Origin of the sequence: Microbacterium sp. UBA7513, assembly GCF_002478345.1 — a bacterium.
Lineage (GTDB): Bacteria > Actinomycetota > Actinomycetes > Actinomycetales > Microbacteriaceae > Microbacterium.
This window is the reverse complement of the sequence record NZ_DLNJ01000022.1, coordinates 1-100,387: the sequence shown is the minus strand read 5'-3', so window position 1 is coordinate 100,387 and position 100,387 is coordinate 1. Positions and strand designations below refer to the sequence as shown.

The following is a 100,387-nucleotide window of genomic DNA, read 5'->3' as shown; positions in this document are numbered from 1 at the left end:
TTCAGGTCGTGCGGACGGGTTCGGGTCGTGCGGGTGTGCGACAGAAAGGACGGAGACCGGGGTCAGGCGTCAGGGGTCTCGCCGGGAGGAGTCAGCGGGATACGGACGGTGAAGGTCGTGTCGCCGGGTTCGCTGTCGACCGAGATGCGGCCGTGGTGGCCCTCCACGATGGCCTTGACGATCGCGAGACCGAGCCCGGTCCCTCCAGTCTGCCGGGCGCGGGAGCTGTCCCCGCGGGCGAAACGGGCGAAGAGCTCGTCGCGGAGGGCGGGATCGATCCCCGGGCCGTCGTCGTGCACGCGGAGCACGGCCTCGTCGCCCTCCCGGGCCACGCTCAGCGTCACCGTGGTCCCCGCGGGGGTGTGGGTCCTGGCATTGGCCAGCAGGTTCGCGACGACCTGATGCAGCCGCCCGGCATCCCCGACGACGGTGACCGGCTCATCCGGCACCTCGATGTTCCAGTGGTGATCGGCCGCGGTCGGCCGCGCATCCGAAAGGCCTTCGAGGGCGAGCTGGGTGAGGTCGACCGTGCCGTACACGAGCTCGCGGCCCTCGTCGAGGCGGGCGAGGAGCAGGAGGTCCTCCACGAGCCGCGTCATGCGCAGCGACTGCGCCTGGATGCGCTCCAAGGAGGAGGTCGTGCCCTCGATGACCGCGTCTTCCTTCGTCGCCTCCGGTGCCTGACGCAGCGCCCGCAGCGAGAGCTCCGAGTACCCGCGGATCGAGGCCAGGGGCGTACGCAGCTCATGGCTCGCGTCGGCGACGAACCGGCGCATCTGCTCCTCGTTCTTCTGCCGCGCCGACAGGGACGTGTCCACGTGGTCGAGGAGCTTGTTGAGCGCGGCACCGACGAGCCCGGTCTCCGTCCGCGGATCGGCCTCGCTCGCCGGCACGCGCTCGGTGATGCTGACCTCGCCGCGGTCGAGCTGCTGATTGGCCACCCTCGTCGCGGTCGCCGCGACCGCCCGCAGCGGCCGCAGCCCGACCCGGATCGTGACCGCCGTGGTGAGGGCGAGGAGGATCAGGCCGCCCACCGTCGCGAGCAGGATCACGGTGAGGAGCTGCGTGAGCTGATGCTGGATCTCGTCGCGGGGGAGTCCCGTGACGACGACGACGCCGTTGCTCGCGGTGGTCGCGACGACCCGATACGAGCCGAGGTCGTCGAACGAGACCGTGGCAGGGGTGCCGAGCGCGACCGTGCCGTACAACCTCTGCAACTGCTCGGGGGTGAGCGACTGCGGAGTGCTGTTCAACGCCCCACGGCTCTCCTGGAACGTGACGCCGCTCGGTCCGGCCACGGGGCTCCCGAGCGAGAGCAGCAGCCCGGGGACGCGGGTGTTGAGGAGGGGGAGGATGTTGTCGACGGTCGCCTCAGAGGGCGCGACCCGCTCCACGATCCCGTCCCGGATCGTCGCTGCGTAGCTCTTCACCTTGTTGTCGAGCTGGTCCTCCAGCGTGCTGCCGAGGGTGGCGCTGGTGATGACGGCGACGATGACGAGGATCAGCGACACGAACCCGATCACCGCGGTCATCAGCCGCGTCTGCAGGCTCATGGGCCGTCGCGTCACCGTCGCTCCGCTCACTGCGGGGCCTTGATCATGTAGCCGACGCCGCGCACGGTGTGCAGGAGGGGCGTGCGCCCGGCGTCGATCTTCTTCCGGAGGTAGGAGATGTAGAGCTCCACGACCGACGACTTGCCGCCGAAGTCGTAGCTCCAGACGCGGTCCAGGATCTGCGCCTTGGACAGCACCCGGCGCTCGTTGCGCATGAGGTAGCGCAGCAACTCGAACTCGGTCGCGGTCAGCTCGATCTCCACGCCGTCCCGGACGACCTCGTGGCTGTCCTCGTTGAGCGTGAGATCGGCGACCCGGAGGATCGACTGCCCGTCGTCGGCGCTGGCGTGTCCGGTGCGCCGGATGATCGCGCGGAGCCGGGCGATCACCTCCTCCAGGCTGAAGGGCTTGGTCACGTAGTCGTCGCCCCCGGCGGTGAGCCCGGCGACGCGGTCGCCCACGGCATCCTTCGCCGTGAGGAAGAGGACGGGGACGAGATTGCCCGCTTCGCGGAGGCGCTTGAGCACGGCCATCCCGTCGAGGTCGGGCATCATGATGTCGAGCACGAGGGCGTCCGGCTCGAACTCCTTCGCGACCTGGATCGCCTCGAGGCCGGAGGACGCGGTGCGCACCTCCCACCCCTCCATGCGCAGGGCCATGGCGAGCAGATCGGTGAGCATCTGCTCGTCGTCCACGGCGAGGATGCGCAGAGGGGAGCCGTCGGGGCGGCGCAGTTCGGGCAGGTCGCTGGTCATGCCTCTATTCTGCGGAACTTCCTATGTGATTTCTATGGAGCGGGCTATGGGTTCTCTGGGAGATGGGGTGCAAGATGTCCGACCCCGGGTCTACCGTGTGCTCATGATCGACCACGTCGAATCCGCACAGCCCACCGTCCACCGTCCCTCCACCGTCTCCGAGGTCGCCGCGCTCGTCCGCGCCGCCGCGCAGGAGGCTGTCCCCCTGACCGTTGTCTCCGGCGGCCACGGTCCCTGGTCCCACGCCCCCGCTCCCGGTCTGCGCCTCGAACTCGGGGAGCTCTCCTCGATCGAGGTCGACGGCACGGCCGTGCGCATCGGCGGCGGTGCCGTCTGGGGCGATGTCGCGACAGCCCTCGCCGGCCACGGCCTCGCGCTGAGCTCCGGCGACACGGCCAGCGTCGGCGTCGGCGGTCTCACTCTGGGCGGCGGCGTCGGCTGGATGGTGCGCGCCTGGGGCCTCGCCGTCGATCAACTCGTCGGCGCCCAGGTCGTCACCGCGAGCGGAGACGTGGTGGAGGTGTCGGCCACGCAGCATCCCGACCTGTTCTGGGCGCTGCGCGGCGGTGGTGGCAACTTCGGCGTCGTCACCCGTTTCGACTTCGAGGCGCATCGCCTGCCGGGGATCGCACTGGCCGAGTCCGTCGTCGACGGCGACGCGACGGCCGTGCTCCGGGCCGCGCGCGAACTCCTCCGCGATGCCCCGCGCGAGCTGACCGTCACGTACATGGACGTGCCGCCCATGGACCCGAGCGCTCCGGCCGGTGCCCGGCTGACCGCCGTGTGGGCCGGGTCCGACCCGGAGGCGCTGCGTGTGGAGCTTGCGCCGATCACCGCGCTCGACGGTGTCACGACGGAGATCACCGAGCCCGCCTACCGGGACATCCTGATGGAGATGCCGCAGCCCGAGGGCGGCGAGGCTCCTGCTCCTCCCGGGTTCCTCGGCGGGAACGGTCTCGTCGCCGACCTCGATGATGAGACGATCGATCGGCTGGTGGCCTATCGGCGGGAGTTCCCCGCCTCGGTCGTCTTCCTCCGGTCCCTCGGCGGGGCGTTCGGCGACGTTCCGCAGGAGGAGACGGCCTTCCCGGCGCGCAGCGCTACCTGGTTCGTCATGGCCGGTGCCTTCGACGTCCCCGGACTACTCGACGAGCAGGGGCGTGAGAAGGCCGCTGCGGACGCGGAGCGGATCGTCGGGGGCCGCCTCGCCGAGTACAGCAACTTCGTCGACCGCGAGCGACCGGACGCGGTGTCCGGGATGTACGACGGCGACGGCTACGCGCGTCTGCGGGCGGTGAAGGCGCAGTGGGACCCGCAGAACGTGTTCCGCCGCAACCACAACATCCTCGCCTGACGCACGAAGGGCCGGGCACCCTGCGGTGCCCGGCCCTCGTAGACCCGAGGTCAGTGCGTGTCTTCGGCTTCGATCTCGGAGCGGTCGCCCGACCACAGCGTGTGGAAGGTGCCCTCCTTGTCGATGCGCTTGTAGGTGTGCGCACCGAAGAAGTCCCGCTGGCCCTGCACGAGAGCGGCCGGGAGGCGGTCGGCGCGGATGCCGTCGTAGTACGACAGCGACGACGAGAACGCCGGGGCCGGGATGCCGGACTGCGCCGCCGTGACCACCACGCGACGCCACGCCGCCTGGCCGCGGGTCAGCGCCTCGGCGAAGTACGGAGCCGTCATCAGCACGGGCAGGTCGGGCGTCTCGGCATAGGCGTCTGCGATCCGGTTCAGGAACTGCGCACGGATGATGCAGCCGCCGCGCCAGATCTTGGAGATCGCACCGAGATCGATGTTCCAGCCGTACTCGGCGGCACCGGCGCGGATCTCGTCGAAGCCCTGAGAGTAGGCGACGATCTTGGAGGCGTAGAGCGCGAGGCGGACGTCCTCGACGAAGGCGTCGACCTCGTCGGCCGGGACCGTGAACTCCTCGTCCGGGCCAGGAAGCGTGGCGGCGACCGCGCGCTGCTCGGGGTGCGAGGAGAGGGAGCGGGCGAACGTCGCCTCGGCGATCCCCGATACCGGCACGCCGAGCGAGAGCGCGGTCTGCACGGTCCAGGCACCGGTGCCCTTCGCGCCGGCCTGGTCCAGGATGACGTCGACGAGCGGCTTGCCGGTGGACGCGTCGACCTGCCGCAGCACCTCGGCGGTGATCTCGATGAGGTACGACTCCAGCTCGCCCCGGTTCCACTCGGCGAAGATCTCGGCGATCTCCGCGGGCGTCTTGCCGGTGCCGCGCCGGATGAGGTCGTACGCCTCGGCGATGAGCTGCATGTCGGCGTACTCGATGCCGTTGTGCACCATCTTGACGAAGTGGCCGGCACCGTCGTGGCCGACGTGCGTCACGCAGGGCTCGCCCTCGGCGATCGCGGCGATGGACTTCAGGATGGGTCCGAGCGTGATCCAGGACTCGTCCGAGCCGCCCGGCATGATCGAGGGGCCGGTGAGGGCGCCCTCCTCGCCGCCGGAGATGCCGGCGCCGACGAAGTTGATCCCGGTCTCGCGGACGGCCTTCTCACGGCGGATAGTGTCCGGGAAGTAGGCGTTGCCGCCGTCGACGATGATGTCGCCCGGCTCGAAGACCTCGACGAGGGAGTCGATCACGGCGTCGGTCGGGGCTCCGGCCTTGACCATGATGATCGCGGTACGCGGCTTCTGCAGCGAGTCGGCGAACTCCTGGTAGGTCTTCGCCGGGAGGAAGCCCGCCTCGGGATGCTCGTCGAGGAGGGTCTGCGTCTTCTCGTAGCTGCGGTTGAAGATCGCCACGGTGTTGCCCTCGCGGCTCGCGAGGTTGCGGGCGAGGTTCGACCCCATGACGGCGAGTCCGACGACTCCGATGTTCGCTGATGCTTCGGGCACGGAAGGCTCCTCGATCGTGAAGAAGGGTTGTCTTCAGCGTATCGCTGTGCGGTGGATCGAGGCGCACCCGTGACGCAGGGCCGTCATCGTCCGCGGTGCCCGACAGTCGCGAGCCCGCGGGCCTCTACGCTGAAGGGAGCACAGGAGCTGGAGGGAGTCGGTCGTGACGGAGTCCGAGAAGAAGGTCCGCGCCGTCGTCGCGGTGCCGTTGGCGGAGGAGCTGTGCCGGCTCATCGAGGAGCTCGAGCCGCGGCTCGAGGTCATCCACGACGCAGCCCTGGTGCCTCCCATGCGCGGCCCGGCCGACTGGTCGGGCGATCCTGACTTCGCGCGCACGCCGGAGCAGCAGCGGGCGTTCGACGACCTCGTCGACTCGGCCGACGTCCTCTTCGGCATTCCCGACGTCGACCCCGCCGCGCTGGCGCGGACGGTGTCCGCGAATCCGCGGCTGCGGTGGGTCATGACCACGGCGGCCGGCGGTGGCAGCACCGTGAAGGCGGCGGGGCTCGACCGGGCCGATCTCGACCGCATCGTCTTCACCACCAGTGCCGGCGTCCACGGCGGCACCCTCGCCGAGTTCGCCCTCTTCGCTGTACTCGCCGGAGCGAAGGACCTTCCGCGCCTGCGGACGGACCAGGATCGGCGCGTCTGGCCCGATCGCTGGGAGATGCGCCAGCTCGACGAGATGACCGTGCTGGTCGTCGGACTCGGCGGCATCGGCGCGGAGTGCGCCCGCCGGTTCCACGCCCTCGGCACCCGGGTGTGGGGAACCAGCCGCTCCGGCCGCCCGGTCGAGGGCGTCGATCGCCTCATCGCGCTGGACGAACTCGTGGACGCGGTGGGGGAGGTCGACGCGATCGTCGTCACGCTGCCCGGCACGGAGCAGACCAGGCACCTCATCGGCGAGGAGGTCCTGCGGGCGGTGAAGCCCGGGGTCATCCTCACCAACGTCGGGCGCGGCAGCGTGGTCGACGAGACGGCGTTGCTCTCCGCGCTCGACGACGGCCGCGTCGGCTTCGCCGGTCTGGATGTGTTCGAGCAGGAGCCGCTGCCCGCCGAGTCCACGCTGTGGGCGCATCCCCGCGTCCTCGTCAGCCCGCACACCGCGGCGCTCAGCTCGAAGGAGGAGGAGCGCATCGCGCGGCGATTCGCCGAGAACGCCACCCGGCTGCTCGACGGACGCGAGTTGCGTGCCGTGGTCGACACGGTCGAGTTCTACTGAGGATCGACGGCAGGACGGCATGAGCGTGCGCATCGTCGTGATGGGGCCGAGCGGCTCCGGGAAGTCGACGGTGGGGGCCGCGCTGGCCGAGGACCTCGGGGCCCGTTTCGTGGATGGGGACGACCTGCATCCGCTGACCAACGTCGAGAAGATGGCGGCGGGCATCGCCCTCGACGACGACGACCGGATGCCGTGGCTGCGGGTGGTCGGACGGACCCTCGCCGCCGAGACGCACATCGTCGTCGCGTGCTCCGCGCTGCGGCGGCGCTACCGGGATGCCATCAGGGCGGAAGCGCCGGAGGCCGTCTTCGTCGAGCTCGGCGTGGCGCGGGAGACGCTCGCACGACGGCTCGGCGATCGGCCCGATCACTTCATGCCGGCCTCGCTGCTCGATTCCCAGCTCGAGGCGTGGGAGCCCCTGACGGGCGACGAGTCCGGGGTCCGGGTCGATGCCGCGCTCCCGCTGGCGCAGGAAGTGACGGCGATCCGGAAGGCGCTCACCGCGGTGACGGGAACGCCGGGGGAGCCTCAGTCCTTGCGGTAGCCCGAGCGGCCGAGGGAGAACAGGGCGGCCCCGGTGGCGACGGCGGCGCACAGCGACATGGCGCCGATCACCCAGAGGAGGACGTGAGAGAGGAACGCGGCGTCGAGCATGGGGGTACTCCGAATTTCTGCAGAGGGGACCGGTGTCCTCAGCCTATCGGGTCATCCGGTACCATGGAGTCGTACCTCGGCGAGGGACGCTTCTGCGCGTGCGCGAACGTCCGTGATCGACGCGGCGAAGCAAGCCCGGTGGCTTTCCTCACGCGTCCGCGTTCGAGTCCACAATTACAAGACCACCGCGCGGCGCCTTCGCTGCGTGCCCCGAAGGAGAACCTCATGTCTGAAGACACCACGGTCCACGCCGAGCTGCGCAGCAGCTTCGGCAAGGGCTTCGCCCGTCGTCTGCGCGCCGCCGGCAAGATCCCCGCGGTCATCTACGGCCACGGCACCGAGCCCGTGCACGTCGCGCTGCCGGGTCACCAGGTCTCCCTGATCATCCGTCGCGCCAACGCGCTGCTCGACCTCGACATCGAGGGCACCTCGCAGCTCGCGCTCGTCAAGGACGTGCAGAAGGACCCGGTGCACCAGATCATCGAGCACATCGACCTCCTGGTCGTGAAGAAGGGCGAGAAGGTCGCCATCGACGTCCCCGTCGTCGTGACCGGCGAGCCGGCTCCCGGCACCATCGTCAACCTCGACGCCACGACCATCCAGGTCGAGGCCGAGGCCACGCACATCCCCGAGAACATCGAGGTCTCGGTCGACGGTCTCGAGGAGGGCGCGCACATCACCGCCGCCGACGTCACCCTCCCGAAGGGCTCGACGCTCCTCACCGACGCCGAGGTCCTCGTGGTCGCCATCTCCGTCCCGGCCGCTCCGGTCGAGGACGAGGAGTCCGAGGGCGAGTCCGCCGAGGGTGCCGCCGAGGCGTCCGAGGAGGCCGCCGCGGAGTGATCTCCGCCTGCTTCATCACGGAGGGGACGCGATCGGATCGCGTCCCCTCCGTCGTATCCTGACCGGGGTGACGGCTCCGGCGAGAGAGGACGAGGAATGGCAGCGACCTGGCTTGTGGTCGGTCTCGGCAACCCCGGGCCCCGCTATGAGGCGACCCGCCACAACATCGGCCAGATGGTCGTCGACGAGCTCGCGGCTCGGCGCGGCGAGAGCTTCCGGGAGCACAAGGGCGGCGCGCGTGTCGTGGAGACCTGGCTCCGCCCCGGCGCCGACAAGCTCGTGCTCGCGAAGCCGAACACGTTCATGAACGTCTCGGGCACGCCCGTCGCGGCGCTCGCCCGGTTCTACTCCGTCCCCCTCGATCACGTCGTCGTCGTGCACGACGAGCTGGACATCCCGTTCGACACGGTCAAGCTCAAGACCGGGGGAGGCCACGGCGGCCACAATGGCGTCCGCGACATCGCACGAGCGCTCACGAGCCCGGACTTCCCCCGGGTGCGCGTCGGCATCGGTCGCCCGGTGGGGCGTCAGGACCCCGCCGACTGGGTGCTCTCCCCGTTCGGCAAGGACGAGCGCGCCAACTTGCCGCTGCTCGTGGGGGACGCGGCGGATGCGGTCGAGCTCCTCGTCGACGAAGGGCTGCTCGCCGCGCAGCAGAAGCACCACGCCCCTCGCTGAGGTTCCGGCGCGCGCCGCGCGTCAGGTCGTGAAGGCGGCGTACCCCGTCGCGCCGCCGACGGCGAAAGCGGTGAAGACGGCGACGAAGAAGATGATCGCGCCGAGGACGGCGACGATGAGCGCGGCGATGCCCGCTCCGCGCCCCTGCTTCCTGCGGATCGCGATGATCCCCAGCACGATCGCGGCGATGCCGAGCACCGTCCCGGCCCAGAAGGACAGCTCCGTCCACAGCACCTGATCACGCGCGGGGGACAGGAACCCGAGATCTCCCGTGGAGCCGCTGATGCCCTGCGGGATGCGGCGGCCCACCTCGAACGCGCTGACGCCGCCGATGATCGGCATGACCACGGCCGCGAGGATCGAGAGGCCCAGAGCCAGCAGGCCGAGGAACCCTGAGGGCTTCGGCGCGGCATCCGGTGCGGTGTAGGAGCCGGACGGTGTCGCGTAGCCGCCCACAGGCACCTGATACGCCCCGGGCGGCGCGGCAGGGGGTGCCGGCTGACCGTACCCGCCGGCGGGTTGGTACGGTGCCGGAGCGGCCGGCGGCGCCGACGGATACGCGGGCGGCGGGATCGCGCCGGGCGCCGGCTCCTGCGGGACCGAGGTCGCCGGAGGCAGGGGCGGCACGGTGCCGGGCGGAGGGGGCAGCTGCGGATCGGTCACGATGTCATCCTAGAGTCGGCCGCGGCTCACACTCGGCGCAGCAGTCCGACGCGGTCGTACACGTCGGACAGCGTGCGATCGGCCACGGCGTCGGCGCGGGCGGCGTTCTCGGCGAGGATCCGGTCCAGCTCTGCCGGGTCGTCGAGGAGCTCGAGGGCGCGGCTGCGCACCGGAGCGAACTCCTCGACGACGACCTCGCCGAGGCCCTTCTTGAAGTCGCCGTAGCCGCGGCCCGCGTACTCGTCCTCGATCGCGGGGATCTGACGTCCGGTCAGCGCGGCGTAGATGGTCAGGAGGTTCGAGACGCCCGGCTTGGCCTCGCGATCGAACCGTACGGTGCCCTCGTTGTCGGTCACCGCGCGCATGATCTTCTTCGCCGACTTCGCCGGGTCGTCGAGCATCCACAGCACGCCGGCGTCGCTCTCGGCCGACTTCGACATCTTGGCCGTCGGGTTCTGCAGGTCGTAGATGCGCGCCGTCTCCTTCTGGATGACCGGGACGGGCACCGTGAAGGTCTCGCCGAACCGCGAGTTGAAGCGCTCTGCGAGGTCGCGGGTGAGCTCGACGTGCTGCTTCTGGTCGTCGCCGACCGGCACGACATCGGTCTGGTACAGCAGGATGTCGGCCGCCATGAGCACCGGGTAGGTGAAGAGGCCGACGCTGGTCGCGTCGGCGCCGTAGCGGGCCGACTTGTCCTTGAACTGGGTCATCCGTCCGGCCTCGCCGAAGCCGGTGATCGTGCTGAGGATCCAGGCGAGTTCGGCGTGCGCACGGACGTGCGACTGCACGTACAGCGTCGACTGCGACGGCTCGATGCCCGCGGCGATGTACTGCGCAGCGGTGCGACGGGTCTTCTCGCGCAGTTCGTCCGGGTTCTGGGCGACCGTGAGGGCGTGCAGGTCGACGACGGAGAAGAACGCGTCGTACGAGGTCTGGAGCTCCCGCCACTGCAGGAGCGCGCCGATGTAGTTGCCGATCTGGAGGGAGTCGGCGGAGGGCTGCATTCCGGAGTAGAGGCGAGGCTTGTTCACCCGTCAATCCTATGCGCCCGCGCCGCGGTGCCCGGCGCCGTCGCATCCCCTACGCTGACGTCATGACGGACGGCATGCCCCTGAGACGCGGACAGGTGTTCCTCGACGCGCTCGGCGCGGAGGCGGAGCGTCTCCATCCGGAGATCCTCGCGCAGTACCGTGCTCCCGTCTCGACGGGGCATGCGGAGGGGGTGTTCGCGGTCGCGGGGAGCCGGTTCGGCCACTGGGCGGCCCTCGCGCGTCCGATCGTGGGACCGGGCCTGCTGGTGCCGACATCAGGGCGGGACGTGCCGTTCGTGCTGCGCACGACGACCGGGCGCGCGGCGACGGGCCGCGCGACGCTGGACTCCACGCGCGAGTTCCTCTTCCCCGGGCGGACCGCACGGATCGTGGACCGGCTGACGGTGAGCGTGCGGCCGGGGCTGGTGCGGAATCTCCTCGGCGCCCGCGGCCGCGTGGAGCTCATCGAGGAGTGCAGTGTGACGGCGGAGGGCTTCCTGCGGATGCGCACCGTCCGGGTCGCCCTGCGGCTGTTCGGGCGGCGGTTCGCTCTGCCGAGACCGCTCGGCGTGTGCGTGGACCTCGTCGACGGCTGGGACGCCGAGCACCGCCGGCGCACGATCGACATGCGCGCCGTGAACCCGGTGCTCGGCACCGTGCTGGAGTACCGCGGATGGTACCGGGAGTCGCCGCCGTCGCCCTCCGAGCGGCCGGAACCGGGTCAGTAGGTGTAGTCGACGACGACCGGAGCGTGGTCGCTCCATCGCTGGTCGTACGCGGCCGCACGGGCCACGTGATACGCCTGGACGCGTTCGGCGAGAGCGGGCGTGGCCAGGTGGTAATCGATGCGCCAGCCCGAGTCGTTGTCGAAGGCCTTCCCCCGCATGGACCACCAGGTGTAGGGCCCGTCCACCTCGCCGTGGAAACGGCGGCCGACGTCGACCCAGCCCAGTCCCGTGCCGACTGAGCCGTCGACGCCGGTGACCGACGTCCCCGCCTCACCGAGGAAGCGATCGAAGTAGGCGCGCTCGCGCGGCAGGAAGCCGGCCTTGGTGCGGTTGCCGCGCCAGTTCTTGATGTCGAGCTCGCGGTGCCCCACGTTGAGGTCGCCGGTGACGAGGGCGAGGGCGCCGTCGGTGTTCAGGCTCGCCAGTCGAGCCTCGAATGCGTCGAGGAACTTCCACTTCTCGTCCTGCTTCGGGGTGTCGGCCTCGCCGGAGTGCACGTAGGCGCTGACGACGGTGAGCGGGCGGTCGCCGATCAGGAAGTCTGCCTCGATCCAGCGGCCCTTGGAGTCGAAGTCCTCCGGGCCGAAGTCCGCCCGGGAGGCGAGCGCGGGGAGGCGGCTGGCGATCGCGACGCCCGCGCGCCCCTTGGCCGTGGCCTCGTCGTGAACGAAGGTCCAGCCGGGGAGGGCAGCCTCGATGTGCTCGTCCTGCCCGCGCACCTCCTGGAGGGTGAGGATGTCGATGTCCGCGGCGTCCAGCCACGTGCTCATCCCGTTGCGGGCGGCCGCCCGGATCCCGTTGACGTTGACCGAGGCGATACGCAGGTGAGGCATTCCTCCAGCCTAACGAGCACCGCCGACATCGCGGTTCTGACGGCGGTCGAGCTCGGAGAGCAGGCGCTGCGCGAGAGGGGAGGTCGGCGGTGCGGGCGGGGGAGCGGAGGCCTCCAACCGTGCGACCTCGTCCTCCGCCACGCGGACGGCGTGCCCGGCGGCCCAGCTCCGGTACCACGGGGCCTCGTCGCGCGCGGCCCGGGCGTCGCGCAGTCGGATCCGTGCGGCGGAGAGCAGCGTGGCGTGCTCCGCCACCCGCCGCTCGGCCTCCGTCGGCAGCAGGAGCGGGAGGTCGCGGTCCTGGGCGGCGACGGCGATCCATGAGGCGGCGACGAGCATGACCACCCCGTTCACCCGGAACCACAGCAGCAGTCCGACGAAGATCGCGAAGGTCGCCAGCAGCGGGTTCGACGGCGTGTAGCTCAGCAGGAACCCGACCCCGAACTGCAGCACCGTCATGGCCGCGCCGCCGAGGAGGGCGCCGGGCCAGATGGTGCCCCAGTGCAGCGAGGTGCCGGTGAGGAAGCGCACCATCGCCGCCAGCGCTCCCGTCAGCAGGACGAACGACACCAGGACGGTGCCGATCCGGATGCTGATGTTGAGGCCCTCGGAGCCGGCGTCCCAGCCCAGCAGCGACAGCACCCAGCTGAGGACCGCTGCGCTGGCCGAGCTCAGGGCGGAGCCGATGATGAGGGCGACTCCGAAGATGAGAGCGGCGAGCAGGTCGCGCGCCTTGAGGAGGAGGTAGCTGCGCCGGTCGGGTTCGAGGCCGAAGATGTCGCGCACGGCCCGCCGGGAGAAGGTCACCCAGCCGATCGCGGTCCAGATCACCGTGCCGAGGGCGATGAGACCGGTGATGCCGAGGAACCCGCTGGTGTTCGATGCGATCTCCTGCACCTGCGCGGGGGTGAAGACGCCGCCCTCGTCGAGGATGAGATTCGGGATGTAGTTGTTGATGATGCCGATGAGGCCGTTCACGGCCTCCTCGCTCCCGCCGAGCCAGAGGCCGGCGATGGCGAACGCGAGGTAGATTGCGGCGAAGATGGCGAACAGCGCCTGGTAGCTCACCCCGGCGGCGAGCAGGAAGCCGTTGTGCTGCAGGAAGTGCCGCCACACCCGCACCGGGAAGAGGCCGAGGGTGCGCCGGGTCAGCGCGGTCGCGCGCTCGACCGCGGCATCGAGGCGACCGTCGGTCGCCGAACCGGGCTCGGACACGCCCCCACCCTACCCAAGCGCGGGCCCTGCCTTCGCGCGCCCGGCCTGCCTCCGCGAGAACAGGCGCAGATGCGAGAACAGGCGGCCCCGTCCGGGACCGCCTGTTCTCGCGTGAATGCCTGTGTCGGCGCGTCAGGGACGGCCGCGGAGGACCGCCTGCTTCACCTCGGCGATGGCCTTGGTGACCTCGATGCCACGGGGGCAGGCCTCGGAGCAGTTGAAGGTCGTGCGGCAGCGCCAGACGCCCTCCTTGTCGTTGAGGATGTCGAGCCGCACGGCGGCGTTGTCGTCGCGCGAGTCGAAGATGAAGCGGTGCGCGTTGACGATCGCGGCCGGGCCGAAGTACTGACCGTCGGTCCAGAACACGGGGCACGACGAGGTGCACGCGGCGCAGAGGATGCACTTCGTGGTGTCGTCGAAGATCTCGCGGTCGGCGATGGACTGCGTGCGCTCCTTGCCCTTCTCCGGCACGGAGTTCGCGACGAGGAACGGCTGCACCTCGCGGTACGACGCGAAGAACGGCTCCATATCGACGACGAGGTCCTTCTCCAGCGGCAGGCCCTTGATGGCCTCGACGTAGATCGGCTTCGAGATGTCGAGGTCCTTGATCAGCGTCTTGCAGGCCAGCCGGTTGCGGCCGTTGATGCGCATGGCGTCGGAGCCGCAGATGCCGTGCGCGCAGGAGCGACGGAAGGTCAGCGAGCCGTCGACCTCCCACTTGATCTTGTGCAGGGCGTCGAGGACGCGGTCGGTGGAGTAGAGCTCTACGTCGTAGTCGACCCAGTGCGGCTCGGCGTCGAACTCGGGGTCGAACCGGCGGATGTTGAAGGTGACGATGAAGGACTGGATCCCGGTGTCTTCGGTCGTCTCGGCCGGCGCTTCGGCGATGGCGTTCGACATGCTCAGTACTTCCTCTCCATCGGCGGGTAGTTCAACTCGCCCTTGTCGTTCTTGGTGAAGACGACCGGCTTCCAGTCGAGCTTGATGTGGTCGCTCGGGTCGGAGGAGTGCGGGTCGCCCGTGAGGTACGCCATGGTGTGCTTCATGTAGTTCTCGTCGTCACGCTTCGGGAAGTCGTCGCGCATGTGTCCGCCGCGGCTCTCCTCGCGGTTCTGCGCGGCGTAGACGACGACCTCGGCGATGTCGAGCAGGAAGCCCAGTTCGACGGCCTCGAGCAGGTCGGTGTTGAACCGGTGGCCCTTGTCGTCGACGTGCACGTTCTTGTAGCGCTCGCGGAGCTCCGCGATCACACCGAGGACATGCTGCAGAGACTCGTGCGTGCGGAACACCTGCGCGCCCTTGTCCATCTCGTCCTGCAGCGTCTTGCGGAGGACCGCGATCCGCTCGGTGCCCTGGTTGTTGCGCAGGCCCTCGAGCATGTCGGAGACGAAGGCGGCGGGGTTCTCCGGCAGCGGGACGAACTCGGCCGTCTTGACGTACTCGACGGCGTTGCGGCCGCTCCTCTTGCCGAACACGTTGATGTCGAGCAGCGAGTTCGTGCCGAGACGGTTGGCGCCGTGCACCGAGACACAGGCGCACTCGCCGGCGGCGTAGAGGCCCGGGACGACGGTGTCGTTGTCCGCGAGTACCTCGCCGTTGTTGTTCGTGGGGATGCCGCCCATGGCGTAGTGCGCGGTCGGCATCACGGGGACCGGCTCGACGACCGGGTCGACGCCCAGATACGTGCGGGCGAACTCCGTGATGTCGGGGAGCTTGGTCTCCAGCACCTCGGCGCCCAGGTGCGTGCAGTCCAGGAGCACGTAGTCCTTGTGAGGACCGGCGCCGCGGCCCTCCGCGACCTCCTGGACCATGCAGCGCGCGACGATGTCACGAGGCGCCAGGTCCTTGATGGTGGGGGCGTATCGCTCCATGAAGCGCTCACCCGAGGCGTTGCGCAGGATCGCACCCTCACCGCGGGCGCCCTCGGTGAGGAGGATGCCGAGGCCGGCGAGACCGGTCGGGTGGAACTGGAAGAACTCGAGGTCCTCGAGGGGGAGGCCCTTGCGCCACACGATGCCGACGCCGTCGCCCGTGAGGGTGTGCGCGTTGGAGGTGGTCTTGAAGATCTTGCCGAAACCGCCGGTCGCGAAGATCACGGCCTTGGACTGGAAGACGTGCAGCTCGCCCGTGGCGAGGTCGTACGCCACCACGCCGGCGATCTGCGTCGCGCCCGCCGCGTCCTTCACGGTGATGAGGTCGAGCACGTAGAACTCGTTGAAGAAGTTGATGCCGAGCTTGACGCAGTTCTGGAACAGCGTCTGCAGGATCATGTGACCGGTGCGGTCGGCGGCGTAGCAGGCGCGTCGGACCGGGGTCTTGCCGTGCTCGGCCGTGTGCCCGCCGAAGCGACGCTGGTCGATCTTGCCCTCGGGGGTGCGGTTGAAGGGGAGACCCATGTTCTCGAGGTCGATGACCGCGTCGATGGCCTCCTTCGCGAGGATCTCCGCCGCGTCCTGGTCGACGAGGTAGTCGCCGCCCTTCACGGTGTCGAAGGTGTGCCACTCCCAGGAGTCCTCCTCGACGTTCGCGAGGGCCGCCGCCATACCGCCCTGCGCGGCACCGGTGTGCGAGCGCGTCGGGTACAGCTTGGAGATCACGGCCGTCCTCGCGCCGGGGCCGGCCTCGATGGCTGCCCGCATCCCGGCGCCGCCGGCGCCCACGATGACGATGTCGAACTGGTGGTAGTGCACGCCGTCACGGACGACGGAATCCTGCGTCTGGGTAGTCACTTCTCGTTTGCCTCTTCTTCTAGCCCTGCGCCTGGCAGGTCTCCCACAGCGTGCTCGACTCGGTCACACCCAGGCACGGGTCGAACGTGAAGACGACCAGGGTGCCGAGGAGGATGAGCAGGCCCGCGGCCAGGCCGAGGGCCCAGACGAGCGCCTTGCGCGCGGTCGGGTTGGTCACGTAGTCGTTCACGATCGTCCGCATGCCGTTGGCACCGTGGATGAGCGCGAGCCAGAGCATCAGCACGTCCCACCACTGCCAGAACGGCGTGGCGAACTTGCCGGCGATGAAGGCGAAGTCGAGGGCGTGGATGCCTTCGCCGACCATGAGGTTGACGAAGAGGTGGCCGAAGATCAGCACGACGAGCACGACGCCCGAGACGCGCATGAAGACCCAGCCCCACTTCTCGAGGTTGATCCCGCGCTGGCGACGGGCGGGGGCGGCGACGGTCTGGGCGGTCATCAGTGTCCTCCTCCGAAGCCGGCGAACGCGAGCATCAGGTGGCGCGGCACGAAGCCGGCCATGATGATGCCCCACACGAGCAGCACGCCCCAGAAGAGCTGGCGCTGGTACTTGGCGCCCTTCGACCAGAAGTCGACGGCGATGATGCGCAGGCCGTTCATGGCGTGGAACACGATGCCCGCCACGAGCACGACCTCGCCGATCGCCATGACCGGGTTCTTGTATGTGCCGATGACCGCGTCGTACGCCTCCGGCGACACCCTGATCAGCGCCGTGTCGAGCACGTGCACCAACAGGAAGAAGAAGATGGCGACTCCGGTGATGCGGTGAAGCACCCACGACCACATGCCTTCGCGACCCCGGTAGAGGGTGCCGCGGGGGGTCTTGGACGTGGTTTCCGAAATCGACGGTGTCAAGCGAGCGCTTGTGGACACGGTCGTCCTCCCTGGATCGATGTGTTTCGGTCGCGTGCGCTGCTTCGTCCACATCTGGCCTGGAGGAGGGTCAGGCACGCCCGATCGGTGTCCATCCTATTCCCGCGCGGACGCCCCGGGCGACGAAGGCAACCCTAAGCCCGGCGCGTGGTCAGCCGAGCTGCGCGATGCCGTTCCATCCGCTCCCCACCGACCGCGCCGGGAGGAATCCGCCCCGCCCGGTGCCTCCGTACAGCAGGAGCGCGCCCGAGGCGTTCCTGGCGAGGACGTCCTGGGTGCCGTTGCCGTCGAAGTCGCCGGCTCCGGCCAGGGCCGTGAACGATCCCCATCCCTTCCCGATCTGTCGCCCGGCGGCCCAGGTGCCCTTGCCCGTGGTGGCGTAGAGCCAGAGCGTGCCGTCTGCGCGGCGGCCGATGAGGTCGCTGCGGGAGTCGCCGGTGAAGTCGCCGGGGCTGAAGACCGCCGTGAAGTTCTGCCATCCGGAGCCGATGCGCGCGCCGCCGGAGAGCCACCCGCCGCGGCCGTTCCCCCGGTAGAGGAGAAGCTCCCCGGACGGCGTGCGGGCGATCACGTCCGCGAGGCGGTCGCCGTCGAAGTCCATGCCGCCGATGAGCTGGCTGAACCGCGACCACCCGGTACCGATCGCGACCGGAGCGGCGAACCCGCCGCGTCCGTTGCCGGAGAAGAGCGACAGTCGGCCGTCCGCCTCCACGCGGGCGATGTCGGGGATGCGATCCCCCGTGAAGTCGCCGAGGGGGGTGAAGGTGCGATCGCCCCAGGCGGGGAGGACGGTGGTCGCCGTTCCAAATCGTCCGGTCCCGGTGCCGGGATAGAGGCGGAGGTCTCCGGAGGTGGTCCGAGCCAGCACATCGGCCGACCGATCGCCGTTGAGATCGCCGGCACCTCCGGGCAGGGTCTTCACCGGCGAGCCGACGCCGAAGATCTGCACCCAGTAGGTGCGGTAGCAGGAGCCGGTGGCGTAGCCGACTCCCAGTCCGGTGTAGCGGCGGTCGAGGATGTTGGCCTTGTGACCGGGCGACGCCATCCAGCTCGAGACGACCGCGGCGGCGTCCGGCTGTCCGGCCGCGATGTTCTCCCCGCTCGCCGTCCAGCCGAAGGCGGCGACGCGGGCGCTGCGCCAGGCGGAGGAGCTGTGCTCGAAGGTGCACGACGACGCCAGCTGACGCGCCCACTCCGCGGCGGCAGCATCGAGGCCGGGATCGGACACCAGTGCGGGCAGCCCGGCAGCGGTCCGCTGGGCGTTCGTCCGCGCGAACACGTCACCTGCGGGTCCGCCGGCCGCGGAGGCGACGGCGGGAGTGAGGACGAGGACGGCCAGGACGCCGGCGACGACGGCGGCGGCGAGGCGGCGGACGTGGGCGATCGGGGGTCTGCGGGACCGGCTCATGGGTCGACGATAGCGCCGCCGGTACGCTGGCCTGCATGAGCGAGCCGATCGAAGACTTCTACGCGGTCATCCCTGCCGGCGGCATCGGCAGTCGGCTGTGGCCGCTGTCCCGGGCGGACGCCCCGAAGTTCCTGCACGACCTCACCGGGTCCGGCCATTCGCTGCTGCGCGATACGTGGGACCGCCTGGAGCCGCTCGCCGGACCGGACCGGATCGCGGTGGTCACCGGTCGCGCCCACCGTGCGGCTGTGGAGGCGGAGCTGCCCGGTATCGCCGACCTCAACGTCTTCCTGGAGTCGGAGCCCCGCGAATCCGCGGCGGCGATCGGGCTGGCGGCGGCCGTGCTGCACCGGCGCAACCCGGACGTGATCATCGGCTCGTTCAGTGCCGATCACGTCATCCGGGGCACACGGGTCTTCGAGTTCGCCGTCCGCGACGCGGTCGAGGTCGCGAGGGAGGGGTACATCTGCACGATCGGCATCGCGCCCACGGAGCCGGCGGTCGGCTTCGGCTACATCAAGAAGGGTCCGGAGCTGGTCGTGGAGCGCGCCCGTGAGGCGGCCCTCGTCGAGAGCTTCGTGGAGAAGCCGGATCTGGAGACGGCCAGGGCCTACCTCGCCGAGCGCACGTACCTGTGGAACGCGGGCATGTTCATCGCGAAGGCGAGCGTCCTGCTGGACGAGCTCGCCGCCAATGAGCCCGCGCTGCACGCCGGCCTGCTCGAGCTCGCCGAGGCCTGGGACGACCGGGAGCTCCGCGGGCCCGCCGTCGACCGCATCTGGCCGCGGCTGAAGAAGATCGCGATCGACTACGCCGTCGCGGAGCCGGCGGCACGGCGCGGACGCCTCGCGGTCGTCCCCGGGCACTTCGACTGGGACGACGTGGGGGACTTCGCGTCGCTGACGAAGCTCATCACGAACGGCCGCAAGAACGACCTCGCCGTCCTCGGACCCCGCGCCCGGGTGCTCAGCGATGCGGCCAGCGGCATCCTCGTGAGCCAGACCACCCGTGTCATCAGCCTCGTCGGCGTTCAGGACATCGTCGTGGTCGACACCCCCGACGCGCTCCTGGTCACGACGGTCGAGAACGCGCAGCGGGTCAAGGGCGTGGTGGAGTCGCTGAAACTCAACGGACAGGGCGATGTGCTCTGATGAGCACCGCCTCGTGCTCATCGGCAGGGTTGATTTCAGCTTTGTAACCATTGGCCCGGCCGCCCGGGGCCGACGTGCACGAACGTCGAAACACTAGGTAACTTTGATCGATCCGCGATGGCCGCGGGTTCGTTGAGGGAGGCATCCGTGACCATCTCCACCACCAAGAAGCTGCTCGGCGCGACGGTCGCCGCCGGTGTCGTCTTCGCTCTTGCCGGCTGCGGTCAGGCGCCGACCGACGAGTCCGAGGGCGGATCCGCTCCCGTCGACTCCGACTTCAAGCCCTGCCTCATCTCCGACGCGGGCGGCTGGAACGACAAGTCGTTCAACCAGTCGGCCAAGGAGGGCATGGACAGCGCCGCCGACGAGCTCGGCATCAAGCCGCTGGAGTTCGAGTCCGCCAACGACAACGACTACGCGCCGAACCTCGAGACCGCCGTCTCCGAGGGCTGCTCGCTCATCGTCTCGGTCGGCTTCAAGCTGTCCGCCGCCACGGTCGAGTCCGCGCTCGCGAACCCCGAGATCGACTACGCGATCATCGACGACTGGGCCGACAACGACTTCGACGGCACTACCGACGCGCCGAACATCAAGCCCCTCGTCTTCGACACCGCCCAGGCCGCCTACCTCGGCGGCTACGCGGCGGCCGCCTGGTCCGCAGAGGCCGGCGTGAACAAGGTCGGCACCTTCGGCGGCATGCAGATCCCGTCGGTCGCCGTCTTCATGGACGGCTACCAGCTCGGTGTCGAGAAGTACAACGAGGACAAGTCGGCCGACGTCCAGGTCTTCGGTTGGGACGCCGCGACCCAGAAGGGCTCCTTCACGGGCGGCTTCGACGCCAACGACACGGCCAAGCAGACCGCCCAGGGCGTGCTCGACCAGGGTGTCGACGTCATCCTCCCCGTCGGCGGCCCGGTGTACCAGAGCGCCGCGGCGGCGATCAACGACAGCGGCAAGGACACGCTGATGCTCGGTGTCGACAGCGACCTCGCCGTCGCCGACCCCAGCGTCGCCGACATCACGCTCGTCTCGATCATGAAGGCCATCGACGTGGCCGTCCGCGACGCGACGCTCGCGGCCGCCGCCGGCGAGTTCGACCCGGAGCCCTACATCGGCACGCTCGAGAACGAGGGCGTGAAGCTCTCCGGCTTCGGCGACTTCGAGGCGGACCTGCCCGAGGGCCTCATGGACGAGCTGTCCGCCCTGCAGGAGCAGATCATCTCCGGTGACATCACGGTGGAGTCCGAGAACTCTCCCACCCGCTGAGTCGGAGCCGTACCCAGCACGGGGCGAGTGGCGCAGGCTGCCACTCGCCCCGCACTGTGGGCGGCGACGATTCTCCTCGGTGACTCTTCTGGATAAGGTGCAGATATGAAGCTCGAACTTCGCGGCATCACCAAGCGATTCGGCAGCCTCGTGGCGAACGACCACATCGATCTCGTGGTCGAACCCGGTCAGATCCACGCTCTCCTCGGCGAGAACGGCGCAGGCAAGTCGACGCTGATGAACGTGCTCTACGGCCTGTATCAGGCCGACGAGGGCGAGATCCTCCTCGACGACGCCGTGCAGCACTTCCGCGGCCCCGGCGACGCGATGGCCGCCGGCATCGGCATGGTGCACCAGCACTTCATGCTCGTGCCGGTGTTCACGGTGGCCGAGAACGTCATGCTCGGTCACGAGCAGACCAAGGGCTTCGGCACGCTGGACATCGCGAAGGCACGCGAGCACGTGCGCACGGTCGCCGCGCGGTTCGGGTTCGACATCGATCCGGACGCCGTCGTCGGCGACCTGCCGGTGGGCGTGCAGCAGCGCGTCGAGATCATCAAGGCGCTGTCCCGCGACGCCCGGGTCCTCGTCTTCGACGAGCCCACCGCGGTGCTGACGCCGCAGGAGACCGACGAACTCATGGCCATCATGCGGCAGCTCCGGGACGAGGGCACCGCGATCGTCTTCATCACGCACAAGCTGCGCGAGGTGCGCGAGGTCGCCGACCGCATCACGATCGTCCGGCTCGGACGAGTCGTGGGGGAGGCCTCGCCGACCGCCACCAACGCCGAGCTGGCCTCGCTCATGGTCGGCCGCGCGGTCGAGCTGACCGTGCACAAGGAGGCGCCGCGCCTCGGCGAAGGTGGTCTGGAGGTCCGCAACCTCCGGGTGCTCACCTCCACCGGAGCCATCGTCGTCGACGACGTCGACTTCACCGTGCGACCGGGCGAGGTCCTGGCCGTCGCCGGTGTGCAGGGCAACGGCCAGACCGAGCTCGTCGAGGCCATCGTCGGCCTCGCCGCGCGCGTCGAGGGGAACATCATCCTCGACGGCATCGAGCTCGTGGGCAAGAGCGTCCGCGGCATCCTCGACGCGGGTGTCGGGTTCGTGCCGGAGGACCGTACCGAGGACGGCCTCGTCGCCGGATTCTCGGTCGCCGAGAACCTCATCCTCGACCGCTCAGACGATCCCGCCTTCAGCCGGGCCGGGACGCTGCGCCGCGGCGCCCTGGAGGACTTCGCCAAGGAGCGCATCGCGGAGTACGACATCCGCACGCAGGGCCCGTACACCCCCGCGGGCACCCTCTCCGGAGGCAACCAGCAGAAGGTCGTGATCGCGCGCGAGATGAGCCGGGAGCTGCGGCTCTTCGTGGCGGCGCAGCCGACCCGCGGTGTCGACGTGGGCTCGATCGAGTTCATCCACAAGCGCATCATCGAGACGCGCGACGCGGGCGTCCCCGTGATCGTCGTCTCGACCGAGCTCGACGAGGTCGCCGCCCTCGCCGACCGGATCGCGGTCATGTACCGCGGCACCATCGTCGGCATCGTCCCCGGTGACACGCCCCGGGAGACACTCGGACTCATGATGGCCGGAGCGGCCGATGCGGAGGTGACCGCGTGAGCGGCGCGACACCCGGTGCAGGAGACGTCACGAAGGGCCTGCCCCCCGAGCAGCTCCCGCCCAGCACGGGCCTCGCGGACGAGGTGCCCCCGGCCCCGCGCGGGAACGTCGTGCTCAAGGAGATCCTCCGCGGCAGCGCGGTCACGACGATCCTGGCGATCGTCCTCGCGCTCATCGTCGGCGGCATCCTCATCGCCTTCACCAACGAAGACGTGCAGAAGGCCTCCGGCTACTTCTTCGCCAAGCCGAGCGACACGTTCGTCGCGGCCTGGAACGCGGTCTACAACGGCTACGAGGCGCTGTTCCGCGGAGCGATCTTCAACGCCCGTGGCGCAGACTTCGCCGCGCAGATCCGCCCGCTGACGAACACGCTGGGCTTCGCGGCTCCGCTGATCGCCGCCGGCCTGGGCGTCGCCCTCGCCTTCCGCGTCGGCCTGTTCAACATCGGTGCCCGCGGTCAGATGCTCGTCGGCGTCGCGGTCGCGGCCCTGCTGACGTTCAACCTCGACCTGCCGATCTGGTTCCACCTGCCTGTCACCCTGCTGGCCGGTATCGCCGGCGGGGCGCTCTGGGGCGGTATCGCCGGTCTCATCAAGGCACGCACGGGCGCGCACGAGGTGATCCTCACGATCATGCTCAACTACATCGCGTACTACCTGCTGCTGTGGATGATCCGCACGCCCGGGCTCCTGCAGAAGCCGGGGACCAACCAGGCGCTGGGCTCGGCAACGCCGGAGAGCGCGCAGTTCCCGACCCTGCTCGGCCCGCAGTTCCCGCTCCTCGACCTCGGCTTCGTCATCGTGGTCATCGCGACGGTGTTCGTGTGGTGGCTCATCGAGCGCTCCTCGCTGGGCATGCGCATGCGCGCGGTGGGGGAGAACCCGCACGCCGCGCGCGCCGCGGGCATCAGCGTCAAGCGCGTCTACGTCTACGCGATGCTCTTCGCGGGTGCCCTCGCCGGCCTCGCCGGGATGAACCAGCTCCAGGGCGCCGTCACCACCGGGGTCACCGAGACCATCGACGCCGGCATCGGCTTCGACGCCATCACGGTCGCCCTCCTCGGACGCAGCCGCGCGTGGGGGACGTTCGCGGCCGGAATCCTGTTCGGTGCCCTCAAGGCGGGCTCGTTCTCGATGCAGGCGCAGGACATCCCCGTCGACATCGTGCTCGTCGTGCAGTCGCTCGTCGTGCTGTTCATCGCCGCGCCGCCGCTGCTGCGCACGGTGTTCTTCCTCCCCAAGTCCGACGCAGAGAAGGCGGCCAAGGCGAGAGCCAAGGCCGCGAAGAAGGCGGTGACGGCATGATGTCGCTCGTGCAGACCGAAGCCGCCGACGGCACGGTGCAGCTCGCCACCGTCCGGGAGCGCCACCTCAAGGCGCCGATCAGCCTCGCAGTCGTCACCGCGCTGCTGGCAGTGCTCTTCCTCGCCGTGCCGCGCAGCGGTATCAGCACGTTCCGCCTCGGCGACCGCACGTCGGCCTTCGAGCTCCCCGACGTGGAGCTGCCCACCGCGCCGACGTTCTGGGTGGTCTTCGCCGTGCTCGTCGTCCTCACGGTCGGGGCCTTCCTCCGGGCCTGGACGTACCGTGCGCCATCGATCTGGCTCATCGTCGCCTATGGCGTGCTCGCGGTCTTCGCGTTCCTCGTCTGGGCCGCGGCCGGGGGCCTCGTCCCCGTCACGAGTCTCCTGTTCGGCGCCGTGTCGCTCTCGGTGCCGCTGGTGTTCGGCGCGCTCGGCGGTGTCATCGGCGAGCGGGCCGGTGTCGTCAACGTGGCCATCGAGGGGCAGCTGCTCCTCGGCGCGTTCTCGGCGGCGCTGCTGTCCAGCATCACGGGCAACGCCTTCGTGGGCCTCATCGGCGCCATGATCGGTGGCGTGCTCGTCGCGAGCGTGCTGGCGGCGTTCGCGATCAAGTACCTCGTCGAGCAGGTCATCGTCGGTGTCGTGCTCAACGTCCTCGTCACCGGCCTCACCGGATTCCTCTACGGCGCGCTCCTCGCCCCGAACGAGGCCGAGCTGAACACCCCGGTCCGCTTCTCGCGCATCGAGATCCCGGTGCTGAGCGACATCCCGATCATCGGTCCGGTGCTCTTCAACCAGACCTTCATCGTGTACCTCATGTTCATCACCGTGGCCGTCGTCGCGTGGGGCCTGTACCGCACCAAGTGGGGCCTGCGCCTCCGCGCGGTGGGCGAGCACCCGCAGGCGGCCGACACGGTCGGCATTCGGGTCAACCCGACGCGGTTCTGGAACGTGCTGCTGGCGGGCGCGATCGCCGGCATCGGCGGCGCGTACTTCACCCTCGTCTCGGTCCCGCAGTTCGGCAAGGAGATGACGGCCGGACTCGGCTTCATCGCCCTCGCCGCGGTGATCTTCGGACGCTGGGACCCGATCCGCGCGACACTCGCCGCCCTGCTCTTCGGGTTCGCGACGAACCTGCAGAACCTGCTCTCGATCCTGAAGACGCCGATCCCCGGCGAGTTCATGCTCATGCTCCCGTACGTGGTCACGCTGCTCGCGGTCGCCGGGTTCGCCGGACAGATCCGGGGCCCTGCCGCCAGCGGCAAGCCGTACATCAAGTCGTAGAACACGCAGGGAAGAAGGAACCACCACCATGACGGACATCGACTGGGACGAGCTGCGCCAGGTCGCCGCGGAAGCCATGACCAAGGCCTACGCGCCGTACTCGCGCTACCGCGTGGGGGCGGCAGCTCTCGTCAGTGACGGGCGGATCGTCGCCGGTTGCAACGTCGAGAACGCCTCCTACGGCGTCACGCTGTGCGCGGAGTGCGCGCTCGTGGGAGACCTGTTCATGTCCGGCGGCGGGCAGCTCGTCGCCTTCGTGTGCGTGAACAACGACGGCGAGACGATCATGCCCTGCGGCCGGTGCCGGCAGCTGCTGTTCGAGCACGCCGTACCCGGCATGCTGCTGGAGACCGTCTCCGGCATCCGCACGATCGACGAGGTGCTGCCCGACGCGTTCGGGCCGCGCGACCTGGAGGAAGCACGATGACCGTGGAGCCGTTCGACGCGGTCGATGTGATCCGTGCGAAGCGCGACGGGGGCGTCGTCCCCGAGCCGGCGCTGCGCTGGATGGTGGACGCCTACACGCGCGGCTACGTGTCCGACGCGCAGATGGCGTCCTTCGCGATGGCGATCTTCCAGCGCGGCATGGAGCGCGACGAGATCCGCGTGCTCACCGATGCGATGATCGCGTCCGGTGAGCGGATGAGCTTCGCGACCCTCGGCAAGAAGACGGTGGACAAGCACTCCACCGGTGGCGTCGGCGACAAGATCACCCTGCCCCTGGCCCCGCTGGTCGCCTCGTTCGGCGTGGCGGTCCCGCAGCTCAGCGGCCGCGGCCTCGGCCACACCGGGGGCACGCTCGACAAGCTGGAATCGATCCCCGGCTGGCGCGCGGCGCTCAGCAACGAGGAGATGTTCGCGCAGATGCAGGGCGACGTCGGGGCCGTGATCTGCGCCGCGGGCTCCGGTCTCGCTCCCGCCGACAAGAAGCTCTACGCGCTCCGTGACGTGACCGGCACTGTGGAGGCGATCCCGCTGATCGCCTCCAGCATCATGTCGAAGAAGATCGCCGAGGGGACCGACGCCCTCGTCCTGGACGTGAAGTTCGGCTCCGGCGCGTTCATGCAGGACATCGACCGCGCCCGCGAGCTCGCCCGCACGATGGTCGCGCTCGGCACCGACTCCGGCGTCGCCACCACGGCACTTCTGACCGACATGAACGTCCCTCTCGGCCGCGCGATCGGCAACGCGAACGAGGTCCGCGAGTCGGTCGAGATCCTCGCCGGCGGAGGACCCGCCGACGTGCGGGAGCTGACCGTCGCGCTCGCCAGGGAGATGCTCGCCCTGGCCGGCCAGCCCGATGCGGACGTGGAGGCGGCGCTGGACGACGGCCGCGCCATGGACACCTGGAAGGCGATGATCCGCGCCCAGGACGGCGACCCCGATGCGGCCCTCCCGGTCGCGCGGGAGACGCACGTCGTCACAGCTCCTGCGGACGGCATCGTCACCCGGATGGACGCGCTCCCCTTCGGGATCGCCGCCTGGCGTCTCGGCGCGGGCCGTGCGCGGGCCGAGGACCCGGTGATCTTCGAGGCAGGCATCGACCTGCACGCGAAGCCCGGTGACCGGGTGTCCGCCGGGCAGCCGCTGTTCACCCTGTCGGCGGCGGATGAGGCGCGCTTCCCCCGAGCCATCGAGGCCCTCGAAGGGGCCTGGGAGCTCGGCGACGACGCGCCGACGCTGGGGCCGATCGTCCGCGAGCGCATCACGGCGTGAGGCCCGGGCGCTAGCCTGGACGAACACCCCGCGACCGAGAGGATCCCCATGTCGATCGATGCGAGCGGCGACGTCGCCATCCAGGGCGTCTCGCTGCGGAGCCTGCCGAAGGTGTCGCTGCACGACCACCTGGACGGCGCCGTGCGTCCGGCCACGATCATCGAGCTCGCTGACGCGATCGGTCTCGACCTCCCTGCCTCCGACTCGTCGGCGCTCGGCTCCTGGTTCGCGAAGAAGAGCGACTCCGGATCGCTGGTGGAGTACCTGAAGACCTTCGAGCTCACCACCGCCGTCATGCAGACCCGCGAGGGGCTGACCCGTGTCGCGCGCGAGTTCGTCCAGGACCTCGCGGCCGACGGGGTCATCTACGGCGAGGTGCGCTGGGCGCCGGAGCAGCACCAGAGCGGTGGTCTCTCCCTGGAGGACGCCGTCGAAGCCGTCCAGCAGGGGATCGAGGAGGGCGAGGATGCGGCGGACCGCGACGGTCGCAGCATCCGCGTGGGGCAGCTCCTCACTGCCATGCGACACACGGACCGCGCTCGGGAGATCGCCGAGCTCGCAGTGGACTTCCGTGGACGGGGTGCCGTCGGCTTCGACATCGCCGGTCCCGAGGACGGCTTCCCGCCGTCGGACCACCGCGCGGCCTTCGACTACCTCGCCGAGAACTTCTTCCCGGTGACCGTGCACGCGGGGGAGGCCGCGGGTCTCGCGTCGATCCGCTCGGCCCTGCTGGACGGTCGTGCGCTCCGCCTCGGACACGGCGTCCGCATCGCGGAGGACCTCGAGGTCGTCACACAGGAGGGCGACGAGGTGCAGGTGCGCTTCGGCGACCTCGCGCGCTGGGTGCGCGACCGGGAGATCCCGCTGGAGCTCTCCCCGTCGTCGAACCTGCAGACGGGGGCCGTCGCCGCGTGGGGCAAGACGCTCGCCGATCACCCGTTCGACCTGCTCTACCAGCTCGGCTTCGCGGTGACCGTGAACGTGGACAACCGCACCATGAGCGCGACCTCGCTCACGCGCGAGCTGGCCCTGCTCGTGCAGACCTTCGAGTACGACCTCGACGACCTCGAGGCCTTCCAGTTCAACGCCGCCGCCGCGGCCTTCCTCCCCGTCGAGGAGAGGGAGGAGCTCGTGGAGATGATCGCCGAGGGCTTCGACGCCTGACATGCGCTCCGGGGGGAGGCCGTCGCGTTCACGAGCCGGCCTGGTCGGCGCGCTCGTCGCCGTCGTAGTCGTCGGAGGGGGTGTGGCGGCGTTCGCGGGGCTGCATCGCGCGCCGGAGGAGCGGGTCCCGAAGGCCCAGGGCACCGTCACGGGGCCCCCGCTCACGCCGTCGCAGCAGATCCTCGCGGACGCAGACGATCCCCGCGCGTGCGCCGTCACGTTCCGGGGCGAGGGGGCGCCGACGGCGCCGATGCTGCAGTTCCAGGACGAGCCGTACCGGGGGCTGCCCATCCCGCAGCTCGACGGCCGGGTGTTCGCGGGCTGGTACACCAGCGCCGACGCCGCCACCGCCTTCACGGTGGAAGCACGCGTGAACGGCGCGGATCCCGTCGCGTGCGCACAGCAGCAGACGGAGCTCTTCGCGGCCTGGAAGACGCCCGAGGAGAATGCGGCCGACGACGTGCGCGTGCCCATCCTGATGTACCACCAGTTCACGGCCGACCCGGCGGGGGAGAGCGGGTGGCTCCGCGGCAACTACGCGTACATCGGCGACTTCGAGGCGCACATGGCCTACATCGCGAGCACCGGCTTCTATCTGCCGACCTGGGACGAGCTCAGCGCGTTCATCGACGGGCGGCTCTCCCTCCCGGTGCGGAGCGTGATCATCACCGACGACGACGCCGATCAGACGTGGTTCGACCTCGCGGTGCCCGTCGTGGACGCGCACCGGCTCCTCAGCACCTCGTTCATGGTCACGGCCTATCGGCAGGACCCCGCACCGTCGCCGTGGGTCCAGCGACGCTCGCACACCCACGACATGCATCAGGCCGGCGACGACGGCAGGGGACGCATGGTCAACGGGACGCCCGCGCAGATCGCCGCCGATCTCGCCACGTCGGGGGACGTGCTCGGCGTCCGCGAGGTGGTGGCCTACCCGTTCGGCCACTACGACGACACCGCGAAGGAGGGTGTCCGGCAGGCCGGCTACGAACTGGCGCGGACCATCGACCCCGGATACGTGGTGATCGGGACGGACAAGCTCGCCCTCCCCGTCGTGCGCATCGATTACGGGATGGGGTTGGAAGCCCTGGTGTCGCGCATCGGGTGACCACCCGTGGCGCGCGAGGATGAGAGCATGCCCGCTTCCGTCTTCCTCGCCGGTCCCGCCTCCTGGAACCGCATCGTCCTCCTCGACCGGCTCCCCGAGCCCGTGCCGCACATGCAGTTCGCGCAGGCGAGCTGGGAGACGGTCGGCGGCACGAGTGCGGGCAAGGCGCTGAGCCTGACGGCGCTCGGCCGATCCGTCGTGCTGCATGCCGTCGCCGGGGAGGACGAGGACGGGCTCCGGGTGCGTGCGACACTCGAGGCCGCCGGGGTGGTCGCGCAGTGGACGCACGGAACCACGGAACGGCACCTCAACCTGATGACTCCGCAGGGTGACCGGGTGTCGCTGTACCTCTCCACTCCGGGGGAGACGACGGGGATGGAGGACGCCGCGTACGCCACGGCGATGGCCGCCGCCGACGCCGTCGTGCTCGATCTGGCCGCCGAGCCGCGGCGGCTGCTCCCGCTCGCGGCGGCCAGTGGCACGCCGCTCTGGGTCGACGTGCACGACTACGACGGCATCGACGCGTACCACCGGCCGTTCCTGGCGGGGGCCGCGGCCGTCTTCTGCAACGCGGATCGGCTGGCCGACCCGGTGGAGTTCCTGCGCGCCGTCGTCGCGGGGGGAGCGGCGTTCGCCGTGTGCACCCTCGGCGCCGAGGGAGCGGTCGCGGTGGGGGAGGACGGGGCCGAGCTGCGGGTGCCCGCGCTGCCGACCGCCGTCGTCGACACCAACGGCGCGGGCGACGCATTCCTGGCCGGAGTCCTCGACGCGCGGCTGGCAGGAGCGGACCTGGCGTCGGCGCTCTCGGCGGGTGCGCGGTCGGCCGCGGGGGTTCTCCCCACCCGGCACTTGCATCCGCTGCTCGACCCGATCCTCGGGGATCCGCGGGCGGCCTAGGGCGCGACCTGCTCCAGGAAGCCGCCGACGACCTCGGTGACCTCGGCGTGCATCTCCTCGTCGTCGATGGTCGCGGTGCCGTCACCGGACTGGGGCCCGTAGTCACCGAAGGAGGCGTGGGAGGCGCCGTCGATCTCGATGAACTCGGCGTCTGCGGGGAGCTCAGACCGGGCGTCCGCGATCTTCTCCGGCGTGGAGAGGCCGTCCTCACTCCCGGAGACGCTCAGTACAGGAAGGTCGGTGCCTGCGAGGTCGGTCGCGCAGTAGGAGGCGAAGAGGACGAGGGCGTCGGCGTCCGTCGCGAGCTGGCAGGCGCGCACGCCGCCGAGGGAGTGGCCGCCCACGGCCCAGGTGTCCACGTCGGGCGCGGCGCTCGTGAACGAGTCGAGGCCGCGCGGATCGAAGAAGGCGAGGTGGAGCCAGGGCCGGGTGATGACGACCGTGGTGCCCTCCTCCGCGAGCCCCTGGAGGATCGAGGCGTAGGCCCACGGGTCGACCTTCGCTCCCGGGATGAAGACGAGTCCGCGGTCGGAGTCGCCGTCCGCGGGCTCCAGGACGATCCCCTCCTCGGCGTCGGTCACGGTGATCGCAGGATTCTCCCGGACGGCGGCGAGCGGTTCGGGCTCTGCGGCCATGACACCGACCTGGCTCCACACGAGGATTCCGCCGACGGCGAGGAGGAGGACGATCGCCACACTCCACAGGACTCGTCTCAGGACGCGGCGTCGGGGCTTCTGCTGCACAGCAGCTACGCTACTCCCGCCCGGACGCCGCGTCCTCTCAGCCGGCGAGTGCCGCCTGACGGCGCGCCACCGCGTCGCGGACGGCGGAGAAGAGCGGGTGCTCCGGATCGAGTCCCGTGGTGCGGACGGTGAAGCCCGTGGGGTCTTCGGTGCGCAGCAGGGCTTGCAACTCGACCGACTGCTCGTCGGCGGGGTCGTCGAACGCCAGCGCGGCGGCGACGGCTGCCACGAGGGCGTTCGTCGAGAGTCCGTGCTCGGCCGCCATCGCCGCGGGACCGATGAAGCGCTCGTGCCGGGAGATCTTCCGCAGCGGCTGCCGGCCGACGCGCTGCACGGTGTCCACGAGCGCGGGATTGCGGAACCGCTCGAGGATGGTCGCGCGGTACTGCGCCAGCTCCGCGGGGTCGAGACCGTGTTCGACGACCAGCACCGCAGAGGTCTCCTCCAGCGCCGCGGAGACCTGCGCGGCGATCGCCTCGTCCGCGAGGGCGTCCGAGATCCGCTCGATGCCCGCCCGTGCCCCGAAGTACGCGGTGGCGGCATGACCGGTGTTCACCGTGAAGAGCTTGCGCTCGATGTACGGAGCGAGGTCGTCGACGAAATGGGCGCCAGGGATGCGCGGCGGGGTGTCGCCGAACGGCCGGGCCTCGATCGCCCACTCGAAGTACGGCTCCACCGTGACGTCGATGCCGCCGCCCTCCGGCTGCGCGGGCACGATCCGGTCGACGGCGGTGTTCGCGAACACCGCACGCGCGAGGAGGGCGTCGGCGTCCGGCCCCGCCGCGGCGACGATCTCCTGCCGCAGCTGATCGGTGGCGCCGATGGCGTTCTCGCACGCCATCACCTGCAGCGGCGCGGCCTCGGGCGAGCGCAGCGCGAGCCCGGCGACGATCGACGGGGCGACGAACCGCAGCACGGTGGGGCCGACGGCGGTCGTGACGACGTCGGCCGTCGCCACCTCCTCCGCCACCACGGCCGGGTCCGTGCGGCTGTTCACCGCACGGAACCCGGAGACGACGTGGTCGGTCCCTCCGGGGCCGGCTTCGTGCACGGTGTACGAGTCCGCCCGGTCGATCGCCTCCACGAGCGCGTCCGCGACGTCGCTGAACACGACCTCGTAACCGCCCTCGTGCAGGAGCAGGCCGACAAAACCGCGCCCGATGTTGCCCGCCCCGAAGTGGACCGCCTTCATCCCTCGTTCACCTCCGAGAGGAGAGCGAACAGCTCGTCCGGCGTCGCCGCCGCTTCCAGCCGCGCGACGTCGTCCTCTTCCGAGAAGAGGATCGCGATGCGCGACAGGATGTCGAGGTGCTCGTCGCCGACCCCGGCGATGCCGATCACGAATCGCGCCTGCTCGCCGTCCCAGTCGACGCCGCCGTCGTAGCGGACGACGGAGAGGGCCGAGGCGAGGATGGCGTCCTTCGCCTCGTTCGTGCCGTGCGGGATGGCCAGCCCGTTGCCCATGTACGTCGACACGGTCTCCTCGCGCTGGCGCATCGCGTCGACGTACGCCGGGGTCACCGCACCGGCGGCGACGAGGATGTCCGTCGCCTCCTGGAGCGCATCGTCCCGCGACGCGCCTCCCGGGTGGATGCGGACCTGCTCGGCAGTGAGAACGCTCATTCTTCGTCCTTTCGCTGTTCCTTGACCATCTCGACGACCTCGTCGTACTTCGGCGAGTTCATGAAGTTGTCCACCGACACGTGCCGGGAGTCCGGCGACTTCGCCGTGGCCCGGTCGGTGAGCTGCTGCTGCGTGATGACCACGTCGGCGCCGCCGTCGAGGTTGGCGATGGCGGCGTTCGTGACGGTGACGCCCTCGATGCCGGCCTTCTTCAGCTTGTTGCGGAGCACGCTGGCACCCATGGCGGACGAGCCCATGCCGGCGTCGCACGCGAACACGATGGTCTCGATCGGGGCCGCCGCGACCGCGGTGGTGGCGGGAGCCGGCGTGGTCTCCGGAGCCGGCGTCGCGGTCGAGGTGCGCAGGGCGTCCATCGCCGCGGACGACTTGCCCTTGTTCGCCTCGGTCTGCGCGATGGCCGCGCCGAACGCGTCGCCCTCGGCGGCGAGGTCGCGCGTGCGCGAGGCCCGCAGGATGACGCCGGTGATGAGGAACGTCACGGTCGCCGCGATGATGACCGACAGGTAGACGACGAGGAGGTTGGCGACGCCGGGGCCGATGGCCGCGGCGGTCACGGCGATGATGCTGCCCGGGGCCGCCGGGAAGGCGAGTCCCCCGCCGAGGACCATGTTGGTGGTCACACCGGCCGCTCCACCCGCGATGAGCGCGAGGATCGTGGTCGGCTTGCTGAGCGCGTACGGGAAGTAGATCTCGTGGATGCCGCCGAAGAACTGGATGATGGCGGCACCGGGAGCGGAGGCCTTCGCCGCGCCGACCCCGAAGAAGGTGAAGGCGAGCAGCAGACCGAGGCCGGGGCCGGGGTTCGCCTCGATGAGGAAGAGGATCGACTTCCCCGTCTCGGCGGCCTGCTCGATCCCCAGCGGGGTGAACACGCCGTGGTTGATGGCGTTGTTGAGGAACAGCACCTTGGCCGGCTCGACGATGATCGACACGAGCGGCAGCAGGTTGAGCGAGACGAGCCAGTCGACGGCCGCCCCCAGCGCGGCGCTGATGCCGAGCATGACCGGGCCGAAGGCGAAGAACCCGACGATGGCGAGGATCATGCCCAGGATGCCGGCGGAGAAGTTGTTGACGAGCATCTCGAAGCCGGGGCGGATCTTGCCGTCCCACAGCTTGTCGACCTGCTTCATGATCCACGCGGCGATCGGGCCCATGATCATGGCGCCGAGGAACATCGGGATGTTCGTCCCGACGATCACGCCGACGGTCGCGATCGTGGCGACCACGCCACCGCGCTCGCCGTAGACCATGCGTCCGGCCGTGTTCGCGATCAGGAGGGGCAGCAGGTAGGTGACCATCGGGCCGACCAGGCCCACGTAGGCCAGGATGTTGCCGTCCGCGCCCTCGGCGACCGCGGTCATCGCGCCCTGCCAGCCGAGGACGGCGGAGTCGCCGCCGCCGCCGATGATCTCGGCGACGCCGGCCCAGTGCCAGCCGAACGGGCTCTCGGCCCCGAAGAAGCCCTTCGGGATGAAGAGCATCGTGATGAAGCCCCAGGCGATGAAGGCCGCGATGTTCGGCATGATCATGCCGGAGAGGAACGTGCCGAAACGCTGCACGCCCACGCGGAGGCCACCGGGGGCGGTGGCAGCGGGTGACGTCGTCGTCATGATGTGGTCTCTTTCTGATGAGGGGGGAGTGCCGCGGCGAGGGTCGCCGCAGCGGTGCGGGCGGAGGGGGCGTCGTCCGCGCCGAGCGCGGCTTCCGCGAGGCGGAGGGCATCGTCGCGAGTCCGGGCGGCGAGCGCCTGGCGGACGTCCGCGAGGGCCGACGGCGCCATGGAGAGGCTCGTCGCGCCGAGCCCCACGAGGACGACGGCGAGCAGCGGATCGGCCGCGGCCTCGCCGCAGATGCCGACCGGCTTGCCGAGACGGGCGCCGGCCGCGCCGACCTCGCGCACCAGGCGCAGCACTGCGGGGTGCCAGGGGTCCTGGAACGACGCGACGGAGCCGAGCAGCCGGTCCGCGGCCATCGTGTACTGGGTGAGGTCGTTGGTGCCGATGGACGCGAAATCGGCGTGCGCGAGCACCCGATCGGCGAGCAGGGCGCTGGAGGGCACCTCGACCATGACGCCGGCCGTCTTCAGCCCGTACTCGCGGGCGAGGCCGGTGAAGTACACGGTCTCCTCGACGGTGGCCACCATGGGTGCCATGACCCACAGGTCGGCGTCGGTCGCGGCGTCGGCCTCGGCCAGCGCGGTCAGCTGCTCGCGGAGGATGTCCTCGCTCGCGCGGAGTGCCCGCAGGCCGCGCAATCCCAGGGCCGGGTTCTCCTCGTGTGCGTCGTTGAGGAAGGCCAGCGGCTTGTCGGCCCCCGCGTCGAGCATCCGCACGACGACCTTCTTGCCGGGGAAGGCCTCCAGGAGCTCGCGGTAGGCGTCCCGCTGCTGGGCGACCGTCGGCGCCTGCGACGCGGAGAGGAACAGGAACTCCGTCCGGAACAGGCCGACGCCCTCGGCGCCCCGCGCGACCGCGTCGGCGGCATCGGCCGGCTTCCCCAGGTTCGCGAGCAGCGCGACCGATGTGCCGTCGGCGAGCGCGCCGGGTGTGAGCGGGGCGTCGTCGGCGGCGCGGCGGGCGGCGGCGCGCTCGGCGGCGCGGGCGCGCTCGTCATCGGTCGGCTCGCGGGTGATGACACCCGCGGCCGCGTCGACGATCACGGTCTCCCCGGTCGTCAGAGCGTGCCCGTCGCCGACGCCGACCACAGCCACGATGCCCTTCTCCCTGGCGAGGATCGCCGTGTGGGAGGTCGGGCCGCCGTCGGTGGTGACGAGGGCGAGCACCTGGTCGAGGTTCAGCAGCGCGGTGTCGGCGGGCGCGAGGTCGCGCGCCACGAGGACGAACGGGTGCCCAGGGTCGGGCACGCCGGGGGCCTCCACACCGCGCAGTCGGGCGAGCACCCGCTGCGCGATGTCGTCGAGATCGGCGGCACGCTCGCCGAGGTAGCCGCCGACGGCTTCGAGTGTGGCCCGGAAGCCCGCGAAGGCGTCGTGCACAGCCCACTCCGCGGTGGCGCCGGCGTCGATCCTGCTGTCGACCTCGTCCTGCAGGGTGGGGTCCTCGGCGATCATCGCCTGCGCCTCGAGCACCTCCTGCGCCGCACCACCGGCGGCCTCGCCGCGCTGGGTCAGCTCTTGCGCGACGACGGCGACGGCCTCGCGGACCCGCGCACGCTCGGCCTCCGCCCCCGCGGTGCTCGGCGTGTTCTCGGGCGCGGGCAGTGCCTCGGTCATGCGGACGACCGGCCCCTGCGCGACGCCGAGACCGATGCCCACCCCTCGCAGCGCGCTCATCCGGCGGCGTCCTGGTCGTGGTCGGTGGTCAGCAGCTCGGTGAGCGTGTCCAGGACCCCCTCCGCGCCGTCGCCCTCGGCCGTGAGCGTCACGTAGTCGCCGTGCTCGATGGCCAGGGCGATCACCCCGAGGATGCTCGCGGCGTTGACCGGCTTGCCGGAGTCCTTGGCGATCGTGACCGCGAGGCCGGAGTCCTTCGCGGCCTGCGCGAAGATCTTGGCGGGCCGGGCGTGCAGTCCGTGTGAAGAGCCGATGCGGACGGTGCGGGTGGCGGTCATGGTGTTCCTTTCGGGGCCCCGCCGGCGGCGGCGAAGGTCGACTGGGCGAGGAGAAGCGTGCGGCTGCCGTCGCGATCGGCGAACACATCGTCCGGCAGGACCGCGACGGGCGCGCGGGTCAGAACGCGGATGGCGCCGAGGCGCTCGCGGAGGTGCGGGCCCACGAGGACGAGGTCGTGCCCTCCGAGGGAGACGGTGCTCTCGACGCCGGCGTCCGCGTCCCAGTCCAGTCCCGCCGCGGCGGCGGCGGTGCGCAGGCGCTGGGCGACGAACGTGCTCGACGCACCGGCGCCGCAGACCACGAGAATCCTCATCGATGTCACCTTCCTGAGAACAGTCTGGGAAACGCGGGCGCGGCGGCACCAACACGTTCTCTTCCGCCCCTGCGGAACCCTGCTCGCCGCGCCCCTGCCGCCGGAGGCTGTCATCATGGAGAGCAGTCGGACAGTGCCGTCAGCACGGGAACTCGGAGGGATCATGTCGCGCCAGCGTCAGGACCAGCTCCTCGCCGCCCTGCTGCGCGAGGAGGGCTGGGCGACCGCGGGCACGCTGGCCGACCTCCTCGGCGTGACGCCCCGCAGCATCCGTTCCTACGTCGCGGCCCTGAACGCCCGCACGCCCGGTGCCGCGGTCGTCGAGTCCGGCCCGGCGGGCTATCGGGCGGGCCCCGGCGCCCGCGGCGCGCTCCGGGTGCGGCAGGGCGGCGACTCCGCACCGCGGGAACGCCTCCACGCGCTCGTCCGGCTCCTCCTCGACGCGCCGGAGGGCATCGACGTCTTCGACACCGCGGACGCGCTGCACGTGAGCGAGGCGACCCTCGAGGCCGATCTCGTGCGGGTGCGCGGCCTCCTCGACGGCACCGACCTCATGCTGGAGCGGGCGCGCGAACGGGTGCGGCTCCGCGGCGACGAAGCGGCGCAGCGGCGTCTGCTCAGCCGCCTCGCCCATGACGAGATGGACGACGCCTCGTTCCACCCCGAGATCTTCCGGCGGGCCCTCTCCGGGACCGCGGTCGACGCGCGAGCGGTGGGACCCTTCAAGTCCGCCCTGGTGGGAGAACTCGGCGAGCTGGGCTACTACGTCAACGAACTCGCGATCGCCGACGTCCTGCTGCACATCGCGATCGCCGCCGAGCGGGTGGCGGCCGGCCGGGCCCTCGAGGCTCCGCCGTCCGGCGCTCGACCCGAGATCCCGCGGGTCGGTGCCGTCATCGCGCGGCTCGCGGCCGCGCACTTCGACGTGGTGCTCGGGGAGGGGGACAGCGGACACCTGGCCTCCCTCGTCCTGACGCGCATCGTCGCTCCGGGCGGCGAGGCGACACGGGAACTCGCGCGCAGCGGCGTCAGTCCGGACGTGGAGGCGGCGGTCCGCGCGGAGATCGCGCGGGCGGCCGACGACTACCGGGTCGACCTCGTCGACGAGACCTTCGTGCTCCGTCTCGCGCTGCACGTGCAGAACCTCCTGCGCCGTGCCGAGGAGAGCGCGCTCACCCGGAATCCGCTGACCCGCTCGCTGAAGACGACGTACCCGATGATCTTCGAGGTCGCGGTGTCGATCGCAAGCGGCCTGCACGACCGGCTCGGCACGCCCATCCACGACGACGAGATCGCCTACATCGCCATGCACGTCGGGGGGCGGCTGGAGCGGAGTCGCAAAGCGGAGTCCATCCTCACGGCGACCATCGTCTGCCCCGGCTACTACGAACTCCACGAACTCCTGCGGTCGAGCGTGGACCGCTCGCTCGGTTCGGCCATCGAGGTCACCAGCGTCATCACGAACGTCGACCCGGATTGGGCGTCGTTCGACACCGACCTCGTGCTGAGCACGATCGAGCCCGGGGCCTCCGGCGACCGCTTCGTGCGCATCCAGCCGTTCCTCACCGACGCGGACGTCGACCGCATCCAGCAGGCTGCAGGGCGCCTGCGCCGGGGGCGACGGCTCGCCCGGCTCCGGGAGGAGCTCGCGCGCTACTTCCACCCCGACGCCTTCGTGCATCCCCTTCCGGACGAGGGGGAGGAGGCCATCATCCGGCGGCTCGGCGCGCCGCTCGTGCGGGCCGGCCTGATCGGCGACGACTACGTGGAGAACACGATCATCCGGGAGCGCATGTCCTCCACGGCCTTCACCGACGCGCTCGCCGTGCCGCACGCGCTGCAGATGACCGCGGCGCGCACGGCGATCGCGCTCGGCGTGGCCGAGGGGTCGGCGGCCTGGGGCGACGGACGCGTGCAGGTCGTCGCGCTGGCCGCCTTCAGCGAGAGCGACCGCGCCGCCTTCCAGACCGTGTTCGAGCAGCTCGTGGAGGTGTTCAGCGAGCGCGAGAGCGTGCAGCGGATCGTCCGGCGCAGCGCGACCTTCGAGGGCTTCCTCGACGAGCTCGTCGCCGTGATCGACGGCTGAGGCTCAGGCGTCGGGGGCGAGCACGCGGGTGAGCTGGTCGAGGACGCTCTCCGAGGCGGGGCCTGCCGGCGTCTCCAGGGTCACGGCGTCGCCGGGTGCGAGGGCGAGGTCCATCACCGCGAGGACGCTGCGCAGATCCACGGCCGCGCCGTCCGCGGTGCGCAGCGTGACCGGGAGCTCGTGCGCCTGCGCGAGGCGCACGAGCTCCGCGACCGGCCGTGCGTGCACGCCGTTGTGGGCGCTGACGACGACGTGGCGGACGGGCATGGTCAGGAGCGCTCGTCCAGGAGGACCCGGACGCCCGCCTCCAGCTCGGCGACGGCCGCTGCGGCCGCCTCGGCGGAATCCCCCGTGGCGTCGATGTACACCTTGAGCTTCGGCTCCGTGCCGCTCGGCCGGACGATCACCCGGGAGCCGTCCGAGAGCCGGTACCGCAGCACGTCTCCGGAGGGCTGCCCCGGAGCGCTCTGCAGCAGGTCCTCGGCCGACGCGATCGAACGTCCCGCGATCTGCGTGGGCGGAAGCGACCGCAGCGAGAGCATCACCGTGCCGATGAGCGACAGATCCGCCACCCGCACCGACACCTGCGCGCTCGCGAAGTGCCCGTACGCGTCGCCCACCTCGCGGACGAGATCGGCGAGGGTGAGCCCGCGCTCCTGAGCCTCGGCGGCCAGGCCGAGCACGGCGACCGCGGCGGAGATGCCGTCCTTGTCGCGCACGGTCTCGGGGTTGACGAGATAGCCCAGGGCCTCCTCGAAGCCGAAGACGATGCCTGGCGCCCGGGAGATCCACTTGAAGCCGGTGAGCGTCTCATGGAAGTCCAGCCCGTGGTGGGCGGCGATGGCGCCGAGCCCGGGGGAGGAGACGAGCGAGCAGGCGAGCGAGGCGCCGGGAGTGCCCGCCGCCTGCCGCGCGGCACGCGCGCCGAGCAGCAGGCCGACCTCGTTGCCCGTGAGACGGCGCCAGCCGTCCGCGGCGGTCTCGTCCGGGACGGCCACGGCGAGGCGGTCGGCGTCCGGGTCGTTCGCGAGGATGAAGTCCGCCTTCGCCCTCCTGGCGGTGGCGAACGCGAGATCCATGGCCCCCGGCTCCTCGGGGTTCGGGAAGGAGACCGTGCGGAACGTCGCGTCCGGATGCAGCTGCTCGTCGACCACGATCGGCCGCGGGTAGCCGGCGGCATCGACGATGCGGGCGACCGTCTCCCAGCCGACACCGTGCATCGCGGTGTAGACCCAGCGCAGGCGGCGGGCCCCCGCGGGCGCCGGCGCGACCGCGGCGGTGGCGGCGACGTAGGCCTGGACGAGGTCCTCGGCCGCGGTCTCGTAGGCGGTGGACCGCGGCAGGGCCCGGACGTCCCCGCTGTCCGCGATCCGCTGGATGTGGGCGGCGATCTCGGCGTCGGCGGGAGCGACGATCTGCGAGCCGGCATCCGGGCCACCGAGGTACACCTTGTAGCCGTTGTCGTCCGGCGGGTTGTGGCTCGCGGTCACCATCACGCCGGCATCGGCGCCGAGGTGACGCACGGCGAAGGCCAGCACGGGCGTCGGCAGCAGGCGGGGGAGCAGGATCGCGCGCAGGCCGGCCCCGGCGAACAGCTCCGCGGAGTCCTGAGCGAAGACCCGGGAGTTCCGGCGTCCGTCGTAGCCGATCACGACCGTCGGCGTCGCCCCCGCGGCCCGCTCGCGCAGGTACGCCGCGAAGCCCGCGGCGGCCTGGGAGACGAGCACCCGATTCATCCGGTTGCTTCCCGCCCCGAGCGCGCCGCGGAGCCCGGCCGTGCCGAACGCGAGACGACTGCCGAAGCGGTCGTCGAGCTCCGCCGCAGCGGCCTCGTCCCCGGAAGCGGCACGGGTGACGATGCCGGCCAGCTCGTCGCGGGTCTGCGGGTCGGGGTCCTGGCGCAGCCAGGCGCGGGCCTGGGCGAGCCGCTCCTCGCTCACAGGGCCTCGACCACCCGGGCCAGCAGGGCGGAGATCACCGGCTCCGCCTCGCGTCCGGCCTCGATGACCTCGGCATGGCTCAGCGGCGTCTGCTGGATGCCGGCGGCGAGGTTCGTGATGAGCGAGAACCCGAGGATCTCCATGCCGGCCTCGCGCGCGGCGATCGCCTCGAGCGCGGTGGACATGCCGACGATGTGGCCGCCGATGTGCTTCGCCATCTGCACCTCGGCCGGGGTCTCGTAGTGCGGGCCGCGGAACTGCGTATAGATGCCCTCGTCGAGCGTGGGGTCGACCGTCCGGGCGATGTCGCGCAGACGCTTCGCGTACAGGTCGGTGAGGTCGATGAAGGTCGCGCCCTCCAGGGGAGAGTCGGCGGTGAGGTTGATGTGATCGCTGATCAGCACGGGCTGCCCGGGCTTCCACGTCTCGCGGATGCCTCCCGCGCCGTTGGTGAGGACCATGATCTTCGCGCCGGTGGCTGCGGCGGTGCGGACGCTGTGCACGACCCGGCGCACGCCGTGGTTCTCGTAGTAGTGCGTGCGGGCGCCGATGACGAGGACGTTCTTCCCGCCCGGGGTCCGGATGCTGCGCAGGGTGCCGACGTGGCCCTCCAGGGCGGGCTTCGAGAATCCGGTGACCTCGGTCGCGGGGATGGTCGCGACGGTCTCGCCGATGAGGTCGGCCGCCTTGCCCCAGCCGCTGCCGAGCGTGAGGGCGATGTCGTGCTTCTCGACGCCGGTCAGCCGCGCGATGTCGGCGGCGGCTTCGGCTGCGACCTCGAACGGGTTCGCAGTGGGGTCGTCGAGGGGGTTGCTGTGGGTTTCAGGCATGGATCCACTCTAGGAAGTGGCAGGCTCCGGTGCCAGGATTGCGGAAGAATGGAGAGCATGTCTTCCACCACTTTCGAGCGCACTCAGCGCGTCGCCGTCCTCGGCGGCGGACCCGGCGGTTACGAGGCGGCCCTGGCGGCCGCCCAGCTCGGAGCGGAGGTCACCCTCGTCGAGCGCGTCGGTGTCGGCGGTTCGGCCGTGCTCACCGACGTGGTGCCGTCGAAGAGCCTCATCGCGACGGCGGACGCCGCGGTCGCCATCTCCGAGGCCAGCGACCTGGGCGTGAACTTCTACGCCAAGGGCGAGAACGGCAAGCCGCTCAAGCCGGAGATCGCCATCAACCTCGCCGCCGTGAACAAGCGCCTCGTGGCGCTGGCCGGTCAGCAGTCCGAGGACATGCGCACCACCCTCCTCGACGCCGGCGTGCGGATCCTCTCCGGTCACGGCCGGCTGGAGGGTCCGAACGCCATCGTCGTCTCCACGGGCGAGCGGGGCACCGACTTCGACCGCGTCGAGGCCGACACCATCGTCGTCGCGGTCGGCGCCTCGCCGCGCGAGCTCGACTCCGCCAAGCCCGACGGCAAGCGCATCCTCACGTGGACGCAGCTCTACGACATGAAGGCGCTGCCCGAGCACCTCATCGTCGTCGGCTCCGGCGTGACCGGCGCGGAGTTCGCCTCCGCCTACATGAACCTCGGCGCGAAGGTCACGCTCGTCTCCAGCCGGGAGCAGGTTCTCCCCGGCGAGGACCAGGATGCGGCGCGGGTGCTGGAGAAGGTGTTCAAGCGCGGCGGCATGCAGGTGCTGTCCAAGTCGCGGGCCGAGAAGGTCGAGGTCGTCGGTGACGGCGTCACCGTGACCCTGTCGGACGGTCGCACCGTCGAGGGCAGCCACTGCCTCATGGCTGTCGGCTCCATCCCGAACACCGCGGGCATCGGCCTGGAGGAGGCCGGCGTCGAGCTCGACGACTCCGGTCACGTCCGGGTGAACCGCGTCGCGCGCACCTCGGTGCCGAACGTGTACGCGGTCGGGGACTGCACGAACTTCTTCCCGCTGGCCTCGGTGGCCTCGATGCAGGGGCGGACGGCGGTGTTCCACGCGCTGGGGGACATCGTCATCCCGCTCGAGCTCATCAAGATCACCTCCAACATCTTCACGGCGCCGGAGATCGCGACCGTCGGCTACGGCGTCAAGGACGTCGAGGACGGCCTCGCCGACGGCATGGTCTACAAGCTCCCGCTCGCCGCTAACCCGCGCGCGAAGATGATGGGCATCAAGGACGGCTTCGTCAAGCTCATCGCCCGCAAGGGCTCCGGCACGGTGATCGGCGGCGTGATCGTGGCCCCGAAGGCCTCCGAGCTCATCTACCCCATCGCGATCGCGGTCGAGCGTCGCCTCACCGTGGACCAGGTCTCCCGCGTGTTCGCCGCGTACCCCTCGCTGTCGAGCAGCATCACCGACGCGAGCCGCGCGATGCACCTCGTGAACATCTCCTGACCCGAGACCCCCCGCAATCGCCGAGACCCCGGGCTGCAGACATCTGCAGCCCGGGGTCTCGGCGTGAAAGCGGGGTCTCGGGTCAGGAGATCGTGAGGAGCTGGTGACCGGCGGAGACCGTGGTGCCCGCGGCGGCGTCGATGTTGCCCACCACGCCATCCTTGTGCGCCTGCAGCGGCTGCTCCATCTTCATCGCCTCGAGGACGACGACGAGGTCGCCCTTGACGACCTGCTGCCCCTCCTCGACCGCGACCTTGACGACCGTGGCCTGCATCGGCGACTTCACCGCATCACCGGACGCCCCGGCGTTGGCGACCGTGGCATGGCTGCGGCGCGATGGCGGGACGGCGGCCGGGCGGCCGGTGGTGCCGGGGGCGACCGCGACGCGATCGGGCAGGCTGACCTCCAGGCGCTTGCCGCCGACCTCGACGACCACGGTGTGCCGGGCGTTCGCCGGAGCCGGAGCCTCGAGCTCGCCGTCCCACGCGGGGATGTCGTTGTCGAACTCCGTCTCGATCCAGCGCGTGTACACCCCGAACGTCCCGTCCTCGGCCGTGAAGGCGGGATCGCGGACGACCTTGCGGTGGAACGGGATGACGGTGGGCAGACCCGCGACCTCGAACTCGTCCAGAGCCCGACGCGCGCGCTCCAGGGCCTCGGCACGGTCCTTGCCGGTGACGATGATCTTGGCGAGCAGCGAGTCGAACGCGCCGGAGACCGCGTCCCCGGCGGTGACCCCGGAGTCGAGGCGGATGCCGGGGCCGCCGAAGGTCTTGAAGACGTGGATGGGGCCGGGCTGGGGGAGGAACCCGCGACCCGGGTCCTCGCCGTTGATGCGGAACTCGATGGAGTGGCCTTGCGGCTGGGGGTCGTCGTAGTCGATCGTCCCACCGGCGGCGATGCGGAACTGCTCGCGGACGAGGTCGATCCCGGTGACCTCCTCCGACACGGGGTGCTCGACCTGGAGGCGCGTGTTCACCTCGAGGAAGGAGACCGTGCCGTCAGCGCCGATGAGGAACTCGCACGTGCCCGCGCCGACGTAGCCGACCTCCTTGAGGATGGCCTTGGACGCCGAGTAGAGCTTCTCGTTCTGCTCGGGCGTGAGGAACGGGGCCGGCGCCTCCTCGACGAGCTTCTGGTGCCGGCGCTGCAGCGAGCAGTCGCGGGTCGAGATGATGACGACGTTGCCCTCGGCGTCGGCGAGACACTGGGTCTCGACGTGCCGGGGCTTGTCGAGGTACTTCTCCACGAAGCACTCGCCACGACCGAACGCCGCGACGGCCTCACGGGTGGCGGACTCGAACAGCTCCGCGACCTCGTCGAGCTCACGGGCGACCTTGAGGCCGCGTCCGCCGCCGCCGTAGGCCGCCTTGATCGCGATCGGCAGACCATACTCCTGCGCGAAGGCGACGACCTCGTCGGCGCCCGAGACCGGGCCGGGGGTGCCGGGCGCGAGGGGTGCACCGACCTTCTCGGCCACGTGGCGGGCGGTGACCTTGTCGCCGAGCGCCTCGATCGCCTCCGGGGAGGGGCCGATCCAGATCATTCCGGCGTCGATCACCGCGCGCGCGAACTCGGCGTTCTCCGCGAGGAAGCCGTAGCCGGGGTGCACGGCGTCGGCACCGGCGCGGCGGGCGACGGAGAGGATCTTCTCGATCTGGAGGTACGTCTCGGCGCTCGTCGCGCCACCGAGCGCGTACGCCTCGTCGGCCAGGCGCACATGCAGTGCGTCCCTGTCCTGGTCGGCGTAGACGGCGACCGAGGCGATCCCGGAGTCACGAGCGGCACGGACGATGCGGACGGCGATCTCGCCGCGGTTGGCGACGAGCACCTTCGCGATTTCAGGCATGGTTGCCAGCCTAGCGAGTAGCATCCCGATACTTTTGACGACTCTCGACAAGAAAGAGGGAAAAACGTGGAGGGGAGTCTACGACCACAGATCCGTCCACCGGACCCCGAGGTCGGCGGTGAGACGGCGCACGGTGGACAACGACATCCCCACGACGGTGGAGGGATCGCCCTCGACCTTGGTGATGAAGGCGCCGCCGAGGCTGTCCACGGTGAAGGCTCCCGCGACGTGCAGCGGCTCGCCCGACGCCACGTACGCAGCGATCTCCTCCTCGCTGATGTCATCGGCGAACGTCACCGCCGCCTCCGCGACCGCGGTCGCCTCGACGGGCTCGGAACCGGGGGATACGCGGAACACGGAGTGCCCGGAGTGCAGCACCCCCGTGGCGCCGCGCATCTCCTGCCACCGGCGCGTAGCCTCCTCCGGCGTGTAGGGCTTGCCGTACACCCGGTCCCCGAGGGCGAACATCGAGTCCCCTCCGATGACGATGCCGTCGAACGCGCCCTCGGCGGCCAGCCGCTCGGCGACGGCCGCGGACTTCGCACGGGCGAGCAGCAGCACGAGGTCGGCGGGCGCAAGGGGGCCCATGCGCTCCTCTGCGGCGGCGGCCAGGGCGTCCTCGTCCACCTCCGGCGACAGGGTGAGCGGTTCGATGCCGGCCTGACGCAGCAGCATGAGCCGGGCGGGGGAGGTGGAGGCGAGGCAGACGCGCATGGAGACCACCGTATCCTCGAAGGATGACTTCCTCCGCAGCCGACGTGCTCGATCTCGACATCACCGGCATCGCCCACGGAGGCACCTTCGTCGCCCGTCACGAGGGACGCGTGGTCTTCGTCTCGGACGCGGTCCCGGGGGAGCGCGTCCGTGCCCGCCTGCTGGATCCGTCCCCCGCCGCCGGGGAGCCGGACACCCGGAGCTTCTGGCGCGCCGAGACGATCGAGGTCCTCGATGCCTCCCCGCATCGCCGGCCGCACATCTGGCCGGAGGCGGACGTCGCGCACGACCCCGCCCAGCGGCCGGGGGGTGCCGACCTCGGGCACATCGACCTCGACCACCAGCGTGCGCTCAAGCGACAGGTCCTCTCGGAGGCGTTCTACCGCTTCGCCGGTCCCGGCCTCGAAGCCCCGGAGATCGAGGCGGTGGAGTCCGGGGACGGGACGGGGTGGCGCAGCCGGGTGACGCTGCACGTCGACGACGGCGGGCGGATCGGCCCGTTCGCCGCCCGCAGCCACCGGGTCGTTCCGGTCTCGACCTACCCGCTCGCCCGCCCCGCGATCGCCGAGGCCGCCCTGGCCCTGCGGGGCGAGAAGGCCGGACGCATCGAGCTCGTGGAGCCTGCGGACGGCCGCGTGCGCATCATCCGGCACCCCGAGGCCGAGCGCCGGGCTCCCAGGGACCGCCGCCCTCGCCCGAAGCCCGAGGTGGTGCAGGAGCGCGTCGGCGACCGCACGTTCGACGTCGACGCCGGCGGGTTCTGGCAGGTGCATCCGCGTGCCGCCTCCGTCCTCGACGGCGCCGTGTACGGACTGCTGGACGGTCATGTGGAGCCGGACGCGACGCATTACGACCTGTACGGCGGTGTCGGCCTCTTCGCGCGGACTCTCGCCGATCTCGGTGGGACCGACATCGTCACCGTCGAGTCCAGCCGACGCGCGACCGCGCATGCCGCCGCGAACCTCGCGCCGCTCGACGTGACCGCCGTGACCGCACGCGTCGACCGCTTCCTCCAGCAGCCGCGGCGCGGAGGCGCGACGGGGGCGGTCGTGCTCGACCCGCCCCGTTCCGGCGCCGGCCGGGCGGTCGTGGAGGGCGTGCATGCGCTGGCTCCGTCCGCGATCGCCTACGTCGCCTGCGACCCCGTCGCCCTCGCACGTGACCTCGGCACCTTCCGGGGCCTGGGGTGGCGGGTCGACGCGCTCCGCGGGTTCGACCTCTTCCCGCACTCGCATCACTTCGAGGTCGTCGCCCTGCTCACCCGGTGAGCGCATTCCCGGTCCCGCGTCCGCGACTCACTAGGCTGTGGGCATGAGCACCGTCGCCCTCATCGACGACCACGAGTCCGTCCGCCTCGGCCTCGAGGCCGCGTGCGCCAGGGACGGCCAGACCGTCGTGTTCACCGGGAGCACGGTCGGCTCCTACCTCGTATGGCGGTCCTCGACGGGAGCTCCGCCCGCCGACGTGGTCGTGCTCGATCTCACGCTGGGAGACGGGACGACGGTGACGGAGAACGTCGTGTCCCTCGTCGCCGACGGCGCCAGCGTCGTGATCCACAGCGTCGCCGACCGGCCGGCCGCGGTCCGCGAGGCCCTGGCGGCGGGTGCGGCCGGTGTCGTCAGCAAGTCCTCCGCCCTCGACGACGTGCTGGACGCCATCCGCACCGTGGCGCAGGGCGAGGCGCTGAACAACGTCGAATGGGCGAGTGCGGTCGACGGAGACCGCGCGTTCGCCGATGCCCAGCTGTCCACCCGCGAGCGGGAGGTGCTCCGCCTGTATGCGACCGGCCTGCCGCTGAAGGCCGTGGCCGAGCGTCTCGGCGTCGCGTACTCCACCGCGAAGGAGAACATCACCCGGATCCGGGTGAAGTACGTCGAGGTCGGTCGGCCGGCACCCACCAAGGTCGATCTGCTGCGGCGCGCGATGGAGGACGGCATCGTGACGGCCGACGGGGCGCCGAGTGCCCGCTGAGCCGCTGAGCGTCCGCGACGCCTGGAGCAAGATCCCGTCTCCCGGCAGCGCGGAGAACGGCTTCGAGCGGTTCACCGGCAAGCGGATGGAGCGCATCCTCGCGATCGTGGTCGCCCTGGGCTCCGGCGTGCTCGGCGCGCAGGCGCTGATCGCAGCGGTCAACACGCTCTCCCGTCCGGACACCGCGCACATCGTGATGCTCGTGGCGGTCTTCGTGCCGCTCACCGCGATGCTCGTCGCCTGTCTGGTCGGCCGCGGCGTGCGTCTGGCCGCGGGGACGTTCGCGGTCGTGTATGTCTTGGCACTCGCGGCATGGCCTCTGGTCGTCGACCCCGCGGACAAGGTGGCGGGCGATCAGCCGTGGATCTTCTTCCTCGTGAACGTCGGCGTGGTGGCGGCGATGCTCGCCTTCCCCGTGCGGCTGCAGTTCGCGTGGGCCGTCGGAGTGCCGTTCGTCTACGGATACGTGCGTCTGGTGCAGGGGGAGTTCTCCCGGGAGTTCTGGGTGACGACGGCGTTCGACGTCTCCTTCACGCTGATCCTCGGCGTCGTGATCGTCTCGCTCGGCTGGATGTTCCGCTCGGTCGCCGCGGGCGTCGACGAGGCGCGGGGCACGGCCGTGGCCTCGTATGCGACGGCGGCCGCCGCGGCCGCCGCCGAGGAGGAGAGGGTCGCCATGTCGGCCCTCATGCACGACAGCGTCCTGGCAGCCCTCATCGCGGCAGAGCGCGCGGAGGGCGAGCGGGCACGGGAGCTCGCCGTGGCGATGGCCAGGGAAGCCCTCACGCGGCTCGCGAACACCGAGGCGGCGGTCGCGGAAGAGGGCAGCGACGAGCCGGTGGGGGCCGCGCAGATCGTCGTGGAGCTGCGGCGGGCCCTCTCCGAGCTGGGCGCGGACGCCATCGTGGAGGAGCGCGGCGGCAGCGGCCTCATCCCGGGGCGTGCCGCGCGAGCCCTCGTCCTCGCGGCGCGCCAGGCGATCGGGAACGCGGTCGCGCACGCGCATGGTCGCGGACTGCACATCCTCGTCGTCGGTCACGGTGACGAGGGCATCGCCGTGACGATCTCGGACACCGGCGGCGGCTTCAACGTCGACGCCATCGGTCCCGACCGGCTCGGCATCCGCGCCTCGATCCTCGCCCGCATGGCCGGTGTGGCCGGAACCGCGCACATCGCCTCGGACGCGGAAGGCACCGTCGTGACCCTCGGGTGGGAGCGCTCATGAACCGGACCGTGCGCAGCGTCGCGACCTCGCTCGCGGTCGGGTTCGCGCTGTACTTCGTCGCCCGGGGGATCTGGTGGATCGAGCAGCCGACGGCCCCGCTGCTCATGGTCCTGGCCATCGCCGTGTATCTCGTGGTGGTGAACGTCGCGATCCTCGGGAGTCCGGCCACGGTGCGGATGCCGCTGTGGTCGGCGCTCCTCGCCCTCGGAGCGAGCGCGATCATCCCGGTGCTGGTCACCCTCTCGCTGGACCCCGACGATCGAACCGCCCCGTTCGCCACCTGGTACATCGGCGCCCTCGGTCTGCTCGGCATCGTCTGTGTCGTCCGTCGCCGCGCGTGGGCGGGCTGGGCCACGCTGGTCGTGCTCGTGGTCGCCGCATCCCTCGCGCTGGGTCTGGGGGTGGCGCTGAACCTCGGAGTGGTGGGGTCGATCATGTGGGTCGCGGTCGCCCAGCTCCTAGTGATGTTCTGGGACCGCGCCGTGAGCGACACGGAGCGCATGTCGGAGATCCAGCAGGCGGTCTCGGCCTGGCACGCGACCCAGCGGGTGCGCCAGCGCGAGCGTCGCCTCCGCACCCAGTTCGCCCTCGCCGTCGCCGGTCCCGTGCTCAGCCGGGTGGTGGCGTCGCGCGGACAGCTCGACGACGATGAGCGGCTGGAAGCCCGGCTCGCGGAGGGGCGTCTTCGCGACGAGCTGCGTGGTGCGGACCTCCTGAACGACGACGTCCGCAACGCGATCGACGCCGCGCGCCGCCGCGGCGCCTCCGTGACGGTGTTCGACGAGGGCGGTCTCGACGGCGTCGACGAGGGCCGGCGCATGGAGATCCGCGACGAGCTCGCGTCGGTGCTGCGCAGCGCCGGCACGGGGCGCATCATCATCCGCTCCGCACGGGACCCGCTCGTCGCCGTCACCGTCGTCGGTCGCGCGGGCCTGCGGGCATCGGACGACGATTCCGTCGACCTCTGGCACGAGATCGCGAGGGAGCGGCGCGGGACGGCGTCCGACGCGCGGAGCTGAGAGTGGGCGAGGGGCGGCGAATCCGCCTGCCCCTCGCCGTGCGGACAGTTACCCGAAAACCGTCCGCTGGTGGCCGATCAGCGTCTGTCTACCCTGGGACAGAGAGACCAGCCGAACGCGAAGCGTCCCCTTCAGTCTGCGGGGTCGCGCAACGGTTGTCTGTAGGTATTTTGGGGGACAAAATCCGCGATCGGCTCAGCCGGCGAAACGTCCCCAGGGAATGTCGCGGCGTAGGGGCCGACGCAGCGGACGCTGCGTGCGGGTCCATGCCGAGACCCGTGGCTCCTCGACCGTCGCCTCCGCCTGCTCGTTCGCGTAGGCGTCCCCGAGCACGGCGATGAGGGCTGCGAGTTCCTCCTCGGTCGCGGTGCCGCGGGTGACCTCCAGCATCACGGGCGCAGGCATCGCCCCGTCGACGGCGGATTCCTGGCCGCTCACAGCGGGATGTTCCCGTGCTTCTTCGGGGGCAGCTCGGCACGCTTGCCCCGCAGGGCCCGGAGCGCCTTCGCGATCGCCACCCGCGTGTTCGCCGGCTCGATGATCCCGTCGAGCTCGCCGCGCTCGGCCGCGAGGAAGGGCGAGGCCACGTTGTACGTGTACTCGTTCGCGAGGCGGGTGCGGACGGCGGCGACGTCCTCTCCCGCTTCCTCCGCCTTGCGGATCTCCCCGCGGTAGAGGATGTTGACAGCGCCCTGGCCGCCCATCACGGCGATCTCCGCGGTGGGCCAGGCCAGGTTCACGTCGGCACCGAGCTGCTTGGAGCCCATGACGATGTACGCGCCGCCGTAGGCCTTGCGCAGGATCACCGTCACGAGCGGCACGGTGGCCTCGGCGTAGGCGTAGAGGAGCTTGGCTCCGCGCCGGATGACGCCGGTCCATTCCTGGTCGGTGCCGGGCAGGTACCCCGGCACGTCGACGAGGGTCACGATCGGCAGCGAGAACGCGTCGCAGAAGCGCACGAACCGGCTCGCCTTCTCGCCCGCCTCGATGTTGAGCGTGCCCGCCATCTGCGAGGGCTGGTTGGCGATGATGCCGACCGAGCGGCCCTCGATGCGTCCGAAGCCGATGACGATGTTCGGCGCGAACAGCGGCTGGACCTCCAGGAAGTCGCCGTCGTCCACGACGTGCTCGATCACGGTGTGGATGTCGTACGGCTGGTTCGGGGAGTCCGGGATGAGCGTGTTGAGCGTGCGGTCCGCGTCCGTGGTCTCGAACTCGAACGCACTCTCGTAGGACGGCAGTTCCGCCATGTTGTTGTCGGGCAGGAAGCCGAGGAGCGTGCGCGCGTAGTCGATCGCGTCGTCCTCGTCCTCGGCCAGGTAGTGCGCGACGCCAGAGCGCGTGTTGTGGGTGTAGGCGCCGCCGAGCTCCTCCATGCCGACGTCCTCGCCGGTGACGGTCTTGATCACGTCGGGTCCGGTGACGAACATCTGGCTGGTCTTGTCGACCATGATGACGAAGTCGGTGAGGGCGGGGGAGTACACGGCGCCGCCGGCCGCCGGACCCATGATGATCGAGATCTGCGGGATCACGCCGGAGGCTCGGGTGTTCAGGCGGAAGATCTCGCCGTACTTGCCGAGCGCGACGACGCCCTCCTGGATGCGCGCGCCGCCCGAGTCGAGGATGCCGATGCAGGGCATGCCGCCCGCCAGGGCGAACTCCATGATCTTGACGATCTTCTCGCCGGCGACCTCGCCGAGCGATCCGCCGAAGGTGGAGAAGTCCTGCGAGTACACGGCCACGGTGCGGCCGTGGATGGTGCCGACGCCGGTGACGACGGAGTCGCCGTACGGGCGCGAGCGGTCCATGCCGAACGCGGTGGTGCGGTGGCGTACGTACTCGTCGAACTCGACGAAACTGCCGGGATCGACGAGGAGCTCGATGCGCTCGCGGGCGGTCATCTTGCCCTTGGCGTGCTGCTTCTCCTTCGCCTTCGTCTCGGCGTCGACGACGGCCTCGGTGTAGCGAGCGCGCAGATCCGCGATCTTTCCGGCGGTGGTAAAGGGGTCGGGCTTGTCCGTCACGGATTCCACCCTAGCGTCGGGTCCGCGCCGTCCGTTGGATGATCGGCACAACGGGGCGGCGGATCCTTTGGCGAGGTGCGCGCTCCCTCATTCGGTGGTCGTGTCGGAACCGGGTCGCGGTGGCAGCCCGTGATCGCCGTCTCCGGGACCGGCGTCGAGTTCCTCCGTGGGGTGCTCACGTCGGCGACCGGCGATCTCGCCGACCCGGTGCCCGACCCATCCCGCGCCGCGCGCCACGGTGCCCGCGGCTCCTGCGACCGCGTTGCCGGCGTAGCGCGCTCCTCGCAGCATCCGCAGCTCCACCTTCTCGGCGCCGGGGATGGGCTCCAGCTCGGCGGGGGGGGGGAGGGGCGCGGCCCCGAAGGCTCGGTGGGAGGTGGTGAGCACGCGGCGTCCGAGGATGTGGTTGCCCGCCCCGCCGATCGCCGCGCCGATCCCGAAGGGCATCGCCTTGCCGATGAAGGAAGCCCCGCCCTTGGCTGCGAACTGCTTCACGAACATCCCTTTGAGCTGGTCGACGAGCGGCCCCACGGCGGCGCGGGGGAGCGACTTCGTCACCAGCTCGCCCCAGTACGCCGACCGGCTGCTGCCGCGACCGGTGGCCTGCCGGGCGAGCTGTCCGACGAGGTCGACGCCCTCCTTGCCGAGCATGAGGGTCATGACGAGAGCGCGGGCACGGTCGGGGTTGCCCACCGCGATGCCGTGCACCTCGGCGACCGACTGCGCGAAGAGGGCCGTGGATTCCACGAACCCCACGGTCTCGACGCCGGAGAGCGCGAGGGTGATCCCCGTGCCGATACCCGGCACGACGGCGGTCGCCCCCACCGCGGCTCCGCCGGTCGTGACGGCCGCGAGGTAGCGGCGCTCCAGGATCCGGATGATCTCGTCGGGGGTCGCGTGCGGGTGGCGGAGCCGGATGCTGCGGATGTGGGCGAGCACCAGCGGGCGCTGGATCGAGAGCACCCGGTCGAGCCCGCGGACCATCATCGGGTGTTCCTGGGAGCCGACCGGCGGCACACCCTTGTCCCACGGGGCGTCGTCCGGCAGGGAGTGGATCTTGTGCACCTTGGGGGCCATGTGCCGATCCTATGAAGCCCGTCCGCGAAAACACCGAGAGCCCCGGTCCATGGCGGAACGGGGCTCTCGGAGGGGAACGTCACACGAAGAGGTTCGCGCGCTCCAGGTCTTCCGCGAAGTCGACCTCGACCGCGTACAGGTCGGAGACGTCCATCGGCTCGAGCAGCAGGCCGTCCTCGGCGATCGCCAGCTCAAGACCCCGCTCGAAGTAGTCCTGGTCCTCGACCCGCTGCAGCTGGCGCATGAACGCCTTCTTGAAGCCGGAGGAGATGTAGTTGATGCCGACCGCCTCACCGAGGCCGCCCTTGACGGACTTCGACAGCTCCTTGATGAAGCCTTCCGCGGTGACGGTGTACTTCACCTCTTCATCGCTGACCTTGGCGGTGTTGACGGTGACGAACGACTGGTCACGCTCGATGTACGCGGCGGCGCGACCGAGGATCATGGGGTCGAAGACGACGTCGCCGTTCATCCACAGCACGCCGCTCTTGCCGGTGGCGCTCAAGGCGCGCAGCAGGCTCTTCGAGGTGTTGGTCTCGTCGTAGCGGTCGTTGTGGACGTAGTTCACGGAGGGGAAGGCCTCGATGATGGTCTCCGCGCGGTAGCCCACCACCGTGGTGATGCGTGCGTCGGATCCGAAAGCGGCCCGGATGTTGTCGTGCTGCTGGCCCATGATCGTGCGGCCGTCGTTGAGCTCGGTGAGCGGCTTGGGCAGCGCACGGCCGAGGCGGGAGCCCATTCCGGCTGCGAGGATGACGGTCTGAAGAGTCACGAATACTCCTAAGGAAGTTGTGTTCACGGTCGGTTCACCGACCAGACACTTCGTCGTGCCGGGAATCATGCTAGCGATTCCCCCTGAGAAGCCCGGGGCCAGGCGGGCCCCGTTGCCATTTCGTGATCGAGTACACACGCAATGCACAGGGACGACAACCCCCTTGCGAAACGCGCAGAGAAGGGGATCGGATTGCGGATTGTCGCGTGGGGCCTTGGCTCTCAGCCGCCCGTTGATACCGTAGGACGGTGACTTCCTCCCCTGATGACCCCACCCCCCAGGCAGAGGGAGCCGAGACTCCGACCGAGGCCTCCGCGCCCGCTCGGAAACCGGCCACCAAGAGATCTGCCTCGTCCTCCGCCGGCGCGAAGAAGACGACCGGAGTGAAGTCTTCCGCGCCGAAGTCGGCAGCGGCGAAGACCGCTGCCTCGAAGAGCACCGCTGCGAAATCCACCTCAGCGAAGACCGCCGCTACGAAGTCCACGAGCCCGAAGTCCACGGCGGCGAAGGCCGCCGGTACGAAGGTCGCTCCGGCGAAGACGACCGGTGCCAAGGCCGCTCCGGCGAAGTCCACGGCAGCGAAGTCTTCCAGCCCGGCGAAGTCCTCGACGGCGTCGAAGACTCCCGCGGCGAAGACCCCCGCGGTGAAGAAGTCGACCGCCGCGCGGCCCGCACCGACCAAGGCTGCAGCCGAGAAGGCGGCCCCCACGTCTGAGGTCGTGGTCGAGCCGACGCCCGCAGCGAGTGTGGATCCCGCGGCCGCTCGCACGGCGTCCGCCGCCCGGGCGGCCGCGGTGAAGAACACCGCCGCGCGGACCACGAGCCCGAAGCGTCCGTCGGCGACGACCACGAAGCCGAGCACGGCTGCCGCCAAGACGACGGCGGCCAAGGCGGCTGCCGCGAAGACGGCCGCCGCGAAGGCATCCGCGGCCAAGACGACGGCCAAGACCGCCGCCGCCAAGACCGCTGCGGCGAAGGCGGCTGCGGCCAAGGCGGCTGCCGCGAAGGCCGCGGAAGCCGCGGCCGCGGAGGCGAAGGCGGCAGAAGCCGAGGCTGCCGCGGAGGCGCAGCCCGACGAGCCCAGCACGACGCCGGCGCCGACCGTGTCCGCACAGGTCGGTGAATCCGACACCGCGTCTGCCGAGGTGGCGACGTCGGACGACGACACTCCCGAGTCGGCGACGCGCGTCGAGGACCCCACCGCCATCGCGGAGTCCCCCTCGACGGAGTCCACGGTCGAGACATCGGACACCGCACTCCCGGTGACGAAGGAGCCTGCGCTGGAGGACAGCCGTGTCGCGGACGTCGAGGTCGTCGAAGTGGTCGAAGGCGTGACCGCCGAGGAGCCGCCGGCCGAGGTCGTCGGGGCGGAGGCGGCGGAGCCCGCCACCGAAGCCATCCGGATCCGCGGTCTCGTGAAGCAGTTCGGCGAGAACCGCGCGGTCGACGGCATCGATCTCACCGTGCCCGCTGCCTCGTTCTACGGAATCGTCGGCCCCAACGGTGCCGGCAAGACGACGACCCTGTCGATCGTCGCCGGCCTCCTGCGCGCGGACGAGGGCAGTGTCCTCATCTGCGGCATCGACCAGGCGAGCGAGCCGCTGGCGGCGAAGCGCGTGATGGGCGTCCTGCCGGACCGGCTGCGCACGTTCGACCGCCTCACCGGCCGGCAGCTGCTCTACTACTACGGGCTGCTCCGCGGCCTCGCCGCCGACGTGATCGAGAAGCGCACCGGCGACCTCGCCCGGGCCTTCGATCTCGGCGACTCCCTTAACCGGGTGGTGTCCGACTATTCGGCGGGTATGACCAAGAAGATCATGCTCGCGGGCGCGATGATCCATTCGCCGCGCGTCCTGGTGCTCGACGAGCCGTTCGAGTCCGTCGATCCGGTCTCTTCCGCCGTGATCCTCGACATCCTGCGCGCCTACGTCTCGCACGGCGGCACCGTGATCCTGTCGAGCCACGGAATGGACCTCGTCGAGCGCGTGTGCTCCCGGGTGGCCATCATCGTCAACGGCGAGGTGCTCGCCGAGGGCACGATCGACGAGGTGCGCGCGGGGCAGACGCTCGAATCGCGCTTCGTGGAGCTCGCGGGTTCCAGCGGAGAGGTGGAGGGACTCGAGTGGCTGCACACGTTCTCCGACTGAGGTTCGCGCTTCTCCTGGGCGCCCTGCGTGGGGAACACCGGGGGCGCACCCTGCTCTCCTTCGGCGCCGTCATCGCGGTCACGGTGGTCGTCTGCGTGGCGGTGTTCAGCCTCGGCGACGCGCCGGTTCCCGTCTCCCAGGCGGTGACAGTGCTCGGCGGTGCGGCCGTCTTGCTCGGCTTCCTCGTGGGGCCGTTGCTCGTGGGGGCCGTCGACCAGCTCGATCCGCGGCGCTTCGCGGTGTTCGGGGTCGACGAGCGGAAGATGCCCGGAGTCCTCGCGATCGCCTCACTGATCAGCGTGCCCAGCCTTGCGCTCCTCGCGGTCTACGTCAGCGTGACGATCGTCGCCGTCCGCGCCGGTGCGCCGTGGGTGCCGGCCGTCCTCCTGGCGGCGGTCGGGCTGCTGTCGACCATCCTCCTCTCCCGAGTCGGGATGGCGCTCAACGCGCTGCTGCTGCCGGAGCGTCGATCCCGCGAGCTGACCGCGCTGTTCGCCCTCGCCTTGATCGTCATCGCCTTCCCTGTCGCGGTGTTCCTCGGCTCGCTCCGCTGGGACGGCGAGGTGCCGGCATCGTTGGCGACCCTGACCTCGGTGATCGGTTTCACCCCGCTCGCCGCGTCGCCGGCGGCGATGTTCGCCGCGGCCGCCGGTGAGACGGCTGCGGCCTGGGTCAGCGGACTGATCGCCGTGGCCACCCTGGCGTTGCTGTGGCTCGCCTGGACCTGGTTCGTGCGGCGCCTGCTGACGACGACGGAGCGTCCGGTGGCGGCACGCGAGCGCACCGGACTCGGGTGGTTCGCCCTGCTGCCCTCGAACGCCTTCGGCGCCATCGCCGCGCGAAGCCTCGTGTACTGGCTCCGCGACCGTCGGTACATCATGAACATCATCGTGGTGCCCGTGGCGGGCGTGCTGACCGTGTTCCCGCTGATCGTCGCGGGCGTGCCGGTCGAGATCGCCGCGCTCGTCCCCGTGCCCGTCATGGCCCTCTTCTTCGGATGGCTGCCGCACAACGACGTCGCCTACGACTCGACCGCCCTCTGGACGCACGTCGCGAGCGGCGTCCGGGGAGTCCCGGATCGTCTCGGGCGCCTGGTGCCGGTGCTCCTGGTCGCCGTGCCGGTGCTGGCGATCGCCGTGCCGCTCTCGCTCGTGCTGGCCGGCCGCTGGGGTCTTCTCCTCCCGCTCGTCGGCCTCGGTGCGAGCCTGCTCTTCTCTGCTCTCGGCATCTCGAGCGTGGTGTCGGTGGTGGCGCCGTATGCGGTGTCCCGCCCCGGGGACAGCCCGTTCCAGCAGCCGCAGCGACCGACCTCCCGGGGGGTCTACGGCCCGGCGGCGGCATTCCTCGGTGCGATCCTCCTGAGCGTGCCGACCATGTGGCTGTTCGGCGCGAGCATCGTCGCCGATCCCGGTTTCGCGCCTGCGGCGTTCTGGGTCGGCATCGTCACCGGAGCGGTCGCGTTCATCGGCGGAGCCGTGATCGGCGGACGCATCTTCGAGCACAGCGGCGAGCGTCTGATGGAGTTCGTCGAGACGGCGTGAGACCCGCCCCGTCGAGGCTCGGACGCGGCTAGAATCACGGGATGAGTACTCCGCTGGACAGCCCCGATCAGGGCGGCGTGGCAACGCTTGATCGCGAACTGGAAGAGCTCCTCCGCGAGGAGAACATCGAACCGGGCGACCACGAGCGCTTCTCGCACTACGTCAAGAAGGACAAGATCCTCGAGTCGGCGATCACGGGCAAGCCCGTCCGCGCGCTCTGCGGCAAGAAGTGGACGCCCGGTCGTGATCCGGAGAAGTTCCCGATCTGCCCGACGTGCAAGGAGATCTACGAGTCGATGGTCGGCTGACCGCCGACCGCCGTCTGCGCCTCAGTCCGCCTCGACGTAGACCGTCGGGATCGCCGGGTCCGACTTGCTGAGTGCGAGCGCGCGCACCGGCAGCTCTTCGCGCACACGCAGGTGATGCGCACGGGCGGCAGCGGTCCCCGCCGCGCCCTCGTAGGCGGAGTCGATCTCGCCGCCGTCGACGAGGGTGACCTGGAGCGGTCGTCCGTCCGGGTGCTCGGCAGGGGTGTCGAGCGCCTCGAACCCGTCGGAGACGACGACGGTCTCCGCTGCGGCGACGCCATCGTCGACGGTGCGGAAGGCCGCCTTCCGCCCGCCGAACGACGCCTTGTCGGCCGAGGCCTTGGCGACCCCGATCCACGCCCCGTCGGCGTCCTGCCGGGCGACGAGCTTGTAGACCATGCTCGCGGTCGGATACCCGGAGCCGGTGACGACCGAGGTGCCGACGCCGTAGGCGTCCACGGGGGAGGCGGCGAGGGCTGCGATCGCGTACTCGTCCAGGTCGCTGGTCACCGTGATGCGGGTCTCGGTGGCGCCGAGCTCGTCGAGCTGTGCGCGGACCTCCGCGGCGACGATCGGGAGGTCGCCGGAGTCGATGCGGACGCCGCCCAGTCCGGTCCCGGCCACGCGGATCGCGGTCTCGACGCCGGTGCGGATGTCGTAGGTGTCCACGAGGAGCGTGGTGTCCACGCCCATGCTCTCGACCTGCGCCCGGAAGGCGTCCTCCTCGCTGTCGTGCAGCAGCGTCCAGGAGTGGGCGGCAGTGCCCATGGTCGGGATGCCCCAGGCGCGCCCGGCCTCGAGGTTGCTCGTGGCGCCGAAGCCGGCGATGTAGGCCGCCCGTGCCGCAGCGACGGCGGAGCGCTCCGCCGCGCGGCGCGAGCCCATCTCCGCGAGCGGTCGCTCTCCGGCGGCGATGCTCATGCGCGCGGCGGCCGTGGCGACGGCGGAGTCGTGGTTGAGCACGCTCAGTGCCAGGGTCTCCAGGACCACCGCATCCGCGAACGAGCCCTCCACCGTGAGGATGGGCGACCCGGGGAAGTAGAGCTCGCCTTCGCGGTAGCCGCGGATGGTCCCGGTGAAGCGGTAGCGCTCGAGGTAGGCGAGGGTTTCGGCGTCGACGACGCGCTCGTCACGGAGGAAGCGCAGCTCGTCATCCCCGAAGCGGAAGTCGCGCAGCAGGGCGAGCAGCCGTCCGGTGCCGGCCACGACGCCGAAGCGGCGCCCGCCGGAGAGCCGTCGCGAGAAGATTTCGAAGACGCTCGGACGGGAGGCGGTGCCGTCCCGGAGCGAGGCGGCGAGCATCGTGAGCTCGTAACGGTCGGTGAGCAGCGCCGTCGACGTGGTCATGCGCTCAGCTTAGTGAGGCCAGGATGCACGCGGCGCCGCGCACGCGGGTAGGCTGGGGAGTCATGAACGACGCGCCCATCGGGATCTTCGACTCCGGTGTCGGCGGGCTCACGGTGGCCAGGGCCATCCGGGCCCAGCTGCCCCGCGAATCGTTCGTCTACATCGGCGACACCGCCCACTCGCCGTACGGCCCCAAGCCCATCGCCGACGTGCGCCGCTACGCACTCGAAGTCCTGGACACGCTGGTCGACCAGGGGGTGAAGATGCTCGTGATCGCCTGCAACACCGCCTCCGCGGCCATGCTGCGCGATGCGCGCGAGCGCTACGACGTGCCCGTCGTCGAGGTGATCGGTCCGGCCGTGCGACGCGCGGTCTCGACGACGCGGAACGGCCGGGTCGGCGTGATCGGCACCGTCGGCACCATCGGCTCCCGGGCGTACCAGGACATGCTCGAGGTGAACGAGCGCCTGCAGGTGTTCACGGCGGCCTGCCCCCGGTTCGTCGAGTTCGTCGAGGCCGGCGTGACCGGGACCCCCGAGGTGCTGGCCGTGGCCGAGGAGTACCTCGCGCCGCTGCGGGAAGCCGACGTGGACACGCTCGTCCTCGGCTGCACGCACTACCCGTTCCTCCGTGGCGCCATCAGCTACGTCATGGGGGAGGGCGTGACCCTGGTCTCCAGCGACGACGAGACCGCGGGTGACGTGTATCGCCAGCTCGTGCGCGGCGATCTGCTGGCGCCGCCCGACGCCACCGCGACGTACGTCTACGAGGCCACAGGCGATTCCGCCGACGACTTCACGGCGCTCGCGAACCGGCTCATGGGCCGTGAGGTGCGCGACGTGCAGCTCGTCCAGACCGGCGTCATCACGCTTCCCGATTCCGCCCTCGACGCGCGCTGAGCCCGTCGCTCCATCCCCGACCGAGAGAAGCACATGACCGACATCGTCCGCGCCGACGGCCGTTCCACCTCGCAGCTCCGCGAGATCACCATCGAGCGCGGCTGGAGCGCGCAGGCCGAGGGCTCGGCTCTCATCAGCTTCGGCGGGACGAAGGTGCTGTGCACCGCCTCGTTCACGAACGGAGTGCCGCGCTGGCTGACCGGCAAGGGCAAGGGCTGGGTCACGGCCGAGTATGCGATGCTCCCGCGCGCGACGAACAGCCGCAACGACCGGGAGAGCGTGAAGGGACGCATCGGCGGCCGCACGCACGAGATCTCCCGCCTCATCGGTCGCGCCCTGCGGGCGGTCGTCGATACCAAGGCGCTGGGCGAGAACACCATCGTCATCGACTGCGACGTGCTCCAGGCGGACGGCGGCACCCGCACGGCCGCGATCACCGGTGCCTACGTCGCCCTGGCCGACGCGATCGAGTGGGGACGGGACAAGAAGTTCATCGGCAAGAACTCGACGCCGCTGCTCGACTCCGTCTCCGCCGTCTCGGTCGGCATCGTCGACGGGGAGCCGATGCTCGACCTCGCCTACGTCGAGGACGTCCGTGCCGAGACCGACATGAACGTCGTGGTGACCGGCCGCGGCCTGTTCGTCGAGGTGCAGGGCACGGCCGAGGGGGCGCCGTTCGACAAGCGCGAGCTCGACGCGCTCCTCGACCTCGGCATCGCCGGCTGCGCGGACCTGAAGGAACGGCAGCTCGCCGCTCTGGCAGGAGCCTGAGCATGCGCGTCGTCCTCGCGACCCACAACCCGCACAAGGTCGCGGAATTCCAGCAGATCGTGCAGCAGACGCGGCCCGACCTGGAGGTCGTCGGCTACGACGGTCCCGAGCCGGTCGAGGACGGGGTGACGTTCGCCGAGAACGCGCTCCTCAAGGCGCGTGCGGCTGCCGCGCACACCGGCCTCGCGGCGCTCGCCGACGACTCAGGCATCTGCGTGGACGTGCTCGGCGGGTCGCCCGGGGTGTTCTCGGCGTACTGGGCCGGGCAGAAGAAGGACGCCACCGCGAACCTGGAGCTGCTGCTCGACCAGCTGCGCGACATCGCCGACCCGCACCGTGCCGCGCACTTCACGTCGACCATCGCGCTCGTCCTCCCGGACGGTCGCGAGCACGTCGTGGAGGGGATCTGGCCCGGACGCCTCGCCCACGAAGCCTCCGGGAGCGGCGGTTTCGGCTACGACCCGATCTTCATCCCGGACGGTCAGCCGGACGGCGCGGAGCGCACCGTGGGGGAGTTCACCGGGGAGGAGAAGCAGGCGCAGTCGCATCGCGCCCGCGCCTTCACAGCGCTCGTGCCGCTGCTCGCCGCGCTCTGAGCATTCCGCGGAAGAAACACCGGAATGGGCGCGTCGCCACGATGGAGCAAGCGTCGGCATCTGTTGCCATCATCTGGCGACGCCCGGGGGCGGCGTCGTGCGGCTTTCCCTGCGCTGGTGAATGACCAGGGAGCTGCGCCACTACTCGGATCTGAGCAAGGGCATGCGGGCGTGCCGCCCCACTATCTCGCGGTTTAGGTACTCGCGAGAGGTGCCCTCCGTGACACCGCGCATTTCAGACCTCTGCCGGTCGATGTAACCCGGGCAGTGGCTGGGCCGCCGAGTAGGTGCCGCGGGCGCATGCGCGTGCCCTCTATGCTGAAGGAAAAGTTGGAACGAGACTCTACGCAGGTACACGTGGCGAACATGCGGATTATGCCCGATGGGGGCTTTGTCGCACACAATGGAGGGCCCGCTCGGGAGGCCCCCCGTGACTGGATGGTGTGGCACTTCACTCGACTCGACTACTTGGCGGAGATCGTTGCCGACGGTCACCTCGTCTGCGATGACCATGTGACCCCGCGACTGGGGAGCGTTGCGAGCGCGGACGTCAAAGCTCGGCGGCGGATGATGTTGGTACAGGCGATCAACTACGCCGAGGGGAGACCTGTCAGCAGCCACGTACCGTGGTACATCGCGGCGAAGTCACCCATGCTCTACGTCGTGTCGAAGAACTTTGAACGGGATGTGGTGGACGGTCTTGTGTTCATGGGCATGCGGCTGGGCGACCTGGAAGCGAGCGGGCTGGAGTGGGTGGCCAGCAACGCTAACGCAGCGATGGCTCTCGCCGAGTTCACAACTGATCTCGATAGTCTTGGACAGTTCGTCGACTTCGATCTGCTTTCGGCTCGGGAGTGGTTCAAGACCCCCGAAGACCCTGACCGCATGTCGCGACGCGCCGCCGAGGTACTGGTGTACGACCGCGTGCCCCTGGACCTGGTGTCCGTGGTAGTCGCTAGAAACGAAGGAACAGTCGCAGACGCTCGGCGGACATTCGAAGATGCGGGCTACACGCACATCAATTACAAGCACACGCGAGCATTCTCCTACTAAGGAAGGCAAGATGATCAACTCGGCAACAGGCGACATCATGAAGGCCGAAGTCGACGCAGTGATCAACACTGTCAACACTGTCGGAGTCATGGGCAAAGGTCTCGCTCTCCAGTTCAAGCGTCGCTACCCCGATAACTTCAAGGAATACAGGCGAGCGTGCGACCTCGGAGCGGTCGAGATCGGTCGCATGTTCGTAACGGAGACCCATCAACTTACGGGTCCGAGGTTGATCGTCAATTTCCCCACGAAGAAGCATTGGCGAGCGGATTCACGCGTCGAGTACATACGCGAGGGCTTGAAGGATCTGGTACGCGTCATCAAAGAGCGCGACATCCAGTCCATCGCCGTGCCGCCCCTTGGGTCGGGGAACGGCGGACTCGACTGGAGTGAAGTTCGCCCTCTCGTCGAGGACGCCCTAGCCCCAATCGAAGGCTTGAGGGTGGAGATCTTCGACCCAGTTAAGGGCCACTTCGCGGTCCAGAAATCGAGTTCTGTTCGGATGAGCAATTCCGTTGCCCTGCTCGTCTCGCTACTCCTGGCGTACTCGAAGCAAAGGCACGCTGCGGAGCCTTGGGAAGACGCTAGAGGTGCGTCACACCTTGAGATTCAGAAGCTGATGTACTTCGCGGCCCGGTTCGTACCAGAGATGAAGCTGAAGTTCGCGCAGGGGTCGTACGGCCCTTACAGCGATGCCGTTCGAGCGATGCTCTCGCACATTGAGGGAACGTTCGTCGAAGGGTATGGCGATGGCAACGATAAGGTGCTTGACCTCGTTCCGGTTCAAGTTACTGACGAGGGACGTATAGCTCTCAGTCAGTTCCGGCCGGAGAAATACGCCCCCGAGCAGTTCGCGCACGCCGTTGACGGCGTGCTGAAGGTCATCGAAGGATTCGAGGGGGCGTACCCCTTGGAGTTGCTAGCCAGCGTTGACTGGGCACGTTCAGTACTCGGCACGGACGATCCCGAGCAGGTGACGCAATTCGTTCAGGGATGGACGGAACGCAAAGGAAGAATGTTCACGGACAATCATGTCCGTACGGCCCTGGAGCATCTGGGCGCGTCGTAGTCCAATCAGGCCCTCCTCGGGATCCTGCTCAGCTGCGGACGAGGGGGCTCGCCGCTTCCTACTTCCTCTTATGTGGCAGGACGAGCAGCGTTCCCAAACGGCGCATGCGAGCAGCAGGAACGAGGCGATGATGACGGCGACTGCAGTCCGGTCCTTCGGGATCCACAGGCAGATCAATTCACGCATCAGGTAGGCGTTAAGGCGGTCGAAGCGTCGGCGCTCGCCGCGTCGGCGGTGTCGACGCCGGAGCCCTGAGCGGTGCGTGCGTCTCAGGTAGGCGCTGAGAGCGGCCACAACGGCCGGTGTCGGATACGTTGCCGCGACTGCCCAACTCCCTGCGGCTGAGACTGGTTCTCGTTACCCTTCCTGACTAGCGGGAAACGGCCTTCTCGGGCCCGTCGCCGGGCTAGCCTGGGGGCATGCACGATCATGCGCCCGCGCCCGGCGGTCTCCGCTCGGCGAGCAGCCGACGCCTGCTCGCGATCTCCCTGACCCTCACGGCGACCGTGATGATCGTGCAGGTCGTCGGAGCCCTGCTCACGGGCTCGCTCGCGCTGCTCGCGGACGCCGCGCACATGTTCACCGACGCCTCGGCGCTCGTGATCGCCCTCATCGCCGCGACCGTGGCGGCGCGTCCTGCGGACGACCGCCGGACGTTCGGCTATCAGCGCGCGGAGGTCTTCGGCGCGCTCATCAACGCGGTCATCCTCATCGCCCTCGCCACGGTCGTCGCCGTGCAGGGGGTGCAGCGGCTGCTGAACCCCGCTGAGGTCGAGGTCGCGGGCGGGCTCATGCTCGTCGTCGCGGTCGTCGGCCTCGTCGCCAACGCCGTGTCGATGTGGCTGCTCAGCCGGGCCCAGCGCACGAACCTGAACGTGCGGGGCGCCTACCTCGAGGTGATGGGCGACCTGCTCGGCTCGCTCATGGTCATCATCGCGGCGGGCGTGATCCTCGTGACGGGTTGGATGCCGGCCGACGCGCTCGCCTCGCTGTTCATCGCGGCGATGATCATCCCGCGGGCGTTCGTGCTGCTCAAGGAGGTGTTCTCCGTGCTCGCCGAGTCGGCCCCGAAGGGCATGGCCGTCGGCGAGATCCGCACCCACCTGCTCGGCTACGACGGCGTCGTCGGGGTCCACGACGTGCATGTGTGGCAGCTCACCCGCGGGGCGCCGGTCTTCACCGCGCACGTCAGCGTGCGACCGGATCTGCTGGCGGACGGCCGCTCGGCGGCGCTGCTGTCGGAGATGCAGGCGTGCCTCGCGGATCACTTCGACGTCGCGCACTCCACGTTCCAGATCGAGCCGGCCGAGCAGAGCGACTGCGAACCGCACCACGCCTGAGCGGCGTGCCGCTCACGCCTCGACGGTGATCTCGTCGACGGTCTTGTCGGGACGCAGACCCCGCCAGCGGGCGTGCCGCAGGATGCCGTCCGGCGTCCAGTTCGCGAACTCCACCTCGCCCACGAGCTCGGGGCGCACCCACAGCGCGTCGGAGGCGTCGGGTCGGGGGACGCCGTCGAGCGGTGCGCGCGGCACCCGCAGCGGCTCCAGGCGGGTCAGGAGGTCGCGGAGGATGCGGTCCGTGAAGCCGGTGCCCACACGTCCGATGTAGCGGAGGTCGCCGTCCTCCGGGACTGCGAGGAGGAGGGAGCCGAGAGTGCCCTCCCGCTCGCCCTTCCCCGGGCGGATGCCGACGATCACCGCCTCCTGCATGCGGGTGTTCTTGAGCTTGAGCCAGGAGGGCGAGCGCTGGCCGGCACGATACCGTGACGCCGGGTCCTTCACGACGACGCCTTCCAGGCCGAACTCCTCGCTCGCGGCCAGCGCCGCGTCCACGTCGTCGAAGACGGGAGGGACCTGGATGGGCGCGTCGACCCCCGCCACGATGTCGCCGAGCAGCGTCCGCCGCTCGCGCAGCGGCATCGCGGTGAGATCATGCCCGTCGAGACGGAGCAGGTCGAACAGCATGTACACGACGGGCGTGCGCACGACCTCGCGCTCGATCTCCCGCGGCCGGGTGAGATGCATGCGGTTCTGGAGCAGCGAGAAGCTCGGCCGGCCGGCGCTGTCGAAGGCGACGATCTCCCCGTCGACGATCGCCTCGTCGACCGGGAGCAACGGGGCACCGTCGGCCGTCAGCTCGGGATAGCGCGCGGTGATGTCGGTGCCGCGACGGGCGTGCAGCGACATCTGCCCGTCGCGCCAGGTGCCGATCGCACGGATGCCGTCCCACTTCACCTCCACCCAGGAGGGGGTGCTGAGGTTCCGAGCGATCGCGGGGGTGCCGTTCTCGGCGAGCATCGGGGCGAGGGAGGGGAGGGTGGCGCCGGCGGGTGACGGTGCGGGCGCGGCGAGGGGCCGTCCGCGGCGGGCGGGGGCGGGAGCCGCCGCCCGGATCGCGGGTGCGGGGGTCGCGGCGGGCGCGTTCGCGGGCAGTGCCGGAGCGTCGGGGCGGAGCGACGAGAGGGGGTCGAATCCCGCAGCCGCGCGCGCGAGCACGTCGTCCAGTTCGAGGTGTGCGAGCCCCGGATCGTCGAGCTCCTCCCACGTGCGCGGCGCCGCGACCCCGGGCCGGGCACGCCCGCGCAGGGAGTAGGGGGAGATCGTCGTCTTCTTGCCGTTGTTCTGGCTCCAGTCGAGGAACACCTTGCCCCCGCGTACAGCCTTGGACATGACGCTCGTCGCAAGATCGGGGTGCTCGTTCTCGATGATGCGGGCCAGCTCCTTGACCACGGCGGAGACCTCGGCACTGGTCTGCTCCCCGGGCAGGGACGCGTAGAGGTGGATGCCCTTGCTGCCGCTCGTCACGGGAAGAGGGTCGAGACCCATGCCGGTGAGGAGCGTCCTGGCGATCCGGGCGACCTCGGCGCACTGCGCGAGGTCGGCACCGGGTCCGGGATCGAGGTCGAGCACGAGACGGTCCGGGCGTCCGGGCAGACCCTCCGGGGTGAACCGCCACTGCGGCACGTGCAGCTCGATCGCCGCGACCTGCGCGAGCCACACGAGCGTGGGCACGTCCTCCACCAGCGGGTACGCCTTGGGGCCGTCGGAGTGCTGGATGTCCTGCCGCGGGATCCAGTCCGGAGCCCCGGGCTCGAGCTGCTTCGTGAAGAAGGAGTCTTCGGGGGCGGCGGCGGTGCCGACCCCCTCGACCCAGCGCTTGCGGGTGACCGGGCGGCCGTCGAGGAGTGGCAGGAGCAGGGGTGCGATGGCGGTGTAGTAGGCGATGACCTCGCCTTTGGTCGTGCCCGTCTCCGGATAGACGATCTTGTCGAGGTTGGTCACGCGCAGTCGTCGGCCGTCGACCTGTACGACCTGCGCCTCTCCCACCATGGAGCCAGCGTAGTCAAGGGGTGGTCGTGACGGGTGGGGCTGGTGTCTACTGGTGTGATGAGGACGATCTGGAAGGGCGCCCTGACGTTCGGGCTGGTGAACGTGCCGGTCAAGGTGTACTCCGCGACCGAGGACCACGACGTGCCGCTGCATCAGGTGCATGACAAGGACGGCGGCCGCATCCGCTACCAGCGCACGTGCGAGGTGTGCGGCGAGACGGTCGCGTACTCCGACATCGACCGCGCCTACGTCGACGACGGCCAGACGGTCGTGCTCACCAAGGACGACCTCGCCGCGCTTCCGGCGGAGAAGAGCCGCGAGATCGATGTCGTGGAGTTCGTGCCCTCGGAACAGGTCGATCCGCTCACGCTCGACAAGCCGTACTACCTGGAGCCGGATTCGAAGTCTCCCAAGGCGTACGTGTTGCTGCGCAAGACCCTTGAGCAGACCGACCGCACCGCGATCGTGCGGTTCACGCTGCGCCAGAAGACCCGGCTCGCCGCGTTGCGCGTGCGGGGCAAGGTCCTCGTGCTCCAGACGCTCCTGTGGTCGGACGAGGTCCGGGAGGCGGAGTTCCCGTCCCTCGACGAGGACGTGCGGATCTCGAAGAAGGAGCTGGAGCTGTCGTCTTCGCTCGTGGACAGCTATTCGGCCGACTTCGATCCCGAGGAGTTCGTCGACGAGTACCAGAAGGAGCTGCGCACCCTCATCGACGCGAAGATCGAGGCCGGGGAGACGTTCGATGTGGCCGAGACGTTCGGCGGAGACGCCGAGAAGGCGGCCGACGGCGGCGAGGTCATCGACCTGATGGAGGCGCTGCGCGCGAGCGTGGCCCGCTCCAAGGAGAAGCGCTCGAAGAACGCGGGCTGACCCGAGACGGGATCAGTGCTTGCCGTCGCCGTCGAGGTCGGGGGCCCGGTCGAACACGTCGGCGTCGAGGACGAGCTCCTCCGCCTCCGCATGGTCGGTCACCACGTCTTCGCCCGCGGCCGCGGCCTTCTTCGCCTTGTGACGCTCGGAAAGGTAGTGCCACAGGGTGACGATCGCCGTCCCGCCGACGGCGACGAGCAGGATGATGTCGATGTACTCCACGACGAGGTGCCGGATCCAGGGGATGTAGGCGATGAGGTAGCCGACCATGGTGAGGCCGAAGCCCCAGATCATCGCCCCGATGAAGTTGTAGAGCGAGTAGCGCCGCCAGGGCATGTGGCCCACGCCGGCCGCGACCGGGGCGAACGTGCGCACGGTCGGCACGAAGCGGGCCAGGATCACGGTGAGGCCGCCGAAGCGCTCGAAGAACGCGTTGGTGCGCTCGACGTTCTTCTTGCTGAACAGGCCGGATTCCTTGCGTTCGAACACCGCGGGGCCGCCCTTGTGTCCGATGACGTAGCCGACCTCGCCGCCGATGAACGCCGAGAGTGCGATGAGCAGCGAGACGACCCAGATGTTCACGCCGAAGACGTTGCTCGTGTGGGTCAGCAGACCCGCGATGATGAGCAGCGTGTCACCGGGCAGGAGGAAGCCGACCAGCAGACCGGTCTCGGCGAAGATGATGAAGCAGACCACGAGGAGCGCCCACGGACCCGCCGCCCCGATGATCGTCTGCGGATCGAGCCACGGGATGAGCGCGGTGGGGGCGTGCAGCATGCTTTCGAGCACTGGCGGGATTCCCGTCGGTCGTGAGGTGTCGGCGGTGGAGCGATGCGGGCGCCGAAGCACCCGTCGTGCGGAAGGTGGGACTTGAACCCACACGCCCTGGGGCACAGGAACCTAAATCCTGCGTGTCTGCCAATTCCACCACTCCCGCGCGGTGGCTTCAGTCTACTGACCCGCGCGCTGTTCGACCCTGGGGATCCTCCCGCAGTTCCGCGCCGTCACGCCGAGCGGCGACGCTCCAGCCGGACGACGGCGACGAGGACTCCCGCCGCGAGCGCACCGAGTCCGCCCATGGCCATGTCGCCGATGGTGTCCTCGTAGGTGACGAAGATCTCGTCGGTGATGAACGTGCGACCCGCCCACTCGATCACCTCCCACACGGCGCTGGCCGCGAGCCCGATCACGGTGCAGAGGACGATCGGCATGCGGGGGCGGAACGTCGGCGACTCCTGCGCGGTGACGATGCCGAGGCGGGTGAGCACGAGGTAGCCGGTGGCGGCGAGGGCGCCCGTGCAGACGAAGTGCACGACGAGGTCCCATCCGGTGAGCGTGCGGTACAGGTCGAACACGTTGCTCGCGGCGGCGATGAGCACGATCAGGCCGATCGCGAGGTCGATGCCGCCGCGCATCCCGAGGACGCGGGGGAGCATGAGGGCGGGGAGGGCGAGCGCGAGGATGCCGGCGTCGGTCGGGGTGGACCAGATCGCCGCGACGAGGACGCTGAGGATGCCGATCACCCGGACGGCGTCGGCACCGTACTCCGCTGCGGAGTGCGGCGGGCGGAGGAAGTCCTCCTTCATGCGTGCTCCTCGGGTGGGACGGCGGCGGGCGATGCCGGATCGATCAGGGCGTGCACGGGGAGATGATCGGACGGCCAGCCCCCTCCATACTGCCGCGCGTCGATGCCGGCTCGGCGCACGGGAAGCGCGGGGGAGACGAGGATGCCGTCGATGCGGCGTCCTCGGCGCGGCGTCCGGTAGCCGTCGAACGTGCTCCAGGCCGGGGTGCGGCGGGACACGGCGGCCGTCCACGAATCGCGGAGGACGTCGTCGGATTCGAGGGCGCGCCATGCTGCTGAGCCGGCGGAGGCGTTGATGTCCCCGAGGAGGATGACGGGGGCCGCAGAGGCGGCGGCGACGTCGTGCACCGCCTGCGCCTGACGGAGCCGCGCCCACGGCGAGAAGGCGTCGAGGTGGGTGTTGAGCACGGTGAGCATGGCGTCCGTGCGGCGGTCGCGGAAGGACGCCTCCACCGCCACCCGCGGCGTGACGCTCAGCCAGGAGCGGGAACCGGGGCGATCGGGGGTGCGGGAGAGCGCGATCTGTCGCCAGGTGCGCAGCTCCAGCCGGTCGGTGTCGTAGAAGAGCGGACAGCCCTCGCCGCGGGGCCCGGGGAGGCGGCCGTGGCCGACGCGGCGGAACGACGGGCCGAGCGCGGCGGAGACGGCGGCAGCCTGCGCGGGGAGGGCCTCCTGCACACCGAGGACGTCCGGCCGCTCCGTGCGCAGGAGCGCGGCGAGCCGGGGGCGTCGGATCTCCCAGCGGTCGGCGGGCGGCCAGGCGAGCGCGCCGAGGTCGCGGCGGATGTTGAGGGTCATGACGTGCAGCTCGGTGGCAGACGGTGTTCCGAGGAGCGCGGCGTTCATCGGCGGGCTCCACGCGCGGGGACACCGAGCCGGTGCAGTACGCGGCGCAGGGTGAGACGCACCCAGCGCACGGGAGGGAAGTCCTCCGGCCAGTGCACGAGGACCGTGCGGGTGCCGATCCAGGCTCGGCGGGCGAAGGAGCGGCCGCTGCCGAACGGGCGCATGGAGATGCCCATGTCGGTGTGCAGCAGCCAGCGGACGCGGTGGCGCTCGCCGACGGGGAAGGCGAGATCGAGGTCGTCGTGAAGCGCGGCGTCGTCGCGGTGCACGCGGTCCCGGACGGCGAGCCACGTCGAGCGGCGGAGCGCGAGGTTCGACCCGAACAGCGGCACGTGACCGAGAGCCGAGCCGCACACGACGACGTAGGAGAGGAGGTAGGCCGCCGCGAGGGGGCGGCGCAGGAGCCGAGGCCCGTCGATGAAGTGCGCGCCGCCCGTCCAGGCGCCGACCCGCGGATCCCGGATGCACGCGGTCGCCATCGTCTCGATCCATCGGGGCCCCGGGACGCCGTCCGCGTCGAGCCGCAGGATCACGTCTCCCGTCGCCGCGTCGTACCCGGTCGCGCTCGCCGCGGGGATGCCCGGGGTGTCGCACCGCACGACCCGTGCACCGAGCCGGGCAGCCACGGCGGCCGACTCATCGGTCGAGGCGTTGTCCACGACGATGATCTCGTCGGGCGGGAGCGTCTGCCGCGCGAGGGCGCGGAGACACCGCTGCAGTTCCGCCGCGTCGTCCTTGACCGGAATGACCACGCTCAGGGTCGGTTCGGGGGCGGCTGGTGTGGCGCGGTGCACGTCGTCTCCTCGCAGGTCTGCTCCTCAGCCTAGGGAGCACGACGACGGGGGACGTACCGGTTGACACCGGGGCGGGCGCCTCGATACGGAGGCGTCAGGAGGAGGTCTCGATGCAGACGGCCTGCCCCTCGACGAACGTATCGATCGCGGTCCGGCGGAGTTCCTGTTCGCGGTCGGGGTCCGCGTCGTCGCCGTTCTGGACGCCGACACGGTAGTCGTAGAGCGCGCGCAGGTCGTCACTCACCGCCGTCGCCGCCTCCTGCACCTCGCCGTCGACGTCCAGCTCGGCGTACTCGTCGGCGAGCTCCTTCAGGCGCTCGGTCTGCTCCGGGCTCGCCGTACCGCCGACCGTGTCTTGGGCGAAGAAGGCCTCGAATTCGGTGTCGACGGCGGCCACGCTCTGGCACTGCAAGAGATCGGGACCACTGGTGCAGCCGGACAGGAGGAGAACGCCGAGGAGCCCGCACGAGACAGTGAACCGCTTCATGCCTGCACGGTACCTGGTGCTGGACGGTCTCCGCTTCGGAGGCCGCGCACGGGGTGTGGATAACTCCGCGGGCCGGGAGCGGATCGTTGCGAGGATGCAGGGATGGAGCAGCCCGCGTCGTTCATCGCCGACCTCGTTCGGCGTCGGCTCCGGACGGAGGGGGTGGATCCGGCGACCGACCCGGAGCGGGCGCGGGAGGTCACCCGGGCGGAGGTGCGGCGTCACGATGATCGCGCGCTCGCGCGAGGCGGCGTGCTCGTCGAGGACGAGGCGGCGTGCGTGCGGGACGTGCTGGCGACGGTGAGTGGATTCGGTGCTCTGCAGCCGCTGCTCGACGACGCGGGTGTCGAGGAGGTGTGGGTCAACGGCGACGGGGCCGTGCACACGGCGCGGGGTGGGGTGGCGGAGCGGACGGGGTTGCGGCTGGACGAGGCGACGGTGCGGGATCTGGTGGAGAGGATGCTGCAGGCGACGGGACGGCGCGTGGACATCGGCCAGCCGTTCGTCGATGCCTCGCTCCCGGACGGCTCGCGGCTGCACGTCGCGATCGCCGACGTCGTGCGCGGGTCGTGGGTGGTCAACATCCGCAAGTTCCTTCCCGGGCATCGCTCGCTGGAGGCGCTCACGGCACAGGGCGCGCTGGTTCCCGAGGCCGCGCGGGCCCTCGGTGAGGCGATGCGGACGGGCGCATCCGTGATCGTGTCAGGGGCGACCCACGCAGGGAAGACGACGATGCTCGGGGCGCTGCTCGCCGCCTGCGCGGCCGAACAGCGCATCATCACGGTGGAGGAGACGTTCGAGCTCGCGGTGGACGGCCCCGATGTGGTTGCGCTGCAGGGACGTCAGCCGAGCCTGGAAGGCACGGGGGAGATCACGCTTCGACGGTTGGTGAAGGAGGCCTTGCGGATGCGGCCGGACCGCCTCGTGGTGGGCGAAGTGCGCGATGCCGAGGCCCTCGACCTCGTGCTCGCGCTGAACACGGGTGTGCCCGGCGCCTGCACGGTCCACGCCAACTCCGCCGCGGAGGCGCTCGACAAGCTGTGCCTGCTTCCCCTGCTCGCCGGACGGAACATCGACCGCGACTTCGTCGCTCCGGCGATCGCGTCGTCCGTCGATCTCGTCGTGCACTGCGCGCGCGATGCGGCGGGGCGCCGATTCGTCGAGGAGATCGTCGCCCCGACGGGTGAGGTGGTCCGGGGGCGGGTGCTCAGCACGCCGGTCTTCGGAGCCGGGCGCCCGCGCGGCCGATCGACCGTGGCCGGGACGGGGGTTCTCGCATGACGATCCTCCTCGGGGCGACGCTCGCGGCCGGGGTGCTCCTAGTCCTGGCACCGTGGCTGTGGCCGGCGGGGGAACGCTCCGCGTCCTCTCCACATCGCGGTGGTCTGGCTCGTCTCGCGGGCGAGGCGGGGTTCCCGGCGGTGCAGACTCGCTCCCTCCTGATCGGCATCGCCGGTGCTGCGCTCGGCGCCGCCTCGCTCGCCTGGCTCGTCACGGGGAGCGCCGCGCTCGCGATTCTCGCCGGGCTGGCCGGAGGCACGGCGCCGATCGCCTACCTGCGTGGCCGCCGTCTGCGGGTGCGGCGTCTGCGGCGCCAGCTCTGGCCCGACGTCTGCGACCTGCTGATCGCCGCGATCCGCGTCGGTCTGTCGCTCCCCGATGCGGTGGCCACCCTCGCGGAATCGGCTCCACCGCCGCTCCGCCCCGCGTTCGACGTGTTCGCCCGAGACCTGCGGAGCAGCGGACGGTTCGACTCCAGTCTGGACCGGCTGAAGGCCGTCCTCGCCGATCCACTCGGCGACCGGATCATCGAGACTCTGCGGATGGCGCGGCAGGTCGGCGGGACCGAGCTCATCGACGTGTTGCGGGCGCTCTCCTCGTCCGTCCGTGCCGACGCGGCGCTCCGCGGCGAGGTCGAGGCGCGGCAGTCCTGGATCCGCGGGGCGGCCGTCCTCGGCGCAGTGGCGCCATGGGTCATCCTCACCCTCCTGATCCTGCGCCCGGAGGGGGCGAAGGCTTATGGCACGCCGGAAGGGATCGCCGTCATCGTCGTGGGCGCGGTCGTGTCGGTCGTCGCGTTCCGCCTCATGATCCGGATCGGTCGGCTGCCCGAGCCGCGACGGTGGTTCGGGTGAGCGGGGTCTCCGCGCTCGCGGTGGCCGTATTGCTCGGTGGGGGATTCGCCGCGGGAGTTCTGGCGCTTCTGGCGGGCCTCCCGCGGTGGCGGGCGGCGACGCTTGCGTCGCGGATCGCGCCGTACGTGCGGGACGTCGTCGACGACGAGGTGTTGCCGCGGGACGCCTTCCCCAGGCCCGGCACCCTGTCCGCCGGAGGGTTCCGCCTCGGTGCGCGCGGTGCGCAGGCGCTCGACCGGCTGCTCGGCGGGACGGAAGCTCTCCGAAGGCGGCTCGCGCAGGCGGGGGCGACACTCGATCCCGTCGCCTTCCGCGGTCGTCAGCTCGCGGTGATCGTGAGCGGAGTCGTCGCCGGGGCGCTCGCCGTCATCGTTCTCGTCGTGATCGGTCGGTGGTCGCTTCCGGTCGGGTCGATCCCGCTCCTCGCGGGAGCGGCGGCCGGTGTGGGGTACGACATGCGACTGTCGGCGCGGGTGCGTGCGCGGAAGGTGCGTCTGACCGAGGAGCTGCCGACGACGCTGGAGTTCCTGGCGCTCTGTCTCTCGGCCGGGGAGGGGTTCCTCGATGCCGTGAAGCGCGTGGCCGGTGTGGGATCCGGGGAGCTCACCGTGGAGCTGCGTCGGGTGGTGCTGGAGGTCGGGACAGGGTCGCCGCTGGCGGACGCGCTGAGTGCCATGGCGGCCCGGCTGGAGCTGCCGGGGCTCACGCGGGCCGTGGACCAGATCGTCGCCGCGCTCGAACATGGAGCGCCGCTCGCCGCCGTCCTGCGCGCGCAGGCCGATGACACGCGGGAGGAGGCCAAGCGCACGCTCATCGAGCAGGCCGGACGGAAGGAGATCTTCATGCTCCTGCCGCTGGTGTTCCTGATCCTGCCGTTGTCCGTCGTGTTCGCGATCTACCCCGGGCTGTTCATCCTGCGCCTCGGCATCGGGTGAGTGGTCGGCCGAAGGCGTCCCGGGGGCTTACCGTTTGACTATGGGAAGTCTCGAGTACAACAGCTCTCGTCCGCCGATCGACGTCGAGGACACCCTGCTGGCGCATCTGAAGATCGTGATCTCCACCAAGCTCCGTCGCCAGGAGAGCTTCATGATGACGTGGCCATCGGGGAAGAAGAGCCCCGGCCGGCTCTCCGCGTGGATGCACCCGGCCATCCCGCTGGTGCTCGAGTTCGACGCCGACCCGGTCCCGGCGATCGACCCGGCGCGGGTCAGCCATATGATGGAGCGCTTGAACGCGCGCGGCGAGCTCCTCATCGACGAGTTCACCTCCTGACGCTACGGTGGCTTCCCGCGGCGCTCAGACGTCCCAGTCGGGCAATCCGCCGAGGTCTGCGGCGAGGCTTCCCTCGCCGGAGACCTTGACCTGGAAGAGGAACACCCGCGACGTCGGGTGGACGAGGACGCTCGCGAGGCCGTCCGACGTGGCGAACGAGACGAATGTCGGCTCGGTACGTGCGGCGGCTTCGATCCGTTCTCGGAGGGCGACGACATCGGTGCCGCGAGGCAGAGGATAGGTGAGCCCGTCGATCTCGACCCGCGCCCGCATCTCATCGTCAGGTCCGGGGCGCATGCGTGACAGGCTATCCCTCGTCGTGGTGTCCGGACCCGGGGTTGTGCGATTCGCGCGACGGGGGTACAGAACCCCGCCGCTTCGCCCTCCGGGCGCCGACGACGATGACGATGATGACGGCGACGAGGATCACCACGCCGACGACGATCGCGATCAGCACCGGAATCGACGGCAGCAGAGGGTTGGGTTCCATGAGGTGGGAGCCTATTGCGCTTCTGCAGCTTCCGGTAGACGACCTTGAGAGCCGCCCCTGTGGATAACCTCCGCGCCGCGACGGGTCGCCGATGCACACTGGCGGCATGATCTCTCGTGCGCGCTCGATGCTCCGTGCCCTCCAGGATGACGAACGGGGAGACGTGCCCGGCTGGGTGCTCGTCACATTGATGACCGCGGGCCTCGTCGTGCTCATCTGGGCGGTCGCCGGGCCTGCGCTCACCTCCCTCTTCGAGCAGGCCATCCAGCGGGTGTCGGGGCTCTGACATGCGTGCGCCTGCGGGGGTGACCGAAGACCGCGGATCGAATCCTGTGGAGTTCCTCCTCGTCGGCACCCTGCTCACCGCGCTCACCCTCGCAGTGCTGCAACTGGCGTTCGCGATCTACGTGCGCAACGTCGTCCATGACGCCGCGGTCGAGGGGGCGTACTACGCGGCTCTCGCAGACACGACAGCCGCGGAAGGGGAGGAGCGGGCGCGCGAGGTCATCCGTCGCGCGGTCGGCCCCTCCTACGCGGACGACATCACGGTGGCCTCGGCGCGGCGAGCGGGACAGGAGACCGTCGAGGTCCGGATCCGGACGATGCTCCCGGTGTTCGGCCTCGTCGGCGTCCCTGCGGCCTTGCAGGTGGAGGCCCACGCACCGGCGGAGTCCTTCGATGCGCGATGACGCCGGGTCGAGCTCGCTCGAGTTCATCGCCGTCGGTGTGATCATGCTCGTGCCGCTGCTGTACCTCGTGATCGCCGTGGGGTCGGTGCAGGAGCAGTCGCTGGGCGTCGAGGCCGCGGCGCGGCAGGCCGCACGTGCCATCGCGTCGGCACCCGACTTGTCGGCGGCGGCCGGCCGCGGGGAGCGAGTGCTGGAGGGGATCGTCGAGGAGTACGGCATCGACCCCGGCGCGGTCGACGTCGAGGTCTCCTGTCGGCCCCGTCCATCGCCCTGCCCGGCGGCGGGGACGACGGTGGTCGTCACGGTCTCGACGCGGGTGCCGCTGCCGCTGGTGCCGGGCGTGCTCGGACTCGACAATGCGACGTCCGTCCCCGTGGAGGCCGTATCGGTGCAGAAGGTGTCTCGGCGATGGGTCGCGGGATGAGGGGACGCGTGCCGGCCCTGAAGCAGCACGGAGAGGACGACGACGACGGGAGCGTGCTGCTGCTCGTGCTCGGCTACCTCGTCCTTGCGCTCGCGGTGCTCTTCGTGTGCGTCTGCGCCACCGACCTGTACATCGCCCAGAAGCGGCTGGACGGGCTTGCGGACGCGGCGGCGCTCGCCGGAGCGGACGGCTTCACGCTGCAGGTGGAGGGGGAGGTGCCGCGCGCGACGCTCACCGACGCGGGGGTGACCGAGCAGGCGGCGCCGCTCGTCCTCGGAGCGGGGTTCGAGGCGACCGTCGTCGATGCGGGCACCCCGGACGGCGTGAGCGCGCGCATCACCGTCGCGGCGACCTGGCACCCGCCGCTGCTCTCGCCGTTCGTGCCGGACGGGGTGACGCTGCAGGCGACGGCCACGAGCCGGACGGCGCTGCGCTGAGTCGCACGCCGAGCGTTCGCCGTCTGCCCGACGAGGCCTCTCGATCGTCCGCGATGTCTGCGTCGGAGGAGGCGTCAGGGACCAGTGCAGCAGACGAGGAATACTGATATGAAACGGACGAAAGTTGTGGTCATGTGAGGCGTGAAACACTTCATGTGCATAACATTCGGTATCAGAAGTCGCGCTTGCTCAGATGAGCCGGAGCGCAGCGCGCGCATGCATCGTTGTCGAAAGGTCCCGAACGTGAATGCAAGAGAAGTGAGACCGCGGCCGACCGGTGGCATGCCTCGGGTGTGGCGAGATCCGAAGGCCAGCCTGCACTCTCCCGGCAGGTGACCCTCAACGGCGCTCGCGGCGGGGCGGCATCGAACTATATGCGCTTCCATCTGGTCAATACCTACTCCTGGCAGGGCCAGATCGCTAGTTCTGTCGTGGACGGGCACTCCACAAGCTTCAGTCATGCGAAGGTCTCGAGAGCTTTCAGCAACTGCTGGTGGGACTACCCGGAAGGGAACATCCCGAAGAGCCAGAAGATCGGCGCTTCCTGCGCGTACACCAATTGAGCTCCGGGTCACGTCGCGTGCGAGTGGTCACTGGAGCGGCGATAGCGGCAGCTGCGATCGTCGGCGTTGGACTAGGCGTCACCACCCAGGGCGGCGCCCCGGTGGCGCGAGGTCCACGGATGGCAGCCGCTGCTGCGGTGATCGACAGGCTGGGGAGCGTAGAGAGGCCCACTGACGTGCTCCCGGCTGGTATCGACCTTGAGGAACTGGATGAGACCGTCGATTCGACGAGTATCCGTCTACTAGGTCAGGACGAGGTGTCTTCATATTGGATGGGTACGAAAGAGGGTGGCGATGTCTGTCTGATCACGGACTTCGTACAGGACGTGTCGGCGGTGGCCTGCACCAGTCCGGAGCGATTGCAGCAGAAGGGCATGGCCTGGTCCCTCGCGGGGGACCCCGCATCGGACGGCTATCGGGCAATTGTGGCATTGGTGTTGCCTGACATCGCCGCGCCGGACGAGATGCGAGTAAACCTCGTGAAGACCGCTGCGGAGCTTCCGGATCGCGCCGAAGCAGAAGCGACGCGGGTGTGGGATGAGGTGTCCCCAAATTTGCTGATCGCGGACGCTTCAGCCCTCGATCCCCGCCTGCAGTACGTGATCCCTTTCAGCGAGCCATCGGATGAGTCGGCCGTCAATGCGGTTGGCATCACCTTCGTCTTTGATCCATCGACGGTGCCGGCAACCAAGAGGCTCGAGAAGAGGTCGACTGACTGATGGTGAAGATCTCGAGGCTCGTTCTCGCTCCCGCGACTGCGCTGATGGTTGTGGCGACGAGCGGGTGTTCAGGCTCTGCCGGAGGCTTCTCCGACCTCACATCCCCGGATGTGGCAGGCATAGAACTGCCGACGAATCTTCCTGAGAACGCGCTCGAAGGGTTCGAGATAAACAGCGCACGATGGGTAGGTGCGAGCGCTGATGCGGACGTATGGCTGGCGAAAGGCAAAGAGCATCCGGTCTGTTTCTTGAGTTACTCCACCGAACGCTGGTTCAGCGCGTGCGGGAGCGGCGGCACCTATGCCCTCGGAGAGGAGACGTATTGGATAGTCCCGGACGGCGGCGCCGTCCCGACAGATGCAGCACCGGTCTCTCGAAACGTGTACCGGTCTTCATAAGGCGCGAAGCGCGGGTCTTCCAGACTGCTCAGTCGTCGGCCGGGTCCGGCATGCGCGGGGGCGTCCGGGGGACGAATCGGGGGATCCAGCGGAGGAACCCGGCGGCGCCGACGAGTCCGATCAGGCCCATGGCTCCCGCGGCGAACGACAGGGAGGCGACCGCGGTGATGCCCGAGACGAGGAGCGGAGCGACCGCGCCGCCGGCATCGGTCAGCGTGCGCCACGACCCGAGGAATGGGGCGGGGTCGTACTTCGGGGCGACATCCGCACCGAGAGTGAGGAGGATGCCGCTCGACAGGCCGTTGCCGACGCCGAGGACCGCGGCGAACATGCCGAACCAGAGCACCGCGGAGTCGAGGTCGTGCGTGACCGACAGGGCGAGGAACCCGGCGCCCATCAGCACCATCGCCGGCATCGCCGCCCAGAGCCGGCCGAAGCGGTCCATCACCTGGCCGCTGGCATAGAAGAGGGCGAAGTCGATGGCTCCGGACACGCCGACGACGAGGGCGATGGTCGATGCGTCGAGACCCAGCGAAAGGCCCCACAGCGGCAGGACGACCTGCCGTGCCGACCGCACCGCGGACAGCGAGGCCGCAGCGAGTCCGAGCCGACCGAGCACTCCGCGCTGCCGCCACATCGTCTGGAAGATGCCGGCCCGCTCGACGGTGGGGATCGACCCGGTCACCGCCTCTCCGCTGTCCTCGGCGAACCGGATCGTCGTCCGCAGCGGGGCGACCGTCTTCTCCGGATCCGGTCCGAAGAGCACGAGCGCGACCATGACGACGAGGCAGGCGAGGAAGAACCAGATCGCCGCGGCCTCGGTGCCGAAGAGCTGCAGGAGGCCGGCGGAGATGAACGGGCCGATGAAGATGCCCAGACGGAAGCTGCCGCCCAACAGGGAGAGCGAGCGGGCGCGGAACGCCAGCGGCACCCGCGTGGTCATGAACGCGTGCCGAGCGAGCCCGAACGCCGCGGCGCACAGGCCCAGGAGGAATACGGACGCTGCGAGCACCCCGAGCGACGGCGCGAACACCATGCCGACGGAGGCGAGGATGGCGATGACGCCGGCGATCACCATCGTGAGGCGCTCGCCGATGCGGCCCACGGCCCAGCCGGCCGGGAGGTTGCCGCAGAGTTGACCGACCACGAGCGCCGAGGCGACGAGGGCCGCGAAGGCGACGTCGGCGCCCATGGACGCGGCGATCACCGGGATGAGCGGGATGACCGCACCTTCACCGAGGGAGAAGAGGACGGTCGGCAGGTACACCATCGGTCCGAACTGGCGGAGGACCGTGGATGCGCTGCTCACGTCCTTCACGCTACTCCGGTCGGCGCACGGCCCTGGACATGCCCGTCCCCGCGCGCACGGGCGGCACGTTAGGCTGAGGTGTCATGCTCGAACTAGATCTCTCCGCCGAAATCCAGGCGCTCAGGCACACCTTCGGCGACATCAGCGAGGTCGTCGATGTCAACCGTCTCCGCGAGGACATCGCGCGTCTCAGCGAGGAGGCCGGCGCGCCCGACCTCTGGGACGACACCGAGAACGCCCAGAAGGTCACCAGCGCGCTGAGCCACCGTCAGTCGGAGCTCGCCCGCATCACCGGCATCGCCCAGCGCCTCGACGATCTCGAGGTGCTCGTCGACCTGGCGAACGAGATGGGCGACGAGGAGTCGGCGATCGAGGCGCGCAAGGAGCTCCAGACGCTCACCGACCTCATCAACCAGCTCGAGGTGCAGACGCTGCTCGACGGCGAGTACGACGAGCGCAGCGCCATCGTCACCATCCGCTCCGGCGCGGGCGGCGACGACGCCACCGACTTCGCCGAGATGCTCATGCGCATGTACCTGCGCTGGGCGGAGCGGCACAAGTACCCCGTGAAGGTCATGGACACCTCGTACGCGGAGGGCGCGGGCATCAAGTCGGCGACCTTCGAGATCGACGCGCCGTACGCCTTCGGCACGATCTCGGTCGAGGCGGGCACGCATCGCCTCGCCCGCATCAGTCCGTTCGGCTCCGCGGACAAGCGCCAGACGTCGTTCGCCGCCGTCGAGGTCATCCCGCTCATGGAGGAGGCGACCGAGGTCGACATCCCCGAGAGCGACATCCGGGTCGACGTCTTCCGCTCTTCCGGCCCCGGTGGCCAGTCCGTCAACACGACCGACTCCGCCGTGCGCATCACGCATCTCCCGACCGGCATCGTCGTGTCGATGCAGAACGAGAAGTCGCAGATCCAGAACCGCGCTGCGGCCATGCGGGTGCTGCAGAACCGCCTCCTCCTGCTGCAGAAGGAGCAGGAGGCCGCCAAGAAGAAGGAGCTCGCGGGCAACATCACCGCGAGCTGGGGCGACCAGATGCGCTCCTACTTCCTCTACGGCCAGCAGCTCGTGAAGGACCTCCGCACGGGCCAGGAATCCGGCAACCCGGCCGCCGTGTTCGACGGCGATCTCGACGACTTCATCTCGGCGGGCATCCGCTGGCGCAAGCGCAAAGACGAGGACTGAGGGCTCACACCCACACGACGAAGGCCCCGGGAGCTCCCGGGGCCTTCGTCGTGTGGTGAGGCTGGGTCAGCGTGCCGACGCCTCGACCGTCACCCTGGCGACCTCCTGCAGCATCTCGTCCGTGATGACGATCACGTAGGACGGGCTCTCGGCGACGTCGAACGACACCGTCCCCTCCGTCGTGGAGCCGGCCTTCTGCTGGCTGGACTCCAGCGTCGCGTCGCCGAAGATGTCGTAGTCGCCCTCGGTACCATCGGCCGTCTCGACGGAGAAGTAGAGGGGGTTGACGTACGTCGTCCCGTCGAGCGTCTCCCAGGCGACGTCGATCACCAGGTAGCCGCCGTTGTTCGCCTCGAAGTCCGAGCCGTTGCTCGGTCCGTACGTGGCCGAGCGGATCGTGACCTCGGCGGTGCCCTCGATCTGCGGCACGGCGACCGGCTCGCCGAGCGTGCCCTCGGCGACCTCCCCCGTGCCCGAGTCGCCGGTGTCATCGGTCTCCGGCGCCGGGCTCTGGCTCGTGCCCTCGTCGTAGTCGGGAAGCGGGACCGGGCGCACGTTGTTCGCGACGGACACGACGAAGAGGATGCTCACGACGATCGCGACGATCCCGCCGAGCACGGAAACCCCGAGACCGGTGATCCCCGGCCACTTGGTGCCCTTCAGGAACAGCGAGATGAGGGAGACGATGAATCCGGCCGCCAGGAGGACCCAGGCGAACGGAAGCGTCAGGGGGATGAAGGCGAGGATGAGGCCGAGCGCGGCGATCCCGAGGCCGACGAGGCCGAGCACCGACGTCTTCTTCGGCCCGACGGGGGCCGGCGCCTGGCCAGGGTACGGCGCCTGTCCGGGGTAGGCGTTCTGTCCGGGATATGCACCCTGACCAGCGGGGGCCTGCCCCGGGTAGCCGCCGACGCCCTGCGTGCTCGGGTATGCGCCCGGGGCCGGGTACCCGCCATGAGCCTGGTACGCATTCGCGCCGGGAGCGGCGGGAGGATAGGTCGCGGCTCCGCCATCGGCGCCCACCGGCGGGACGACCGGTGCCGCACCGGGGAGATCGTGCGCGCCGGAGGCGGGTGCCGTCCAGTCCTGTGCGGGCTCGGGGGAGACGACGAAGTCGGTCGCGGGCTCGTCCGGGGCGATCTCGCGCTCGGCCGCGACGGTGGCGGAGGGCTCGGCGGACGAAGCCGCCTCCTCCGCCAGGGGCGCACTGTCGGGCGCCTCGGCTGTGGTGTCGGGGGAGAGGTCCTCTGCGACCGCTTCGTCGGTCGTCGCAGCGGTCGGCTCTGTCGTCGCGGACGTCTCCGGCGCGAAGTGCTCCGTCCACTGCTGGCCGTCCCACCAGCGCAGGCGCCCGGAACCGTCGTCGTACCAGCCGGCAGGTGTCGTCATGGGGGTCCCCTCCGTGTGTGCGCTCGCGCGCGGTGGACGCGAATCGACACTCCATGTATAGCAGCGGGCGACGACATCGGTGGGCCTGCGACCACGGCGGAGGAGCGGAGCGGCCTCCTGCGCGGCGGGGTGTCGTGCCGAGGCGGGGCCCGTGGCGCGCTTAGGCTCGAATCGCCATGATTCGGTTCGAGAACGTCACGAAACGCTACCGCGGGACGTCGAAGCCCGCCCTGTCCGGTGTCGACTTCGAGGTGCAGCGTGGGGAGTTCGTCTTCCTCGTCGGTGCCTCCGGCTCCGGCAAATCCTCCTGTCTGCGCCTCATCCTGCGCGAGGATGTGCCCACGACGGGTCGCGTCGCCGTCCTCGGCCGCGATCTGCGGGCTCTGGCGAACCGGAAGGTGCCGTACTTCCGTCGGCACATCGGCTCGGTGTTCCAGGACTTCCGGCTGCTGCCGTCCAAGACGGTCTACCAGAACGTCGCCTTCACGTTGCAGGTCACCGGCTCGTCCCGCGGCTTCATCCAGCAGGCCGTTCCCGAGGCGCTCGCCCTCGTCGGACTCGACGGCAAGGAGAAGCGCATGCCGCACGAGCTCTCCGGCGGCGAGCAGCAGCGTGTCGCGATCGCCCGGGCACTCGTCAACCGCCCGCAGGTGCTGCTCGCGGACGAGCCCACCGGAAACCTCGACCCGGCGACCTCGGTCGACATCATGCAGCTCCTCGCGCGGATCAACGCGGGAGGCACGACGGTGCTCATGGCCACCCACGAGGCCGGCTTCGTCGACCAGATGCGCCGTCGCGTGATCGAGCTCCGCGACGGCGAGATGGTCCGCGACGAGGTGCACGGCGGATACGGCGACACCTCGAACATCCCGCGCCTGGTGCCGGAAGAGGTCCGCGGAGCCGCGGCAGCCGCCGCCCTCACAGCCGTACAGGAGGTGCAGCGCCAGACCGCCGACCTCTCCGTGGTCCGCGCCGCGCTGGCCGAGGAGCTGGATGCCCAGCGCCGCGCCGCCGCCGCATCTCCCGCGGTCACCAAGCCCGCTGCCGACGCGACCCCGCAGGTGGTCGAGCCCCCGGAGCCTGTGCGGGAGCCTGGCGTGGTCGAACCGCCGGACGTCGTGCAGCCGCAGCCTGCCGCCGAGCGCCCGGCGCCCGCGGGTCCGCGGACGCACCCGATCGTGATCCCGGAGGTGGACGTCGCCGAGCTCGGCGTCGCGGACCGCCTCGGACTGTCCGACCAGGACGACGAGGAAGTGGGCCCGACCTCATGAGAATCGGTCTGATCCTGACCGAGGCCCTCGTCGGCCTGCGGCGCAACATCTCGATGGTGATCTCCGTCGTGCTCGTCACCTTCGTGTCGCTGACGTTCGTCGGCGCCGCGATCCTCATGCAGTCCCAGATCGGCGTCATGCGCGGCTATTGGGCCGAGCGCGCCCAGGTGGCGGTGTACATGTGCTCCGCGGTGTCGGAGTCGGACACCTGCGTGGACGGCGCGGCGAGCGAGGAGCAGGTCGCCGCGGTGCGTGCCCAGCTCGAGGGCGACGCGCTGTCGCCGCTCATCAGCTCCATGACCTTCGACACGAAGGAGGAGACGTACGCCAAGCTCGTCGAGCAGGTGGGAGAGGAGCAGGCCAGCGTGCTCTCGCCCGACCAGGCGTTCGAGGTCTTCTTCGTCACGATGAAGGACCCGGGCCAGTCGCAGGTGCTCGCCGAGGCGTTCAGCGGGCAGGCCGGAGTGGAACAGGTGCAGGACCAGCTCCAGTACCTCGAACCGCTCTTCTCCGCGCTGACGGTGGCGACGTACATCGCCGTCGGCATCGCGGTCCTCATGCTCATCGCCGCGACGCTGCTGATCGCCACGACCATCCGCCTGTCCGCCTATGCGCGGCGCAAGGAGATCGGGATCATGCGGCTCGTCGGCGCCTCGAACCGCTTCATCCAGACGCCGTTCGTGCTGGAGGGCGTGTTCGCCGCGCTCCTGGGCTCGGCCCTCGCGAGCGCGGCGGTCGTCGCCGGCATGCACTTCGGCGTGAACGGCTACCTGCGCGGGCGCGTGCCTTTCATCACCACCTGGGTGACCATGCAGGACGCGGCCCTCGTGGTCCCGGTCCTCGTCGGGATCGGTGTCGTGCTCGCGGCGCTGTCGGCCGGCTTCGCGATCCGACGGTGGCTTCGCACCTGATACCCTGAAAGGCTGCTCGGCCGATCCGCTGCCGAGCCGTCCACGGCACCACAGCACAGGAGATCATCATGCCCAGGGAACGCGGGGAGAAGGTCATCGCGACCAATCGTCGCGCGCGTCACGACTACACCATCGAGAAGTCGTACGAGGCGGGCATGGTGCTCACGGGCACCGAGGTGAAGTCGCTCCGTCAGGGACGTGCGAACCTCAGCGACGGGTACGCGTTCGTGAAGGGCAACGAGGTCTTCCTCGACGCCGTGCACATCCCGGAGTACTCGCAGGGACACTGGACGAACCACTCGGCCAAGCGCATCCGCAAGCTCCTGCTCCACAGGGAGGAGATCGCGAAGCTCGCCCACGCCGTCTCCGCAGGCGGGTACACGCTGATCCCGCTCAAGCTGTACTTCTCCGACGGCCGCGCCAAGGTCGAGATCGCCCTCGCGAAGGGCAAGCGCGAGTACGACAAGCGGCAGACCCTCCGCGAACGCCAGGACACCCGTGAGGCCGAGCGGGCGATGCGGCTGCGCAACCGGGTGGGCGAGTAGCCTCCCCGGCTCAGAGGCTCGGCGTGAAGCCGAACACCCGGCCGAGGAACGCGAGCTCGCGTTCCAGCGCGTCGACGATGGTCTCCGCGCTGCGGAACCCGTGACCTTCGCCCGGGTACAGCACGTACTCGTGGTCGATGCCGTTCGCCGCCAGCGCGTCGCGGATGGCCTCGGACTGGGACGGCGGCACGACGCGGTCCTCCCCGCCCTGCAGCAGCAGCACCGGCACGTCGATGCGCTCGGCGTGGGTCAGGGGCGAGCGCTCGATGTATACGTGCTCGGCAGCGGGGAGCGGACCGACGAGGCCGTCGAGGTACGACGCCTCGAAGTCATGGGTCTCGGCGGCGAGCATCCGCAGATCCGCGACGCCGTAGCGACTGATGCCGGCGGCGAACGTCCCGCCGCGCACGAGCGCCGAGAGCACCGTCCAACCGCCGGCCGAGCCGCCGCGGATGGCGATGCGCGCGGGGTCGGCGAGCCCGGCGTCGGCGAGCCCGCGGGCGGCCGCGATCACGTCGTCCACGTCGACGACGCCCCACTGCCCCTGCAGGCGGTCGCGGTACGCCCGGCCGTAACCGGTGGACCCGCCGTAGTTCACGTCGAGGACCCCGATTCCCCGGCTCGTGAAGAACGCGATCGAGGCGGAGGCCGCTCCCGTGACGTGGGCGGTCGGCCCGCCGTGCACGAGCACGATGTAGGGCGGGAGCTCGCCGTCGGCGCCCCGGGGCTCTCCGGGCGCGGCAGGCGGATAGGCGAAGGCGTGCACGGGCCCGTGCGCACCTTCCACGACGAGCTGCTGGGCCGCCGGCATCCAGTCCTCGTCGACCGGAGCGCCGCCGGTGACGGTCTCGACGGCACCGCTGTCCACGTCGACGCACCAGATGCCCGAGGTCACGCGCGAGCCGTCTCCGCTGAGCAGGACGCGTGAGCCCGAGACGTCGTCCACGCTGAGGTGCCCGTCGGCCGGGACCGCGATCACGCGCGTCTCGCCGTCCGCGGACACGAGCTGCACCTCGTCGCGGCCGTCGGTGCGGACGGCCACGAGGCGGCCGTCCGCCAGCGGCTGGAACCAGCGGTTGCCGAGCACCCACAGGCCGTAGCCGGTGTCCGCGTCGGAGGAAGTGAGCGGACGGGAGGCACCGGGCTGGAGTCCGTCGAGCGCGAGGTGCTGGAGCTGCCAGCGTCCCGAGGAATCATCGGCGAACACGAGCGCGTCGTCGCCGGCCCATTCCGGCTGGAGGGCGGCGGAGGTGGGGACCCGGGTGATCGCCCGGCCGGCCGCTGATCCGATCGCGAGCGTGGCGCTCTCCCAGGGCATGCTGTCCGCCTGCCATTCGACCCAGGCGACGCGGCTGCCGTCGGGCGAGAGCGCGGGGTGGGCGAAGAAGCCGGGACCCTCGACGATCACCCGGATGGCGGAGGCATCCTCGGCGGCTGAACCGTCCGCGGGGATCTCCACGATCGCGCGGCGGTGCGGGTCTGTCGAGAGGTCTTCCCGGACGGCCAGCAGCCGGCCGCTCTGCACGCGCAGCCCGCCGTACGACGGGCCGGCGGCGGTGAGGGGGCTCGGCTCGGAACCCCGATCCATCCGGTGCACGCGCTGGTCGGCGCCGGAGACGAAGTACAGGGTGTCGCCATCGACGGTCCAGGCACCGCCCCCGTACTCGTGCACGCGGGAGCGGGCGTTCCAGGGAGCCGGGAGGATCTCCGCGCCCGTCGAGCTGCGCACCGTGACGCGGCCGCCCTCAGCCGGCACGGACTCGGCCCACCACACCTCGTCGCCCACGAAGCGGGCCCCGTCGATGCGCGGTGCTGCTCCTGCGACGGCTGCGGCGGTGAAGGGGGAGGACCAGGAGCCGAACGGTGAGGACATGCCTCGAGCCTACGGGCGGTGACACACGACGTCACACTCGTGCGGCGGGCCGAGGGCGTGTTCTAGGTTTCTGGAAACGCCCGGTTCATCCCGGGCGTGGAGCGACAGCCGAGCCCGGCACCCGCCCGCGAACGACGTGCTCTTCGTCGTGCGCGGACCCCGGCCCCTGTCCCCTGGAGAGAAGATGTCTTCCACGTTCGACGCCTCCCGCGCCTCCCGCGTGCCGTTCTCCTTCGAGCTCTACCCGCCGCGCTCGGAGTCGAGCCAGGAGGCCCTGCACGAGACCGTCCGTCGTCTCGCCGCGGCCGGCCCGGAGTTCCTGTCGGTGACCTACGGCGCCGGCGGCTCGACCGGCGGCCGCTCGCTCGATGTGCTGCGCTTCATCCGGGAGCACACCGACGTCGAACCCCTCGCTCATCTCACCTGCGTCGGCAACACCTACGCCGGAGCCACCGCGCTCATCCGGGAGTTCCTCGACGCCGGGATCCTCCGCTTCCTCGCCCTGCGCGGAGACCCGCCCGCGGGACAGAGCGAGCCCTTCCTGGGGGACCTGGAGAGCGCCGCCCAGCTCGTGCAGCTCATCGATCGCGTGCAGGCCGAGCGCGCGCCGTACCAGGAGTCTCCGGTCCCCGGTCTCCCCGGGGCCGCACTCGTCGCCCCGCGGCAGAAGGTCGACATCGCGGTGGCCGCGTTCCCGAAGGGGCACCCCCGGGCCACGCACCGCACGCAGGATGTCGAGGCGCTGCTCGCCAAGCAGGCCGCGGGGGCGACCTTCGCCATCACGCAGCTCTTCTTCCACCCCGATGACTACCTCGCCTTCGTGGAGCGCGCCCGCGCCGGAGGCGTCACCATCCCGATCCTCCCCGGCATCATGCCGATCACGTCGCCGGCCCGGCTGGCCCGGGTGCTGGAGCTGACCGGGGAGGACCTGCCCAGCGAGCTCTCGGTCGCCCTCGATGTCGAGCCGACCGCCGAAGGGCGGCGGGAGATCGGGATCTCCTGGGCCGCGCGCCTCGCCGCCGACGTCGTCGCCGGCGGGGCCCCCGGCGTGCATCTGTACGCCTTCAACCAGCACGAGACCGTCCTGACCGTCCTCGCCGAAGCCGGCATCGTCCCGGCGCTCCGGCACTAGTCCCCGCCGAAAGGAAACACCATGACCGCATTCCCCGAGGGCACCATCCTCGGCTACCCCCGCATCGGCCGTCGCCGCGAGCTCAAGAAGGCCGTCGAGGCGTTCTGGGCCGGCCGCATCGACGAGCAGGAGCTGGAGCGGACGGCCGCGGAGCTGCGCGCGGCGACCCGCGAGCGCCTGGCGGAGCTCGGCCTCGGCCGCACGGACTCGTCCATCCCGGAGTCCTTCTCCTTCTACGACCAGGTCCTCGACGCCGCCGTCACGGTCGGCGCGATCCCCGCCCGCTTCGACGACCTCCGCGAGGCGGACGGCACGATCGGCCTGCCCGCGCTGTTCACCGTCGCCCGGGGCGAGGGCGAGCGCGCGCCGCTGGAGATGACGAAGTGGTTCGACTCGAACTACCACTACCTCGTGCCGGAGATCGGGCCGGAGACGGTGTTCTCCCTCGCCAGCGACCGCCTGGTGCGCGAGGTCGCCGAGGCCGTCGCCGCCGGCTTCGTCACGCGTCCCGTGGTCGTCGGGCCGGTCACCCTGCTGGCGCTCGCGAAGGCGTCGGACGACGCTCCGGAGGGCTTCGAGCCGCTCTCGCGGCTGGAGGACGTGCTGCCGGTCTACGTCGATCTGCTCGTCCGTCTGCGCGCCGCGGGCGCCGAGTGGGTGCAGCTCGACGAGCCCGCCCTCGTGAGTGAGTCGCTGCCGGCGACGCCCGCGCAGCTCGCCTCCGCCGCGGAGCGCGCGCTCGCGGTGCTCGGGAACGCCGAAGAGCGGCCCTCGATCCTCGTCGCGGCGCCGTACGCGAGCCTCGGCGCGACGTTCGCGACCGTGGCCGCCGCCCCCGTCGAGGCCATCGCCGTGGATCTCGTGCGCGGCACCGTGCCCGACGCGGTGCCGGGCCTCGAGGGCAAGACCCTCGTCGGCGGTGTGATCGACGGTCACAACATCTGGCGTGGCGACCTCTCCGCGGCGTTCGACTCTCTGGAGGCGCTCCGTGCGCTCGGGGCCCCGGTGTCGGCATCGACCTCGACCTCGCTGCTGCACGTGCCGCACGATGTGGACGACGAGACCGCGCTCGACGAGCGTCTCGTCTCGTGGCTCGCGTTCGCGGACCAGAAGGTGCAGCAGGTCGTGACTCTCGCCCGCGGCCTGTCCGCAGGGCGCACGGCGATCGCGGCCGAGCTGGACGCCGCGACCGCCGCGCTGCAGGACCGCCTGACCGCTCCCGGCGTGCGCGACGGCGAGGTGCGTGCCCGTGCGTTGAGCGACGCCGACTTCGCCCGAGCCCCGTACCAGGAGCGGGAGGAGGCGCAGAACGCCCTCGGCCTGCCGGCGCTGCCCCTGACGACGATCGGCTCCTTCCCGCAGACCGGCGACATCCGTCGCGCGCGCGCCCAGTTCCTCCGTGGCGAGATCCCCGAGGACGACTACGAGGAGTTCCTGCGCCGTGAGGTCGCCGCGGTCGTCTCCCTGCAGGAGGACCTCGGTCTCGACGTCCTCGTGCACGGTGAGCCGGAGCGCAATGACATGGTGCAGTACTTCGCGGAGCACCTCGACGGCTTCGCGGTCACGCAGCACGGCTGGGTGCAGTCGTACGGCTCGCGAGCCACGCGCCCGTCGATCCTCTGGGGCGACGTCTCGCGTCCCGCGCCCATCACGGTCGCCTGGTCGGCGTACGCCCAGTCGCTCACGGCGAAGCACATGAAGGGGATGCTCACGGGCCCCGTCACGATCCTCGCGTGGTCCTTCGTCCGCGACGACCAGCCGCTGGGCGTGACCGCGAACCAGGTGGCGCTCGCGCTCCGCGATGAGATCGCCGACCTGGAGGCCGCGGGCATCCAGGTGATCCAGGTCGACGAGCCGGCGCTCCGGGAGCTGCTCCCGCTGAAGCAGGCCGACCAGCCGGCGTACCTCGACTGGTCGGTCGCGTCGTTCCGACTGGCCACGGGCGGCGCGGCACCGGCCACGCAGGTGCACACCCACCTCTGTTACTCGGAGTTCGGCGTCGTGATCGACGCGATCCGTGCGCTCGACGCGGACGTGACCTCCATCGAGGCGGCCCGGAGCCGCATGGAGGTCGTCGCGGACATCGCCGAGGTGGGCTTCGACCACGGCATCGGCCCCGGCGTGTACGACATCCACTCGCCGCGCGTGCCCACCGTGGAGGAGGTCGAGTCCCTGCTCCGGCGTGCGGTCGACGAGATCCCGCTCCGGCAGCTCTGGGTGAACCCGGACTGCGGTCTGAAGACCCGCGGCTACGCCGAGACCACGGCGTCGCTGCGGAACATCGTCGAGGCGACCCGACGGGTGCGCGAGGACGTGGTGGTCACCGCCTGACGCGGTCGTCCCCGGACACACGAAGGCCCTCCCGGCGCACCGGGAGGGCCTTCGTCGTCGTCTCCGACGATACGGCGTCTCAGACCGCGCGCATGACCGCGACGACCTTGCCGAGCACGACCGCCTCGTCGCCCAGGATCGGCTCGAACGCGGAGTTGCGGGGCAGCAGCCACGTGTGGCCGTCGCGACGGCGCAGCACCTTGACGGTCGCCTCGCCGTCGAGCATGGCGGCCACGATCTCGCCGTTCTCCGCCGTGTTCTGCGAACGCACGACGACCCAGTCGCCGTCGCAGATGGCGGCGTCGATCATCGACTCCCCGGAGACCTTGAGCATGAAGAGGTCGCCCTTGCCGACGAGCTGCCGGGGGAGCGGGAAGATCTCCTCGACCTGCTGGTCCGCCGTGATCGGCACGCCCGCGGCGATACGCCCGACCAGGGGGACCAGGGCGGCATCGCCCACGGGGGTCGCCACGTCCGCCGGGTTCTCCGCGCCGGTGCCGGGCAGGTCGATGAGGACCTCCATGGCGCGCGTCTTGCCCGGGTCGCGTCGCAGGTAGCCGCTGAGCTCGAGCTGACCGAGCTGGTGGGTGACGCTGGACAGCGACTTGAGCCCGACGGCGTCGCCGATCTCGCGCATGCTCGGCGGATAGCCGTTCTGCGCGATCGAGGCCTGGATGACCTCGAGGATCGCCATCTGCTTCGGGCTGAGGCTCTTGCGACGGCGGGTGCGCGGCGCCTCGGACTCGAGGGCTGAGGTGTCGCTCATGGTGCTCCTTCACTGCGTGATCCGACGTGCCGCTTCGAATGTCGGTGGCCCGTGGTGGGGTGTCCTTATCGAAACCGTATCCGAGAAAAGCGCCGATCTGGAAGATCTGTTCGAGCGTGTCGGCCGATTCGCGGGGCGTGGTTTCGAAGACGGCTTGACAGATGTTCGAACTCGAAGATATCTTCGGAACGTAGCTTCGCATCCACGGCTCCCGGCCGAGTCGCGGATGCGAAAGCTACGCCAACCTCCCCGGGCTCCGGCGCCGGGACAGTAAGGAGCAGACATGAGCAGCATGAGCCTCAGCACCGCGACCGCCCTTCCGGCGCCGGCCCGTCCGGCCACCCGGCTGCGGATCACGGCCCGCGGCCGCCGCACCCTGCTCGCGCTCGCCTCCGTCCCGCTCGCTGCGGGCATCGCCTTCGCCGCCATCGGCGGGGGCAGCGCGATCGCCTCCGGTGTAGACGCACCGGCCGTCTCCGTCGAGACCGTCACGGTCATGCCCGGTGACACGCTCTGGTCGATCGCGAGCAGCATCGCTCCCGACGCCGACCCGCGGGATGTCATCGGCGAGATCAGCCGGATGAACCTCCTGCGCGGCGGTGAGCTCCAGGTCGGTCAGGAGCTCGCGCTCCCGGCACGGTACACCGACTGACGCGGAGCCCGAGGTCCTGCCTCCGGTCCGTGACCATCCGATCGTCACGATGACCTCGGCGCTCCGTGCTCCTCTTAAGATGGGAAGGGTGACCTTCTCCCTCAACGATCTCCCGCTCCGCGACGATCTGCGCGGACTCACCCCGTACGGCGCACCTCAGGCCCCGCTGCCGGTCGCCCTCAACGTCAACGAGAACACGCATCCTGTTCCCGACGACGTCGCCAGTGACATCCTCGACGACATCGCCGTGGCGATCCGAGACGTGAACCGGTACCCGGACCGTGAGTTCACGACGCTGCGGGAGGCGTTCGCCGACTACCTGGGTCACGGCCTCACGCCGGAGCAGATCTGGGCGGGCAACGGATCCAACGAGGTGCTGCAGCACATCTTCCAGGCCTTCGGCGGACCGGGGCGCACGGCCTTCGGCTTCGCTCCCACGTACTCGATGTACCCGCTCATCGCGAAGGGGACCGGCGCGTCCTGGATCGCCGGTACCCGTCAGCCCGACTACACGGTCACCCCGGAGGAGGCGGCGGAGCAGGTGCGCGCGGCGGACCCCGACATCGTGATCCTCTGCTCGCCGAACAACCCGACCGGCACCCCGCTGGGGCTCGACGTGGTGGAGGCCGTGTACCAGGCGGCCCGCGGCGTCGTGATCGTCGACGAGGCCTACCAGGAGTTCGCGCCGCGGGATGCGGCGTCGGCCCTCACCCTCCTGGAAGGACGGCCGCGGCTCGCCGTCTCCCGCACTATGAGCAAGGCGTTCGCCTTCGCCGGTGCCCGCGTCGGCTACCTCGCGGCCGATCCGGCGTTCATCGACGCGCTGCGCCTCGTCCGGCTGCCGTACCACCTGAGCGCCTTGACGCAGGCGGCCGCCGTCGCCGCTCTCCGCAACGCCGACGTCATGCTCGGCATGGTGCAGGAGATCGTGGAGCAGCGGGACCGCATCACGGCGACGCTCGAAGCGCTCGGCTACACGCCGCACCTCTCGTGGTCCAACTTCGTGCTGTTCGGAGGCGTCGCGGATCCGCAGGCGACCTGGCAGCAGCTGTACGATCGCGGCGTGCTCGTCCGCGACGTGGGCATCCCCGGCCACCTGCGCGTCAGCGCCGGCACGGAGGCGGAGACGACGGCGTTCCTGGACGCCCTGGCCTCGATAGGATCGGCATCATGACCATCCCCGCGCCCACCGCACGCACCGCGAGCCGCGTGCGCAGCACGTCGGAGTCCACCGTCGAGGTCGAGCTGAACCTCGACGGCACCGGTGCGAGCCGCATCGACACGTCGGTGCCGTTCTTCGACCACATGCTCACGGCGTTCGCGAAGCACTCGCTGACGGATCTCACCGTGCGGGCCTCAGGGGACACCCACATCGATGCCCACCACACCGTGGAGGACGTCTCGATCGTGCTTGGCCAGGCGATCCTCGCAGCGCTGGGGGACAAGTCCGGCATCTCGCGGTACGGCGACGCCCTCGTGCCCCTGGACGAGGCGCTCGCACAGGCGGTCGTCGACATCTCCGGTCGCCCGTACCTCGTGCACGAGGGGGAGCCCGCAGGCTTCGAGCACCACCTGATCGGCGGGCACTTCACCGGATCGCTCGTACGGCACGTCTTCGAGGCCATCACCGTCAACGCCGCGCTGACCGTGCACGTGCGGGTGCTGAGCGGGCGCGACCCGCACCACATCGCCGAGGCCGAGTTCAAGGCGTTCGCGCGGGCGTTCCGGCAGGCGAAGGCCCTGGATCCCCTCGTCGACGGCATCCCGTCCACCAAGGGCGCGCTGTGAGTGCCGCGCCCCGGGTCGCCGTCTTCGACTACGAGTCCGGCAACGTCCACTCCGCGGTCAAGGCCCTCGTCGCCGCGGGAGCCGACGCCGTCCTCACGCGCGACCGCGCCGAGGCGCTCGAGGCAGACGGGTTCGTGGTGCCCGGTGTCGGGGCCTTCCAGGCGGTGCGGGATGCTCTGCACGCCCACGGCGGCGACGAGATCATCGGCCGTCGTCTCGCGGGCGGCCGACCGGTGCTCGGCATCTGCGTCGGCATGCAGGTGCTCTTCGAGCACGGCGTCGAGCGGGGGCACGACACCGCGGGCCTCGGCGAGTGGCCGGGCGCCGTGACGGAGCTCGACGCGTCCGTGCTGCCGCACATGGGCTGGAACACCGTCGAGCCGGGGAAGGACACGGTCCTGTTCCGCGGCATCGAGCAGGAGCGCTTCTACTTCGTGCACTCCTATGCCGCGCAGTCCTGGGAGCTCGACGTGATCCCGCCGTTCCCGCAGCCCGTGCTCACGTGGGCGGACTACGGCGGCCCCTTCCTCGCGGCCGTCGAAAACGGCCCGCTCTCGGCGACGCAGTTCCACCCGGAGAAGTCCGGGGACGCCGGCATCCGGCTGCTCCGGAACTGGGTGCAGAGCCTCTGACCCCGAGCCGCGTCGGCGCCCGGCGTCACGCGGTTTGTCCCGCGCCTCGCGGCGGACTACCCTCGTCTCTCGTGCCCTCTCGGGCCGCAGACCCACCCGAACCAAGGACCCCATGAACGACTTCGCGCAGTCCCCTTCGCTCACGCTCCTTCCCGCGGTCGACGTCGCCGGCGGCAAGGCGGTCCGTCTCACGCAGGGGGAGGCCGGGACCGAGACGAGCTACGGCGACCCGCTGGACGCCGCCGGGGAGTGGGTCTCGCAGGGAGCCTCCTGGATCCACCTCGTCGATCTGGACGCGGCGTTCGGTCGCGGGAGCAACGCGCCGATCCTGCGCAAGGTCATCAAGCAGTTCAAGAACGTCAATGTCGAGCTCTCCGGCGGCATCCGGGACGACGCGAGCCTGGAGGCAGCTCTGGAGAGCGGTGCCGCCCGCATCAACCTCGGCACCGCCGCGCTGGAGAACCCGGAGTGGGCGGCCGACGTGATCAGCCGCTTCGGGGAGGCGATCGCCGTCGGCCTCGACGTCCGTGGCACGACGCTCGCCGCGCGCGGCTGGACGAAGGAGGGCGGCGACCTCTGGGAGGTGCTCGAGCGCCTCGAGGACGCCGGCTGCAGCCGCTACGTCGTGACCGATGTGACCAAGGACGGCACGCTGCGCGGCCCGAACCTGGAGCTGCTGCGCGAGGTGACCTCGCGCACGCCGAAGCCGGTCGTCGCCTCGGGTGGCATCTCGAACCTCGACGACATCGCCGCGCTGCGCGACCTCGTGCCCCTGGGCGTCGAGGGAGCCATCGTCGGCAAGGCTCTGTACGCGGGCGCCTTCACGCTCGCGGAGGCCCTGGATGTCGCCGGAGACTGACCCCCACGCCTGCGGCCCCGAGTCGCACAACCGGGCCGATTCCGCCGGGGTGCCCTGGGAGGGCCGCAGCTTCGAGTCGAACCCGCATGCGGCGGACGACGGCTCGGCGGACCCGGCTCTGCTCGCTGCGCTTCACCGTTTCCGCGCGGGGGAGGGAAGCCAGGCCGAGGTCGTCGACGCGTTCCGCTCCGCCCGGGTGCTCGTCCCCCTGATCGCCGAGAAGGGCGAGGAGGGAGTGGCCCCCAGCGGTCTGGCGGTGGACAAGACGCAGGAGCTCTCGATCGTCACCGTCGCCGCCCCGGACGGACGCCGCGTCCAGCCGGTGTTCTCGTCGGTCAAGACGATGCAGCGCTGGGATCCGTCGGCACGCCCGATCCCGGTCGAGGCCGTCCGCGCGGCCCTGGCCGCGTCGTCGGAGGACACCGACCTCATCGTGCTGGACCCCACGTCCGACACCGAGTTCGTGATCCGCCGCCCCGCCGTCCGGGCCGTGGCGCAGGGGCACGCGTGGGAGCCGAGCTTCCTCTCTCCGGAGGTCGTCACCGCCCTCCGGGAGAGCATCGCCCACGAACTCGCCGTGATCGACATTGCGGTCGCGTCGGGAGACCCGGACGCCCGGCTCCGCGGACCCGAGCTCATCGTGGTGCTGGAGCTCGTCGACGGACTGGAGCGCGAGGTGCTGGATGCCGTGCTCGCCCGGCTCGCCCAGCGCTGGGCCGCGGACGACCGCATCGCCGTCCTCGCCGACTCTCTGACGGTCAAACTCCGCCGCAGCAGCTGAGGCGGAGCTTCGGCCGGATCAGGTGACGGGGCCGGTCCACTTCTCGCCCGGCCCTTTGCCGATCGGGTCGGGGATGGTCGAGGCCTCGCGGAAGGCGAGCTGCAGCGAACGGAGGCCGTCGCGCAGTGAGCGTGCGTGCATGTCGCTGATCTCCGGGGCGCCGGCGGTGATGAGCCCTGCCAGGGCGTTGATGAGCTTGCGCGCCTCATCGAGGTCGAGCTGGGCCGCGGCGTCGGGGTCGTCCGCCAGGCCGAGCTTCACGGCCGCGGCGCTCATGAGGTGCACGGCGGCGGTCGTGATCACCTCGACGGCCGGGACGTCGGCGATGTCACGGACGGCCGAGGAGGCTGCCTCCTCCTGCCGAGCCCATCGCTCCTCGCGCTCGCGGGCCGCCTCGTCCGATGCCTGGTTCGTCACTTCGCCTTGCTTTCTGTTAGACTTTGGCGGGCTCCGGAGCGTCATGCTCCGGAACGAAAGAGGATTCACTTCCCACCCGCGCTTGCCGTTCCAGGCTACCGGGTCTTGCGCTCCGCCGGCTCCGCTCGTCATGAGAGGCCGGTAGACAGGGTGCGAAGCCGGCATCTGAACGCCGGCGGGTGGGGGACGACTCCGATTTCGCCCGGGATGCAGACCGCATCACGGTGGCCGAATCACATCGTCTAAGGAGCTCCGCATCAGCGATCCCCGTACCAATGAGCGCATCCGCGTCCCCGAGGTCCGCCTCGTCGGCCCCGCGGGTGAGCAGATCGGCGTTGTCCGCATCGAGGCAGCGCTGCGTCTCGCCCAGGAAGCCGATCTCGACCTCGTCGAGGTCGCCCCGAACTCGAAGCCGCCCGTCGTCAAGATCATGGACTACGGCAAGTTCAAGTACGAGGCCGCGCAGAAGGAAAAGGAAGCGCGTCGCAACCAGGCGAACACGATCCTCAAGGAAGTCCGCTTCCGTCTGAAGATCGAGGCGCACGACTACACGACGAAGCTCAAGCGCGCCGAGGGCTTCCTCAAGGCCGGCGACAAGGTCAAGGCCATGATCCTCTTCCGCGGTCGCGAGCAGTCGCGCCCGGAGCAGGGTGTCCGTCTGCTGCGCAAGTTCGCCGAGGACGTCGCCGAGTTCGGCACGGTCGAGTCGAACCCGACCATCGACGGCCGCAACATGGTGATGGTCGTCGCGCCGCACAAGAGCAAGTCCGAGGCGAAGCAGGAGCAGAACGCCGTGCGCGCCGCGAACAAGCAGGCCGCGCGCGAGGCGAAGAACGACGCGGACGCCAAGGCGGAGTAGGTCCGCCCCCAGAACTCCCGCACCGCGGGTTGACACCGTCGCCTGAGAAGGCGCCATACGAAGGAAGAGAAGATGCCGAAGCAGAAGACCCACTCGGGTGCTAAGAAGCGCTTCAAGATCACCGGCAGCGGCAAGCTGAAGAAGCAGCAGGCCGGGATGCGCCACAACCTCGAGCACAAGTCGAGCCGTCGCACCCGTCGTCTGAACCAGGACCAGGTGCTCGCGAAGGCGGACTTCAAGGTCGCGAAGAAGCTTCTCGGTCGCTGACGCGCCCGATCGCAGGATAGGAACACAGGAAAATGGCAAGAGTCAAGCGGGCGGTCAACGCCCACAAGAAGCGTCGGGTCATCCTCGAGCGCGCCTCCGGCTACCGCGGTCAGCGTTCGCGCCTCTACCGGAAGGCCAAGGAGCAGGTCATCCACTCCCTGGTCTACTCGTACCGGGACCGCCGCAAGCGCAAGGGCGACTTCCGTCGTCTGTGGATCCAGCGCATCAACGCTGCGGCCCGCCAGAACGGCATGACGTACAACCGCTTCATCCAGGGGCTGGGCCTCGCGGGTGTCACGGTCGACCGTCGCATGCTCGCCGACCTCGCGGTGAACGACGCCGCGACGTTCACGACGCTGGTCGAGACGGCGAAGAAGGCTCTGCCCTCCGACGTCAACGCGCCGAAGTCGGCCGCGTAAGCATCTCGCTTCCGAACGGGCGCTTTCCTCCGGGAAGGCGCCCGTTCCGCGTATCCGGGCGGCGTCGGGCTGACCGTAGACTGAGTTCGTGCTGGAGAACCCCCGTTCCCCCCGAGTCCGTGCCGTCGCCAAGCTGACCAAGCGCAGCGCGCGCACCGAGACCGGTCTTTTTCTGCTCGAAGGTCCGCAGTCCGTCCGTGAGGCGCTGACGTACCGTCCCGAAGCGATCGTCGAGCTGTTCGCGACCCCGCACGGGTGGGAGAAGCACGCGGACATCCGAGCCGTCGCCGCGGAGGCGGATGTCGACGTCGAGTACGTGAGCGAGGACGTCCTCCACGCGATGGCCGACACGGTGACCCCGCAGGGGCTCGTCGCGGTCGTCCGTCAGACGCCGACCTCGGTGCGGGACATCTTCGATGCGGCACCGCGTCTCGTCGCGATCTGCGAGGAGGTGCGCGACCCGGGCAACCTCGGCACCATCATCCGGGCCGCCGACGCCGCCGGCGCCGATGCCGTCGTGCTCACTGGTCGCACGGTCGATCCATACAACCCCAAGGTGGTGCGGGCGACGACCGGCTCGCTCTTCCACCTTCCGGTCTCGGTGGGCAGTGAGCTCGACGAGGTCGTCCGGCGTGCACACGATGCGGGCCTGCAGATCCTCGCGGCGGACGTGAAGGGGGATGACCTCCTCGCGGCACGCGCCGACGGCGTGCTCGGTGAGCCGACCGCCTGGCTGTTCGGCAACGAGGCGCGCGGGCTCGAGGACGAGGCGCTGACTCAGGCCGACCGTGTCCTCCGGTTGCCGATCTTCGGCCGCGCCGAATCGCTCAACCTGGCCACCGCGGCGAGTGTCTGCCTGTACGAGAGCGCGTTCGCCCAACGCGCGGCCTCCACCGGCTGACCGGCGAAGAACGGGACGCGGGATGCAGATACTGATCGTCGAGGATGACGAGCGGGTGGCGGGGGCCTTGCAGGCCTTCCTCGCGCGCTCGGGCTACGCCACCGTGCATGCGGCCGACGGGGCCGCGGCGCTGGAGCACCTCGATGCGGACACCGAGGTGGTGCTGCTGGATCTCGGGCTGCCCGACGTCGACGGGATCGATCTGTGCCGCCGCATCCGCGGGCGCTCCGACGTCCCGATCGTGATCGTCACCGCGCGCAACCAGGTCGCCGAGCGGATCAAGGGGCTGCGCGCCGGTGCCGACGACTTCGTGGTGAAGCCCTATGACGTGCACGAGCTCCTGGCGCGGATCGAGGCAGTCACCCGGCGATCACGGCCGCTGCGCACGGAACCGGACACCCGGGTGCTGCTGCATGACGGGGCGGTGCAGATCGACCTCGTCGCGCGGGAGGTGCAGGTCGGCGGGGTGCCGCTCGCGCTCACCCGCAAGGAGTTCGACATCGTGGGCGTGCTCGCGCGGTATCCGGGCGTCGCGGTGCCGAAGGAGCGCCTCATCCGCGAGGTCTGGAACACCGATTGGCGTGGCTTCGGCCACTCCCTCGAGGTGCACGTGGCCGCCATCCGGAAGAAGAGCGGCGATCGCGCGTTCATCGAGACCGTGCGTGGCGTCGGCTACCGGCTCGCGGGGTCCTGACGCGTGCGCCGCCGCCTGACCGTCGTCTTCCTCGTGCCGTTGATCATCGTGCTCGTCGCACTCGGCGGCGTGACCGGGTGGAGCGCGGCACGCAGCGTCCAGCAGTCGTTCTACGCCGAGCAGCTCGGCGACCTCGGGTACTTCGCGACGAGCGCCCGACAGGCGCTGCGCTCCGGGAGTCCGGCGGTGATGGACGCCGAGGTCCGCCGCTTCCAAGAGGTCTACGGGATCGAGGTGACCGTGTTCGATCTCACCGGCAGCCCCTGGGCGGCCGGTGACCACGGAGACACGGTGCTGTCGGAGGAGGATGCGCAGCGGGTGCGGTTGGCGCTCTCCGGTCGCCGCGCCGAGCAACCGACGTCCTTCCCGTGGGTCGTGTCCGATGCGGCACTGGTGGAACCCGTGTTCGACGACGGGGATGTGATCGGCGCGGTGCTCGTCACGGGTGGCACGGACACGCCGCAGACGGTCATCCTGCGGCAGACGCTCGTGCTCGCTCTCATCGTCGTGCTGCTCAGCGCGCTCGGCATCCTCCTGGTCGCGGGGCTCGCGCGCTGGGTGCTGTCGCCGGTGCGCCGTCTCGACGAGGCGATGGCGGCGATCGAGCGGGGGGAGATGGACGCCCGGGTGGCCGAGGGGACCGGGCCGCCCGAGCTGCGGCGCATGACGCGGGTGTTCAACGGCATGGCCGACGAGATCGAGCGCGTCATGACCCGGCAGCAGGAGTTCGCGCTGAACGCCTCGCACGAGCTGCGGAATCCGCTCAACGCGCTGTTGCTGCGCGTCGAGCACCTCGCGACAGGGCTGGGGCACGAGTGGGACCACGACGTGGAGGAGACCAGGGAGGAGGGCCGGCGGATGACTCGCATCCTGGAGACGCTCCTCGGGCTCGCGCGCGGCGGTCGCACCGACTCCACCATGTCGGCGGTCGATCTCGCCGCCGTGGCCGCCCGCCGAGTCGAGGCATGGCAGGAGGTGGCCGCCCACCGGGCCATCGTGCTGCGCCGGACGGGGGAGCCGTCGGTCATGACGATCACCGACCGCACCATCGTCGAGAGTGCTCTCGACGCCGCGATCGACAACGCGGTGAAGTACTCGCCGGAGGGCTCGTCTATCGAGGTCGGTGCGCAGCGCGAGGGCGACGAATGCCAGCTCACCGTGCGCGACCACGGTCCCGGGCTGTCGCCGGAGGACGCGTCGTCGGCGGCGGACCGCTTCTGGCGGAGCGCGGACAGCGGTGACATGCCGGGAACCGGGCTCGGGCTGGCGATCGCGACCGACCTCCTCGCGACGGTCGGGGGCGAGTTGAGGGTGTGCGGCGCCGGCGGCGGCGGGCTCCTCGTGGCCCTCGTCCTCCCCGCGGAGGCGGCAGCGTGAGCCGGCGGGGGCGGCGCGTCGTCGCCGGGATGCTCGCGCTCGTGACGGCGGCGGTCGCGGTGAGCGCGTGCAGTCCGCGTTCCGAGGACTGGACGGAGACCGCCGCCGTGCTCGCCGCGGGCAGCCCCACCGGCGTCTACCACGACTACGGCAGCCACCTCGCGACAGAGCTGTCGCGTGGGCTCGACGTCGACCTCACGGCGGAGGTGACGGCGGGATCGGTGGACAACCTGCTGCGCGTGAGCGCGGGGGAGGCGCTCCTCGGCTTCGCGCAGGGCGACGCGGCTGCCGATGCCGTGGCGGGGACGGGAGCGTTCACCGAGCCGCTGGACGTGCAGGCGGGCGCCCCCCCCTTCCACGAGGACCCGCCGAACGTCCTGGGGGGCGACTCGGCCGGCGGAAA

General features: G+C 70.5%; 105 protein-coding genes and 1 tRNA gene. 62 read left to right on the top strand and 44 right to left on the bottom strand.

Going from position 1 to position 100,387, the window contains the following annotated elements; translation table 11 throughout:
* Nucleotides 1–62: 62 nt before the first annotated feature.
* Together B2W79_RS12760 and B2W79_RS12755 are read right to left on the bottom strand one after the other, a co-directional pair.
* On the bottom strand, nt 63–1,553 hold the full coding sequence (locus tag B2W79_RS12760) for a sensor histidine kinase (RefSeq protein WP_292790020.1): 1,491 nt from the start codon (nt 1,551–1,553) through the stop codon (nt 63–65).
* A 26-nt stretch (nt 1,554–1,579) separates the two neighbouring features.
* Nucleotides 1,580–2,308, bottom strand: coding sequence for a response regulator transcription factor (locus B2W79_RS12755; RefSeq protein WP_025105641.1), 729 nt, complete (start codon nt 2,306–2,308; stop codon nt 1,580–1,582).
* A 103-nt stretch (nt 2,309–2,411) separates the two neighbouring features.
* Between B2W79_RS12755 and B2W79_RS12750 the strand changes: the two genes are divergently transcribed.
* On the top strand, nt 2,412–3,662 hold the full coding sequence (locus B2W79_RS12750) for an FAD-binding oxidoreductase (RefSeq protein ID WP_292790018.1): 1,251 nt from the start codon (nt 2,412–2,414) through the stop codon (nt 3,660–3,662).
* 50 nt (nt 3,663–3,712) lie between these two features.
* Here B2W79_RS12750 and gndA read toward each other — a convergent pair whose 3' ends face one another.
* Complete coding sequence (gndA, locus tag B2W79_RS12745; RefSeq protein WP_071329647.1) at nt 3,713–5,167, bottom strand: NADP-dependent phosphogluconate dehydrogenase; 1,455 nt, start codon at nt 5,165–5,167, stop codon at nt 3,713–3,715.
* Between the two features lie 163 nt (nt 5,168–5,330).
* On the opposite strand from gndA, the gene B2W79_RS12740 reads away from it, so the two are divergent.
* Nucleotides 5,331–6,389: a D-2-hydroxyacid dehydrogenase gene (locus B2W79_RS12740; protein WP_292790015.1), complete on the top strand. Its 1,059-nt coding sequence runs from the start codon at nt 5,331–5,333 to the stop codon at nt 6,387–6,389.
* Nucleotides 6,390–6,408: 19 nt separating this feature from the next.
* The gene (locus B2W79_RS12735) at nt 6,409–6,933 is read left to right on the top strand and encodes a gluconokinase (RefSeq protein WP_071329649.1); all 525 of its coding nucleotides are present in this window, start codon (nt 6,409–6,411) and stop codon (nt 6,931–6,933) included.
* Here B2W79_RS12735 and B2W79_RS12730 read toward each other — a convergent pair.
* Nucleotides 6,918–7,043, bottom strand: a complete 126-nt coding sequence (locus B2W79_RS12730; RefSeq protein ID WP_255218687.1) for a hypothetical protein — start codon at nt 7,041–7,043, stop codon at nt 6,918–6,920. The two genes, B2W79_RS12735 and B2W79_RS12730, sit on opposite strands and share 16 nt — an antisense overlap.
* 225 nt (nt 7,044–7,268) lie before the next feature.
* Here B2W79_RS12730 and B2W79_RS12725 point away from each other — a divergent pair, with 225 nt between their 5' ends.
* On the top strand, nt 7,269–7,886 hold the full coding sequence (locus B2W79_RS12725) for a 50S ribosomal protein L25/general stress protein Ctc (RefSeq protein ID WP_292790012.1): 618 nt from the start codon (nt 7,269–7,271) through the stop codon (nt 7,884–7,886).
* Between the two features lie 96 nt (nt 7,887–7,982).
* The gene (pth, locus tag B2W79_RS12720; RefSeq protein WP_025105649.1) at nt 7,983–8,564 is read left to right on the top strand and encodes an aminoacyl-tRNA hydrolase; all 582 of its coding nucleotides are present in this window, start codon (nt 7,983–7,985) and stop codon (nt 8,562–8,564) included.
* Nucleotides 8,565–8,585: 21 nt separating this feature from the next.
* Here the strand turns inward: pth and B2W79_RS12715 are convergent, their stop codons facing one another.
* Nucleotides 8,586–9,227 (bottom strand): hypothetical protein, encoded by a 642-nt coding sequence (locus B2W79_RS12715; RefSeq protein ID WP_292790010.1) that lies wholly within the window; start codon nt 9,225–9,227, stop codon nt 8,586–8,588.
* A gap of 26 nt (nt 9,228–9,253) precedes the next feature.
* Nucleotides 9,254–10,258 carry a tryptophan--tRNA ligase gene (gene trpS / locus B2W79_RS12710; RefSeq protein ID WP_292790008.1) on the bottom strand — a complete coding sequence of 335 codons (1,005 nt, stop codon included), beginning with the start codon at nt 10,256–10,258 and terminating at the stop codon, nt 9,254–9,256.
* A gap of 62 nt (nt 10,259–10,320) precedes the next feature.
* Between trpS and B2W79_RS12705 the strand changes: the two genes are divergently transcribed.
* Nucleotides 10,321–10,986: a DUF4166 domain-containing protein gene (locus tag B2W79_RS12705; protein ID WP_292790006.1), complete on the top strand. Its 666-nt coding sequence runs from the start codon at nt 10,321–10,323 to the stop codon at nt 10,984–10,986.
* Here B2W79_RS12705 and B2W79_RS12700 read toward each other — a convergent pair.
* The 7 genes from B2W79_RS12700 to B2W79_RS12670 form a co-directional block, all read right to left on the bottom strand.
* Nucleotides 10,980–11,819, bottom strand: coding sequence for an exodeoxyribonuclease III (locus B2W79_RS12700; RefSeq protein WP_025105653.1), 840 nt, complete (start codon nt 11,817–11,819; stop codon nt 10,980–10,982). The genes B2W79_RS12705 and B2W79_RS12700 overlap by 7 nt on opposite strands.
* A 9-nt stretch (nt 11,820–11,828) precedes the next feature.
* Nucleotides 11,829–13,034, bottom strand: a complete 1,206-nt coding sequence (locus tag B2W79_RS12695; RefSeq protein WP_292790002.1) for a YihY/virulence factor BrkB family protein — start codon at nt 13,032–13,034, stop codon at nt 11,829–11,831.
* Between the two features lie 132 nt (nt 13,035–13,166).
* Entirely contained in the window at nt 13,167–13,934 is a 768-nt protein-coding gene (locus B2W79_RS12690) for a succinate dehydrogenase iron-sulfur subunit (RefSeq protein WP_292790000.1), read from the bottom strand.
* Nucleotides 13,935–13,936: 2 nt separating this feature from the next.
* The gene (gene sdhA, locus B2W79_RS12685) at nt 13,937–15,763 is read right to left on the bottom strand and encodes a succinate dehydrogenase flavoprotein subunit (RefSeq protein WP_071329654.1); all 1,827 of its coding nucleotides are present in this window, start codon (nt 15,761–15,763) and stop codon (nt 13,937–13,939) included.
* 19 nt (nt 15,764–15,782) lie between these two features.
* A complete protein-coding gene (locus tag B2W79_RS12680; protein WP_060921490.1) occupies nt 15,783–16,223 on the bottom strand; it encodes a succinate dehydrogenase hydrophobic membrane anchor subunit in 441 nt (146 codons plus the stop codon).
* Nucleotides 16,223–16,657, bottom strand: coding sequence for a succinate dehydrogenase, cytochrome b556 subunit (gene sdhC / locus B2W79_RS12675; protein ID WP_082758508.1), 435 nt, complete (start codon nt 16,655–16,657; stop codon nt 16,223–16,225). The genes B2W79_RS12680 and sdhC overlap by 1 nt, the downstream gene beginning before the upstream one ends.
* A gap of 151 nt (nt 16,658–16,808) precedes the next feature.
* Nucleotides 16,809–18,065, bottom strand: coding sequence for an FG-GAP-like repeat-containing protein (locus B2W79_RS12670; protein ID WP_292789993.1), 1,257 nt, complete (start codon nt 18,063–18,065; stop codon nt 16,809–16,811).
* A 35-nt stretch (nt 18,066–18,100) separates the two neighbouring features.
* Between B2W79_RS12670 and B2W79_RS12665 the strand changes: the two genes are divergently transcribed.
* The 10 genes from B2W79_RS12665 to B2W79_RS12620 all read left to right on the top strand — a co-directional run bounded on the left by B2W79_RS12665 (nt 18,101) and on the right by B2W79_RS12620 (nt 29,574).
* Nucleotides 18,101–19,216, top strand: a complete 1,116-nt coding sequence (locus B2W79_RS12665; RefSeq protein WP_292789991.1) for a mannose-1-phosphate guanylyltransferase — start codon at nt 18,101–18,103, stop codon at nt 19,214–19,216.
* 147 nt (nt 19,217–19,363) lie between these two features.
* A complete protein-coding gene (locus tag B2W79_RS12660; protein WP_071329658.1) occupies nt 19,364–20,482 on the top strand; it encodes a BMP family lipoprotein in 1,119 nt (372 codons plus the stop codon).
* Between the two features lie 105 nt (nt 20,483–20,587).
* Nucleotides 20,588–22,102 (top strand): ABC transporter ATP-binding protein, encoded by a 1,515-nt coding sequence (locus B2W79_RS12655; protein ID WP_292789988.1) that lies wholly within the window; start codon nt 20,588–20,590, stop codon nt 22,100–22,102.
* A complete protein-coding gene (locus B2W79_RS12650; protein ID WP_292789986.1) occupies nt 22,099–23,406 on the top strand; it encodes an ABC transporter permease in 1,308 nt (435 codons plus the stop codon). The genes B2W79_RS12655 and B2W79_RS12650 overlap by 4 nt, the downstream gene beginning before the upstream one ends.
* Nucleotides 23,406–24,689, top strand: coding sequence for an ABC transporter permease (locus B2W79_RS12645; RefSeq protein WP_082749974.1), 1,284 nt, complete (start codon nt 23,406–23,408; stop codon nt 24,687–24,689). Before B2W79_RS12650 ends, B2W79_RS12645 begins: the two co-directional genes overlap by 1 nt.
* A gap of 28 nt (nt 24,690–24,717) precedes the next feature.
* Nucleotides 24,718–25,116 (top strand): cytidine deaminase, encoded by a 399-nt coding sequence (locus B2W79_RS12640; RefSeq protein WP_025105664.1) that lies wholly within the window; start codon nt 24,718–24,720, stop codon nt 25,114–25,116.
* On the top strand, nt 25,113–26,405 hold the full coding sequence (locus B2W79_RS12635) for a thymidine phosphorylase (protein ID WP_292789982.1): 1,293 nt from the start codon (nt 25,113–25,115) through the stop codon (nt 26,403–26,405). The genes B2W79_RS12640 and B2W79_RS12635 overlap by 4 nt, the downstream gene beginning before the upstream one ends.
* Before the next feature lie 48 nt (nt 26,406–26,453).
* Nucleotides 26,454–27,569, top strand: coding sequence for an adenosine deaminase (locus tag B2W79_RS12630; RefSeq protein ID WP_292789980.1), 1,116 nt, complete (start codon nt 26,454–26,456; stop codon nt 27,567–27,569).
* Between the two features lie 82 nt (nt 27,570–27,651).
* Nucleotides 27,652–28,677 (top strand): polysaccharide deacetylase family protein, encoded by a 1,026-nt coding sequence (locus tag B2W79_RS12625; RefSeq protein ID WP_292789978.1) that lies wholly within the window; start codon nt 27,652–27,654, stop codon nt 28,675–28,677.
* Between the two features lie 27 nt (nt 28,678–28,704).
* The gene (locus B2W79_RS12620) at nt 28,705–29,574 is read left to right on the top strand and encodes a carbohydrate kinase family protein (RefSeq protein ID WP_292789976.1); all 870 of its coding nucleotides are present in this window, start codon (nt 28,705–28,707) and stop codon (nt 29,572–29,574) included.
* On the opposite strand, the gene B2W79_RS12615 is transcribed toward B2W79_RS12620, so the two are convergent.
* From B2W79_RS12615 to B2W79_RS12585, 7 genes are read right to left on the bottom strand one after another with little or no spacing between them, the layout of a single operon-like run.
* Complete coding sequence (locus B2W79_RS12615; RefSeq protein WP_292789974.1) at nt 29,571–30,317, bottom strand: alpha/beta hydrolase; 747 nt, start codon at nt 30,315–30,317, stop codon at nt 29,571–29,573. The genes B2W79_RS12620 and B2W79_RS12615 overlap by 4 nt on opposite strands.
* Before the next feature lie 37 nt (nt 30,318–30,354).
* Nucleotides 30,355–31,509 carry a mannitol-1-phosphate 5-dehydrogenase gene (locus tag B2W79_RS12610; protein ID WP_292789972.1) on the bottom strand — a complete coding sequence of 385 codons (1,155 nt, stop codon included), beginning with the start codon at nt 31,507–31,509 and terminating at the stop codon, nt 30,355–30,357.
* Nucleotides 31,506–31,940 (bottom strand): PTS sugar transporter subunit IIA, encoded by a 435-nt coding sequence (locus B2W79_RS12605; protein ID WP_025105671.1) that lies wholly within the window; start codon nt 31,938–31,940, stop codon nt 31,506–31,508. Before B2W79_RS12605 ends, B2W79_RS12610 begins: the two co-directional genes overlap by 4 nt.
* Nucleotides 31,937–33,571: a PTS mannitol transporter subunit IICB gene (locus B2W79_RS12600; RefSeq protein WP_071329667.1), complete on the bottom strand. Its 1,635-nt coding sequence runs from the start codon at nt 33,569–33,571 to the stop codon at nt 31,937–31,939. The genes B2W79_RS12605 and B2W79_RS12600 overlap by 4 nt, the downstream gene beginning before the upstream one ends.
* Complete coding sequence (gene ptsP, locus B2W79_RS12595; RefSeq protein WP_083391808.1) at nt 33,568–35,253, bottom strand: phosphoenolpyruvate--protein phosphotransferase; 1,686 nt, start codon at nt 35,251–35,253, stop codon at nt 33,568–33,570. Before ptsP ends, B2W79_RS12600 begins: the two co-directional genes overlap by 4 nt.
* Nucleotides 35,250–35,531, bottom strand: coding sequence for an HPr family phosphocarrier protein (locus tag B2W79_RS12590; protein WP_071329668.1), 282 nt, complete (start codon nt 35,529–35,531; stop codon nt 35,250–35,252). The genes ptsP and B2W79_RS12590 overlap by 4 nt, the downstream gene beginning before the upstream one ends.
* Complete coding sequence (locus B2W79_RS12585; RefSeq protein ID WP_292789966.1) at nt 35,528–35,845, bottom strand: PTS sugar transporter subunit IIB; 318 nt, start codon at nt 35,843–35,845, stop codon at nt 35,528–35,530. The genes B2W79_RS12590 and B2W79_RS12585 overlap by 4 nt, the downstream gene beginning before the upstream one ends.
* Before the next feature lie 163 nt (nt 35,846–36,008).
* Between B2W79_RS12585 and B2W79_RS12580 the strand changes: the two genes are divergently transcribed.
* Entirely contained in the window at nt 36,009–37,931 is a 1,923-nt protein-coding gene (locus B2W79_RS12580) for a BglG family transcription antiterminator (RefSeq protein WP_292789964.1), read from the top strand.
* A gap of 3 nt (nt 37,932–37,934) precedes the next feature.
* Here the strand turns inward: B2W79_RS12580 and B2W79_RS12575 are convergent, their stop codons facing one another.
* From B2W79_RS12575 to B2W79_RS12565, 3 genes are read right to left on the bottom strand one after another with little or no spacing between them, the layout of a single operon-like run.
* Nucleotides 37,935–38,198, bottom strand: coding sequence for an HPr family phosphocarrier protein (locus tag B2W79_RS12575; RefSeq protein WP_071329671.1), 264 nt, complete (start codon nt 38,196–38,198; stop codon nt 37,935–37,937).
* A 2-nt stretch (nt 38,199–38,200) separates the two neighbouring features.
* Entirely contained in the window at nt 38,201–39,871 is a 1,671-nt protein-coding gene (locus B2W79_RS12570; protein WP_071329672.1) for a phospho-sugar mutase, read from the bottom strand.
* On the bottom strand, nt 39,868–40,701 hold the full coding sequence (locus B2W79_RS12565) for a purine-nucleoside phosphorylase (RefSeq protein ID WP_071329673.1): 834 nt from the start codon (nt 40,699–40,701) through the stop codon (nt 39,868–39,870). The genes B2W79_RS12570 and B2W79_RS12565 overlap by 4 nt, the downstream gene beginning before the upstream one ends.
* A gap of 48 nt (nt 40,702–40,749) precedes the next feature.
* Here B2W79_RS12565 and B2W79_RS12560 point away from each other — a divergent pair, with 48 nt between their 5' ends.
* Complete coding sequence (locus tag B2W79_RS12560) at nt 40,750–42,198, top strand: NAD(P)H-quinone dehydrogenase (protein ID WP_060923621.1); 1,449 nt, start codon at nt 40,750–40,752, stop codon at nt 42,196–42,198.
* Nucleotides 42,199–42,280: 82 nt separating this feature from the next.
* Here B2W79_RS12560 and B2W79_RS12555 read toward each other — a convergent pair whose 3' ends face one another.
* Nucleotides 42,281–44,047: a biotin carboxylase N-terminal domain-containing protein gene (locus tag B2W79_RS12555; protein WP_071329674.1), complete on the bottom strand. Its 1,767-nt coding sequence runs from the start codon at nt 44,045–44,047 to the stop codon at nt 42,281–42,283.
* Nucleotides 44,048–44,125: 78 nt separating this feature from the next.
* On the bottom strand, nt 44,126–44,761 hold the full coding sequence (locus tag B2W79_RS12550) for a Maf family protein (protein ID WP_071329734.1): 636 nt from the start codon (nt 44,759–44,761) through the stop codon (nt 44,126–44,128).
* A gap of 23 nt (nt 44,762–44,784) precedes the next feature.
* On the opposite strand from B2W79_RS12550, the gene B2W79_RS12545 reads away from it, so the two are divergent.
* The 4 genes from B2W79_RS12545 to B2W79_RS12530 are packed head-to-tail and all read left to right on the top strand — an operon-like array spanning nt 44,785 to nt 48,976.
* Nucleotides 44,785–46,029: a class I SAM-dependent RNA methyltransferase gene (locus B2W79_RS12545; RefSeq protein WP_292789959.1), complete on the top strand. Its 1,245-nt coding sequence runs from the start codon at nt 44,785–44,787 to the stop codon at nt 46,027–46,029.
* Nucleotides 46,030–46,072: 43 nt separating this feature from the next.
* On the top strand, nt 46,073–46,732 hold the full coding sequence (locus B2W79_RS12540; RefSeq protein ID WP_071329676.1) for a response regulator transcription factor: 660 nt from the start codon (nt 46,073–46,075) through the stop codon (nt 46,730–46,732).
* A complete protein-coding gene (locus tag B2W79_RS12535) occupies nt 46,722–47,957 on the top strand; it encodes an ATP-binding protein (protein ID WP_292789957.1) in 1,236 nt (411 codons plus the stop codon). Before B2W79_RS12540 ends, B2W79_RS12535 begins: the two co-directional genes overlap by 11 nt.
* Entirely contained in the window at nt 47,954–48,976 is a 1,023-nt protein-coding gene (locus tag B2W79_RS12530) for a hypothetical protein (RefSeq protein ID WP_292789955.1), read from the top strand. The genes B2W79_RS12535 and B2W79_RS12530 overlap by 4 nt, the downstream gene beginning before the upstream one ends.
* Before the next feature lie 195 nt (nt 48,977–49,171).
* Here B2W79_RS12530 and B2W79_RS12525 read toward each other — a convergent pair whose 3' ends face one another.
* The 4 genes from B2W79_RS12525 to B2W79_RS12510 all read right to left on the bottom strand — a co-directional run bounded on the left by B2W79_RS12525 (nt 49,172) and on the right by B2W79_RS12510 (nt 52,849).
* On the bottom strand, nt 49,172–49,414 hold the full coding sequence (locus tag B2W79_RS12525) for an acyl-CoA carboxylase subunit epsilon (RefSeq protein ID WP_313391135.1): 243 nt from the start codon (nt 49,412–49,414) through the stop codon (nt 49,172–49,174).
* On the bottom strand, nt 49,411–51,000 hold the full coding sequence (locus tag B2W79_RS12520) for an acyl-CoA carboxylase subunit beta (RefSeq protein ID WP_371259856.1): 1,590 nt from the start codon (nt 50,998–51,000) through the stop codon (nt 49,411–49,413). The genes B2W79_RS12525 and B2W79_RS12520 overlap by 4 nt, the downstream gene beginning before the upstream one ends.
* Before the next feature lie 87 nt (nt 51,001–51,087).
* Nucleotides 51,088–52,077, bottom strand: a complete 990-nt coding sequence (locus B2W79_RS12515) for a hypothetical protein (RefSeq protein WP_292789952.1) — start codon at nt 52,075–52,077, stop codon at nt 51,088–51,090.
* A 79-nt stretch (nt 52,078–52,156) separates the two neighbouring features.
* Nucleotides 52,157–52,849 (bottom strand): NTP transferase domain-containing protein, encoded by a 693-nt coding sequence (locus B2W79_RS12510; RefSeq protein WP_060923420.1) that lies wholly within the window; start codon nt 52,847–52,849, stop codon nt 52,157–52,159.
* A 383-nt stretch (nt 52,850–53,232) separates the two neighbouring features.
* On the opposite strand from B2W79_RS12510, the gene B2W79_RS12505 reads away from it, so the two are divergent.
* Genes B2W79_RS12505 through B2W79_RS12495 form a run of 3 tightly spaced genes read left to right on the top strand, consistent with a single transcriptional unit; the run spans nt 53,233 to nt 56,845 of the window.
* Complete coding sequence (locus B2W79_RS12505; RefSeq protein WP_292789949.1) at nt 53,233–54,996, top strand: ABC transporter ATP-binding protein; 1,764 nt, start codon at nt 53,233–53,235, stop codon at nt 54,994–54,996.
* The gene (locus B2W79_RS12500) at nt 54,972–56,537 is read left to right on the top strand and encodes a hypothetical protein (protein WP_292789947.1); all 1,566 of its coding nucleotides are present in this window, start codon (nt 54,972–54,974) and stop codon (nt 56,535–56,537) included. Before B2W79_RS12505 ends, B2W79_RS12500 begins: the two co-directional genes overlap by 25 nt.
* A 41-nt stretch (nt 56,538–56,578) precedes the next feature.
* Nucleotides 56,579–56,845, top strand: coding sequence for a DUF3039 domain-containing protein (locus B2W79_RS12495; RefSeq protein WP_060923586.1), 267 nt, complete (start codon nt 56,579–56,581; stop codon nt 56,843–56,845).
* A 21-nt stretch (nt 56,846–56,866) separates the two neighbouring features.
* On the opposite strand, the gene B2W79_RS12490 is transcribed toward B2W79_RS12495, so the two are convergent.
* Nucleotides 56,867–58,192, bottom strand: coding sequence for a nicotinate phosphoribosyltransferase (locus B2W79_RS12490; RefSeq protein WP_292789944.1), 1,326 nt, complete (start codon nt 58,190–58,192; stop codon nt 56,867–56,869).
* Nucleotides 58,193–58,254: 62 nt separating this feature from the next.
* Here B2W79_RS12490 and murI point away from each other — a divergent pair, with 62 nt between their 5' ends.
* The 6 genes from murI to B2W79_RS12460 all read left to right on the top strand — a co-directional run bounded on the left by murI (nt 58,255) and on the right by B2W79_RS12460 (nt 63,917).
* A complete protein-coding gene (murI, locus tag B2W79_RS12485) occupies nt 58,255–59,091 on the top strand; it encodes a glutamate racemase (RefSeq protein WP_060923537.1) in 837 nt (278 codons plus the stop codon).
* 33 nt (nt 59,092–59,124) lie between these two features.
* The gene (gene rph / locus B2W79_RS12480; RefSeq protein WP_071329683.1) at nt 59,125–59,862 is read left to right on the top strand and encodes a ribonuclease PH; all 738 of its coding nucleotides are present in this window, start codon (nt 59,125–59,127) and stop codon (nt 59,860–59,862) included.
* Between the two features lie 2 nt (nt 59,863–59,864).
* Nucleotides 59,865–60,458: an RdgB/HAM1 family non-canonical purine NTP pyrophosphatase gene (gene rdgB, locus B2W79_RS12475; protein WP_292789940.1), complete on the top strand. Its 594-nt coding sequence runs from the start codon at nt 59,865–59,867 to the stop codon at nt 60,456–60,458.
* Nucleotides 60,459–60,896: 438 nt separating this feature from the next.
* Nucleotides 60,897–61,511, top strand: coding sequence for a DUF4433 domain-containing protein (locus B2W79_RS12470; RefSeq protein WP_292789938.1), 615 nt, complete (start codon nt 60,897–60,899; stop codon nt 61,509–61,511).
* A 10-nt stretch (nt 61,512–61,521) separates the two neighbouring features.
* Nucleotides 61,522–62,577, top strand: coding sequence for a type II toxin-antitoxin system antitoxin DNA ADP-ribosyl glycohydrolase DarG (gene darG / locus B2W79_RS12465; RefSeq protein ID WP_292789936.1), 1,056 nt, complete (start codon nt 61,522–61,524; stop codon nt 62,575–62,577).
* 419 nt (nt 62,578–62,996) lie between these two features.
* Complete coding sequence (locus tag B2W79_RS12460) at nt 62,997–63,917, top strand: cation diffusion facilitator family transporter (protein WP_062636599.1); 921 nt, start codon at nt 62,997–62,999, stop codon at nt 63,915–63,917.
* Between the two features lie 12 nt (nt 63,918–63,929).
* Here the strand turns inward: B2W79_RS12460 and ligD are convergent, their stop codons facing one another.
* Nucleotides 63,930–65,909, bottom strand: a complete 1,980-nt coding sequence (gene ligD, locus B2W79_RS12455; RefSeq protein ID WP_292789933.1) for a non-homologous end-joining DNA ligase — start codon at nt 65,907–65,909, stop codon at nt 63,930–63,932.
* Nucleotides 65,910–65,966: 57 nt separating this feature from the next.
* Here ligD and B2W79_RS12450 point away from each other — a divergent pair, with 57 nt between their 5' ends.
* Nucleotides 65,967–66,779 (top strand): Ku protein, encoded by an 813-nt coding sequence (locus B2W79_RS12450; RefSeq protein ID WP_136051108.1) that lies wholly within the window; start codon nt 65,967–65,969, stop codon nt 66,777–66,779.
* A gap of 12 nt (nt 66,780–66,791) precedes the next feature.
* On the opposite strand, the gene B2W79_RS12445 is transcribed toward B2W79_RS12450, so the two are convergent.
* The 6 genes from B2W79_RS12445 to B2W79_RS12420 all read right to left on the bottom strand — a co-directional run bounded on the left by B2W79_RS12445 (nt 66,792) and on the right by B2W79_RS12420 (nt 70,491).
* Nucleotides 66,792–67,556 (bottom strand): DedA family protein, encoded by a 765-nt coding sequence (locus tag B2W79_RS12445; RefSeq protein ID WP_292790138.1) that lies wholly within the window; start codon nt 67,554–67,556, stop codon nt 66,792–66,794.
* Nucleotides 67,557–67,634: 78 nt separating this feature from the next.
* Nucleotides 67,635–67,716 (bottom strand) — tRNA-Leu (locus tag B2W79_RS12440).
* A gap of 67 nt (nt 67,717–67,783) precedes the next feature.
* Nucleotides 67,784–68,365, bottom strand: coding sequence for a hypothetical protein (locus B2W79_RS12435; protein ID WP_292789930.1), 582 nt, complete (start codon nt 68,363–68,365; stop codon nt 67,784–67,786).
* Nucleotides 68,362–69,210 (bottom strand): endonuclease/exonuclease/phosphatase family protein, encoded by an 849-nt coding sequence (locus B2W79_RS12430; protein ID WP_292789928.1) that lies wholly within the window; start codon nt 69,208–69,210, stop codon nt 68,362–68,364. The genes B2W79_RS12435 and B2W79_RS12430 overlap by 4 nt, the downstream gene beginning before the upstream one ends.
* On the bottom strand, nt 69,207–70,004 hold the full coding sequence (locus B2W79_RS12425) for a glycosyltransferase family A protein (RefSeq protein WP_292789926.1): 798 nt from the start codon (nt 70,002–70,004) through the stop codon (nt 69,207–69,209). Before B2W79_RS12425 ends, B2W79_RS12430 begins: the two co-directional genes overlap by 4 nt.
* A 94-nt stretch (nt 70,005–70,098) precedes the next feature.
* The gene (locus B2W79_RS12420) at nt 70,099–70,491 is read right to left on the bottom strand and encodes a hypothetical protein (RefSeq protein WP_292789924.1); all 393 of its coding nucleotides are present in this window, start codon (nt 70,489–70,491) and stop codon (nt 70,099–70,101) included.
* Nucleotides 70,492–70,593: 102 nt separating this feature from the next.
* On the opposite strand from B2W79_RS12420, the gene B2W79_RS12415 reads away from it, so the two are divergent.
* From B2W79_RS12415 to B2W79_RS12400, 4 genes are read left to right on the top strand one after another with little or no spacing between them, the layout of a single operon-like run.
* Complete coding sequence (locus B2W79_RS12415; RefSeq protein WP_292789922.1) at nt 70,594–71,772, top strand: CpaF family protein; 1,179 nt, start codon at nt 70,594–70,596, stop codon at nt 71,770–71,772.
* Nucleotides 71,769–72,626: a type II secretion system F family protein gene (locus tag B2W79_RS12410; protein ID WP_292789920.1), complete on the top strand. Its 858-nt coding sequence runs from the start codon at nt 71,769–71,771 to the stop codon at nt 72,624–72,626. The genes B2W79_RS12415 and B2W79_RS12410 overlap by 4 nt, the downstream gene beginning before the upstream one ends.
* Nucleotides 72,623–73,561: a type II secretion system F family protein gene (locus B2W79_RS12405; RefSeq protein WP_292789918.1), complete on the top strand. Its 939-nt coding sequence runs from the start codon at nt 72,623–72,625 to the stop codon at nt 73,559–73,561. Before B2W79_RS12410 ends, B2W79_RS12405 begins: the two co-directional genes overlap by 4 nt.
* Nucleotides 73,562–73,601: 40 nt before the next feature.
* Complete coding sequence (locus B2W79_RS12400; protein ID WP_025105304.1) at nt 73,602–73,898, top strand: hypothetical protein; 297 nt, start codon at nt 73,602–73,604, stop codon at nt 73,896–73,898.
* Between the two features lie 24 nt (nt 73,899–73,922).
* Here the strand turns inward: B2W79_RS12400 and B2W79_RS12395 are convergent, their stop codons facing one another.
* A complete protein-coding gene (locus tag B2W79_RS12395) occupies nt 73,923–74,195 on the bottom strand; it encodes a hypothetical protein (RefSeq protein WP_292789914.1) in 273 nt (90 codons plus the stop codon).
* A 10-nt stretch (nt 74,196–74,205) separates the two neighbouring features.
* Nucleotides 74,206–74,388, bottom strand: a complete 183-nt coding sequence (locus B2W79_RS12390) for a hypothetical protein (protein ID WP_071329695.1) — start codon at nt 74,386–74,388, stop codon at nt 74,206–74,208.
* 106 nt (nt 74,389–74,494) lie between these two features.
* On the opposite strand from B2W79_RS12390, the gene B2W79_RS12385 reads away from it, so the two are divergent.
* The 7 genes from B2W79_RS12385 to B2W79_RS12355 all read left to right on the top strand — a co-directional run bounded on the left by B2W79_RS12385 (nt 74,495) and on the right by B2W79_RS12355 (nt 77,618).
* Nucleotides 74,495–74,674: a hypothetical protein gene (locus tag B2W79_RS12385; protein ID WP_071329738.1), complete on the top strand. Its 180-nt coding sequence runs from the start codon at nt 74,495–74,497 to the stop codon at nt 74,672–74,674.
* A gap of 19 nt (nt 74,675–74,693) precedes the next feature.
* Entirely contained in the window at nt 74,694–75,077 is a 384-nt protein-coding gene (locus B2W79_RS12380) for a TadE/TadG family type IV pilus assembly protein (RefSeq protein WP_256209480.1), read from the top strand.
* Nucleotides 75,067–75,501, top strand: coding sequence for a TadE family protein (locus tag B2W79_RS12375; RefSeq protein ID WP_292789910.1), 435 nt, complete (start codon nt 75,067–75,069; stop codon nt 75,499–75,501). Before B2W79_RS12380 ends, B2W79_RS12375 begins: the two co-directional genes overlap by 11 nt.
* An 8-nt stretch (nt 75,502–75,509) precedes the next feature.
* Complete coding sequence (locus B2W79_RS12370; RefSeq protein WP_292789909.1) at nt 75,510–75,938, top strand: pilus assembly protein TadG-related protein; 429 nt, start codon at nt 75,510–75,512, stop codon at nt 75,936–75,938.
* A 332-nt stretch (nt 75,939–76,270) separates the two neighbouring features.
* Nucleotides 76,271–76,501 carry a hypothetical protein gene (locus tag B2W79_RS12365; protein ID WP_292789906.1) on the top strand — a complete coding sequence of 77 codons (231 nt, stop codon included), beginning with the start codon at nt 76,271–76,273 and terminating at the stop codon, nt 76,499–76,501.
* Nucleotides 76,502–76,620: 119 nt separating this feature from the next.
* The gene (locus B2W79_RS12360; RefSeq protein WP_292789904.1) at nt 76,621–77,220 is read left to right on the top strand and encodes a hypothetical protein; all 600 of its coding nucleotides are present in this window, start codon (nt 76,621–76,623) and stop codon (nt 77,218–77,220) included.
* Complete coding sequence (locus tag B2W79_RS12355; protein ID WP_143049317.1) at nt 77,220–77,618, top strand: hypothetical protein; 399 nt, start codon at nt 77,220–77,222, stop codon at nt 77,616–77,618. Before B2W79_RS12360 ends, B2W79_RS12355 begins: the two co-directional genes overlap by 1 nt.
* Before the next feature lie 28 nt (nt 77,619–77,646).
* Here the strand turns inward: B2W79_RS12355 and B2W79_RS12350 are convergent, their stop codons facing one another.
* Complete coding sequence (locus B2W79_RS12350; RefSeq protein ID WP_292790136.1) at nt 77,647–78,888, bottom strand: MFS transporter; 1,242 nt, start codon at nt 78,886–78,888, stop codon at nt 77,647–77,649.
* A 122-nt stretch (nt 78,889–79,010) separates the two neighbouring features.
* Here B2W79_RS12350 and prfB point away from each other — a divergent pair, with 122 nt between their 5' ends.
* Nucleotides 79,011–80,120, top strand: coding sequence for a peptide chain release factor 2 (prfB, locus tag B2W79_RS12345; RefSeq protein WP_025105296.1), 1,110 nt, complete (start codon nt 79,011–79,013; stop codon nt 80,118–80,120).
* 66 nt (nt 80,121–80,186) lie between these two features.
* Here prfB and B2W79_RS12340 read toward each other — a convergent pair whose 3' ends face one another.
* A complete protein-coding gene (locus B2W79_RS12340) occupies nt 80,187–81,509 on the bottom strand; it encodes a DUF2510 domain-containing protein (RefSeq protein WP_292789902.1) in 1,323 nt (440 codons plus the stop codon).
* A gap of 176 nt (nt 81,510–81,685) precedes the next feature.
* Here B2W79_RS12340 and ftsE point away from each other — a divergent pair, with 176 nt between their 5' ends.
* From ftsE to smpB, 3 genes are all read left to right on the top strand, one after another.
* A complete protein-coding gene (gene ftsE / locus B2W79_RS12335) occupies nt 81,686–82,780 on the top strand; it encodes a cell division ATP-binding protein FtsE (RefSeq protein ID WP_292789900.1) in 1,095 nt (364 codons plus the stop codon).
* The gene (gene ftsX, locus B2W79_RS12330) at nt 82,777–83,691 is read left to right on the top strand and encodes a permease-like cell division protein FtsX (RefSeq protein WP_071329701.1); all 915 of its coding nucleotides are present in this window, start codon (nt 82,777–82,779) and stop codon (nt 83,689–83,691) included. The genes ftsE and ftsX overlap by 4 nt, the downstream gene beginning before the upstream one ends.
* 68 nt (nt 83,692–83,759) lie before the next feature.
* Entirely contained in the window at nt 83,760–84,236 is a 477-nt protein-coding gene (smpB, locus tag B2W79_RS12325; protein ID WP_062636644.1) for an SsrA-binding protein SmpB, read from the top strand.
* A 10-nt stretch (nt 84,237–84,246) separates the two neighbouring features.
* Here the strand turns inward: smpB and B2W79_RS12320 are convergent, their stop codons facing one another.
* Complete coding sequence (locus B2W79_RS12320) at nt 84,247–86,109, bottom strand: S9 family peptidase (protein ID WP_071329702.1); 1,863 nt, start codon at nt 86,107–86,109, stop codon at nt 84,247–84,249.
* Between the two features lie 184 nt (nt 86,110–86,293).
* On the opposite strand from B2W79_RS12320, the gene B2W79_RS12315 reads away from it, so the two are divergent.
* Nucleotides 86,294–87,241: a methylenetetrahydrofolate reductase gene (locus B2W79_RS12315; RefSeq protein ID WP_071329703.1), complete on the top strand. Its 948-nt coding sequence runs from the start codon at nt 86,294–86,296 to the stop codon at nt 87,239–87,241.
* 21 nt (nt 87,242–87,262) lie between these two features.
* Entirely contained in the window at nt 87,263–89,572 is a 2,310-nt protein-coding gene (gene metE / locus B2W79_RS12310) for a 5-methyltetrahydropteroyltriglutamate--homocysteine S-methyltransferase (RefSeq protein ID WP_071329704.1), read from the top strand.
* 79 nt (nt 89,573–89,651) lie between these two features.
* Here metE and lexA read toward each other — a convergent pair whose 3' ends face one another.
* Entirely contained in the window at nt 89,652–90,338 is a 687-nt protein-coding gene (lexA, locus tag B2W79_RS12305; protein ID WP_025105289.1) for a transcriptional repressor LexA, read from the bottom strand.
* Nucleotides 90,339–90,621: 283 nt separating this feature from the next.
* Here lexA and B2W79_RS12300 point away from each other — a divergent pair, with 283 nt between their 5' ends.
* The 6 genes from B2W79_RS12300 to B2W79_RS12275 all read left to right on the top strand — a co-directional run bounded on the left by B2W79_RS12300 (nt 90,622) and on the right by B2W79_RS12275 (nt 95,050).
* The gene (locus B2W79_RS12300) at nt 90,622–90,990 is read left to right on the top strand and encodes a LysM peptidoglycan-binding domain-containing protein (RefSeq protein ID WP_071329705.1); all 369 of its coding nucleotides are present in this window, start codon (nt 90,622–90,624) and stop codon (nt 90,988–90,990) included.
* Nucleotides 90,991–91,069: 79 nt separating this feature from the next.
* Nucleotides 91,070–92,164, top strand: a complete 1,095-nt coding sequence (locus tag B2W79_RS12295; RefSeq protein ID WP_177173848.1) for a histidinol-phosphate transaminase — start codon at nt 91,070–91,072, stop codon at nt 92,162–92,164.
* Nucleotides 92,161–92,778, top strand: coding sequence for an imidazoleglycerol-phosphate dehydratase HisB (gene hisB, locus B2W79_RS12290; protein WP_071329707.1), 618 nt, complete (start codon nt 92,161–92,163; stop codon nt 92,776–92,778). The genes B2W79_RS12295 and hisB overlap by 4 nt, the downstream gene beginning before the upstream one ends.
* Nucleotides 92,775–93,410: an imidazole glycerol phosphate synthase subunit HisH gene (gene hisH, locus B2W79_RS12285; RefSeq protein WP_292789892.1), complete on the top strand. Its 636-nt coding sequence runs from the start codon at nt 92,775–92,777 to the stop codon at nt 93,408–93,410. Before hisB ends, hisH begins: the two co-directional genes overlap by 4 nt.
* A 112-nt stretch (nt 93,411–93,522) precedes the next feature.
* The gene (gene priA / locus B2W79_RS12280) at nt 93,523–94,269 is read left to right on the top strand and encodes a bifunctional 1-(5-phosphoribosyl)-5-((5-phosphoribosylamino)methylideneamino)imidazole-4-carboxamide isomerase/phosphoribosylanthranilate isomerase PriA (protein ID WP_025105284.1); all 747 of its coding nucleotides are present in this window, start codon (nt 93,523–93,525) and stop codon (nt 94,267–94,269) included.
* Nucleotides 94,253–95,050 carry an SseB family protein gene (locus B2W79_RS12275; RefSeq protein ID WP_292789889.1) on the top strand — a complete coding sequence of 266 codons (798 nt, stop codon included), beginning with the start codon at nt 94,253–94,255 and terminating at the stop codon, nt 95,048–95,050. The genes priA and B2W79_RS12275 overlap by 17 nt, the downstream gene beginning before the upstream one ends.
* A gap of 18 nt (nt 95,051–95,068) precedes the next feature.
* On the opposite strand, the gene B2W79_RS12270 is transcribed toward B2W79_RS12275, so the two are convergent.
* A complete protein-coding gene (locus B2W79_RS12270) occupies nt 95,069–95,467 on the bottom strand; it encodes a DUF1844 domain-containing protein (RefSeq protein WP_025105282.1) in 399 nt (132 codons plus the stop codon).
* 232 nt (nt 95,468–95,699) lie between these two features.
* Here B2W79_RS12270 and infC point away from each other — a divergent pair, with 232 nt between their 5' ends.
* The 7 genes from infC to B2W79_RS12235 all read left to right on the top strand — a co-directional run.
* Nucleotides 95,700–96,326 (top strand): translation initiation factor IF-3, encoded by a 627-nt coding sequence (infC, locus tag B2W79_RS12265; protein ID WP_292790134.1) that lies wholly within the window; start codon nt 95,700–95,702, stop codon nt 96,324–96,326.
* Nucleotides 96,327–96,398: 72 nt separating this feature from the next.
* The gene (rpmI, locus tag B2W79_RS12260; RefSeq protein WP_025105280.1) at nt 96,399–96,593 is read left to right on the top strand and encodes a 50S ribosomal protein L35; all 195 of its coding nucleotides are present in this window, start codon (nt 96,399–96,401) and stop codon (nt 96,591–96,593) included.
* Between the two features lie 32 nt (nt 96,594–96,625).
* Nucleotides 96,626–97,012 carry a 50S ribosomal protein L20 gene (rplT, locus tag B2W79_RS12255; protein WP_017202428.1) on the top strand — a complete coding sequence of 129 codons (387 nt, stop codon included), beginning with the start codon at nt 96,626–96,628 and terminating at the stop codon, nt 97,010–97,012.
* Nucleotides 97,013–97,100: 88 nt separating this feature from the next.
* On the top strand, nt 97,101–97,913 hold the full coding sequence (locus B2W79_RS12250) for a TrmH family RNA methyltransferase (protein ID WP_071329711.1): 813 nt from the start codon (nt 97,101–97,103) through the stop codon (nt 97,911–97,913).
* A gap of 22 nt (nt 97,914–97,935) precedes the next feature.
* Nucleotides 97,936–98,607, top strand: a complete 672-nt coding sequence (locus tag B2W79_RS12245) for a response regulator transcription factor (protein WP_071329712.1) — start codon at nt 97,936–97,938, stop codon at nt 98,605–98,607.
* 3 nt (nt 98,608–98,610) lie between these two features.
* Nucleotides 98,611–99,984, top strand: a complete 1,374-nt coding sequence (locus B2W79_RS12240; RefSeq protein WP_292789881.1) for an ATP-binding protein — start codon at nt 98,611–98,613, stop codon at nt 99,982–99,984.
* Nucleotides 99,981–100,387, top strand: a 407-nt coding sequence (locus B2W79_RS12235; protein ID WP_292789879.1) for a TAXI family TRAP transporter solute-binding subunit, incomplete at its 3' end; no start/stop codon positions are given. The genes B2W79_RS12240 and B2W79_RS12235, both read left to right, overlap by 4 nt.

Bases quoted from the DNA above. Each gene is read 5' to 3' on its own strand.
- B2W79_RS12760 (WP_292790020.1), bottom strand. From the start codon at position 1,553: ATGAGCCTGCAGACGCGGCTGATGACCGCGGTGATCGGGTTCGTGTCG.
- B2W79_RS12755 (WP_025105641.1), bottom strand. From the start codon at position 2,308: ATGACCAGCGACCTGCCCGAACTGCGCCGCCCCGACGGCTCCCCTCTG.
- B2W79_RS12750 (WP_292790018.1), top strand. From the start codon at position 2,412: ATGATCGACCACGTCGAATCCGCACAGCCCACCGTCCACCGTCCCTCC.
- B2W79_RS12735 (WP_071329649.1), top strand. From the start codon at position 6,409: ATGAGCGTGCGCATCGTCGTGATGGGGCCGAGCGGCTCCGGGAAGTCG.
- B2W79_RS12730 (WP_255218687.1), bottom strand. From the start codon at position 7,043: ATGCTCGACGCCGCGTTCCTCTCTCACGTCCTCCTCTGGGTGATCGGC.
- B2W79_RS12725 (WP_292790012.1), top strand. From the start codon at position 7,269: ATGTCTGAAGACACCACGGTCCACGCCGAGCTGCGCAGCAGCTTCGGC.
- pth (WP_025105649.1), top strand. From the start codon at position 7,983: ATGGCAGCGACCTGGCTTGTGGTCGGTCTCGGCAACCCCGGGCCCCGC.
- B2W79_RS12705 (WP_292790006.1), top strand. From the start codon at position 10,321: ATGACGGACGGCATGCCCCTGAGACGCGGACAGGTGTTCCTCGACGCG.
- B2W79_RS12700 (WP_025105653.1), bottom strand. From the start codon at position 11,819: ATGCCTCACCTGCGTATCGCCTCGGTCAACGTCAACGGGATCCGGGCG.
- B2W79_RS12690 (WP_292790000.1), bottom strand. From the start codon at position 13,934: ATGTCGAACGCCATCGCCGAAGCGCCGGCCGAGACGACCGAAGACACC.
- B2W79_RS12680 (WP_060921490.1), bottom strand. From the start codon at position 16,223: ATGACCGCCCAGACCGTCGCCGCCCCCGCCCGTCGCCAGCGCGGGATC.
- B2W79_RS12670 (WP_292789993.1), bottom strand. From the start codon at position 18,065: ATGAGCCGGTCCCGCAGACCCCCGATCGCCCACGTCCGCCGCCTCGCC.
- B2W79_RS12665 (WP_292789991.1), top strand. From the start codon at position 18,101: ATGAGCGAGCCGATCGAAGACTTCTACGCGGTCATCCCTGCCGGCGGC.
- B2W79_RS12655 (WP_292789988.1), top strand. From the start codon at position 20,588: ATGAAGCTCGAACTTCGCGGCATCACCAAGCGATTCGGCAGCCTCGTG.
- B2W79_RS12645 (WP_082749974.1), top strand. From the start codon at position 23,406: ATGTCGCTCGTGCAGACCGAAGCCGCCGACGGCACGGTGCAGCTCGCC.
- B2W79_RS12640 (WP_025105664.1), top strand. From the start codon at position 24,718: ATGACGGACATCGACTGGGACGAGCTGCGCCAGGTCGCCGCGGAAGCC.
- B2W79_RS12635 (WP_292789982.1), top strand. From the start codon at position 25,113: ATGACCGTGGAGCCGTTCGACGCGGTCGATGTGATCCGTGCGAAGCGC.
- B2W79_RS12630 (WP_292789980.1), top strand. From the start codon at position 26,454: ATGTCGATCGATGCGAGCGGCGACGTCGCCATCCAGGGCGTCTCGCTG.
- B2W79_RS12620 (WP_292789976.1), top strand. From the start codon at position 28,705: ATGCCCGCTTCCGTCTTCCTCGCCGGTCCCGCCTCCTGGAACCGCATC.
- B2W79_RS12610 (WP_292789972.1), bottom strand. From the start codon at position 31,509: ATGAAGGCGGTCCACTTCGGGGCGGGCAACATCGGGCGCGGTTTTGTC.
- B2W79_RS12605 (WP_025105671.1), bottom strand. From the start codon at position 31,940: ATGAGCGTTCTCACTGCCGAGCAGGTCCGCATCCACCCGGGAGGCGCG.
- B2W79_RS12600 (WP_071329667.1), bottom strand. From the start codon at position 33,571: ATGACGACGACGTCACCCGCTGCCACCGCCCCCGGTGGCCTCCGCGTG.
- ptsP (WP_083391808.1), bottom strand. From the start codon at position 35,253: ATGAGCGCGCTGCGAGGGGTGGGCATCGGTCTCGGCGTCGCGCAGGGG.
- B2W79_RS12590 (WP_071329668.1), bottom strand. From the start codon at position 35,531: ATGACCGCCACCCGCACCGTCCGCATCGGCTCTTCACACGGACTGCAC.
- B2W79_RS12585 (WP_292789966.1), bottom strand. From the start codon at position 35,845: ATGAGGATTCTCGTGGTCTGCGGCGCCGGTGCGTCGAGCACGTTCGTC.
- B2W79_RS12580 (WP_292789964.1), top strand. From the start codon at position 36,009: ATGTCGCGCCAGCGTCAGGACCAGCTCCTCGCCGCCCTGCTGCGCGAG.
- B2W79_RS12575 (WP_071329671.1), bottom strand. From the start codon at position 38,198: ATGCCCGTCCGCCACGTCGTCGTCAGCGCCCACAACGGCGTGCACGCA.
- B2W79_RS12565 (WP_071329673.1), bottom strand. From the start codon at position 40,701: ATGCCTGAAACCCACAGCAACCCCCTCGACGACCCCACTGCGAACCCG.
- B2W79_RS12560 (WP_060923621.1), top strand. From the start codon at position 40,750: ATGGAGAGCATGTCTTCCACCACTTTCGAGCGCACTCAGCGCGTCGCC.
- B2W79_RS12555 (WP_071329674.1), bottom strand. From the start codon at position 44,047: ATGCCTGAAATCGCGAAGGTGCTCGTCGCCAACCGCGGCGAGATCGCC.
- B2W79_RS12550 (WP_071329734.1), bottom strand. From the start codon at position 44,761: ATGCGCGTCTGCCTCGCCTCCACCTCCCCCGCCCGGCTCATGCTGCTG.
- B2W79_RS12545 (WP_292789959.1), top strand. From the start codon at position 44,785: ATGACTTCCTCCGCAGCCGACGTGCTCGATCTCGACATCACCGGCATC.
- B2W79_RS12540 (WP_071329676.1), top strand. From the start codon at position 46,073: ATGAGCACCGTCGCCCTCATCGACGACCACGAGTCCGTCCGCCTCGGC.
- B2W79_RS12530 (WP_292789955.1), top strand. From the start codon at position 47,954: ATGAACCGGACCGTGCGCAGCGTCGCGACCTCGCTCGCGGTCGGGTTC.
- B2W79_RS12515 (WP_292789952.1), bottom strand. From the start codon at position 52,077: ATGGCCCCCAAGGTGCACAAGATCCACTCCCTGCCGGACGACGCCCCG.
- B2W79_RS12495 (WP_060923586.1), top strand. From the start codon at position 56,579: ATGAGTACTCCGCTGGACAGCCCCGATCAGGGCGGCGTGGCAACGCTT.
- B2W79_RS12490 (WP_292789944.1), bottom strand. From the start codon at position 58,192: ATGACCACGTCGACGGCGCTGCTCACCGACCGTTACGAGCTCACGATG.
- murI (WP_060923537.1), top strand. From the start codon at position 58,255: ATGAACGACGCGCCCATCGGGATCTTCGACTCCGGTGTCGGCGGGCTC.
- rph (WP_071329683.1), top strand. From the start codon at position 59,125: ATGACCGACATCGTCCGCGCCGACGGCCGTTCCACCTCGCAGCTCCGC.
- rdgB (WP_292789940.1), top strand. From the start codon at position 59,865: ATGCGCGTCGTCCTCGCGACCCACAACCCGCACAAGGTCGCGGAATTC.
- B2W79_RS12470 (WP_292789938.1), top strand. From the start codon at position 60,897: ATGGTGTGGCACTTCACTCGACTCGACTACTTGGCGGAGATCGTTGCC.
- darG (WP_292789936.1), top strand. From the start codon at position 61,522: ATGATCAACTCGGCAACAGGCGACATCATGAAGGCCGAAGTCGACGCA.
- B2W79_RS12460 (WP_062636599.1), top strand. From the start codon at position 62,997: ATGCACGATCATGCGCCCGCGCCCGGCGGTCTCCGCTCGGCGAGCAGC.
- ligD (WP_292789933.1), bottom strand. From the start codon at position 65,909: ATGGTGGGAGAGGCGCAGGTCGTACAGGTCGACGGCCGACGACTGCGC.
- B2W79_RS12450 (WP_136051108.1), top strand. From the start codon at position 65,967: ATGAGGACGATCTGGAAGGGCGCCCTGACGTTCGGGCTGGTGAACGTG.
- B2W79_RS12445 (WP_292790138.1), bottom strand. From the start codon at position 67,556: ATGCTGCACGCCCCCACCGCGCTCATCCCGTGGCTCGATCCGCAGACG.
- B2W79_RS12435 (WP_292789930.1), bottom strand. From the start codon at position 68,365: ATGAAGGAGGACTTCCTCCGCCCGCCGCACTCCGCAGCGGAGTACGGT.
- B2W79_RS12430 (WP_292789928.1), bottom strand. From the start codon at position 69,210: ATGAACGCCGCGCTCCTCGGAACACCGTCTGCCACCGAGCTGCACGTC.
- B2W79_RS12420 (WP_292789924.1), bottom strand. From the start codon at position 70,491: ATGAAGCGGTTCACTGTCTCGTGCGGGCTCCTCGGCGTTCTCCTCCTG.
- B2W79_RS12415 (WP_292789922.1), top strand. From the start codon at position 70,594: ATGGAGCAGCCCGCGTCGTTCATCGCCGACCTCGTTCGGCGTCGGCTC.
- B2W79_RS12410 (WP_292789920.1), top strand. From the start codon at position 71,769: ATGACGATCCTCCTCGGGGCGACGCTCGCGGCCGGGGTGCTCCTAGTC.
- B2W79_RS12400 (WP_025105304.1), top strand. From the start codon at position 73,602: ATGGGAAGTCTCGAGTACAACAGCTCTCGTCCGCCGATCGACGTCGAG.
- B2W79_RS12395 (WP_292789914.1), bottom strand. From the start codon at position 74,195: ATGCGCCCCGGACCTGACGATGAGATGCGGGCGCGGGTCGAGATCGAC.
- B2W79_RS12390 (WP_071329695.1), bottom strand. From the start codon at position 74,388: ATGGAACCCAACCCTCTGCTGCCGTCGATTCCGGTGCTGATCGCGATC.
- B2W79_RS12385 (WP_071329738.1), top strand. From the start codon at position 74,495: ATGATCTCTCGTGCGCGCTCGATGCTCCGTGCCCTCCAGGATGACGAA.
- B2W79_RS12375 (WP_292789910.1), top strand. From the start codon at position 75,067: ATGCGCGATGACGCCGGGTCGAGCTCGCTCGAGTTCATCGCCGTCGGT.
- B2W79_RS12360 (WP_292789904.1), top strand. From the start codon at position 76,621: ATGGCAGCCGCTGCTGCGGTGATCGACAGGCTGGGGAGCGTAGAGAGG.
- B2W79_RS12355 (WP_143049317.1), top strand. From the start codon at position 77,220: ATGGTGAAGATCTCGAGGCTCGTTCTCGCTCCCGCGACTGCGCTGATG.
- B2W79_RS12350 (WP_292790136.1), bottom strand. From the start codon at position 78,888: ATGGTGTACCTGCCGACCGTCCTCTTCTCCCTCGGTGAAGGTGCGGTC.
- prfB (WP_025105296.1), top strand. From the start codon at position 79,011: ATGCTCGAACTAGATCTCTCCGCCGAAATCCAGGCGCTCAGGCACACC.
- B2W79_RS12340 (WP_292789902.1), bottom strand. From the start codon at position 81,509: ATGACGACACCTGCCGGCTGGTACGACGACGGTTCCGGGCGCCTGCGC.
- ftsE (WP_292789900.1), top strand. From the start codon at position 81,686: ATGATTCGGTTCGAGAACGTCACGAAACGCTACCGCGGGACGTCGAAG.
- ftsX (WP_071329701.1), top strand. From the start codon at position 82,777: ATGAGAATCGGTCTGATCCTGACCGAGGCCCTCGTCGGCCTGCGGCGC.
- smpB (WP_062636644.1), top strand. From the start codon at position 83,760: ATGCCCAGGGAACGCGGGGAGAAGGTCATCGCGACCAATCGTCGCGCG.
- B2W79_RS12320 (WP_071329702.1), bottom strand. From the start codon at position 86,109: ATGTCCTCACCGTTCGGCTCCTGGTCCTCCCCCTTCACCGCCGCAGCC.
- B2W79_RS12315 (WP_071329703.1), top strand. From the start codon at position 86,294: ATGTCTTCCACGTTCGACGCCTCCCGCGCCTCCCGCGTGCCGTTCTCC.
- metE (WP_071329704.1), top strand. From the start codon at position 87,263: ATGACCGCATTCCCCGAGGGCACCATCCTCGGCTACCCCCGCATCGGC.
- lexA (WP_025105289.1), bottom strand. From the start codon at position 90,338: ATGAGCGACACCTCAGCCCTCGAGTCCGAGGCGCCGCGCACCCGCCGT.
- B2W79_RS12300 (WP_071329705.1), top strand. From the start codon at position 90,622: ATGAGCAGCATGAGCCTCAGCACCGCGACCGCCCTTCCGGCGCCGGCC.
- B2W79_RS12295 (WP_177173848.1), top strand. From the start codon at position 91,070: ATGGGAAGGGTGACCTTCTCCCTCAACGATCTCCCGCTCCGCGACGAT.
- hisB (WP_071329707.1), top strand. From the start codon at position 92,161: ATGACCATCCCCGCGCCCACCGCACGCACCGCGAGCCGCGTGCGCAGC.
- priA (WP_025105284.1), top strand. From the start codon at position 93,523: ATGAACGACTTCGCGCAGTCCCCTTCGCTCACGCTCCTTCCCGCGGTC.
- B2W79_RS12275 (WP_292789889.1), top strand. From the start codon at position 94,253: ATGTCGCCGGAGACTGACCCCCACGCCTGCGGCCCCGAGTCGCACAAC.
- rpmI (WP_025105280.1), top strand. From the start codon at position 96,399: ATGCCGAAGCAGAAGACCCACTCGGGTGCTAAGAAGCGCTTCAAGATC.
- rplT (WP_017202428.1), top strand. From the start codon at position 96,626: ATGGCAAGAGTCAAGCGGGCGGTCAACGCCCACAAGAAGCGTCGGGTC.
- B2W79_RS12245 (WP_071329712.1), top strand. From the start codon at position 97,936: ATGCAGATACTGATCGTCGAGGATGACGAGCGGGTGGCGGGGGCCTTG.